Source organism: Ensifer adhaerens (assembly GCF_001270265.1).
Taxonomy (GTDB): domain Bacteria; phylum Pseudomonadota; class Alphaproteobacteria; order Rhizobiales; family Rhizobiaceae; genus Ensifer; species Ensifer adhaerens_B.
The window spans coordinates 1-115,343 of the sequence record NZ_LGAP01000003.1 but is presented as its reverse complement, the minus strand read 5'-3'; the positions used below and the strand labels follow the sequence as shown (position 1 = coordinate 115,343).

Genomic DNA, 115,343 nt, shown 5'->3' with positions numbered 1-115,343 from the left:
GATTGATGCAGACGGGTCGAACCTCGACGCCGTGATTTCGGGCATCGCCGATGATCTGTGCCGGAGCGTAGAATCCCATGGGCTGCGAGTTCAGGAGCGCTGCACAGAACGCGTCCGGATAATGGCACTTCACGAAGTTCGAGGCGTAGGCGATCAGAGCAAACGATGCTGCATGGGATTCCGGGAAGCCGTAGGAACCGAATCCTTCGAGCTGCGAGAACGTCTTCTCAGCAAACTCCGGAGAATACCCGTTCTTCACCATCCCGGATACGAGCTTGTCCTTGAACCTGCTGACTCCGCCCGTGAACTTGAAAGTCGCCATCGACTTCCGGAGCTGATCGGCCTCCCCGCCCGTGAAGCCGGCGCACACCATGGCGACCCTCATCGCTGACTCTTGAAAAAGCGGTACGCCGAGGGTCTTGCCGAGCACGGCTTCAAGTTCGGGTGTCGGGTATTCGACAGGCTCCTTCCCTTCCCGTCTCCTGAGGTAGGGGTGGACCATGTCACCCTGAATCGGGCCTGGACGAACGATGGCCACCTGAACGACGAGGTCGTAGAACGTCCGTGGTTTCAGGCGGGGCAGCATCGCCATCTGCGCGCGGCTCTCGATCTGGAACGTGCCGAGGGTGTCGGCTTTCCTGATCATCGCATAGGTGGCACTGTCCTCCTGCTCTATCTTGGCGAGGTCGAGGTCGTCATCCTTGTGCTCTCGGATCAGATCGAAAGCCTTCGACATGCAGGTGAGCATGCCCAAGGCCAACACGTCGACCTTCATGAACTTCAGCGCTTCGACGTCGTCCTTGTCCCACTCGATGATCTGCCGATCCTTCATGCTGGCAGGTTCGATGGGCACGAGATCGTCCAACCTGTCGTGGGTCAGGACGAAGCCGCCAGGATGCTGGCCGAGGTGACGCGGCGCACCCATCAATTGCTGGGCCAACATCAACGTCAGCGCCAGACGGCGGTCCTCGGGGTTCAGTCCGAGTTCGCGTATATTGCGGTCAGGCACCTCCTCCGACCATGACCACATGCCCGACGAAAGGGCCTTGATAACGTCCTCGGGCAATCCGAGTGCCTTGCCGACATCACGGATAGCGCCCTTGGCCCGATATCGGGTGACCGTCGCACAGAGAGCGGCCTTCTCGCGGGTGTAGGTCTCGTAGATCCATTGGATGACCTCCTCCCTTCGTTCGTGCTCGAAGTCGACATCGACGTCCGGCGGCTCGTCCCGTTCCTGCGAAACGAAGCGCTCGAACAGGAGATCATTCGTCGACGGGTCAATACTGGTGATGCCGAGAATGTAGCAGACAGCCGAATTCGCCGCCGATCCGCGGCCCTGACACAGGATGCCTTGCGACCTCGCATATTTGACGATGCTGAAGACCGTCAGGAAGTACGGCGCGTACTTCATCTTCTGGATCAGATCGAGCTCGTGGCGGACGGTCTTCAGCACCTCGGGTGGGAGGCCTTCTGGATAGCGGTTGGGCACGCATTCCCAGAGATAGTGCTCAAGGGATTCCTGAGCGGTCTTGCCGGGGACGATGGCTTCTTCCGGATACTGGTAGGTCAGCTCTTCGAGGCTGAACTTGCAGCGATCGACGATCTCCATCGTGCGCCTGAGCGCTTCCGGATAGCGCGGGAACAGACGCTCCATCTCCTCGGGAGGCTTGAGATACCGATCGGCATGGCGCTCGCGCTCGAAACCAACGGCATCGATGGTCGTGTTGTGCCGGATGCAGGTGACGATGTCCTGAAGCTGCCGCCTCCCCGCCTCGTGGAAAAGCACGTCATTGGTCACGACGGTCTTCACCTTGAAGCGGATTGCGAGATTCGACAGCTCATGGAGCCGGAGCTGATCGTTCGGACGTCGTCGAAGGCAGAGAGACAGGTACGCGCGGTCACCAAATATCTCGGCCAACTTCCGAAGCTGGACGGCACAGGTCTCGTCGGGAAGATCCGGTACCAGGATGCCGATCATGCCATCGGCATATGCGACCACGTCGTCCAGATGCAGAATGCAGTTGTTCTTCCCTCCACGTGACTTTCCAAGCGTGATCAGGCGCGTCAGCCGGGAGTACGCGGCGCGGTCGGTGGGATAGACCAGTATCGACATACCGTCCTGCAGATCCAGACGACAGCCGACGACCAGACGGATACCGGTCGATCGTGATGCTTCGAGAGCACGCACGATCCCGGCTAGCGAATTCCTGTCAACGACACCGATGGCATCTATGCCAAGCTCCTTGGCGGTCTCGAACAGCTCCTGCGCCGAACTCGCACCGCGAAGGAACGAAAAATGTGTCGTGACCTGCAGCTCCGCGTATCTCATGCGAAGACCCCGTGCACGAACCATTTATGGCTGCCTGTTTCCGTATCCACGCCGTCGCCGGACCGGAAGATCCAGAGCCGTTCACCGCCCTCGTCCTCGATCACGAAATAGTCGCGGACCGCGGCCATCTCGGAATTGCGTTCCCACCATTCGCCGAAGATGCGCTCTGGACCGTCGGCGTTCTTCACCTTCCGTCGCTTGCCCCGCCATATGATCCACACGGGCGGATGATCGGGCATCAGCGCCATCACATCGACCTGTTCCGGCCGCGCCAGCAAACGTACGGGACGGCGCCAATGATTGACCCACGAGGCTTCGACCGGATCGGATGCGGCACCGATCCTCCGGACGGAACGCTCGGGAACGTCCGAAGCAACGGGGGCGACGCGATACACCCGCGCTCCCCGGTTCCCGAAGATGTCGATCAGGGGTGTCACATCAATGACCTCGTCTTCGACCAGCGACGACGACTTCTGGGCTTCTTCCAGCGGTTCCGCCATGACGGCGACCAGGGTCATCTTCTCGATCCCGAAGCCGGGTTCGATCTTCTCGGTTCTGTCCTTGAAGAGCTTCGTCAGCCAGGCGACATCGCGAGCAGGCTTGGCGGTGCCGGCACGAATGGCTTGCCTGGTTCCGTCGACCTTCTCGACGATGAGGTCGGTCCGCCGGACACCGAGACCTCTCCTCTGCAGCTCGTCGACAAGCTGGACGACCAGTCGGCCGACATACTTGTTGATCGTCTCCGCGGCGCCGATGGGTTCGGCGAATGCACGGCTGACTTCGACCAACTCCGCCGTGCGGATGGGATCGATCGGCTCAGGCGTTCTGCCGAACATCTGGTCGAGGCGACGACCAACCTCCGGTCCGAAACGAGGCGTCAGCGGCGCGCGTGGGGTGTTGGCAAGTTCACTGATGGTCTTGAAGCCGAGCATTCGAAGATCGCCGACGATCTTATCCGGAAGGCGCAGAAGTGAGAGTGGGAGTTTTTCGACTGCCCTGACGGTCTCGCCGCGCGGGACTATGACGGTGTCTCTTGAGATCGCCCGCGCGCAGGCATTCGCCGCTCCCCAGGTGTCGGCTATCGCAACCCTCGTCGTCAGCCCCTTGGCGCGGAACTGGTTGGCGATCCGCGTCAGCATCGGCTCCTCGCCACCCTGCAGGTGGTCGGCACCTTCGGTGTCCATGACGATCCCGTCTGTGCCATCGACAGCAACGATCGGCGAATACTGGGTCAGCGCCCAGAAGGTAATCCGCTCGAGTGCGACGGCGTCTGCCATAGGATTGGCATCGATCATCGTGAGGCCGCGGAATAGCGCCTGCGCCTTGGCAGCCTGCATGCCGCAGTGAACGCCAGCCTTTCGAGCAGCGGCATCGGCAGCGGAGACCCAGCGCTTTGATCCCGACCTCGCGATCACAGCAATCGCCTGGTCAGCCGGGATGGATGGATCGGCGCGACGAATGCGATCCGTCGGCAGATCGGGAAGGAAGATCGATACGACCCTGGTCATCACACGCTCCTACGAGAAACTCTGCACATTCACCCGCCTTCACGCGCATCAGTTCCAGAAACCATCTGGGCCGCCCCACTCCCGGCACCGGAAGCACTTCGGACGGCCTAACACTCACCCGCCATCGTGTCGTGCTCGCCGTCGGCTGGCCGAAGTCGTTCGCCTCCGTTTGTCGCCGCCACCGCCTGACCGCCAAGGCCATCGTTCCAGTCTTCTCGGCCGCGAGCTGCAGATGGCGTGATGCCGCCATCGGAAGTCGGACGATCTCGCCGACGACGGCGCCGAGACTCCCATATGCGAGCGCCTCTTCCATATTCGCAAGCACGTCTTCTTCTTTGTCAGATTCAACGAAGATCACGCGGTCTGCATGGAGGCCGACCTGTGCCAGCGCAGGCATGAAGAGGTCGGGCCGGGTGAGGCACCAGACGATCGGCCCTGCCGTTCGGGTCGCGATCCCCGCCGCGAAGAGTGCGGCGGCGGCGCCATCGACCGTGCCCACCCCGCCTCCCGCGAACTCGTGGAGAGCGCCGTGCGCCAGTCCGCCTCCCGGGAGAACCGCGTCGATCTCCGGCACGCCGAATTCCAGGCACCCGGCCTTCTTCACCGCATGCCTCTCGATGGAGCTGATGCGTTCCCGAAGGTCGGCTATGACGTGCGCTCGGACAGCGGACATCGGTCACGAATCCTGTTCAGATCGCGTTGAAACTGACGACATCATGTCGCTTGAATGCTGATGTTCCTGTAATGTTCCTTCTGGAAATCGGAGTCAATACGGCGCCAGCTAGGAATAATATCCCACAATTTTAGTTTTTCCGAAGATTGTTTCGATGAATCAGACACGTAGCCGAATCTCGTAAGTCACCGGCTTTATTGAAAAAAATTTTGTCGCCTGTGAAGGATTGCCTTCGACGCGCTGTCCGATTAATGACGCGGCCGTTTCGTCATGGGCAATATCGGTGCACACCAGTTTGTACTAACATCTTCTCCCGAAGCGGAAAGGTCGGCAGCGCTGTTCGCTCCCTCCATGTGATGAGTTTGCACCAAGCGAGGGCTCATAACAGGAAAACGGATCGGTGTTGGCTCTTGGGGAAAAAAGGAAGCGTCACAATGGAGCAGGTCTTTAAACCGCAAGCAGTAGTCGTGGCTTGTGCCATGCTGGCAATGCCCCACTTGGCCGCCGCACAGACGGCCACTGGAATCCCTTCGACAATCACCACGCCGGATAAAGTCGAGTCGCGACTCGGCGTGCTGGAGTTCAAGGACGGTGCGCCCGACGCGGCGACCATGGCGAAGATTTACGACAATCTCGACTTCACTCACGCCTTCGAAGCGTTCGTGAACACCATGCAGGGCGTCAGCGTAGCCGCCATCCGCAAGGGGTTTCTCAGCATCGGGGTGAAGGACAACGAAGTCATGATCTTCTCCGAGCTGATGGATGCCAAGTCGCTATTCCTGACCGCGAATGCGGACACCGTCTATTTCTTCGGCTTCCTCGACCTCTCCAATGGGCCGATGGTGCTCGAGCCGCCGCCCAAGGCGCTCGGCGCCATCGACGACGACTGGTTCCGCTGGGTCACCGATTTCGGTTTGCCTGGGCCTGATCGCGGTGAGGGCGGGAAATACCTCATCCTGCCACCCGGCTACGATGGCCCGCTGCCCGAGGGTGGGTTTTATGTATCGCGGGCCCGGACCACCCGCGTCTTGTGGTTCGGTCGCTCGTTCCTGGAGAACAACGATCCGAAACCCGCGGTGGATTTGATCAAGTCGGCGACCAAGATCTATCCCTATGAAGCCGGCGGCGTCGGCACAAGCATCGCCGAATTCCTGGGCGGCAAGGCCAAACTCGGCCCAGTCACCTCGCCGCCGCCGACCGTGTTCCATGAAGCCAGTGGCAAGGCGTTCAACACGATCCCACCCAACGACTTTAGCTATTACGAGATGCTCAACGAGGTGGTGCAACAGGAACCGGCCACTTCGCTCGACCCCGAGCTGATGGGACCGTTGGCCGCCATCGGGATCGTCAAAGGCAAGCCCTTCGCCCCGGATGCTCGGATGAAGAAGATTCTTGCCGAGGCGGTCGCGGTCGGCAATGCCACCTCGCGCGGCCTGTTCATGAATCCGCGCGAGGCGGACTGGTACTACTACCCAGGTTCGTCGTGGTTCAATCCGTTGTTCATCAGCGGCTCCGAGTTCGAGACGCCGATCCCCGAAATTACGCGCGAGGGCGCCAAACCCTTCCCGCCTACTGGCTATCGCACATTGGATGCGCGGACGTTATGGTTCTACGGCATCACCGGCATCACGCCAGCGATGAGCATGCGCCTGACAGGCGTTGGGTCGCAATACATTTGGGCCATGGTGGATGCGGACAAGCAATATCTCGACGGGGCCAAGACCTACAAGGTGACGCTGCCGAAGGGGATCCCCGCGGAAAAGTTCTGGTCGTTCACGGTCTACGACAGCCAGACGCGCTCGATGCTGGATACGCCGCAGCGCTACCCGCGAGCGGGCAGCCAGAGCTATCCATCGCCCGCCGCCGACCCAAACGCCGACGGCTCAACGACGGTCTACTTCAGTCCGGCCCAGCCCGCGGGGGTCAAGCGGGGTAACTGGATACAGACCATGCCAGGCAAGGGTTGGTTCCCGATGCTTCGCCTCTACAGCCCGCTCGAACCGTTCTTCACCAAGGAGTGGCGGCCGAGCGAGATCGAATTGGTTCGGTGAGTTGCGTGTGTCCCAAGCCGATCGTCAGCACCAAGGGAGAGTGGCTTATGAACAGCATCTTTATGACGGTACTGAAGGGCGCCAGTCTATGCCTCGCGCTGATCGTCGGCTCGGTCGCGAGTGTAAGAGCGCAGACCGTAGATCTTGACGATCAGCTCGCCTACCAGCGTGGCATCGAGGCGGTCATCTGGTCGATACCGGCGATCAGCATCCGCGGGCTTCAGCAGGCTACGTTCAAGGATTATGGCGTCTCCTGGAACGACGTGGTCCTGTTCAGCAAGCCCGCGACGCCTAAGCACGAGCTGCTGACGGCAAACAACCAAGTGCCTTACATGTTCACCTACCTGAACCTCCGGCAGGGTCCGGTAGTGGTGGAAATCCCGGCCGCCGGTGCGAAGGCGCTGCTCTTTGGCAGCTTCATCGACAATTGGCAGACCCCGATCGTTGATGTCGGTCCGTCGGGGGAGGACGAAGGGCGCGGCGCCAAATACCTGTTCCTGCCCCCTGGATACTCGGAGCCGATTCCGGACGGCTACCTTCCGGTTCGGATGGAGGGCTACATCGTTTCCGCGGCCCTTCGTCCGGTGCCGGCAAACGGCGGAACGGCTGAGGACGCCCATAGCTACGCCCAGCAGTTGAAGGTCTATCCGCTGGCGAACGCAGCGGCCCCGAAGCCAACGCGGTTTGTCGATGGCTCTGCTAAACCCTACCATACGCTCCCGGTCTACGACGCAAGCTGGTTCCGCGAGCTGGCGGCGATGGTCAACGAAGAGCCGGTGCGCGAACGCGACAAGGTGATGATGGGCATGTTGGCCTCGATCGGGATCGAGCGCGGCAAGCCGTTTCAGCCCGATGCGAAAATGCAGAAGACGCTTGACGCCGCACTCGTTGACGCGAGGCGGATCATGCAGCACTATTTCGAGGAATCCACGTTCGTCCCGTGGTGGCCCGGCAGCCAGTGGATGTCACTGTCCCCGTCGACAATGCGCGTGGCGCACCAGTTCACCTTTGAAACCCCCGACGCGCTCTGGATTGATGCGAGGGCGGGCGGTGTGTACTACTACGCGACGTTCCTGCCGAAGAAGCTTGGCGGCGGCTCGTTCTATCTGGTGGGCTTGCGCGACTCCGCAGGGCAGCTACTCGACGGACAAGCAACCTACCGGTTGCGCGTCCCTGCGGTTGTGCCGGCAAAGGATTTCTGGTCGGCCATCGTCTATGACAGCGACTCGAAAGCGTTCGTCTGCGCCGGGCCGTGCGATACGGCGGACAACGTGGTTGGGCTGTCGTCCTTCGAAAAGCCGGCGATGAAGCAGAACGGCGACGGGTCCGTGGACCTCTATTTCGGCCCGAAGGCGCCGGCGGGATTCGAGAAAAATTGGGTCCCGACCGCGGGTAAGAACTTCTTCCTGATCTTCCGCCTCTATGGGCCAGAGAAGGCTTTCTTCGACAAGAGTTGGAAGATGCCGGATGTCGAGAAGATCCCGTAAGCAGATTTCGAGACGGCCAAACCCCGGCGACTTTCGAGACGGACTCTGTGCGACCGCTTTGGGTCGATACTGTTGAAAAACTCGTTACTGCAGGCCCTTGGGACGCGTGATTCAATCCTCTGAGTGATTTGGCAGGGGATCAGGCGATAGATGGGTTTTCAGGCGGCTCCGGCGCATCTTCGCTCACCTCAAGCGCATCCTGCGGATGGCCAGGTTGAGACTGCGCAATCCATGTGGTGCACGCGATGAATTCCGTCTCGCCGCCACTGCCCAAAACCTCAGAAGGCTGGCAAAGCTTAGGCATTCACGCCTCCCAACCGCCGCCATGGCCGCAGGATTGTCGACGGGCACCCCAACAGCCAGATCGACGATCTCCTCCCCTGGGCCTACATCCGGGCTCCGGAGCAGGCCGTGGCCTGAGAACACCGCTTACCGAAAATCAAGAGAGATTCGAATGCACAGCATCGTCGATGCAATGCACTGGCCTTTCAAACGGCTCTTCCACCAGATCAGTATTCCGACGTTGCAGGAGCGAGAAGCGTGCGTACCCTGCACCACAGATAGGTGTCACATCACGGGCGCCATTGACATCATTCCCGCCCCGCTTTCTCATTGTAACAAGCGCCATGACGGCATCGATTCTACCCCTGAAAATCAGTCCAGTATTATGGGTGCAGCACGCTGCCTGATCCAGAATTGTGCGCCTGAGGATCCAAAATGATCCGTTTGGACAGGGCGATTTCTCCAATGAAAACAATCCTGCTGAATCCAAGATTGTGTGGCGAAGCTCAGATATTCCGCCAAGCCTTCGGCAGGAGCGAAGGCGAGCAGAACACTGAAAATTACGCGAAGGGCATTCTCAGTCGTCTCTCAACACGGCCGCTTCTGAGAAGCACCACTGAAACGTGACAGGGCGAAATTGTCTAACGCCGCTTCGCCAGCATAGATCGAAACAGCACAACCGCGAGGCCGATCAGAATCGTCGCGACGATGAAGAGGAAGGCCGCTGCCGCAATCGCCGGGCTGATGTTCTCGCGGATACTCGAAAACATCTGCCGGGCCAGCGTACGCTGGTTGGGACCGGCGACGAAGAGCGTCAGCACGACCTCGTCCAGCGAGGTGGCGAAGGCCAGCACCGCGCCGGAGAGCACGCCGGGCATGGCAAGCGGCAGGGTTACGCGGCGGAAGACCGTTGCGGGCGAAGCGCCAAGGCTTTGCGCGGCGAGTTCCACACGCTCGTCGATGCCGGCAAGCGCGCCGATGACGCTGACCACGACGAAGGGCACGGCGACGACCGTGTGGGCGATGATCACGCCGGCATAGCTGTTCGTCAGGCCGAAACCCGCAAGCAGCACCTGCATGCCGACGCCGAGCACGACGGCAGGCACCACCATCGGCAGTAGGAAGAGCGTGCGTATCGAGCCGCAGAAGAAGAGGAGGCGGTTGCGCAGGCCGAGCGAGGCGGCGGTGCCGAGAACGGTGGCGAGCAGCGTCGTGCCCGTCCCGATGATCAGGCTGTTGAAGATCGCCCGCCGCCAGGCATCCGCCGTGAAAAGTTCCTCGAACCAGCGCAGCGACCAGGACGGGATCGGATAGGTAAGGATGACGCTCGAGGTGAAGGCGAGCGGCAGGATGGCGATGAGCGGCGCGACGAGAAAGAGGATCGTCAGCGAGGCGAAAGCGAACTTGGCGAGCTTCATCGGCATGACCTAGCGCCTCCCCGGCTCGTCAGTGGAGAGCCGCGCATAGACACTATAGAGCAGCAGCGTCGCGATAAGCAGCACGACGCCAAGCGCCCCGGCCATGCCCCAGTTCGCAGAACCTGTGGCGTAGAAGGCGATGATCGAGCTGATCATCTGGTCACCCGGCCCCCCGATCAGCGCCGGCGTGATGTAGTAGCCGATCGCAGAAATGAAGACGAGCAGGCTGCCGGAGGCGACGCCGCGCAGGCTCAGCGGCAGCAGCACGCGCAGGAACGCGCGCCATGGCGGCGCTCCGAGCGAGGCGGCCGCCGGCATCAGGTTCTTCGGGATGGTAATAAGCACCGAATAGATCGGCAGCACCATGAAAGGCAGCAGCACATGGGTCATGGCGATGATGACGCCGGTACGATTGAAGATCAACGGCAGCGGTGCGTCGATCAGGGCGAGCGTTTGCAGAAGGTCGTTGATCAGCCCTTTTTCCTGCAACAGGATGAACCAGGCGGCGGTGCGTACCAGAAGCGAGGTCCAGAGCGGCAGCAGCACGGCGGCCAGCATCAGATCGCGCTTCCAGCCGGTAAGCGAAGCCGCGATCATCGCATAGGGGAAGCCGATGGCGGCGCAGGCGAAGGTGACGAGTGCGGCGATCCAGAAGGTGCGCACGAGGATAACGCGGTTGACGGACCGGTCGGCCGGCAGGTGCTCGATATCGCCGGCGGCATTGCGGCCGAGATCGACGGCGGCGAGCAGGTTGCGATCGGTGAGCGGCGAGAGCGCATCGGCGATGGCCAGCCAGAATTCCGGTTTCTCCCAACGCTTGTCGATGGAGACGAGGTCGGCGGGCGGGTTCGCCGTGTCTTCGAGCGCGCTCATCGTCTTGGACATGAGCGTGCGGAAGCCGGAACGGGCGCTGTTGAGGCGGCGGACCATATCGCCGAGCGCCTGGTCGTCATCGACGGCCTTCAGGTCCTCCATCAGCGCCGTCTGCATGGGCATGGTCGGCGGCGACTTTCGATCCCAATCCGTCAGCACCTCGGCGCTGCGCGGAAGCAGGCGCAGCACGGCCGGATCCGACACGGCCTGCGACATCATGCTGAACAGCGGCCAGACGAAGAAGCCGATGAGGAAGAGAAGCAGCGGCGCAAGAAGAACGAGTGACCGCCCGGTCCGGGACGAGACTGCACTCATGGCGCGATGACCCGGCAATCGCCGGCTGAAAAGGCCGCATAGACCTTGGTGCCCGGCGGGAATTCGCGCGACCGTCGACCGAGCTTTGCGATCAACGGTTGTGCGGCGTTCTGCAACTGCACGCGCAGATGATCGCCCTGATAGACGGAATCGGTCACTTCCGTTTCCAGGCAATTGCGCGCTTCGCCGCGCGTCTCGCTGAGATCGACCCGCTCCGGCCGGATGGAGAGAAAGACGGGCTGGCCGGAGGCGACGCTGCCGGAAACGGCCGAAACGATATGCGCGCCGGACCGCAGGCGCACGGTCGCCTCCTGCCCCTGCACCGCCTCGACGACACCCTCGACCAGATTGGTCTCGCCGATAAATTCCGCGACGAAGCGCGTCGCCGGTTCGTCATAGACCTGCCGCGGGGTGCCGATCTGCTCAATCTTACCCTTGTTGAAGACGGCGACACGGTCCGACATGGTCAGCGCCTCCGACTGGTCATGTGTGACGAAGACAATCGTCACGCCAAGGCGGCGGTGCAGGTCACGGATGTCGAGCTGCATCTGCTCGCGCAACTGCTTGTCGAGCGCGCCGAGCGGCTCGTCCATCAGCACGACGCGTGGCTCGAAGACCAGGGCGCGGGAAAGCGCCACACGCTGTTGCTGCCCACCGGAGAGTTGCGAAGGCCGGCGGTCGACGAAGGCCGACAGCTGCACCATATCCAGCGCCCGCGCCACGCGCTCGGCGATCTCCGCCTTGCCCAGCCTGCGCATCTGCAACGGGAAGGCCACGTTCTCGCCGACCGACATATGCGGGAACAGGGCATAACTCTGGAAGACGACGCCCATATCCCGCTTATGGGTCGGCACGTCGTTGATCGCCGTTCCGTCCAGCAGGATATTGCCGGAGGTCGGCTGCTCGAAACCCGCCAGCATCATCAGGAGCGTCGTCTTGCCGGAGCCGGAGGGGCCGAGCAGGCTTACGAACTCGCCCTTCCCAATGCCGAGAGCCAGGTTTTCAACCACGCAGAGCGGGCCGTAGAATTTGGTGATGCGGTCAAATCGAATGAATTCGGCCACGGAAGACTCCATCGCTAGAGGCGAAGGATGCGCCATCCGGAAAACCCGTGAGAACGCATCCGGCCAGGCTGGAAGGGCGCCCGTCGGGGCGCCTTCGCGGCGGATGTTCTTACTGGGCCAGCCAGGCGTTGAAGCGCTGCGTCAGCGTTTCGGCATTGTCGATCCAGAAGTCCACATTCAGCGAGATCGACTCCGTCATGTTCGCCGGATCGGTCGGCAGGTCCTTCGCGAATTCCGCCGGAACCTTGGCTGCGGCTTCCTTGTTCGGCAGGCCGTATGCGACGAATTCCGGCAGCTTCGCCTGATGTTCGGGCAGGCTTGCGAAGGCGATAAAGTCCTGTGCGGCGTCCTTGTTTTCCGCATCCTTCAGCACCACCCAGCTATCGACGGCGTAGATGCTGCCCGGCCAGACGACCTTGAAGTTCTTGCCTTCTGTGCGGTTGATGCCGGTTATGCGGCCGTTATAGGCCGACGTCATCGCCACTTCGCCGGAGGCGAGGAACTGCAGCGGCTGGGCGCCCGATTCCCACCAAACGATGTGCGGTTTCAGCTCATCGAGCTTCTTGAAGGCGCGCTCGACCCCTTCGTCGGTCCCAAGCACGTCGTACAGCTCGTCCTTAGAGACGCCATCGGCGAGCAGCGCGAATTCGAGCGTATATTTCGGGCCCTTGCGCAGCGCGCGCTTGCCGGGGAATTTTTCGACGTCCCAGAAGTCCGCCCAGGAGGCCGGGCCTTCCTTCAGCTTGTCACCGTCATAGGCGATCGCCGTCGACCAGACGATGGCGCCGACACCACAGTCATCGACCGCAGAATCGAGGAACTTGTCCTTGCCGCCCATCTTGTCCCAGTCGATCTTTTCATAGAGACCGTCGGCACAGCCGAGCGCCAACTCTTCGGCTTCCACCTGCACGGCATCCCAGTTCGGTGCGCCGGCCTTGACCTTCGACTGGATGACGCCGATGCCGCCGTCCCAGGCTTCGTCGAGCACCGGCTTGCCGGACTTTTCGGCGAACGGCTTGAAATAGATGTTGCGCTGCGCATCCTGATAGTTGCCGCCCCAGGAGACGACGGTCAGGTCCCGTGCGAATGCCGGTGCGGCAAGGCTTGCCGACAGCACGACGACGGCGGCCGCCAGAACACCCGCTTTCAAGATAGTCTTCATTGCACTCCCCTTTTCTTTGTTTGTGAAGGCGCCGACGTCAGCCGCCGGCTCAGTTGACGATCTCATGCGGACTGCTGACCCGTCCCTGTCTTTGGCGTATCGCGATTATTTCTGCCTCTCCGGTCGTCGCGCCCTTTCTCCCCGGGCGTTCGTCCGACCGAATGATGCATTCTGGTCCTTGTCGGTCTGAGGGGATTTTCCCCCGTTGACGATCGTCAGACGTGTTGTCCTCCGTTGATGTGGATTTCCGCGCCGTTGATGTAGGACGATGGTTCGGTGCAGAGGAAATAGATGGTCTCCGCGACTTCGCGCGGTTCGCCCAGTCTTCGCATCGGCACTTCCGCCGCCACCAGTTCATCCGTTCCGGGCGACAGGATCGACGTTTCGATCTCGCCCGGCGCGATGGCATTCGCCCTGACCCCGCGTTGGCCGAATTCGTGCGCCATTTCGCGGGTCAATGAGGCAAGCGCCGCCTTGGACGCCGCATAGGCAACGCCTGCGAAGGGGTGGACGCGCGAGCCGGCGATGGACGTAACATTGACGATCGAGCCCTTCGCCGCTTCCAGTTCCGGCATGAGCGCGCGTGCGATCAAAGCGGTCGAGACAAGATTGACGTTGAGCACCTGCGTCCAGACATCGGCATCCGTATCCAGCACACCGAGGCGGCTCTTGCCCGGCCCCTTCGGCGAAATGCCGGCATTGTTGACGAGCGCGTGCAGCCGGCCGTTCGGCAGGCGCTCGCGCACGGTCGCTGCCAGGCGGTCGATCTGCGTGAGATCCGCGAGGTCGGCCTGGATATGGCTCTCGCGGGCGGACGGCCAGGCGCATTCCTCGGAAAAGGACTGGCGGGAAACGGTGAGAATGCGCCAGCCCTTCGACTGGAAGAGCTTGACCGTCGCATGCCCGATCCCGCGGCTCGCCCCCGTCAGCAACATGTAGCGGCATTCTTCAGTCATGCGAGCGTTTCCTCTTGATGCTTGATACATCGTAATAGGCCGCCCATGAATTGCAAGCCTCCTCTTCCAAGCGGTGTCAGGCCCGGCGCGCTTCCTGCTCCGTGTCCCGTTCGATGCGCTCGAGGATTGGCTTGCCGCCGAGCAGGATATCGTCGACGATCGCCATCGAGGCGGCGGCGGAATCGTGCCGTTTCAGGGCTTCGACGACCGGGTAGTGATGGTCGATCATCGCACGTCCGCCCTCTATATAGGCATCGGAAATGTGCGGTCCCATCTGCAGCCAGAGCCGCCGCAGGATGCCGTTCAGCACCGGCAGCCCAGCGATCTGCGGCAGCAGGAAGTGGAAGGCCTGGTTGAGTTGCGTGCCCTTCAGCCGGTCGCCGGCCTCGATTGCCTGTTCGTTTTCGCGCAAGATGCGTTCCAACGCCTCGATATCCGTGCTCGTCGCCACCTGGGCGGCAGTTTCCGCCGCCAATCCCTCCAGCCGGACACGGATTGCGCGGATCTCACGGTAGCGGTTTTCGCTCAAACCCGGGATGCGGATGTCGCGCGGCGAGCGGAAGGTGATCGCCTCGTCATTGGCAAGCCGGAGGATGGCGTCGCGGATCGGTGTGACGCTCGTGCCGAATTGTTCCGCCAGATCGCGGATCTTCAGCCGGTCGCCGGGCTGGAACCGGCCCTGGATCAGGGCATCGCACAACGCACCATAAACGGCGCTGTTGAGGTTCTCATGATCCAGTGACGTGAATTGAGGCATGGAATTGGTCCGCAAAATCGAATAACAAGATACTTGATGCATCTTTTTCGGTGTGTTTCAAGTATGACATGTCGCGGGCATCATCCGCCAATCGGCTTGCCGCGGCAATATAGTCGGCGCCGTGGTCAGCAGACGGCGCAGACAATAGAATGAAATGTGGGAAACCGCACCCAACGGAGCAAGCATGACGGAGCCATCGCCCACCGCCAAGAAGGCCGATTCCATGTCGGCGACGTGGAGTGCGACATCGCTTTCCGATGCCGAGGCCGCGGTAATGCAGGTCTATGGCGTGGCCGGCACGATCAGGCGGCTTTCCAGCGAAAGAGACGAGACCTTTCTTTTCACCCGCTCGGACGGGACGGACTTCATCCTCAAGATTGCCAATCCCGCCGAGGACCCGGCCGCGCTGGAATTCCAGGACGGTGCGCTCCTGCATCTGGAGGCTGCCCCCCCCGCCGTCCCGGTGCCGCGGCTCATACCCACGAAAAGCGGAGAGCCGAGCCACACGCTTTCCACCGCCGATGGCCCGCGCATCATGCGCCTGCTCACTTTCCTGCGCGGCGAATTGCAGTACCGCACACCCGCCTCCGAGGCGCAGAGCCGCAACGTCGGCCGGGCACTTGCGGAACTCGGGCTTGGCCTTGAGGACTATGACGGACGCCCGCCGGCGGGAAAGCTGATGTGGGACATTTCCCACACGCTCGATCTCACCGCCGTCGTCGACCATGTCGCGCCCGAACGCCGGGCGCAGGCGGAAGCCGTGCTGGCGGAATTCGAGCGGGCGCTTCCCGCTATCACCAGGCTCAAGCGGCGACAGATCATCCACAACGACTTCAACCCGCACAATGTCTTGCTCGATCCGGCCGCACCCACCGCAGTCGTCGGCATCATCGATTTCGGCGACATGGTCCATGCGCCGCTCATCAACGACCTTGCCGTGGCGCTTTCCTATCATCTGGCGACGGAAAACTGGGCGGCGCGCACGAGTTCCTTCCTGGAGGGGTTTCTTTCGGCACGTGCGTTGGAGCCTGCCGAAATGGAGCTTCTGCCGGTGTTGACCCGGTCACGGCTGGCGATGTCCCTCATCATCGCCGAGTGGCGCTCCGCACGCTTCCCGGAAAACCGCGACTACATCATGCGCAACCACGCCACCGCCTGGCGGGGGCTTCAAAACATATCCAATCTGACGCCGGCCGGGCTGAAAAGGCTCGTGCCCAACCTTTCCGAGGCCTGATCATGTCGATGGTGAATGCTTTCTCGCACGAAGATTTCGAACGGCTCGACGAGGCCGAACGGGCGCTGATCGCGCGCCGGGAAAAAGTGCTCGGTCCCGCCTACCGCCTCTTCTATGAAAAACCGCTGCATCTCGTGCGCGCCGAAGGCGTCTTTCTCTATGACGCGGCCGGCGAACGATATCTCGATGCCTACAATAACGTCGCCTCGCTCGGCCATTGCCACCCGCGCGTGGTGGAGGCGATCACCAGGCAAACCGCCGTGCTTAACACCCACACGCGCTACCTGCACGAAGGCATCATCGACTATGCAGAGGCGCTGACGGCCACTTTCCCCGAAGCGCTCAGCCAGGCCATGTTCACCTGTACCGGCAGCGAGGCGAATGACCTTGCGGTGCGCATCGCCCGCTTCGTCACCGGCGGCACAGGCATCATCGCGACGGAGCTTGCCTATCACGGCCTCACGGGCGCCGTCGCGGAATTCTCGCCCTCCCTCGGCGAAGCCGTGACGCTGGGCCGGCATGTGCGCACCGTGCCCGCCCCGGACAGCTACCGTCATTCCGCCGAGGAGATGATGGAAAAGTTCGGCCGCGACGTGCGCGCGGCGATTGCTGACCTGAAGCGCCACGGCATCAAGCCGGCCATGCTGATCACCGACACGATCTTTTCGAGCGACGGTATTTTCGAGGGGCCGAAAGGTTTTCTGAAGCCGGCGGTGGACGCCATCCATGAGGCAGGCGGTCTCTTCGTGGCGGATGAAGTACAGCCCGGCTTCGGCCGCACCGGCGAGGCCATGTGGGGCTTCGAACGCCACGGCGTCGCGCCCGATATGGTGACGATCGGCAAGCCGATGGGCAACGGCTATCCGATGGCCGGCATCGTTCTTCGCCCGGAGGTCATTGCCGAGTTCGGTCCTCGGGCGCGCTATTTCAACACATTCGGCGGCAATCCAGTCGCTGCCGCCGCCGGCAAAGCGGTGCTGGACACGATCCGCATTGAAGGCCTGCAGCAGAATGCGCTGGTGGTTGGTCGCCACCTGATGGATAGGGTGAAGAGCCTCTCAGCTACCCATCCGGCGATCGGCGACGTGCGCGGGACTGGGCTCTTCATCGGCGTCGAGATCATCGCCGACTCGGCCACAAAGCGTCCTGACGCGGCCCTGACGACACGCATCGTCAACGGCCTGCGCGAGCGCCGCATCCTGATCAGCGCCTCAGGCCCCAATGCTAACGTTCTGAAGATCCGTCCTCCCCTCGTCTTCTCCCGCGAGAACGCCGATATGCTCGCTGATGCACTCGGCGATGTGCTGAAGACGCTCTGAAAGAAGGGGTAACCGGGTGATGTCAGGTTAAATCTGCAAAGAGCAGTTTCGGCCGGATGCCTGGCTCAGGTTGCCGTTCCGGTAACCGCTTTCCAATGTACATTCCAATCGGCGCATGCAGCAGTTCGCGGGTTTGCTGCGGCTGGCGAAGTCGCTGAAGTGGTCGACATCCGGACCGTCGCCAAGTCACGCAGCAATCCGAGCTACAACAAGGACGTTCTACCGGGTCACCAGCTTCCAGATCGCTGACGATCTTAGCGCGGAGCTTGGCGGCCTGCGCGGCAAATCGAGAACCGTACCTCCTTGCATGCCAGGTGTCCCGGCCTCGGAATGCAAAGCCAGCTCTGACTCAGTGGACAACCTCCTTCTTTGCCCTGGAGGCCGGTGGACAAAGCGCTACCTCGGTGCAAACAGCAGAAGGACCGAGATGACGATCAAAAGCGGCCCCATCCAGCGGAAATGCCTGGCAAACTGTTTCAGCCAGTCTTGCCGGGAGCCGATGTCGAGATAGCGCAGACCCACCGCCGTCATCCAAACGCCAGCGCAGAACATGATAAATTGGTCGATATAGGCCATCTGTCGTCGATCCATCGCCGCGTCGAGATCTGCCCTTTGGCTGTCCGGAAGAGCAAGTCCGGGTATTTCCGTGGCTCAATAAGGGGCACCGTGGGAATCTCACGGGCAAGGGCATGACGGCTTTCGCCTTTGATGATGAACACGCTGCTTGATTGAAATCTCGCGGCGTGGATAGAAAAGTGATGGCTGACGTCATGCATCATCGATTTCTGAACGGTAAGCTGAACATCTACCGCTCCGGGAGAACCTTTTTCCAGCGTCTGCGCACGACTTTATCGCAGGGAAAAGATCATTCACCATCCTGGCTTTGGAAGCGAGATGGCGCCTTTCCTGTCCAGCGTCTAAATGCGCGCGTGAAATGCGCGGGATCGCTGTAACCCACCCGATAGGCGATCTCGGTCATGCTGTGACCGCCTTCGCGGATCAGTCGGATAGCCTCGCTTCGCCGAGTCTCGTCAAGCAGTTCCTCGAACTCGACGCCGCAGTATTTTAGGCGCCTCTGCAGGGTACGCACGGACACGTCAACTCTTCCTGCCATGGCTTTCAAGCTAAGCTCATGGTCGTCGGAGAGCCTGTCGCTGAGCAGCCGTGCCACCTCCACCGTCGATGTCAGGGCCGTCGTCGCCTTTGAGGGGCCAGTTTCGTGGGTTTTGAGAGGCAGATCGAGCAACTCGCGATCGAATTCGATCATGTCGTGCTCGCAGCCCAATTCGATATTGGGCCCGAGGCACTCCTCGAGTGCCTCGACCCCTCGCGTCTTCGTCGCGGTCAGTCGAACCTTTATGCCGGACGGTTCCCCCGCCAAAAGAGGCACCTTTCGCAGGACCGCGAGACTACCGAAGATGAACTGCCGGGGATCGAATTCGCAACGATCCGCGAAGCGGAAGACGATTCGAGCGGTTCTGCCCTCCACCAGGAAGCGTACATCTGAACCGCGGTGAATCGACGGCACATTGCCGGACGCGAGCGCGCATGCGTGAGCCACATCCTTTGCTGCGAGAACGGATTGTCCCCACCCGCCGAGCTCGCGGAGGTCGGTCGAGGAGCCGACATGCGCGCCTGCGAACGGATCCCCCGCGACGGCCGCCAGGTCATTGCCCAAGCGAAAGCACTGGGCGCGCGGAAGCCAGCCATCGGCATTCTGGAATACGTTTGGCGATATGCCGAGGCGCTTGCAGAACTCAATCGCCGAGACATCGTGCTTCGCCAGATAGGGCGCAATGGCCAAGAACGTCCTGATCCTGATCGAAGGTGCAGAATTCAGCATCCGAGACGCAACCTTGGCATGAAAAGGCAAGACGGAACATGTCCGCTATAGCAGTATGCGGAGAGATTTCGCAAGGAAGTTGTGCAGGGGGCGAGGCCGGAACAGCCGATCGTCTGCGAGCCGCGTCGGAGGAGCTGGGTATGAAGGTGAGCGGATGAGCAAATTCAAACTGAAATGGCCTGGGGTAGCTCGGCGCCCGTACACATTGATGATAGCGGCCACCGCCTGCGCGGCGGCGTGGTCCGCCTCGGCCCAGGACACGATAGAACCCGAGGCTGCCAAGGTTCTCGCTGCGATGAGCGATAATCTCAGGTCGATGCCGACTCTTAGCGTCAACTATGACGCAGATCAGGAGATCGTCGATCTTGAGGGGCAGAAGATCCAGTACAGCGCATCGGGTACCATCGCGCTCGATCGCGGCAAGGGTTTTCTGTTGACGCGCAAGGGGCCTTTCTCCGATGCGGAGGTGATATTCGACGGCAATACGATATCGCTTCACAGCAAAGGCATGAATGTCTATGCGCAGGTGCAAAGTCCGGGGCCAAGTGTTGAAGCGGCAGCAGACGAACTTCGCGTCGCCACCGGACTCGATGCGCCGGGGGCCGACCTGTTGGCAAGCGACCCCTATGCGGTTCTCACTGATGGTGTGACCAAGGGAACCCTTGTCGGATCGGCGTTCGTTGGTGGAGTCGAATGCGATCACCTCGCCTTCAGAACAGATATTGTCGACTGGCAAATCTGGGTCAGCAAGGGCAACAATCCGTTGCCGCTCAAATATGTCATCACGACCAAATGGGTAACCGGAGCGCCGGAATACTCGCTGCGGCTGAGCAACTGGAAGTCAGCTGGCATTGGTGCCGCTCAATTTAAGTTCACACCGCCAGCGAACGCCAAGAAACTCGAACACGTACATGCCGACGTTACCGGCGACATGTTGCTCGAGGCGGGAGAATGAAGATGCGCAAGTTGCAGAGAAAAGTCCTTTGCGCCGCAATCGCCGGCCTCGCCATGCTCGCAGTCGACAGTCTCATGCCAATGCCGTTCGGCTCGTTCGTGTCCGAAGCGCAGGCGGTCGTAGGGCGTCCTGTGACCCCGGGCAGTGTTGCCGGTGTTGCGCGCCGCACCACCCGCCGTGTAATCCGCCGCTCCGCGGTCTACGTCGCAGCGCTTCCCTCCGGCTGTGTCAAGACCAGCATCAACGGCGTTTTGATCTGGCGCTGCGGCGGGATCTACTACCAGCCCTATGATGGGCGTTACGTCGTCGTCTACATCGACTGATGCCAGAGCTTATTGCACCAGTTCAATTTAAATCTTCAGCCTTTTCCCACTTTGTACTTCGCCCTCGATGTACAGAGCGAGCGAACTGTACGGTCGTCTCGGTGGAATTAAAAGGAGCCATATGATGAGTTGCTCGATGAAAGCCCTGCTCGCAGGGGCCTCTGCACTGGTACTTCTTGCCGGCGTCGCCCATGGGCAGACGGCGCCGAAGATGGAAATGACGACGCCGATACCGGATTCCATCACCACCCCGGACAAAGTTGAAACCCGGCTTGGAACGTTGAATTTCGTCGATGGTTTCCCGGACAAAGCCACTTCCGAGAAACTCTACAACAACCTCGACTTCATGCGCGGTGTCGACGCCTTTCTCAATGCCATGCCGGGGGCGTCGGTCGAGGCGTTGAGGGTTGGCCTTGCCAGCCAAGGTGCGGACAACAACCAGACCATCCTCATTTTCGAAGACCTGATGGACTCGCGCTCGCTGTTCCTCACCGGCAATACCGAGAGCATCTACAATCTGATGTGGCTCGACACCAAAGCAGGGCCACTGGTGATCGAAACACCACCGAATATCCTGGGCATGATCGATACGCACTGGTTCGAATATGTCGGAGACCTCGGAAATGCCGGTCCGGACCGGGGCAAGGGTGGCAAGTACCTGCTGCTGCCCCCCGGCTACAAGGGCGAGATCCCAGACGGCTATTTCGTGCTCCGGAGTTCGACCTACGGCAACCTGTTTTTCTGGCGAGGCTTTCTCGAAAACGGCAGCACGAAGACCGCGGTCGAGAACACCAAGAAGTTCGCCAAGGTGTATCGTCTGTCGGATACCGCCAATCCGCCGCCGATGAAATTCGTTAACGTCAGCGGCAAGGAATTCAATACGATCCATTCCAATGATTTCCACTTCTACGAGGAAATAAACGACGTCGTTCAGTACGAGCCGAACGAGGCCTACCACCCGGAAGTGCTTGGACAACTTGCCGCAATCGGCATCGAGAAGGGCAAGCCCTTCGCGCCTGACGAGCGCATGAAGAAGATCCTCACCGACGCCGTGGCTGTCGGGAACGCGACGGCTCGCACGATTACCTTCGATACACGGATGAAGGACGCATATTACTATCCCAACAGCGCCTGGTTCACCGGTTTTGTCGGCGGTAGCTACGAATTCCTTCAGCAGCCCGGCGTTCGCTACCTCGACGCCCGGGTGCTGTTTCACTACTACGCGACCGGGATCACGCCGGCTATGGCGATAAAGCGTGTCGGCGTCGGTTCGCAATACGCTGGAGCAACAACTGACAGCGAGAAAAAGCCTCTCGACGGTAGCAAGACTTACAAGGTTCACCTGCCGCCGAATATCCCCGCCAAGGACTTCTGGTCATTCGTCGTCTATGACAACCAGACCCGGTCGATGCTACAGACCGACAATCAGTTCCCGAGCATAGGCAGCGATAAGAAGGACCTTGTCGTCAACGCAGACTCTTCGGTGGATGTCTGGTTCGGCCCGACAGCACCGGCAGGTCACGAGGCTAACTGGGTGCAGACCGTTCCCGGCAAAGGTTGGAACGTCCTCCTGCGCCTCTATGGTCCGCTGGAGTCGTGGTTCGATAAATCCTGGAAGCCGGGTGAAATCGAACTGGCCGAGTGATCAGAATATCCGTGATCAACTGATCGCGATATTAGCGCTCGCCTCCATGCTGGTTTTCATCTTCAATGCTGATCCGACTGGTTGTGTCGGATCAGCATCAGCTGGGATTATTTGCCGCCTTGTTTGAGAGCGGCCAGCGCTCGTTTGCTGCGACGGGGTTACATGTTCATCATTCGCTTTCTGCTACTGAGCCTGCTCATCTGCCTGTCGACTGTTTCCCTGTCGCACGCGCAGGCGAAGGCGCCGGCAACGAGCACAGCAGAATCATCAAAGGTGGCCGAGCTGCTGCTTCTCCTCGAAGATGCGGACGTGAAGACATGGTTGGCGCAAAGGCAAGCAGCAGTTCCCGAAAAGGGCGCCGCCGAGGTGGCGCGGGTCATCGACGACTTAGAGGCTCGCTCGCGTACCCGCCTCCACGTCCTCCTGTCTGCTGTGCCGCGTATAGGCAGCGAACTCTACCGCGCAGCCTCCTCGGTCCGGCGAGAGGCGCACGATAGCGGCTTTGCCCCCGGGATCCTGATGATCGGCATAATCGCGGGCATTGGTTTTGGCGTGGAATGGTTCTTTCGTCGCTCAGGGCCGGATGTGACCTTGCCCAATCATCTCTTGGCGCAAGTTCACAGGGAGTTTGCGCCACCGTTGATTTTCACGGCGACGGTTGCCTTCGTCTTTCTGATCTTCGCCTGGCCGCCGCTCATGCGCGTGGTCGTGCTTTATTCGCTCGTCGCGACAGTCGGCTACCGAAGCGCGCTGGCGATCTGTCGGCTCGCGATGACCGTATCCGTGCCGATGGCTAAGGCCTACCCCCGTGTCCGGCTGTTCGTCGCGGTGCTGGCATTGGCGATGGCGTTCTCGGCTATATGCGAGCGCCTCGCCGTTTCCACGGACGTCCGTTCGCTGATTGCCATTGGATTTTCGGGTCTGCTTCTCCTGATCGCGATCGAAGCTATCGGCCGCAACCGCTCAGGCGATGATGCACAGCTTTTGGGCCGAGGCGTGCCTCGGACAACCGGCATTACCGGCGCTGTAACGCTCTGGCTGCTCTGGTGCGGTGGTTTCCTGGCGCTATTTTGGCTCGGCATTATGTTTGTTGTTGTGCCCCGCGCCCTCTCAATCGCTGACAGGTTGACCCACGCGGTTGCGGCTTCACGCTGGAATGACGATGGTGCGACAGACCCGAAGACAGTGCTGCTAGTTCGAGGCGCGCGAGCTATCATCGTCATCATCGCAGTGGATTGGATCGCATTCGTTTGGCGTCACAATTTCCAGCCCATTACCGGTCAGCTGGCGCTCGCCAAGACAATCATAGCCGGCGCCTTCAACAGCGTCGTCATTTTGCTGGTCATCGACCTCGTTTGGCGGTTGGGGAATGCTTACATAGCCCGTCAGCTCGGCCGCGTTGGCGAGGGAGGAGCACTCGCACCGAATGAGATCGCGCGCCAGGGCCGGCTTCGTACCTTGCTGCCTGTATTCCGCAACGCGTTGGCCGCGGGACTTCTGAGTGTGGCCGCACTTACGGTCCTCTCGCAGATGGGGGTCCAGATAGGCCCACTCGTCGCCGGTGCTGGCGTGGTGGGCGTGGCTATTGGGTTCGGTTCACAGACGCTCGTCAAGGACGTCGTCAGTGGTATTTTTTATCTTTTGGACGATGCGTTCCGCGTCGGAGAGTATATTGAGGCGGGAAATTACATAGGCACAGTCGAGTCCTTCAGTTTACGGTCAGTGCGGCTGCGGCACCATCGCGGACCGATATTCACGGTGCCCTTCGGGTCGCTTGGCGCTATCAAGAATTTGAGCCGTGACTGGACGGTTGATAAGTTCCGCATCCGTGTCCCCTTCAAAACGGATCTCGATAAGGTCCGCAAGCTCATCAAGACAATCGGCGGGCAGTTGCAGGCCGATCCGGAGCTCGGGTCGTCATTCATCGAGCCACTCAAGCTCAAGGGCGTCGAGCAAATTGGCGAGTACGGCATCGAACTCGGCGTTGGCTTCACCTGTAAGCCTGGCGATCAAACCGTGATCCGCCGCAAGGCATATACGATGCTAATGCAGTTGTTTGGCGACAACGGGATCGATTTCGCTCAGCCTGTAGTCCAGGTTAGTGGAGATGACAAAGGTTCAACTGCTGCGGCTCACACCACGCTGCAACTTCAAGGCACCACTGCTCCACCGGGACCCAATGGGCCAGCTTTCTAGAGCGTTTCGGGTTTAAAGGGAGCGCAGGAAACGCTCTATCTCTTTGTTTTTGCGCATTTACCGACGGAAAACCACTTCGCACTTTTCCTCGAAATGCTCTAAGAGGAATTATGGACACACCGCCGATCGTCAACGACCTTGCCTCTGTCATACAAACATCCCTTGCGCCGGTCTTTTTGTTGGCTGGTACCGCAGGTTTTGTCAGTATCTACACCATTCGGCTCGGGAGAGTATCGGACCGGCTGAACGAGGTCGCGGATAGGGGTAAGCAGGGCAAGTTGTTTCGCATGCAGATCGCGTATCTGCGGCGAAGGGCACTTGCACTGGAGGTTGCGGTCGTGCTTGGGGTTATGGCCGGCATTTGCACGGGCGGCGCAATCTTAAATCTACTTGCTGGCGCTCTTGCCATTGGACTGCGGCAAGAAAATCTCTTCTGGTTTTTTGGTGGTGCCATAGTCTCGCTCATCGGATCGCTTGTCGCATTCCTGTTCGAATTGCTGATCGCCGGACGGAATTTGTTGCGGCAAATACGAATGGACCGAGTCCCCATGGAGCAAGACTGACCAGGTACTTCTGATCTTGGTGGCCGCTCGCGTTGCTGAACGGCCAACGGCCGTACATTCAACGCGAGATATTCGAGCGGAATTCCCGCGGTCCGTTGCCGGTTGCCTTTCGGAATGCCCGGGCGAAATTGGCTGGAGACGAATATCCTAACTCCGCCGACACGCGCGTGATCGAGCCGTTCGTGTGCCGCAGCAGTTCAATGGCCCGCTGAACCCTTGCCGCGCCCGCCAACCCACGAAAATCCGTGCCGGCTCTGTTCAGCTCACGTTGCAGGGTCCGGACGCTGGTGTCCAACGATTGCGCGGCACTATCGATCGACACGCTGCCGGTGAGAACTTGGACCCGAACCTGCTCCATGATGACCTCGAGCAGATCCCGTGGAGCGCCGCCTCGCCGGTCTCGCGCCACATCCTCGATGGTGACAATTGGCCATGAAGCGGGCCTCGCAGGAGCGGAAAGATGATGGCGATCCGTAACGATGCTTGTCGCGGGTGCGTTGAAGAGAACCGGACACTGGAAGAGATCTTCAAAAAGGCCCGTCTGGCGCGGTCTGTCGGTGTCAAGCTCGACGCGCAGCGGTCGCCAGTCAGGGGGCAGATAAGACTTGAAGAGGCTGAGCAGGACGCCCGCGGCGGCACAGACAATACTGGCATATCCAGAGTGGCCGGCCAAAGCGAACACATAGCTGTACCGTACCTCGTCGCCAACCACCGCGACTGACATCCTATCAACCGTACTATGATAACGAAGGCCAACAATGCTGCGCTCGAGGGCCTGCCCGAGGCTGCCGGCGCCAAATACGTAGTGACCGAAGCTGCCATAGTTGGCGGCATTCATCATCGGAGTGATCAGGATTCCGAAATTGCTCTCGCCGGCGGCGCGTGCGGCCGCTTCGACGAAGCCGATTACTGCTGCGTGCGGGATGAAGCAGTTCTCTCCCTCGGTCAGTTCGAGATCGAAGCCGATGGCACGATTGGCCTGCAGCAGCGCCTTTTGCCCCATTTCACGCCGTATGAAGGCCGGCATGCCAGAGAGGATGCGGTTGGAAATGACCGGGATCTCAGCCATGTATGCAACACTCCAGAAATAAGACAACCGTGGCGCAAAATGAGTGGTTTCGTATTGCGAATACTGTTTAGTGCCGTAAAACATGTGAGTAGCACAAGTAGAGATTTGAACATCTTGCGACCTGTAGGAGGGGAGCGACTATGACAACCAGACGGAACCTATTGCTGGCAGCCACAGCTGTCGCGGCGACGACAGTGCCGTTCATGCCGCGACTGGCGCAGGCAACCGACGAAGTCGCCGACTTCCTGTTCGTTCAAACCGCAAGCGCCATGAAATTCGACAAGGCGTCGAGCAAACTGACGCTCGAAGGTATTGGCGGCGCCACGTTGTTTTTCTCTGACCGTCCCGAGCGTATTGCCGGGAACATGGACACGGCCGCTTTCGTGCCGTTCTGGAGCAAGGGCAAGGACAGCTTCCTTTCCGATCCGCCGAATGCCGACCTGTCGATCCTCGAAGGGAGCAAGCTCCGACAGGTTGTCGTCGTGCTGGAGAATCCGGAACTGCACGACAATAACTTGACCTACACGGTGAAGGTGGTTGGTGGCGAAATGCCGGAGAAGGGCTCCGATGTCTCTGTGTTCATCGACATCATCGGCATGCCGTTGACGCCGCTCTCCTATGCGGGCGTGGCCAGGCGCGGCTACCGGCGGGCGTTTCTGTACTAGCACCTGCCGGATTGCCGCTCGGTACGGTCCTGCCCGCAGCCCCCATCGGCTCTTTCGAATACTCACCAACAGCCAACGAACCGGACAATTACGTCCAGGGTTCCGGGGTTGCCCTACAGCTAGCATGGTTTCGATAACTCATCGAATAATGAAGGAATACGGCAAATGCTGACCAAGAGAGATCTGCTTCGATCCACGGCGGTGATCGCCGCTGGCGCCGCGATTGCGAGGCCAAGCCTCCTGATGGCGCAAAGCTACCCGGGCATCATCGAGGCCAAGGACATCGCCGAGGAAGGCTTCATCTACGGTCTGCCGATCGTGATGAACTACGCCATCATGTACGAATATGCCGTTGACCAGAATTCGGGGCAGTTCAAGGCGCCGTTCAATCAGATCAAGAACGAATCCAACGTCTACACTTATAAAGACACCGCCGTCATTTCGCCGAACAGCGACACGCCGTATTCACTTGTATGGATGGACCTGAGGTCGGAACCGATGGTGCTTTCGGTTCCGGCTGTGGACGCAACGCGTTACTATTCCGTCCAGCTTATCGACGGCAATACATATAATTACGGGTATATCGGCAGGCGCGCCACGGGGAACGATGCCGGCGACTACATGGTCGTCGGACCCGACTGGAAGGGAGCAACTCCCGCTGGAGTGAAGAAGGTGTTCCAGTCGAGCACGCAGTTCTCGCTCGCTCTCTACCGCACCCAGCTTTTTGATCAGGCCGACATCGACAACGTGACGAAGGTGCAGGCTGGCTACAAGGCGCAGCCGCTTTCCGCCTACCTGAAGCAGTCGGCGCCGCCCGCTTCGCCGGCCTTGAATTTTCCGAAGATTGACAAGGAACTCGTGAAGACGAACTTCTTCGAGTATCTCGATTTCTGCCTGCAGTTTGCGCCGGCGCTGGAGAGCGAGAAGGATATCCGGGCGAAGCTTGCGCGCATCGGTGTCGGCGCAGGAAAAACCTTCAGCTTCAAGGATCTCCCGCTTGAGCACAAAGCCGAGATTCTCATCGGAATGAAGCAAGGAGAACGAAAGGTCGACGAGGCCGTCGACAAGGCCGGCGTATCGGTCAACGGATGGCGGCTCAGCTCCCTCTTTGGCGACGCCACATTCTTTAATGGCGACTGGCTGAAACGCGCCGCGGGCGCCAAGGCGGGCATCTTTGGAAACGACGATGAGGAGGCGACCTATCCGCTCGGAAAATTCGATTCGGAAGACAGACCGCTCGACGGAAGCAAGCACAACTACACGCTGACCTTCCCGGCCGATCAATTGCCGCCGGTCAACGCCTTCTGGTCGGTGACCATGTACGATGGCAAGACCCAGTTGCTGATCGAGAATCCGATCAACCGCTATCTGATCAATTCGCCGATGCTGCCGACTTTGAAAAAGAACGCCGACGGGTCGCTAACGCTTTACGTCCAGCACAAGTCGCCGGGTGAGGACAAGGAATCGAACTGGCTGCCGGCGCCGAACGGCCCGATTTATACGGCCATGCGGCTCTACTGGCCGAAAACAGAAGCGCCTTCGATTCTGCCGCCGGGCGAAGGGACATGGCAGCCGCCCGGTATCACTGTGGCCGAATAGTTCTCCCCCGACTGTGCTGATGCTTGGCTGGCGCCTCTGCTTCTTGTGGTCATCATGACCGAGGATAGTTAGCGACAGCCGGCATTTGCATAGGCGGTGCGTTCTTAAATCTGCTCGCTGGGCGTTTGCCATTGGGCTGCTTCAGCAGCGGACAATTGCGTCCAGGGTTCCGGGGGCTGCCCCACAGCTCGCGTCGTTTCGATAACTCACCGAATATTGAAGGAGTACGTCAAATGCTGACGAAGAGAGATCTACTTCGATCCACCGCGGTGATCGCCGCTAGCGCCGCGATTGCGAGGCCAAGCCTCCTGATGGCGCAAAGCTACCCGGGCATCATCGAGGCAAAGGACATCGCCGAGGAAGGTTTCATCTACGGTCTGCCGCTCGTGATGAACTATGCCATCATGTACGAGTACGCGGTAGATCGCAATTCGGGGCAGTTCAAGGCGCCGTTCAATCAGATCAAGAACGAACCTAACGTCTTCACCTACAAAGATACGGCAATCGTCACGCCCAACAGCGACACACCCTATTCCTTCGTGTGGATGGATTTGCGGGCGGAACCGGTGGTGCTCTCGGTGCCGGCGATCGATCCGAAGCGCTACTACTCGGTCATGCTCTGCGACGGCAATACCTACAATTACGGCTATATCGGCACCCGTGCCACAGGGAACGAGCCCGGCGACTATATGGTGGTCGGGCCCGAGTGGGAGGGCGACACCCCGGCGGGCATCAAGCAGGTATTTCGTTCGAGCACACAGTTTTCTCTCGCGGGCTATCGCACCCAACTTTTCGGCCCGGATGATCTCGACAACGTCAAGAAGGTGCAGGCGGGCTACAAGGTGCAGATGCTCTCCGCCTATCTGAAGCAGACGCCGCCGCCGGCCGCGCCAGCCATCGAATTCCCCAAGATCGATAAGGAACTGGTGAAGACCAACTTCTTGGATTATCTCGATTTTGCGCTGCAATTCGCGCCGGCGCAGGGTAATGAGAAGGAGATACGCGCCAAGCTGGCACGTATCGGCGTCGGGCCAGGCAAGACCCTAAACTTCAAAGACCTACCACTGGAGCACAAGCTGGAGCTTGGCCTCGGCATGAAGGAAGGCCAGCGGAAGGTCGACGAGGCCGTCGCCGATGTCGGCAAGGCGATCAATGGCTGGCGGGTTAGCGGTCTTCCAGGCGACAGCGCCCACTACAATGGCGACTGGTTGAAGCGTGCCATCGCCGCTCAAGCCGGAATTTATGGTAATGACCCGGCGGAAGCGACCTATCCGTTCACGCGCGTTGACAGCGACGGCCAGACGCTGGACGGCAGCAAGCACAATTACACACTGACCTTCCCGGCGGGACACCTACCACCGGTGAATTCGTTCTGGTCGCTAACAATGTATGATGGTAAGTCCCAACTCCTGATCGAAAACCCGATCAACCGCTACCTCATCAACTCGCCGATGTTGTCAGCCATGAAGAAGAACGACGACGGTTCGCTCACCCTCTACATCCAGAAAGACAGCCCCGGCGCAGACAAGGAGGCAAATTGGCTGCCTGCGCCCAATGACACGATCTATCTCGTGATGCGCCTGTACTGGCCGAAGACGGAAGCGCCATCCATCCTGCCGCCGGGGCAAGGGACGTGGCAGCCGCCCGGCATCATCGTGGCGGGATAATTTTCGCCGTCTGTGCTGACGCTTTCTGTTCCTCGTGGTCATCGTGCCCTGGGACAGTTGGCGCCGGTCGGCATTTGCGCAGGGGGGCGCAAGGAACAGACAAAGCCAGTACCCAAGGAGCAAGACTGACCAAGCGCTTTGCTCCTTGGTAGACGACACGACAGTTATTGGGGGCTAGCATGAAATTATACTTACGTCGCGCTTTGACAGCGATGGGGATCGGTCTGGCTAGTAGCGGAGCGAGCGCTGCGGACATCTATTCGCCCATGACGCCGGAGGTTCAGCAGACGACCGCCGAGGGCGGCTGGACCTTTACTTTTGCCCCCTATTTCTGGGCGGCTGGATTGTCGGGGGACGTTGCGCAGTTCGGGTTACCGGCGGTGCATGTAGACTCCAGTTTCAGCGACATCTTCGATCACCTCGATTTCGGAGCCATGGCGATGGGCGAAGCCCGCAATGGGCCCTACAGCATCTTCGGCGATGTCATGTATACGAAGATTTCGGGGCAGGCTGGCACGCCAAGAGGCATCCTTGCAACCGACGTCGAGCTCTCATCCGAGACATTCGCCGGGCTGCTCGGTGCAGGGTATTCCGTTTTCGAGGACAGCACCGCGCGGCTCGAAATCGTCGGTGGTCTGCGCGTCTGGTCCGTCGAAAGCGAGCTTTCCTTCAGTGGCGGCATTCTGGATGGGCGTTCCAGACGCGATGATGCAACGTGGGTGGACGGTTTAGCCGGCCTTCGGGGCACCTATTCGCTCACTCCCGAAATCTATCTGACAGGGTGGGGGTTCATTGGGGCAGGGGGGGCCGATCTCGACTGGGACGTCGCTGCGACGATTGGTTACCGGTTTAGCGACACGATTTCGGCAGTTGCCGGCTACCGCGCTTTGGGCGTCGACTACAGCGATGATGGGTTCGTGTTCGACACCGTTCAGCAGGGGCCCATCCTCGGACTGGTCGTACGGTTTTAGGATGCTCATGTGCCGTTCGCGGACGTTCAGCGGACGTTTGTAGACAACGAGCGGACCGATCGTGGTCCGCTGACTGTGCCGTCACGCGAGTTGCACCACTGCCGTCTTGAGGCAAAGCAGCACAGAAAACCTTCGAATCCAGGGGCCGAGATCACAATATGAAGCCGCACTACAGAATTATCTGTTTGACTGTATCTTTCATGGCCACGGTCGGGTCAGCCGTTGCTCAAGAGTCTGGCGCTGACCTCGCCAAGAAGCTCAGCAATCCGATTGCTTCGCTCATCAGCGTGCCCTTTCAGTTCAACTATGATCGCGGTTACGGCCCGGAGAATGGCAACCGCGAAGTCCTCAACATACAACCAGTCATCCCAATCTCGCTAAACGAAGACTGGAACATCATCTCGCGCACAATCTTGCCCGTGATCTCGCAAAATGACATAGCGGGGCAATCCGGGCACCAGTTCGGTCTCGGCGATATCACCCAGAGCCTTTTCGTTTCCCCCAAGCAACCTGGCCCAGGCGGGATCATCTGGGGTGCTGGACCGGTCTTCCTTATCCCAACCGCGACCGATGAACTGCTTGGGCGTGGAAAATGGGGAGCTGGCCCCACGGCCGTCGCCTTGAAACAGGACGGGCCATGGACATACGGGATCCTGGCCAACCATATCTGGTCCTTCGCCGGGCAAAGTGACCGGCAGGATGTCAGTTCGACGTTTCTGCAGCCATTCCTTTCCTATACGACACCCGATGCTTGGACCTTTGCGCTGAATACCGAAAGCTCGTACGACTGGAGTAACGACGCGTGGTCAGTTCCCGTTAACTTTCAGGTGTCGAAGCTGGTGAAATTCGGCGAGCAACCCGTGAGCTTGACAGCGGGTGCTCGGTATTGGGCACAAGCACCTCAGAACGGTCCAGAAGGTTGGGGTTTCAGAGCGGCAGTAACGTTCTTGTTCCCGAAGTAACGGCGAATGGCCGCTTGAACCGCGGCTTTTTGGAGCCGGTGGGCAACTCGCGCGACGGCGCTCTATCCGAGATAGACGATGGCCCGGCACTGTCGTAAACTGAGGCTGGCTGTGGCGACGGCCCCTTCGGGAGCGAACGAATGCCTATCTTCATGGACCGGCATGATCTTGCAGGCGCTTCCGCTGCTGATGTCGCCGAAGCACACCTTAAAGATCTCAGCATACAGGACCAGTACGGCGTCAAGTTCCTGACCTACTGGTTTGACCACCGGCGTGGAACGACCTTCTGTCTGATAGATGCGCCGGACGCTGAAACCGCGCAATGCGTTCATCGTGAGGCCCACGGGTTCATTGCCGGCGAAGTCGTGGAGGTGGCGCTATCAGCTGTCGAAGCATTTCTCGGGCGAATACAAGATCCTGAGGCGGCTGAATCGATCTCGAAAGGCATGGATGCCGGCCACCGGGCGATCCTTTTCACCGACATGGTTGGATCTACCGAGATGACGTCGCGCCTTGGCGATCGTATGGCCACTGAACTCATCAGAGCTCATGATGCCCTCGTTCGCGGTTGCCTGGGACGATCATCCGGCCGTGAGGTCAAGCACACCGGAGATGGAATCATGGCGGCGTTCTCCTCCACGGTATCTGCAGTCGACTGTGCAATTGAGATCCAACGCGAGTTCCATCGCTACAACGCAGGCAATGCCGAGCCAATCCATATCCGCATCGGACTGGATTGTGGCGAACCTGTCGAGGACAGCAATGATCTCTTCGGCACCACGGTGCAACTGGCAGCAAGGCTTTGCGCTGCCGCCCATAGCGATCAAATCCTGATATCCGAAAACATATACCAAGAGTATGGCAAGGCTGATGTCTTCACTCATGGTGGCCGCCACCGGCTAAAGGGGTTTGCAAAGCCAATCCGGGCTTACCGGTGCGAGTGGCTGAATTAGCCATGGTTAGAGCCCGGCCCTGAGGTGATTAGAGCCGCAGATCTCGCAATTGCGGCCGCGACAGATCGGCCACTATGCATAAGAGTATTTGAAGTGCGATGCGCCTCGATCTCGGCAAGCCTGCCCCTGGCCCTGGCCCCGTCCAACCTCGCCGACAGGATTGCAGTCCGCCGGCCTCTCCATCTTGTCCACGATACCCTGCTTGAAGGGTCCTTCTCGATTTCGGTCTGGGTCGAGGCGGGTTCGAACCGGGGCATCCAGGATTCCCGGCGCCTACTTCACGTCACCCGCCGCCACCGGCGGTCGAACCACTGAGCTGGCCACTTGTTGATGAGCCCCTGCGCCGGCTGCAACGCTGCCAGAGCCCGTTCGCGCGGGGCTTGACCGGTTAAAAGAGTTGCCTCAGAGGGGTGAAGGCTTTACCGGTTGACTACCATCCATATATCCAGTAATGCGGATATATGGATAACTCAAAAGCTATCACTGCACTCGGCGCTCTTGCACAGAGCACCCGTCTCGACACGTTCCGCCTCCTCGTCAAGCATGAGCCTGACGGCCTGCCCGTCGGCGAGTTGGCGAGGATTATCGGCGTGCCGCAAAATACTATGTCGGCACATCTGAAGACGCTGGCTCAGGCTGGGCTAATATCCGGAGAGCGTCAAAGCCGTTCAATCATCTACCGCGCAAACCTCGATGTGCTCCGCGAACTGACGCTGTTCCTAATCAAGGACTGCTGTGGGGGCAACGCGGAGATTTGCATGCCGCTCATCGCCGAACTCACACCGTGCTGCCCGCCCGTGAAGGCGAGCGCATGAGCTTCCGTATTTCTCAAAAGCCGGATCAACACCACTAGGGACAAGGACAATGTCTGACCGTGTTTATAACGTGCTCTTCTTGTGCACGGGCAATTCTGCTCGCTCTATTCTTGGCGAATCCATCCTCAATGCCGAGGGCAAGGGCCGCTTCCGCGCCCATTCCGCTGGCAGCAATCCAAAGGGCGAGGTCAATCCTCACGCCATTAAGGAGCTTGAGGCACTCGGTTATCCATCCACGGGGTTTTCCTCGAAAAGCTGGGACGTCTTCGCTGAGCCAGGCGCACCGCAGATGGACTTCATCTTCACCGTCTGCGACAGCGCGGCGGGCGAAGCGTGCCCAGTTTGGATCGGCCATCCCATGACCGCACATTGGGGTGTCGAAGACCCGGCAGCCGTTGAAGGGACAGAAGTCGAGGTGCAAAAGGCCTTCGCTCAAGCAGCGAGGTTCCTCAAGAACCGCATATCGGCGTTTCTCAGTCTTCCGCATTCCTCAATCGACAAGCTCGCCCTTGAGCAGCATCTGCGCCAGATCGGCAAGATGGAAGGCTCCTCGCAGCCCCAGGAGAAGGCAAGCTGATGTCCGCGTTTGAACGATACCTTACCGTCTGGGTGTTTCTCTGCATTCTCGTTGGCATTGCGCTTGGTCATTTCTTGCCAGGCGTCTTCCAGGCCATCGGTGCAGCGGAAGTCGCCAAGGTCAATATTCCCGTGGCCATCCTCATCTGGCTGATGGTCATTCCCATGCTGTTGAAGATCGACTTCGGATCGTTGTCCAAGGTCGGTAGCTACTGGCGCGGAATCGGTGTCACCCTGTTCATCAACTGGGCGGTCAAGCCTTTCTCAATGGCGTTGCTCGGCTGGCTGTTCGTGGGCTACCTATTTCGCTCGTGGCTGCCCGAAGATCAGATCGACTCCTACATCGCCGGGCTGATCATTCTTGCCGCAGCCCCTTGCACCGCCATGGTCTTCGTCTGGTCCAACCTGACGAAGGGTGAGCCGCATTTCACGCTTTCGCAGGTCGCGCTCAACGACGCGATCATGATTGTCGCGTTCGCTCCCATCGTCGGCCTGCTGCTCGGTCTTTCGGCGATCACCGTGCCGTGGGACACGCTGATAATCTCGGTCGCTCTGTACATCCTCATCCCGGTGGCGATCTCGCAGGTCCTCCGGAAAATGCTGATGGCCGATGGCACGACGAAGGCTCTCGATGGGCTCCTGGCCAAGCTACAGCCCCTATCGCTCGTGGCGTTGCTGGCAACGTTGGTCCTATTGTTTGGTTTCCAGGGCGAACAGATCATCGCCCAGCCGACGATCATTGCGCTGCTTGCCGTTCCGATCCTGATCCAGGTCTACTTCAATTCGGGCCTCGCATACCTGTTGAACCGCATGTCCGGCGAACAGCATTGCGTTGCCGGGCCATCCGCACTGATTGGGGCATCAAACTTCTTCGAGCTCGCGGTCGCGGCCGCCATCAGCCTGTTCGGCTTCCAGTCGGGTGCTGCGCTGGCAACCGTCGTTGGGGTCCTCATCGAGGTGCCGGTGATGCTGTCCGTCGTCTGGATCGTGAACCGTTCCAAGGGCTGGTACGAAGCAAGCCCATCCGTCGCCAGAAACACCGTCATCGAAAAAACTATCGCCGAAAGGGCATGATCATGGACGTCACCATCTACCACAACCCCGGCTGCGGAACGTCCCGCAACACGCTGGAGATGATCCGCAACGCGGGCATCGAGCCGACTGTCATCGAATATGTGGACACGCCTCCAACGCGTGACCAACTCGTGCAAATGATTGCCGATGCGGGACTTACCGTCCGTGAGGCAATTCGCGAAAAAGGCACGCCGTACGCGGAACTCCGCCTCGATAACCCGGAGCTGACAGATGAACAGTTGCTCGACGCCATGCTGAAGCACCCCATCCTCATCAATCGGCCGTTCGTCATCACGCCGATGGGTACGCGACTTTCCCGTCCGTCCGAAGTCGTCCTTGAAATCCTTCCCGATACCCACAAGGGCGCTTTCACCAAGGAAGACGGCGAACGGGTCCTCGATGAGAAGGGCCAGCGCATTGTCTGAAGCATTCCCTGCCGCCACTGAGCACTTTCGCATGCCTGATGTCGATGCGTTGCGTCCTCAGTTCTCGACATACAAGCCGCGTATCCTGATCCTCTACGGCTCGCTCCGTGAAATCTCCTACAGCCGACTTCTCGCTCACGAAGCTCGTCGCCTGCTGGAGCACTTCGGCTGCGAAGTACGGGTCTTCGATCCGAAGGGCCTGCCGCTGCCCGATGAAGCGCCGGTCAGCCATCCCAAGGTGAAGGAACTGCGCGATCTTTCCGAGTGGTCGGAAGGCCAGGTCTGGGTTAGCCCCGAGCGGCATGGCGCGATGACAGGCATTATGAAGGCCCAGATTGACTGGATACCGCTTTCCATCGGTTCCATCAGACCGACGCAAGGCAAGACACTGGCCGTCATGGAAGTGTCTGGTGGCAGCCAGTCCTTCAACGCCGTCAACCAGATGCGCATTCTTGGCCGCTGGATGCGGATGATCACGATCCCGAACCAGTCTTCGGTTGCCAAGGCATGGCAGGAATTCGACGCCGACGGGCGGATGAGACCGTCGTCCTTTTACGACCGCGTCGTCGATGTCTGCGAAGAGCTGGTGAAATTTACCTGGCTTACCCGAGATGCGTCGCCCTACCTCACCGACCGCTATAGCGAGCGGAAAGAGGATGCGGAGAAGCTGGAAAAGCGTGTCCAGCTCAAGGCCATCTGACATGCAGCACCAACCGCGAGACGATCAGGTCGCTCGCCTTGCCAATATTTCGACAATCATGGAAATAACAACTTGACGAGAACGTGGGTGGGGCCGTAGCCTATTTCCATGATTATCGAAAAAGCAGCATCCCAACTCGAAGCCCTCGGCAACGTCACACGCCTCCAGATTTATCGTGCGCTCGTGCGTGCAGGTGACGATGGCCTGCCGGTCGGGAGGCTCCAAGAAAAGCTGGAAATTCCAGCGTCCACGCTTTCACACCATCTGAAGCGACTCATCGACACTGGCCTTGTTATCCAGGACCGTCAGGCGACGACGCTGATCTGTACCGCGAACTACAAGCACATGAATGCCCTGATCGGTTACCTCGCTGACGAGTGCTGCGCCGATGCGGGATGCTTGAAGCAAACCCGCGAAACCGTGGCCTGAAGGCGTTTTTTTGTATTCAAATTTCGAAATTTCCAGAAATACGAAAGGACAAGCACATGGCATTCCCTGAAAAGCTTCCGGTCGCTGTCATTGGCGCTGGTCCCGTTGGACTCGCGGCTGCGGCAAGATTGGTGGAGGCAGGCATCACGCCCCTTATCTTGGAGCGGGGAGCTTCCGTAGGCTCGTCCCTGATCGACTGGGGCCATGTGCGGGTTTTCTCCCCCTGGAAATACAACATCGACGATGCCGCGCGACGATTGCTCGATGATCTCGGCTGGAACGCCCCGCAGCCTGACGGTGTGCCGACGGGCCGGGAAATCGTTGAAAACTATCTTCTGCCGTTGGCGGGTGTTCCCAAGGTCGCGGCCAACCTGAAGCTCGCCACAACGGTCACGGCGATTACCCGCCAGGGATTTGACAAGGTCTCATCAAACGGCCGTCAGGATGCGCCTTTCGTGGTCCGATACGACGATACCGGGGGCGAGCACGAAGTTCTGGCACGAGCTGTCATCGATGCCTCCGGCACCTGGATGCAACCGAACCCGATGGGGATCAACGGTCTGCCCGTCGTCGGCGAACGCACCTCCAGCAGGGTTTCCTATGGCATACCGGACGTTGCCGGGGTCAGGCGGTCTGACTTCGCCGGCAAGCGAACACTGGTTGTCGGAAGCGGTCACTCAGCAATCAATGTCGCCCTGGCCCTGCTGGAACTTCAGGAGAGTGATCCTGCGACCGAAATCTTCTGGGCGCTCCGCCATCATGGTGTGGCCCGCCTGCTCGGCGGCGGTCTCAATGACCAGCTTCCCGAGCGCGGTGCCCTCGGACTGGCTGCGAAGAAGGCCATGGACGAGGGTCGCCTCAGAATGCTGACGTCCTTTTCCGCCAGGAGCGTGAAATCCGAAGACGAAGGGATCGTCGTCAAGGCCATGGCAAACGGAGAGCCAGTGAGACTGGCACTAGACCGGGTGGTGGTCACGACTGGCTTCCGGCCCGACCTATCGTTTCTCAGAGAACTCCGCATTGATCTCGATCCTGCCGTCGAGGCTCCGCCAGCCCTGGCTCCACTGATCGATCCGAACCTTCATTCCTGCGGTACCGTTCCGCCCCACGGCGTCATCGAATTGGCTCATCCGGAGAAGGACTTCTACATTGTCGGCTCGAAATCCTATGGCCGCGCTCCAACATTCCTGATGAAGACCGGCTACGAACAGGTTCGTTCCGTGGTCGCAGAGCTTGCGGGAGATCACGTTGCCGCACGACGGGTGGAACTGGTTCTTCCTGAAACGGGTGTGTGCTCCGTCGATCTCGCAGTAAACGCCACATCGGGATGCTGCGGCGGACCCGCGCCCGTAGAAGCGGACGCCTGCTGTGTCGCTGATGCGACCGCGAAGGCCGATGGAAAATCCGGATGCGGCTGTGCGGCACCAGTTGTCGAAGAAGAGCGAGCGTGATGATGGGAGAACGGAAGCTACCCGCATGGGCGCTTGCGGGGCTCGGCGCAACGCAAATCATCGGATACGGCACCCTCTACTATGCGTTCAGTATCCTTGTGCCGGAAATCGCAGAAGATATCGGCAAATCGCAGCAATGGGTGTTTGGAGCTTTCTCGGTAGCTCTTCTAGTTGGGAGCCTCGCCGCGCCCCTGTCAGGATACCTTGCCGACAGGATTGGCGCGGGGCGGTTGATGGCGGCAGGATCGCTGCTGGCGTCCGCAACACTCGTCTTGATGGCCGTCTCCACCGGACCGATCACCTTCGCTGTCGCACTGGCGCTGACCGAGATCGTTTCGGTCGCCGTTCTCTACGCCACCGCGTTCACTGCAATTGTTCAGACTGGAGGACAAAATGCGCAGAAATCCATTGTTCACCTGACGCTGATCGCAGGTTTCGCCTCCTCGGTCTTCTGGCCGCTGACGTCCTGGCTGCATGGTTTTCTGTCCTGGAGGGAAGTCTATCTGCTGTTCGCAGCGTTGAACCTCTTCATTTGCCTTCCAGTGCACTTGGCGCTTGCCCGGCTGACGACCACAGCAGTGTCAGTCTCCAAGACCAGCACCGCCCCTATTAGCGAACACCGCCCTATTGCGAACGGAACACTGCTGTTCTCGCTGATGCTGCTCGGCTTTGCCATCGAGGGCTATGCCCTGTCGGCGATCCTGGTTCACATGGTACCGCTGACACAGGCGCTCGGGTTTGGTGCAGCAGGTCTGCTGGTTGCTTCCCTGTTCGGTCCAGCCCAGGTTGCAAGCCGCCTGATCAACCTGCTCTTCGGCCGCGAGCTGTCGCAGAAATGGCTGGCCGTCATCGCGACTGGACTTCTACCAATCGGTCTGACGATCCTTCTGATGACGACACCGTGGGTGCCCGGAGCGGTAATGTTCGCAATCTGCTTTGGACTGGGCTCCGGTCTCACAAGCATTGTCGGGGGGACATTGCCGCTCGAATTGTTTGGATCAAAGGGTTACGGCAGTCGTCTCGGCTGGGCCACGTCAGCCAAACAGATGATGTCGGCGATTGCCCCGCTCGCTATGTCCATGTCGATGGCAGGATTCGGCGTCGTGGCCTCGATCTGGGTGACGGTAGCGGTGGGTTTGGCAGGGGTTTTGGCATTCCTTGCAATCGTGTCACTCGAGCGGCGCCCTGTGGTTCTTCCACAAACGGTGAACGTCAGACGGATTCAGTGATCTCAGAACGCCTCAGATATGAAGGTGTGCAACACCGAAGACGAGGACGAGAGCTACTCTCTGGATGAGTGGTTCTTATTGGCCACGGCTCAATCGTTGGGCGGTTCCTCGAAAGTTTCGGAACCGGCAAGCCGCTCCGCTTGAGCGAGGGATCGGGCCAGAAGCGACCTCTCGGGATCGCGTCCCGTGCCCGGCCTGACCAACGACCGCGCGACCGTCATCCACCACTTCTGGCCAGGGCGAGCTAGCGACTGACAGCGTTGACTTGAAGCCGAGCGTAAGTCATCGGGCAGCCTTGTGGCCGGAGATCAAGCCACAGCGACAAAAAAGGCCCCGCTTGATAGCGGGGCAGGCGCGCATCCAGATCATGGGGACGCGGGGGGAATAGCAACATCTAAACTGATCGAAAGCGCCGCCGATGCCGGTTCGCCGTCGGCAAGCGCTTCCTCCCAATTCACGCGGCCGATGCCTCCTGGTGAAGGAGAGCCGACCGCTTACCGCGATGTAGGTCCGCGGCAAAGATGCAGGCGGCGCTGTGGCCCGGCGAAAGGCCATGGGACGGCGGCATTGCCTTGGCACAGTCGTCCACCGCCAGGGGGCAGCGGGTCCGGAACCGGCAGCCCGACGGCGGGTTTGTCGGACTGGGGACTTCACCGATCATCAGTGGTCCTCTGCGGTGCTTTTCGATCCGCGGATCCACCTCGGGCGCGGATGCCAACAGCATCTGCGAATAGGGGTGGCTCGGACGATCGTAGAGCTCCTGGGACGGGCCATGCTCGACGATCCTGCCGAGGTACATGACATAGACCCGCGAAGCCGCCTGCCGCACCAGTGCCAGATCATGGGCGATGAACAGGCATGCTACACCCAGATCCTTCTGCAGGCGCAGAAACAGGTTCATCACCTGCGCGCGGATCGAAAGATCGAGCGCGCTCACCGGCTCGTCGCAGATCAGCACCCTCGGGTTCACGGCGAGCGATCTGGCAATTGCCACGCGCTGGCGCTGACCGCCCGAGAGTTCTCGCGTGTGACGGTCCCTGACCGCGGACGCAAGGCCTACCTGATCCAGAAGCTCCTTCGTGCGACGATCCCGCTCCTCGAGCGTTCTGGTGCCTGCGATGACGAGAGCTTCATCGATGGCTTCACCCACCGTCTGACGATCGTTCAAGGATGAATAGGGATCCTGGAAGACATATTGCAGCGCCCGACGGCTGTCACGGAGGGCTGCGCCCGATAGGGCGCTGAGGTCGACACCGTCGAGCAACACCCGTCCGCTGCTTGCCTTCTCAAGCCCGACGATGGTGCGTCCGAGCGTCGACTTGCCACAGCCGGATTCACCGACCAGTCCGACGATCTCACCGGGATAGAGTTCGATCGAGACATCATCGACGGCATGGACAAATTTGCCCCGCTGAACGCTTTTGAAGCGCGTCTGGAGATTTTCGACTTTAAGAACCGGTGCTTGTGTCATGCGGCGGCCTTTCCTTGATTGACGACGGGGCAAGCCACGAGAACCGAGCTGTCGTCCGACCGGACCAACGGGGGGCGGCTATTGCTGCATGCGGGGACGGCAAGCTCGCAACGCGGCGCAAGTGCGCAGCCCTTGATCGGCGCACCGAGCGTCGGCGGAATGCCGGGGAGACCTCTGAACTCCGACCCAATTGGATCCTCCCGCCTCGGTATCGCGTTGATCAAGCCCCTGGTGTAGGGGTGACGTGGGCTGACGAGAACCTTGTCCACCGGACCGCATTCAGCAGCGCGCGCCGCATACATGACGACGATGTTGTCGGCGGCGCCGGCGACCACGCCCATGTCGTGCGTGATCAGCACCATCGCCATGTCGAGCCGGCGCTGCACGTCCTTTAACAGCCGCAAGATTTGCGCCTGAACCGTCACGTCGAGCGCGGTGGTAGGTTCGTCGGCGATCAACAGCTTCGGCTCGCCCGCAAGCGCAATCGCGATGACGATGCGTTGCCGCAGCCCACCGGAAAGCTCATGCGGATATTGCCGGAGCCGGGCCACAGGATCGGAGATCCCGACAAGCTTCACGAGCTCGAGGGCACGTGCCTCGGCCGCCCTGGGCGTCATGTTGAGATGCAATTCGGCCATCTCGGCAATCTGCCGCCCAATGCGGCGCACAGGGTTGAGGGCACTCATCGGGTCCTGGAAGATGAAGCCGACGGACTTGCCGCGAAGCTTCTGGATCTCGGGCTCAGGCAAGCCGATCAGTTCGCGCCCCTCGAGCTTGACAGAGCCGGAGAGCATGGTCGTCACGCCCGTCGGCATCAGCCCGAGCGGTGCGAAGTTCATCACCGTCTTGCCGCTGCCGCTTTCGCCGACGATGGCGAGACATTCGCCCTGCCGGACCGAATAGCTGACACCGTCGACCGGGCGGACCGCCGATTTCGCGGTCAACAGATTGACCGTCAGGTTGCTGACGTTCAGGAGCGCCTCGTCACGCATCGGAATTCTCCTTGTCCCAGCTTGCGACCTCAAGCCGGCGCGCTGCGAGCATGCGGCGAGTGAGGGGTTTTGGAATGCGGTTGAGAGCGATGGACTCCCCGAGGGTGTTGAAGCCGATGACGGCTGCCGTGAGGGCAAGTCCCGGTAACAGAACCTGACGCGGGTCGGATTCGAGATAGGGCAACGCGTCGACGAGCATCTGGCCCCATTCCGGCGTCGGCGGCTGAATGCCGAGGCCGAGGAAGCTCAGCGTCGCGACCGCCAGGGCAGCCGTGCCGGCGTCGGCCGTGGCATAGACCATTACCGAGCCGATCGTGCCGGGAAGGAGATGACCGAAATAGATGCGCCAGGGGCTGGCACCGAGCACCCGCAGCGCCTCGATATGCGGCTTGCTCATGATGCTGACGGCCACGGCGCGGCTGATACGCCCACTCATGGGCCACCAGGCAAGTGCCAGCGCCAGCACCATGGTCCAGTATCCGGGGCCGACGATCCCGATCACGGCCAGCGAGATGATCAGGCTCGGTACGGACAGACCCACATCAACGATGCGCATCAGGAGGTCGTCCACCCAGCCCCGGTGGTAACCAGCGATCGTTCCGAGCACGATACCGATGGTCATGGCGATGCCGAGAACCGAGCCGACGCTCACCAGCGACGTGTTCGCAGCGATAATCAAACGGCTGAACGTATCACGTCCGAGGTGATCGGTTCCGAGCCAGTGTGCGGCCATTGGACCGAGACCGGCCTCCAGCAGGTTTTGGGCGCTTGGGTCCTGGGGTGCAAGCCAGGGCGCGAAAGTACCCAGAGCAACGAATAGGCCGATGGTAATCAATGCCGCCCGCGGCATCTTCTTCAATCGGGCCAGGATAGGATTGAGCATGTTCATGATCAGCTCCATTGGCGGCGAATGCGCGGATCGGTCAAAAGAACCGCTAGATCGACGATCAGATTCACCACGATAAAGAAGGTCAGGAAGATGAGCAGGCATGCCTGCACCACCATGAAGTCGCGAAAGCGGACGCCGGCGAGGAAATAATCCCCAAGGCCCTGCCAGGCGAAAAGCGGTTCGACGATGATCGCTGTCGCTGTCATCAAACCGACTTGGGTGCCGAGCGCATTGATGAAGAGGGGTGTGATGTTGGGCAACGCTTCCCGGAACAAGATGGCAGTGCGGCCGAGGCCCTTGCTTTTCGCGGTCAGAACGAAAGGACTCGTCATCGCCTCCTCCAAACCGACCCGCACAACGCGACTGAGGACTGCGGCCGGAAGAACGGCGACGGTGAGCCATGGCAGGATCCAGCTTTTCGGGCCGTTGAAACCGAACGACGGCAAGAGCTGGAAGGTGACGGAGAAGCCATAGATCATCAGCGCACCGACGAAGAACGTCGGCGTCGACGCGCCGAGGAGCGCCAGACCGCGCGATACGCGGTCCGGCAATTTGTAGGGCCAAAAGGCACCGAGGAACCCCAAAGCCAGGCTGATGAGGGTGGCGATTGCAGCCGAACCTACAATCAGGGTCCCGGTCACGAACATCCGGTTCGCCAGGTCCGCGCTGACGTCCGTTCCTGTTCTGTAGGAAATGCCGAAGTCGCCGCGAACAGCATCGCCAAGCCAATCCACGTAGCGCATCAGCAGTGGCTTGTGCAGTCCTATCTCTTCGGCGACCTGTTCGACATAACCCGGTGTAGCGACCGCCCCGCGAAGCTCGGCGATCAGGACGGCAACATTACCGGGTGCCGACACCACGAGTGTGAAGCAAACCAGGGACGCCATGAACAAAAGGACCAGGGAATGCTTCAGCCGCTTGCTGATGAAGTGGATCAAGGTACCCTCCCCTATTCGGCCAGCAAAATGTTTTCGTACGGCATGTCGTATTCGGTCACCGGACTGCTGAAGCCGTGCACCCGCTTGGAATGCGCCCAGATGCTCGGCACGTAGACCAGCGGCGCAATCGCGTCATTGTCCCGCAGCCAGTCATAGACCTTCTGAATGGTCGGCTGAATCTGATCCCCCGTTGCCGCCATCGCTGCGTTGATCAATGGATCCAGATTGGTCGGATCGGTGACCAGCTTGCCCTCGACGTCGTTGTGGAAGGTCGACAGGCACAGTCCCACGATCGAGCCGAACGGATCGTAGGGCGCGCCGTAGGTCAGGAAGAAGCCGAGGTCATACTTCTGCTCCAGCATGTCCGTGTGCTTGGAGGCATGGTCGACCGAGCGGATGACGAGATCGATGCCGATCTCCTTCATCTCGGACTGGATGACTTCGGCAATCACACGCGACCCCGGCACGGCATCCGGGCTGACAACCAGCTCCAGCGCCAGCGGCTTGCCATCCTTGGATCGGATGGGGCTACCCGTCCAGCCCGCCTTTTCGAGCAGTGCCGATGCCGCCGCAGCATCGCGGGCGGGTGCGTCATATTGCGTTCCGGCATAGGGCAAAGCGCCCGAGAACATATTGCCGGCGGGCTTCGCGTAGCCGTGGTAGAGCACCTTGGAGATAGCTGCGCGATCGATGCCCATGCTGACGGCCTTGCGCACCTGCGCATCCCTGAGCGCCTCGGCGCGGTCGGGATTGAATGCCATCACCAGCGTGACGTTGCCCGGATCGACGACGACATTGAAGCCGGCCGCCTCGAGCTGCTTGCCCTCTTCCGGGGTCAAGGGCGCGATCCAGAAGCCGCCGACCAGGTCAAGTTCGCCGGCACGCAACGCCGCAACCCGCGACCGCGCATCGGGAATGACCTTGGCTTCAAGGCGTTCATAGGACGGCAACTCGCCCCAGTAGCCTTCGTGATGCTCGAAGACGCTCTGGGTATCATCCGCGCTGATCTGACGCCACGGCCCGGTGCCCACAGGCTCGCCGAACTTGCCGTCGGCACCCACAGATTTGGGCGAAAGGAAACGCGTCGGCCGCGTGTAGGAGAGTTCCTGCATGAGCGCGAGCACCGGCTCCTTGAAATTCAGGGTGATGTGGTAGTCGTCGACCACGTCCAGCGACTGGAAATGCTTTGAGCAATTCATCCAACTGAACTGGTCGAGGCCCATCCAGCGCTCGAGATTCCATTTGCACGAGGCAGCATCGAACTTGGTGCCATCCTGGAACGTCACGCCCTCGCGCAACGTCAGATGCAGCGTCTTGCCGCCGTCTTCGATCTTCCAGTCGGTCGCCAGGCAAGGTTCGATCTGGCCGCCCTTACCGTATTTCACGAGCGGCTCGAACATCAGATCCTGGATCGCCCAGATCGCATAATGGCTTTGCGGATCGAGGTTGCCGGCAGGTTTGGCGATAGCAACCCTGAGCGTGCCCGCGGCACCTTGCGCATAGACAATTTTCGACAAAGCACCCTGCGCCATAGCCAAGCCGATAGCGCCGGCCGCCCCCTGCAGGAACGTACGCCTATTCACTGACATGAGTTTTCTCCTCCGTTTTGGCGCTCCTCGCGCCGTCGATACAAGCGGCCTCCACGCCGTTTTGTATAGACATATGGACTGTCTCATGCATACAATATTGCGTCAAGATCGTATTTTAGATTGTCGACACTTTGGCAGGCGAAATGCGAAATCGACGAACATCAGGAGGAGGATGATCTGGGATTATTGGCTCTCTCGCCGCGCTAAGCCTGCAACGAGGTGCCGAAGGCGCGAATCCTGAGCACCTTAGACGCCTGATGCTTTCAGCAATATCGATGATTATTGTATACAATGTGGGTGGCGGTATGGCGAATTCGTCACTCACATGGTGGACATGGCGATCGCCAAGGAGATGATCATCACCGGCATCAACCTCCCCAGCGATGTCGACGAAATCCAGGTCTCCGGGCTGACGTTCCATCAAGGTCGCACCGCCGCGTATCCAGGAATCACCCTGCGCCATGGAATGCCGCGTGTCGCAGATCCTCGATTACGGCCGCCGCTCGATCGTCATCGGCGAAGTCGTGCAGATGTATGTCCGCGACGAATGCCTCGATGCGAGCGGCCGCTATGTCCTTCCGGAAGTCTACCAGCCTATCGCCCGCTTGCATGCCAACAACTACATCGTCGCCGACAATCAGTTCGTGCTGACAAAGCCGGACGAGTTCGTTCACCACGATATCGCTACCGGCTACGGCGGGCCGGTGCCCGAGGCGAAGGGTAGGTCAGAAAACCCAGCATCCCGTCTGGGGCCGGCGGACAGAACCTCGATGGAACGGCCGAGCGGCCTTAACGCTCCGGCGTACCGAAGCGCCGATTTGTAAGTGGCGCTTCGGCCACCAACCCGGTCCCCCGCTCGCAACAACACCGCATTGACTGCGAGGAATGATCCCCCTTGCTGCAACTATCGACGATACTTTGCTTGGAGTCGCCTACACCGGCTAGACGCAAAACCACTAAGATAATAAATCGCGGGTTTAAGGTGTTCGAGACAACTCCATGTTTAAAGGCGACCGATTCGTCGAGAAGCAGACCAGTTGGTGGCCGATCTATGTCGCGCTGCGCGATGCGATCGTCAGTCATCGGCTGGCACCCGGGACGAAACTGCCCGAGGATGAACTGGCATCGATCTATGATGTCAGCCGAACCGTTGTTCGATCGGCGCTGCAGGCGCTGACACACGATCGGCTCGCGCAACTCCAGCCAAATCGTGGCACCTTCATTTCCAGCCCGACCAAGCAGGAAGCACGTGAGGTCTTTGAAGCACGGCTCTTGATCGAGCCGAAAGTTGCAGCTATCGCCGCAGAGGTCGCCAAGAAGTCGGATGTCGCCAAGCTGCGCAAGCACATGCAGGCCGAGCACGAGGCCGTCGGCTCCGGCGACACAAGCGACGCTATCGCAGCATCCGCGCAATTCCATATAGAAATCGCCGAGATCGCCAATCATACCGTGCTCACAAATTTCGTTCGCGAACTGGTCTCCAGCTCTTCCCTCGTGGTCGCGCTTTACTGGAAAAAACGCGAGACAACCTGCGAAAGCCATGCGCATGCGGCTTTGGTCGAGGCAATCGCCGATGGCAACGCCGCTCAATCCGCCGAGCTGATGAAAAGCCATCTGGAGGATGTCCTGTCGGGGCTCGACGTCGGCCTCGCGGCAAAGAAGCAGGAACGGCTCGCGGACATTCTCCGGTTGCGCTGAATCGGGCACTTGGACAGGCTGGTCGAGCGACTTGAAATGCGCCTCGATCGTTGCACTGCGCAGCTCATCTTTGCTTCTGCAATGAGCGTAAAAGGTCGGTCGTCCGGCCGATCACGCGATCTCCGAAACACTGGCTCACCGTCTCGCTCCAAGAAGCGTTGACGTGACCGCGACGGAGGCGGATGGATCGATGAACGGGAGAGAAAGGACGAAGGTTCTCCTCGGGACGGTGGTGCCATGGCCGACGTCTTCAGCACCGACAGCGAACGCGCGCCGCGGCCAGAATGGCTGATCTTGGTGGGCGTCTGTACTCACCTCGGCTGTATCCCGCTTGGCCAAAAGACAGCGATCCGCGCGGCCCCTACGGCCGCTGGTTCTGCCCCTGCCACGGCTCGATCTACGATGCTTCGGGACGGGTTCGAAAAGGCCCCGCACCGCACAACCTTCAAATCCTGCCCTACGCCTTCCTCGATGATCAGAGGATCAGGATCGGATAGCGCCTTGACGCTCCAAGAAGCTGGAACGGGATACTCTCCTCCTTCTGTTTGCTTGACCTTGCCATCGTTGGAAGCCGTAAGATTCCGTCCAGCATGGAGGTCACCAGGAATGGACCGTCGCGCCGACAAACTAGAAGAGAACATCCTCACTCTGTTCAAACAAGCTTGCCGACAGGGTCGGCTGGACGTCGCCGAGCACCTGCTGCGAGCACTCGAAGCGTCGAGCGAAAAGGGCAGCCGCGCCGGGCTGTCAGGTGGTCGTGAAGCATTGATCAACGCGTATCGCACCGTGGCCAAACTTCGTTAGGAGCGCAGGTGCCGCCCTGAACAGGTCGATAAACCGGGAAATCGCCTCGGAAATCGGAGCCGAGCCCTACCCGCAGCACCCGTGCTGCTGTTGGATCGGCGGGCACTTCACTGAACCGAACGAGCAAAAAACGCAGCAGTCACCGGGATTTGGGCGTAGCAGGGTTTTGCAACTGAGGCATTCATAGAAGAACAGACAGGCATCCAAGGGCATGGTCTCGCGTTTTGCAAAGCCGCAATGCGGGCAGGTCAGCACGGATTCGAGAATGGACGGGCTGCGGGACTCGTCGGTCGTCATCGTATCAATCCCTTCAATCGTTCCCACAACCCCGGTTCCGGATGTCCGTGGGATTTCTGGGTCCGGTTGGTGAGCGCGTTGACGAAGACGACCAGATTGACCGGCTCGAACTTCAATCCGTGAAAGCGGGCTCGGAGACGGCCATCCTGGTCGATCACGTGGGTGACGATGCCGTGCATCTGCATGCCCTCTTCGCTTTCGGTGAACTTGAGGCCGTAGGCTTCGGCGATCTTGCGGGTATTGTCTTCCGACTGGCCCGGCGCTGCGGTCAGAAACATCCAGTTCACCGGGTCGAGACCCTGTCCGTACTCGCTGAGCACCGTGCCTCTATCGCGCTTCGGGTCCGTGGTGATGGTGACGAACTCGACCATCGCCTTCATCGGCGTCCGGTTGATCATCGTCTGGAGTTCCGCGATTCGCTCGGCATGCAGGGGACAAACGTCCGGGCAGTTGGTGTAGACGAAGTTCAACACGACGACCTTGCCTCGAAGGTCGGACAGGCTGACGGTGCGGCCCGCCGAATCCTGCAATGTGAATGCGGGCCCTTCTTTGTCGACCGCCTGGAAGTATGTCTCCTTGGCGCGGAGGTCCTGATCGACCTCCTCGAGCGAATGTGCCAGCACCGGGACGCCGGAAGCCACCGTCATTGCGATGACAATCAGGGCTGAATGCAATGCGCGCATGGGTCACCTCTCGAAAGCGGTGGCATCGCCGTGCGTGGACGAGCAGCACGACCGCAGAACCGCGAGTGAAGCGGAGGCATCGAAGGTCGGCACTGCCTTACCGATCAGCGCCAACGGGAGCTGGCTCGGATCGCGGCTGATGCCCCAAGCAAACACGGCGGCCAGTCCCACGAATGCGATAGCCGGCAGCGCCAGCAGCAGCCGACGACTCAAGGCGGATGTCGGCCCGCCCTCCGCCTTCGATGTTGCCTCCATGATGAGTTCGGTCATGGCGATCACCTCCCGTCCGACCTCACTCCTGCGCATAGACGGAGGGGGCCTTACCGTCCTTGGGCACGGTGTAGATCACGAACTTCTCGGTCTTGGTGCCGGCCATGCCGGGTGACCCCATCGGCATTCCTGGCAGGGTAATGCCGGCGATCGCTGGCCTCTCGGTGAGAAGCTTGCGGATGACGTTCACCGGCACGTGCCCGTCGATCACATAGCCGTCGATGAACATGGTGTGGCAGCCCTGCATCCCCTCCGCTACGCCCGCCTTGCGGCTGATTTCGGCGAGGTCGTTGGTGGGCTTCACGTCGACGTTAAAGCCGTTATCCCGAAGATAGGCGGCATAGCCCTCGCAGCAGCCGCATTGCGGGTTCTTGTAGAGTGTTGCCTGGAGGGGGTCGGCCAGCGCCGGGGTGGCGAAAGCAACGAGAGCGGTGAGGCTGGCGAAGCGGATGGTGCGGTTCATTTCGATTCTCCTTGATTAGCTCTGTTTGTTTCAGGCGACACGAAGCACGGTCATCAGCCCGGCCATCTGGTGGTCGATCACGTGGCAATGCAGCATCCAGTCGCCGGGGTTGTCGGCGACGAAGGCGACTTCGACGACGTCCTTCGGCGCCATCAACACGGTGTCCTGCCATTGGCGATGCGGTACGGCCACGCCGTTGCGGCTCAGCACCCTCAGGCTGTGACCATGGAAATGCATCGGGTGCCACCAGGCCGTCTCGTTGCGCAGCACCAGTATGATGCTGCGTCCACGCTGGAACGTGATGGCAGGTTCCATGCCTGCATGACCGTCGCCCGTCATCGACATGCCGTTGATCGCCCATGACGGGGCACCGCCCATGCCCATCATCGTACCGTGCATCATCCCCCCACCCATCATGCTGCCGGTTCCGGTCATCATACCGCTCATCATGCCGCCCTGGATGGTCAGATCCTGTCGCTCTGCTGCCGCAAGGTCTGGCTCCGGCAATGGATTGCGCGACAGATCAAGCGGAGCATCGAGCGGATGCGCGCGAAGCGGCGACCGCCCGTCATAGGCGAGCTGCGTCAGTTGGTACGACAGACCCTCGTAGAATTCGTCCATGACGCCGTAGCGCCGCCCCGGGTCTGCCTGCATGTCGATCATAACATCGACACGCATAGCCGGACCGAGCAGGATGCGGCCGCGCTCGGGCTCGTGCGCATCGCACGGCTGTCCGTCGATCGCCACGATCACAGGCCGATGCCCTTCGAAACGCAGCGCCATGATACGCGCAAGGGATCCGTTGACGAGACGCAGGCGGACGCGTTCGCCGGCGCGTACCGTTTCAGCCTCAGAAACCCGGCCATTGAGCGTGACGGTATTGCCGACCCGCCCGGACATCCCCGCCTCCATGCGATTTCCGAAGCCGGAGGCTATCCCACCGTCCTCGTTCAGCCTCCAATCGGTTACGAACCAGAGAAGATCGCGATCGACGGCGACGGCTTCGCGTTCCTCGACGATCACGGCTCCGGCGAGACCGCGACCGAGCTGCTCCAGGCTGTTGGCATGCGGGTGGTACCAGAAGGTGCCTGCATCGAGTGGCGTGAATTCGTAGACGAAGCGCTCGCCCGGCCTGATCGGAAGCTGCGTCAGTCCGGGCACACCGTCCATCGCGTTGGGCAGCCTTATGCCGTGCCAATGGACGGTCGTCTCCTGGGCAAGCCGGTTCTCGACGAGGAGGCGAGCGGGCTCGCCCTGGCGGAGCCGGACGAGCGAGCCTGGCACAGTGCCATTGTAGGTCCAGACATCCGTCTCGCGCTGATCCAGACCAGCAAGCCGTGCGCGGGCGGGTTCTGCGACAATCCGGTAGCCGTCGGACGATGCAGCACCTGCCGGGAACGGCGGCAACGCCGTCGCGAGCAGAAGGCCCGCTCCGGCCTGGAGCAGGCTCCGACGGGACACGACGCTGTTGGATTCTTCAGCCACGTTCGATCCTTCCGATCATCGAGATGATGGAACGCATGGGCCTTCAATGCGCACGCGTTCGCTTGTCCGGCTCGGTCGCTTGGGTCGCGATAGCCGGAAATCAGCCGATGTCGGAGGTTCGTGGTGGATCGGGATCGGGCGGCAACACCCTGCCATTGAGGAGCAGACCGCCGGCCGCGAAGGAAGCCACCTTCTCCCCGATCGGCAGGAGCACCACGACTGGTAGCGGCGCGACCACGGGAGCGGCGCAAACATTGCCGCAAGCCATCGCCTTGATAGCGCTATCGGCGGGCTGCTCGGGGCAATCCTGGCAGTCACCGTGATCCGACGCTGCCATTTCGGACATCACCGCCATCTTGGCAGCCATGCCGCTCGCCTGGCCGATTGCCAGCCCCATCCCCGCAGCCACCAGGACCGCGAGGAACACGATGCCAAGCTGTCGGAACGACACGTGCTTCATGGCACCAGAGAGGATCGCGCCGAATTCCCGCAAATTCAAGCCATGATGCGTCACCCCGCCGGGCCGGGGCGTCAACATTGCGTTATGCGACGCGGGCGGACGCCTCAGCGAAAGAAGAGGTACTTGACGAGCGCCGCGATCACGAGCGCGATCAGTACGAGTCCGATGAGACCCGCGAGGCCCATGCCCCACATCATGCCGCCGCCCATCATATCGTTCATCATGGCATCTTCCTTTCACTCGGCAGCCTCCTTCAGGGCCGCCTGCGCGACCTCGGTTGCGACCGACCGGGCGGTTGCGTCCGCCGGTAGCCGCCATCCCTTGACCAGCCCGTAGATCGCCGGGATCACCGCCAGCGTCAGGATCGTCGACGAGATCATGCCGCCGATCATCGGCACGGCGATGCGCTGCATGATTTCCGAGCCGGCACCCGTGCTCCACAGGATCGGCACAAGGCCCGCCATGATCGCGACGACGGTCATCATCTTCGGCCGTACGCGTTCGACCGCCCCGACCATGATCGCCTGGTGAAGATCGGTTCTCGTCAGGTCCCGATTTTCGGCTTGGCAGCCAGACCGCCGCTCCTTCCAGGCCTGGTCGAGGTAGATGAGCATGATCACCCCGGTCTCGGCCGCGACTCCGGCGAGCGCGATGAAACCGACGACGACCGCAACGGAGGCGTTGAAGCCGAGCCACCACATCAGCCAGATGCCGCCGACGAGCGCGAACGGCAGCGACAGCATGACGATCAGTGTCTCGGCGAGCGCCTTGAAGTTCAGGTAGAGCAGCAGGAAGATCAACGCGAGCGTCAGCGGAACGACGATCGCCAGCCGCGCTTTAGCCCGTTCGAGATATTCATACTGGCCGCTCCAGGCGACCGAGTATCCGGACGGTAGCTTGACGCTATCGGCAACGGTCTGCTGTGCTTGCCCGACATAGCCGCCCAGATCGCGTCCGGCGATATCGACGAAGACGTAGGCCGCCAGTTGTCCATTCTCGGTCCGGATCGTCGTCGCACCCCGCGTCAGCTTCACCTCGGCGACCTCGCCGAGAGGGACCGTTCCACCGCCCGGCAGCGCCACTTGGACATCGCGGGCGATCGACTGCGGATCGCTTCGCAAGGCGCGCGGATAACGCACCGCCACCCCGTAGCGTTCGCGGCCTTCCACGGTCGACGTGACCACCTCGGAGCCGAGCGCCGTGCCGATGACCTCCTGGACGTCGTCGATGCTCAGGCCGTAACGCCCGAGCGCGATGCGGTCCGGAACGATGTCGAGATAGTATCCGCCGATCACCCGCTCGGCATAGGCGCTCGATGTGCCGGGGATCGTCTTCAGGACGGTTTCGACATCGCGGGCGATCCGCTCCATCTCCTTGAGGTCGGTACCGTATACCTTGACGCCGACCGGCGTCCTGATTCCGGTCGACAGCATGTCGATGCGCGCGCGGATCGGCATCGTCCATGCGTTGGATACTCCCGGAAACTGCAGCGCCTTGTCCATTTCCTGCTTGAGGCTGTCGATCGTCACACCCGGCCGCCATTCGGACTTCGGCTTCAGGGTGATGATGGTCTCGAACATCTCCGTCGGTGCCGGATCGGTCGCGGTCAGCGCCCTGCCCGCCTTGCCGAATACTGTCTCAACTTCCGGGAAGGATTTGATGATCCTGTCCTGCGTCTGCATCAGCTCGGCCGCCTTCGTCACGGACAACCCCGGCAACGTCGTCGGCATATACATCAGCGTGCCTTCGTTCAGGTTCGGCATGAACTCGCTGCCGATCTGCCGCGCGGGCCATACCGTCACGGCCAGGGCGATCACGGCCAGCAGGATCGTGACCGTCTTCGCCCGAAGCACGCCAGATATGACCGGGCGGTAAATCCAGATCAGGAACCGGTTGAGGGGATTGCGGTGCTCCGGGACGATGTGACCGCGAACGAAGACAACCATAAGGGCGGGGACCAGCGTGATCGACAGCAGCGCGGCCGCCGCCATGGCGAAGGTCTTCGTGAAGGCGAGCGGCCCGAACAAGCGGCCCTCCTGCGATTCCAGTGTGAAGATCGGCAGGAACGAAACGGTGATGATCAACAGGCTGAAGAACAGCGCAGGCCCGACCTCGCTCGCGGCCTTGATCAGGACCTCGGTGCGGGACTTGTCGGGCGGCGCGCGTTCGAGGTGCTTGTGGGCGTTCTCGATCATGACGATCGCGGCGTCAATCATCGCGCCGATCGCGATGGCGATGCCGCCGAGACTCATGATGTTCGCCCCGATTCCCAATGCGTGCATCGCGATGAACGACATCAGGATGCCGATCGGCAACATGATGATCGCGACAAGAGCACTGCGGACATGGAGAAGGAAGGCGATGGTCACCAGTGCGACGACGATCGACTCCTCGACCAGCGTGCCCTTCAGCGTCTCGATCGCGGCATTGATCAGCTCGGAGCGGTCATAAACGGGCACGATTTCCGTTCCGGCAGGCAAGCTGTCCTTGATCGCATCCAGGCTTTTCTTGGCGTTGTCGATGACGGTCAGGGCGTTCGCACCGAAGCGCTGCAGCACGATGCCGCTCGCGACCTCACCCTCGCCGTTCAGTTCGGTGATGCCACGCCGCTCGTCCGGAACGATCTCCACGCGGGCGACATCGCCGAGGCGGAGCGGCGTGCCTCCCTCGATTATCAACACGATGTTCTCGATGTCCTTGATGCCCCGGAGGTATCCTCTGCCGCGGACCATGAACTCGAACTCGGAGATTTCGACGGTCCGTCCGCCCACATCGCGGTTGCTGGCACGCACCGCGTCGGCGATCTGCCTGAGCGTGACGTTCTGGGCCTTAAGTCGCGCCGGATCGACGACGATGGAATACTGCTTCACGAAGCCGCCGACACTCGCGACCTCGGCAACGCCTTCGGATTTGGAAGCCGCGAAACGCACAACCCAGTCCTGAAGCGATCTGAGTTCCGCGAGCGAAAGCTCCTTTGCGACGAGCGCATACTGGTAGACCCAGCCAACGCCCGTCGCGTCGGGTCCGAGGCTAGGCGACACGCCGTCTGGAAGACGGCTTGAAGCGGCGTTCAGGTACTCGAGCACACGGCTGCGCGCCCAGTAGGGATCGGTTCCGTCCTCGAAGATCACATAGACGAAAGAGACACCGAAGAACGAAAAACCACGAACGACCCGGGAGCGCGGCACCGTCAGCATCGATGTCGTCAATGGATAGGTGACCTGGTCTTCGACGACCTGCGGTGCCTGACCGGGATAGTCGGTGAAGACGATCACTTGCACGTCCGAAAGGTCGGGGATCGCATCGAGGGGTAGCGTGCGTAGTGAGTAGATGCCCGCCGCGATGGCGAGCACCGCGCCGACGACGATCAGCACGAGGTTACGGGCCGACCAGGCGATGACGTTCGCGATCATGGCTGGTCCTCGCTGGTGCCGAGCGCATTCAGCGCCGCATTGAGGTTGCTTTCGGCGTCGAGCAGGAAGTTTGCCGAAACCACGATCCTGTCACCTGCATCGATCCCGCTACGAATCTCGGTCTTGTCTTCGCCCCGGATGCCCAGAGACACGTTCCTCGGCTCGAACCGCCCCTCGCCCTTGTCGACGAACACCAACTGGCGATCGCCCGTGTCGATTATGGCGCTGTTGGGAATGGCAACGACCGCCTCGGTCCCACCAGTGTCGATGTCGACCTCGGCATAGGTGTTGGCGAGCAGCAGGCCTTCGGCGTTCGCAAGCTCGATGCGAACCTTGGCGGTCCGGGTTTGCGTCTGCACTTCCGGATAGATCAGGTCGACGATGCCGTTGAAGGTCCTGCCTGGCACGTTTCGGAGCGTCACCGTCGCCGCAGCGCCCTGCCGGATGGACGCGGCATCGTATTCGGGGACATCCGCGATCACCCACATCCGCGACGTGTCGGCGATGCGGAACAGGACATTGCCTGCCTCGGCCATCATTCCGATCGTCGCGCTGCGCTCCAGCACGACTCCGTCGCTCGGCGACAGATAAGGAATGCTCCGTGGCACCGCCCTGGTCCTGGCAATGGCGGCGATCGTTTCATCCGCGACGCCGAGGTTGCGCAGTTGCAGCGCCGCTCCAACGTTGGCGTTCGCCTTGCCGCCGCTCAGGAGTTCGGTGGCGTACTCGGCCCCGGCCCTCGCTATATCCTTCGAGTAGAAATGGAAGAGATCGTCACCCTTGCGCACGCGGTCGCCGGTCGTGACATTGGCGACGTCGTCGATGAAGGCGTCCGCCCGCATCGAGACGATCCGGATCAGGCGCTCGTCGAAGGCGATTGTTCCCGGTACGCGCACCTCGCGGGCGATCACGCTGCGCTCCGCGGTGGCGGTCTTCACGCCCGTGCGCTGCAGCTTGCCCAGGGACACCTTGACGATCGAACTGTCTTCCTCGTCACCGTCGAAGACGGGAATGTAGTCCATGCCCATGGAATCCTTCTTCGGCACCTTGGAGGTGTCCGGCAGTCCCATCGGGTTCCGGTAGTACAGTATCTTCCTGGTGTCACCGGACGAGCCGGCATCCGCGTGGGTCGCGACCGCCTTTGTCGGCTCGAAGCTCACGTCTTCGCTTTGCCGCACGGCCCGAAAGGCCCGACCGTCCGCTGTCGATTTCGCAGTGGCTGAATATTCCGGCGTTCCGTCCGGGTGCTGGTAGTAGATGACTTCGCCCGTCGGTGCGGGTCTTTGACTGATGGTCTCCCCGAGCGCGGACCCGGAGAGAAATGCGCTGAGTTCCGGGGCAAGGCCACGCGTGCCAGCCACGTACCCTCCCCCGCCGGCGATGGCGAGGGAGCTGACGAAGAGCAGGAATTTGGACGTATTCACGGCGTCGCCTGCAAAACGAGTTCGCCCTGGACGGTGTCGGTCTCGCCCTGGACCTTGGCCGCCAGCTTGAAGCGCCAGCCACCTTCCATGCTCAGGTTCGTCTTGAACGTGTAGACGCCAGGTTCGGGCGACGGCAGCGGCTCGACGGGCGTGGTCATGGCCTCCATGCCTTCGGGTGCCATGTCCATCCGCGTCGTGAAGATGACGGCGTCGGGCACGGGTTTTTCCGTCCTCTTGTCGATGAGGCGGGCGGCGACAGTCGCTTCGGGGCCTTGGGAGACGTGCGTCTCCACGAGCTGGAACTCGTAGTCCGTTGCGGCTGCGAAGGATGTGGTCGTTGCGGCCAACACAATGGCCACGGAGCCGAGGATCGCGCTCGGCGAAAGATAATTTGTGGTCATGGAAAATCTCACCCAGGACGGGCACGTCGGACCGCGTCCTTCAAAAAAACAACGATGATCGGGCGGACGCATCGCTGCACAGCGTAGCGCCTCTATCCGGTTACTCGGAGGGTGAAATCAGGCTTTGGGAGGTCGCGCCGGCGGTTCGACAAGGGCCGAAGGCAGATGGCTTTCCTGAAGGAGGTCATGCGACAGGCCATGCCATGCAAGATTGACCCGCCAGCCGTCGGTTCTCGGCTCATGCACCAGAATGCTTGAGGAGCAGATCAACGCTAATGGGCATGCGCTCCCGCAGTCGCTCTTCTGAACGGGTTTCTTTTCCGGACAGCACGACATGTCGTCGGGATTGTCCATGCCGGGCATGGCCGCCATCTGCATTTCGCCGGGAAGTGCCATTGCACTGGCGGCCGCGCCGACGCTCACCGGACCGAACACGATCCCGAGCAATACGAGCGAAAGCAGAAAACGCCGGAGGGCAACGAACAACATGCGTATATGCTTGCATAGGCAAAGTCCGATTGGAAGTCGGTCACGGAAAGTTGCGACGGACAGACGCAGTCGGTGGGTCAACAGGTTGTCCAACGCCTTGCCTCGTCGTGAACGCTTCGATGAACTCGGCAACGATCGCCTTTATCAATCGTCCGGTAATCCTGTCCTTCTGCCAGAGCGCGGTCATCTCGACCGGCGACGGCGTCCATTCAGGCAAGACGCGCACGAGTTCGCCCGAACTGAGAGCGGCCTCGATCATGAAGTTGGGTAGGTTGGCGACGCCAAGTCCGGCGACGGCAGCATCGATCAAAATAGTTTGTCGGTTCGCCGCAAAACCGATCCTCGGATGAACCTTCGTTGTGACACCCTCGTCGTTGCCCAGATCCCACTCCACCAGGTCACGACGGATTGCGAGAGCCGGGACATCGTCCAAGTCCTTCGGCTCCTTCAGGTTGGGATGGGTTGCCAGATAGTTCGGGCTGGCGACGAGAGTCCGCGGCAGGTTGGCGATCTTCTTGAACACCAGCCCTGAGTCGGCAACTGGCCCCATTCTTACGACGAGGTCGTATCCTTCCTCGACCAAGGAGACCCTTCTGTCCGCAAGTGTCATTTCGATGATCACGTCCGGATAGCGGGACTTGAAGCGGACCAACGCCGGGGCGAGGACTTCTGTCGCGATGTCCGGCGGAAGGGACAGGCGGACTGTGCCGGAGAGCGCCACTTTTTCGTCCTGCACTCCCGCTACCGCCTCTTCGGCCACCATGAAAGCCTCACGGCTCCGGTCATAGAGCTGCTGTCCGTGCTCTGTCAGGACGACGCCCTTCTTTGTCCTCCGGACGAGACGAACGTTCAGGGTGGCCTCCAGCGCCGACAGTCGCCGCGAGAGGGTGGCCTTGGAAATGCCGGTGGCCCGCTCGGCCGCGGCCAGACCGCCAGCCTGGACGATACGGATGAACAGGGCGAGGCCGTCGAAGTCTCCGAACGTCTTCATGTTCCATAAATGGAACATAAGGTGCGCCGTTTTCAAGTCTCCTCGCATCATCGTTTCAGCATTAACTTCACTGGCGAGCGATGACGCTCTTCGAAACAAGGAGATCACATCATGTCCAAGTTGTTCACACCCGAGAATTCCGCATTGCTTCTGATCGATCATCAGGTCGGCACGATGCAACTTATCAAGAACATCGACGTCGAGCAGGCCAAGCGCATGTCGCTGGCGCTGGCCAAGGCCGCCAACATCCTCGGCATCCCGACCGTGCTGACGTCCAGCCAGGAAGACGGTGTCCAGGGTCCTCTGCTGCCTGAACTGCAGCAAATCCTTCCGGTCGCCTTCGAAAAGCGCGTGAAGCGCGAGGGCATCGTCAACGCCTGGACCGACGCCAACTTTAGGGCCGCCGTCGAAGCGACCGGACGCAAGAACCTCATAATGGCCGGCGTCACGACGGACGTCTGCCTGGTATTCCCAGCGATCGACGCCGTCAGTGAAGGCTACAGCGTACAGGCCGTGATGGACGCCCGGCTCGCCTTACGAGCTGTCCGAAGACATGTCGCGCCGCCGCATGCAGGACGCTGGTGTAATCCTGACCGCGACCAACACCATGATCGCCGAACTAGCCCAGAACTGGGGCACTGAAAACGGACAGAAGCTGATCCAGTTGCTGTTCACCGACGTTCTTCCGCCCATCAATTCGTAACCGACACGCGCCCGCGCTTTCGAAAGGAGAAAAGATATGACTGCAAAAGCAACTCCGATCCGAGGGGCCGCGATCGTACCGCCCGAAACCCATCAGCAGCGGGCGCATGGGCCGTTCCAGCTTCGCCGTATCCGTCCCGGCATCACACTGGGACAACCCAGCGACGCGGGATTCGGCGGGCTGGGAACCATCGACCACGCCAAGCTGCAGCCCGGCCTCGTCGTTAGGATGCATGAGCATCGCAATGATGAGATCATAAGCTACATGCGTGCTGGCCGGATGAAGCATACCGACTCCGCCGGACGTAGCGAGGTCATATCCTCCGATCGCCTCATGGTCATGAATGCCGGCCACGGCTTGTCCCACGAGGAGGAAGTGGTCGGCAACGATCAGATCGAGATGCTCCAGATCTTCGTCCGACCCCAGGCGGCTGAGATGAAGCCGGAAGTCCAGTTCGTCGAACTCAACGAGGCGCAGCGTGATGGTCAATGGCGGCTCCTGACGGGTCCGGTCGGTGCGACCGCTCCAACTTTCGTCCGCCAGGCAATGTACCTCTACGACATTCGCCTGTCGGCTGGCCAAAGCATCGACGTGCCATCAAAGGTCGGCTTCGACCGATGGCTCTACGTCTTCAACGGCGAGGCATCGGTCGGTGAGCAGCGGATCGGAAAGCATGCGGCACTCATGATTGCGGCGGATCAGACCGCGATGGTGACGGCAGCCGTGGGCTCGGACCTTGTCGTCTTCCTCGTGGACCGGAGTTCGAATTACTCCCGTGAAGGTACGATGAGCGGCTGATTGCTCGAATGCAGATGCAAGTGGAGAATATCATCGCGTCCAAAGGAACTGCCGTCGTCACCGGAGCCGCCGCCGGCATCGGTCAGACTTTCCAACATCGTCGGCGTGATCTTGTTCCTGTGCTCGAAGGACTCGTCTTTCGTGACAGGCCAGACCATTGCGGCAGACGGCGGCAACGTCCGGAACTGAAGGGTCAATACTGCGATGACATTCCCCCGCTGCCCGCAACGGCGAGCGGGGTCTTTCTATTTCAGCCGCGCTTTAAGGAACTCGATGAAGCGCTGGGTTTTCGCTGGCAGCAGTCTCGTCTCCGTGATTGCGTAGACGGGCGTCTGCGCCCCGCACCAGCCTGGCAGGATCCGCTTCAACCGGTTGTCGGCCAGCTCCTCGGAGACGATCTCGTCTGGGAGCATGGCGATCCCCATGTCGAGCGAAGCGAGACGTCTGATCATCCCCACGCTGTTGAGGCGGAACCGCCCGTCGATCTCGGCCTCCACCGTCTCCTTGCCATTGTGAAGCGTCCACACCTTCGTCTTCAGCATGTAGAGACATTGATGTTCGGCCAAGTCTGAGGGTTTCGTCGGTTCCCCGTTGCGTTCCAGATACCGAGGTGACGCGAAGAGATGGGGAGACAGGCGGGCGAGCGGGCGCGCGATCATGTGAGAGGGTTCCGGCTCGCCCATCCGGATGGCGACGTCGAAAGGTTCTGCGACTAGATCGACGCGTCTCGGCGTCAGGTCGAACTCGAACGTGATGCCGGGGTAAAGACCTGCAAAGTCGGCGATAAGCGGCGCGAGATAGGTGTTGGCGAAGTCCACGGGCAAGGAAACCCTGAGAAGCCCGCTGGGCTGTTCCAGCATCTCCCCGAGCTGTTCGTGGGCGAGCCTAGCCTCATCGACGATGCGCTTGCATCGTTCGAAATAGATCTGCCCGGCTTCCGTCAGTTCGATCCGGCGTGTCGTCCGGTGCAGGAGCCTGAGCCCGATTGCTTTCTCTAAGGCGCTGATACGGCGCGATAGGGTCGAATTCGGGACGTCGATGACCTCTGCGGCTCCGCGGAAGCTCTTCGCCTTCACAACCTCGACGAACAGAGCCATGTCGTTCAGCAGCTCCAATGAATTGCCTCACCAATGGATCAATCATTTCCATTTTAGCCACTTTATCGCTCTTCGTGAAGCAGCCATCTGTATGAGGACGCAATCAGCAAGGACTGCCACACATGAGCAAACTCTTCACCCCTGTTCGCCTCGGTCGCTACGAACTCTCCAACCGCGTCATCATGGCTCCGATGACGCGATCCCGCGCGAACGACAGTGACGGCGTGATCAACGATATCGTGCCGACCTATTACAGCCAGCGCGCCGGCGCCGGGTTGATCATCAGCGAGGGTGTCTACCCGTCGGCAAACGGCAAGGGCTACGTCAGCACGCCTGGCATCGAGACCGACGCCCAGGTCGAGGCCTGGAAGCGTGTGACGGATGCTGTCCATGCCCGCGGTTCCCGCATCTTCATGCAGATCATGCATTGCGGACGGATTTCGCATCCTTCGATGCAGCCCGGAAACGCGCTGCCTGTCGCGCCGTCGGCGATCCAGCCTCCGGGTCAGACCTGGACGGCAACCGGTCAGCAGGACTTTGTGACCCCGCACGAACTGACGGTCGCCGAAATCCACGAGGTCATTTCCAGATATCGCACCGCCACGCGACGCGCTATCGAGGCCGGATTCGACGGCGTCGAACTTCACGGCGCTTCCGGCTACCTCCCGGAACAGTTCCTGGCGTCCGGAAGCAACAAACGCAAGGACGAATACGGCGGATCGACGGCCAACCGCGCACAGTTCATCCTCGAAGTGCTGGCAGCCATTGTTGAGGAAGCCGGCGGCGATCGCGTGGGCCTGAAGATCTCTCCGGAGATGAACTTCAACGGCATCGTCGACGAGAGCCCGCAGGCGACGTACTGGGAACTGGTGGACAAGCTGAATGTCTTTGGCCTTGCCCATCTTCATGTCGCACTCTTCGGCGCGCCGATCGACTACCACGCGCTTCTCAAGCCTCGCTTCAAAGGCACGTACCTGATGGGAGGCGGGCTCGACCAGACTTCCGCCGAGGTTGCCCTCGATGCGGGCCGAGCCGATGCGACCGTATTCGGCGCTGCCTTTCTCGTCAATCCCGACCTGCCCGTCCGTTTTGCGAAGGATGCGCCTCTCAATTCGCCTGACAAGGCTACGTTCTACGGCGGCGACGCGAAAGGTTACATCGACTATCCGGAGCTTGAGGCCACCCAGGCGGCATAATGCAGCAGCCGGAAACGAGAAAAATCGGGCCCAGCCGGTGCAAACCGGCTGGGCCTTCTTATAGCCGCCTGATTTCCCAGCGTCCGGGACCCCACGAGAGGCTCGACGATCGGCTCGTGGCGGGTTTGGGAAATGGTTATTCGAAGGGCCTCACATCCTCGCCACCCTTCTTCACCCACAGGCGCTTGCGAACCACGACCTCTGCGAGACCGATCACGCCTGACCTGCGACGCGGCGCGGTGGCGTGGCGCGGGCTAGAAAGGCCTTGAACGCCTCGAGCGTCTCCGCGCTGGCATGATGCTCCATTCCTTCCGCGTCAATGCGTGCCGTTTCCGGCGAGACGCCAATCGAGCACAGGAAGGATTCGACGATATGGTGCCGTTCGCGGCAGAGTTCCGCGAGCTTCTGGCCGGCCTCCGTGAGAAAGATGCCGCGGTAGCGGCGCTGCTGGATGTAGCCCTCGGAAATAAGCCTCTTCAGCATCTTGGCGACGGTCGGCTGGGCCACCCCCAGACGCTGGGCGATATCAACCTGGCGGGCTTCCCCACCATCCTCGATCAGGTCGGCGATGAGTTCGACATAGTCTTCGACGAGTTCGGTCCGGCGATTGTTCCGCGTCTGGCGGAAGCTCTCGACCTGCGCGTCTGCATTGATCAGGCTCGATTCCACCTCGGGCCCGATTTTCTCATGCTTCGACAATCCAATGTTCCTTGTATGGAAGTGCTATGACCATGAGATAGTATAGCCAAGGCTATTTTTCAATCCAGCACCGAATATTCATTGCGTGCGAGAGCGGCAGCGGCACTAAGCATCTCCATCAAATTATAGCACTTGCTATAATCAACCTCCTATGCTCTATTTCTTGTAAATTGCTAATTGAGGGCGGAGCCAACATGTTGAGATGGGCGCAGGCGGCATTGAGCAGACGGAGCCTGCTGTTGGGCGGCGGTGCCGCGACGATCGGCGCGACAGCGATCTGCTCCACCAACACGGTGGCTCAGGAAAACCACGGCAACCATGCAACGGCAGCCGGGGCGCAGAGTTCCGCCGCCGTGCCCTCCCATCAGTCCGGGCACGGGGCGATGATCACCGTCGGGACGGTGGACAATGAACGCAATGGCTTCCATCCGACGAAAATGCTGACGGACTGGTACACCGGCACGGTCACCGATCTGCCGGACGGAAGAAAGCTCCGGACCTTCGAAATCACCGCCGAGGATAAGGAGATCGAGATCGCGCCCGGCGTGATGTTTCCCGCCTGGACCTACAATGGCCGCGTGCCGGGTCCGGCGCTCCGCGCCACCGAGGGGGAGCGGCTCAAGATCGTCTTCAGGAACAACGGATCCCATCCCCACTCAATGCACTTCCATGGCATCCACTCGGCTCGCATGGATGGAGTGCCCGGCGCGGGCGTGATCGCGCCCGGAGACGAATTCGTCTATGAATTCGATGCCAGACCTTTCGGCTGCCATCTCTATCACTGCCATGCCCTTCCTCTGGCGAGGCACATTCACAAGGGTATGTACGGTATCTTCGTCATCGACCCGGACCCGGCGCGTCACCCAGAGAATGCCGAAATGGCAAAATCCCGCCTCCTCGGTTCGCCGGAAAATGTCGAGTGGCAGGAGATGGCGATGGTCATGAACGCCTTCGACACCACTTTCGATGGTGAGAACGAGTTCTATGCCTGCAACACCATCGCCCATTGCTATACGAAGGAACCGATCAAGGTCGAAAAAGGGAGGCCGGTACGGATCTATCTGGTCAACATCACCGAGTTCGACCCAATCAACTCGTTCCACCTCCATGGGAACTTTTTTGACTACTTCGACCAGGGAACGACGCTGACCCCGACGCTGCGGACGGTCGATCTTATCATGCAATGCCAGGCACAACGCGGCATCCTGGAGTTCACCTACAGGGAGCACGAAGTCGGGCTTTACATGTTCCACGCCCACCAGTCCGAATTCGCCGAACTCGGCTGGATGGGCATGTTCGATGTCGTGGAGACGCTGTCATGAACGAGAACCCGCGCAACTTCCGCCCGGTCTCCACCGTCGCGCCGACCCCACGGCATCTTCTGTGGCTCGTCTTACCGCTGATCGTGCTGATCGCCGCAGTGCTGTGGCTGCTGCAGAGCGACCCCCTGCGAGGTTTCAACAACGGTGCCCCGCCTGTCGAGAACCTGACGATCGAACGAACCGTGCTCGATGAAAACGGTCTGCGGCTCAAGGTGCGCGGCGGCGGATCGGAACCGATGACGATCGCGCAGGTGCAGGTCGACGCCGCCTACTGGCAGTTCACTCAGGAACCCGCCGGAACGATACCGCGCGGCGACACTGCCTGGGTGGCGATCCCCTTCCCGTGGGTTCTCGGTGAGGCGCACAAGGTCACATTCGTCACCAACACTGGTGCGACCTTCGATCACGAAATTCCGGTGGCCGTCCCTACGCCGAAGGTCAGCGGAAACGCACTTGTTTCCCAAGCACTGCTCGGAGCCTTCGTCGGAATCCTGCCAGTGGCAATCGGACTGTTGTGCTATCCGGCGCTGCGCGGCGCGGGCCGCAACACCATGACGTTCCTGCTGGCGATGACCGTCGGTCTCCTTGCCTTCCTGTTTGTCGACACTATCCAAGAAGCATTGGAATTCGCGACCGCGTCGGCGGCGATTTTCCAGGGCAGCGTGATGGTGATCCTGACAGCGGTGGCCAGCTTCCTCATGCTCGTCGCGATCGGCCGCCGCCAGGGTTCACCGACCGGTCTTGCGCTTGCGGCCTATATCGCCCTCGGCATCGGACTGCACAATTTCGGCGAAGGTCTGGCCATCGGTGCTGCGTTTGCGGCGGGCGCGGCGGGGCTCGGGACGTTCCTGGTGCTCGGCTTCACGCTTCACAACATCACCGAAGGGATCGGCATCGCCGCCCCCCTCCTGAAAGTCCGCCCGAAGCTCGTTCATTTTCTCGGCCTGACATTGCTCGCCGGCGGCCCCGCGGTCTTCGGGATCTGGCTCGGAAGCCTCGCCGTCGCGCCGCAGTGGACCGCAATTGCTCTGGCGATCGGCGCTGGTGCTATCGCGCAGGTCATACTGGAAGTCACGGGCCTGCTTGCCAGGAGCGACAGCGACCGGGCCAGCTACACTCAGGTTCTGACACCTGCAGCTTTGAGCGGTATCGCGGCCGGGCTAGCGTTCATGTACGCGACCGCCATGCTCGTCAAGATCTGACGCCATCGCCAACAGATGGACCTGCGAGAGCGCCGCGCAGCAGCAGCTTATCCGTTACGCCGATGCGGCGTCATGGTTTGCCATGGGCACTGTGATCCTCGGCGGGCGGCGTCGCAGTGACTTTACCTTTGCCCTGGACCACGAATTCGACCTCGACCGAGCCCGCCTTCTCGAACTGCAGCGTAGCCTTGAACTTCTCCCCCTCGGCGGGCCGCCCCTTGGGGTTGAAGGGCATGATATGCGCACCGCCCGGCTGGAGGCTGACGGTCGCGCCCGGGGCTATCTCGATCCCGTCCTTCGCAGGCCGCATCCTCGCGACCCCGTCGACGATCGAGGACTCGTGGATCTCCAGGCGCGCGGCCACCGGTGTGCTCCCGCCCAGCAGGCGATCAGACTCCGCGCCTGTGTTCACGATGGTCAGATATCCGCCAAGTACCGGAGCCACCGGAGGTGCCTTGGCCGACCATGGATGCTTCAGCTCCAGGCTTCCGGCCTTGAAATCGTGCGCGGCGGAAATGCCGGGAACCGCGAGCGCAAGCATGAGAGCCGCGACCCGCCTGTTTCTACGATCCTGGACTTCATTCAGTATTCTCCACACGCGGACCAGTCGAATCCCATCAGAGGTCTCCATAGCCGAACAACTGCATCGGATTCCACACCGAAACGACGCCGACTACGCTGGACATCACGGACGCCTCACCTGATCGGGCGCAGCAGCCGCAGCGCGTTCATCGTGACCAGAACGGTTGCTCCTGTGTCGGCGAGGATCGCAGGCCATAGCCCAGTGATGCCGATGATGGTGGTCACTAGGAACACGGCCTTCAGCCCAAGCGCTATCGTGATGTTCTGGAAAATGTTCTGCATCGTCCGCTTCGAGAGATCGACCATAAGGCCGACATCCCCTACCCGACCGTGCAGCACAGCCGCGTCAGCCGTCTCGAGGGCAACGTCGGTGCCCCCACCCATCGCGATCCCGACATCGGCAGCCGCAAGCGCCGGAGCGTCGTTGATGCCGTCGCCGATCTTGCCGACGACGTAGCCGTCCTTCTTCAGTTCGCCGACGATCCGCTGCTTGTCTTCGGGCATGAGCTCGGCACGGACCTCGATACCGAGCTGCGCGCCGATGGCCGTGGCAGTCCGCTTGTTGTCGCCCGTCAGCATCACCGTCTTGATGCCCGCATCGGTCAGGGCCTTCAGCCCCGCAACGGCATCGAGCCGCGGCTCGTCGCGCATCGCGATGGCCCCTGCGAGGACGTCGCCGACGATCAGCACCGACACCGTCTTTCCCTCGTCGTTGAGCGATGTGATCTTCCTGGAGTGCGCCATCGGCACCGTCACGCGTTCGGCGGCAGCCTTCGGAGAGCCAAAGAACACTTCCACGCCGTCCACGACCGCTGTGACGCCCTTGCCGCCAAGCGCCTTCGCCTCGGTGACGGCCGGAGCATCGATCCCGTCCTCGTTTGCCTTGTCGAGGATGGCGAGTGCGAGTGGATGGCTGGATCCGGTCTCGAGCGCGGCAGCGTAGCGCAGCACATCTTCCACGTTGCGGCCGAACGGCACGACATCCGTCACCTTGGGCTTGCCCTCCGTAAGCGTGCCCGTCTTGTCGAAGGCGATGGCGGTCAGCTTTCCAAGTCCCTCGAGGACCGCTCCACCCTTCATGAGCAGGCCGCGGCGGGCACCCGAAGACAGCGACGCCGCAATGGCCGCCGGGGTCGAGATGACAAGCGCGCATGGGCAGCCGATCAGGAGCACCGCAAGGCCCTTGTACACCCATTCGCTCCAGACGCCGCCGGCGAAGAGCGGCGGTATGATGGCGACGAGTGCGGCAACTACGACGACGCCTGGCGTGTAGTAGCGTGAGAAGCGGTCGATGAAGCGCTCCATCGGAGCCTTCGATTCTTGCGCTTCCTCGACGAGGCGCACGACGCGGGCGATCGTGTTGTCCTGGGCCGCGGCCGTCACGCGTACGCGCAGCGCCGCGTCGCCGTTCACGGTGCCCGCGAAGACTAGGTCATCGACACCCTTGCGGACCGGAACGCTCTCGCCCGTCACGGGAGCCTCGTCTACCGAACTTTCACCAGCGACGATCACGCCGTCGGCGGAGATCCTATCTCCGGGTCGGACGAGGATGATCGATCCGACGGCGAGTGTTTCAGCCGGAACCTCGCGGGTCTTTCCACCCACCTCCAACAGTGCTGTCTTCGGCACCAGCGCGGTCAGCGACTTGATGCTGTCGCGCGCCTTGCCGGCGGCGACACCTTCGAGCAGTTCGCCGACGAGGAACAGGAAGACAACCGCGGCGGCCTCCTCGGTGGCGTTGATGACCAGCGCCCCGACCGCCGCGATGGTCATGAGCATTTCGATCGAGAACGGCGTCCCGGCGAATGCGGCCATGATGGCGCGTCGGGCGATCGGAACGAGCCCAACCAACATAGCGACCATGAACGCGTAGGTCTCGATCGCCGGGAAAAGATGGCCGATGCCATAGGCCACGACAAGCGAGCCTCCGGCCAGGATCGTCAGCCGACCTTTTTTGCTTCGCCACCAAAGGCCTTCGCTTGGCCCATGGTCGTGTCCGTGCAGGCCTTCGATTTCCGCTCCGGAAGATGCCTCATGCTCGTGGCCCGCGTGTTCACCGGCTGCCGGGGTTGGGGCAGCCGAGACCCTTGCGGTCCTGACAATCGGCGCGATCGAGTAGCCGAGGCCCGATACCTTCTTCTGCAGAGCATCGAGGTCTGCCGTGGGCGCGTGGGTGATAGTCATCGTGCCTGAGGTCACCGACACACTCACCTCTTCGATATCCGGAAGGCGGCGGACGGCGGTATCGATCTTGCTGGCGCAGGAGGCGCAATCCATTCCGCCGACACGAAAACGGGTTTGACTGCTGCTTGGTTGGGAGACGGCCGCATGCGTGTGATCGTGGTCGTCGTGTGAATGCGAGCAGCCGGGTCCGTGCGCGTGGCCCGGTTTCGGCTCGCCGATCACGCTGGGCCTTGCTTCGATGGCTTTCGCCTTGTAGCCGAGCCGGGACAGCTTTGGGCCGATTGCATCAAGATCGCTGCTGCCATCATGGCTTACTGTCATCGTGCCAGCCGTAACAGATACCGAGACATCAGAGACTCCAGGCATGCGCCTGACAGCGGCGTCGATCTTGCTCGCACATGAAGCACAGTCCATACCCTCAACTCTGAATCTCGTCTGCAGCGGTCCGCTCATCGATCAATCCTCATGCTGTTCGTGAGCCTGTGTACGACCTCTAGCTACTAGAGGTGCAAGTGAAAATCGCCGACCGAGTGAAATTCGTCATGCGCAGGTTAGCGGATTTTAGAGTGTGGCCCGGCCGTCCCCGGAGATCCGTATTGGGCATGGCCTTGCCGCTTGATGAGAAATTGATGCGCCCGTTGACCGCAGGTTCGGATGCCGCAGCGATCTGACAATCGCAGATTCATCGCCTGCTTACCCGAGTCCTCGAATTGGCAGGCCCGCCTTGAGATAACCTTCGATAAAATGCTGGCGATCCGCATCGTGGCGGAACGGTTGCGTCTTCCCCCACTCTCCGGCGTCAAAATGCGGAAACTCCGCAAGGAATTTTCTCGCCACTTTGCACGCGTCCGTTGTCCGCCCAAGTTGCGCCAACGCCGCCGCGAGATTGCGTTTTGCGCCAGGTCCACCTGCCAATGGGTTGCGAAGCGTTTCGACGGCATCCTTATATCGACCGGCGGCATATTGGGCCCAGCCGAGAAACGAGAAATAGTCTCCGGGAGGATATGGGTTCAAACGAAAGCTGTTCTGTGCGCATTCAATCGCTTCCGTAGCCCGCCCCTCGAACACCCTGAGATCGGCAAGCATGGCCCAGCCCTCGGCATGATTGGCGTTCAGCCGAAGCCCTTGTTCGAATTCGGCCACACCTGCTTCGAGTTCACCCTCGTAAGCCCGCAGGAATCCCAGAACGATGTGGGCGTCCGCATTTTCCGGATCGATTTCCACGGCTTTTCGGGCAGCAGATCGAGCTAACTTGCGATGTTCCTCGACAGGCTCACCACAGTACAACGCACCGAAATGGTGACTCATCGCGAGCCAAGCGTGTGCCGCTGCAAAGTCCGGATCAATTTCGATGGCCTTGGACAGCAGTGGGCGCGCCGCTCTGGTTTCCCGAAGTGATTGCGTCGCCAGCGCCCGCCCGCGCACGAACAGGTCATAGGCCTCGAGATCGGTTACCCTACGCTTAGGAAAGGGTCTCGCCGCAGGCAGAACGTCGGCAAGAGCGTTGATGATCTTAGCGGTGACTTCGTCCTGCAGTGTGAAGATGTCCGCCAAATCGCGATCGATCCGCTCAGCCCACAGACAGCTCGTGTTGGACGCATCGATCAGCTGCGCATTGATCCGCACGCGCGTTGATGCCCTCCGCACACTGCCCTCGATGAGATAGCGAACGCCAAGCTCTCTGCCGATCACGCGCAGATCGCTCGATCGGTCCCGGTAGGCAAAGCTCGAATGACGGGCGATCACCAATAGGCCTTGAACCTTGGAAAGATCGGTAATTAGGTCTTCGGCGAGACCATCGGCAAAATATGCCTGCTCCACGTCGCTGTTCATCGTGGTGAACGGTAAGACGGCGATCGAAGCCACCTGCGGGAGTTCCACCGAGACGCCTGAGTTCCAAACCTCCAGCGCTAGGGGTGCGGGGTGTGCCAGCATGGCCTCCCAGCCAACTCGGTACACCCGGATGGGTCGGCTGATGTTCTTCAGCGCGCACTCACCCTGATCGTCAAAGTGGACCGGCAACTTGCGCTCGACGTGCTCATGGACAGTGTGGCTTATAAGTACACCCCCTGGTTCAGCCATCGCCTCCAGTCGCGCAGCGATATTGACCCCATCCCCGAACAAGTCATCGTGGTCAGTCAGGATGTCACCAAGATTGATGCCAATGCGGAATGTCAGTCGGCGGTCTTCGGCAACACCTCTGTTCCGCTCGGCAATCGCTCGCTGGAGATCTACGGCGCAGCGCACCGCTTCAATGGCGCTCGCGAATTCCACGAGGAGCCCGTCCCCTGCCGTTTTGACAATACGCCCCCTGTGTATTTCCACGGCCGGCCGAACGACATCGCGCAACAACACCTGCAGTCGCTCATGAGTGCCCTCCTCGTCGCGCTCCATTAAGCGACTGTAGCCTGCGACATCAGCCGCAAGAATCACTGCCAGCTTCCTTTCGGGTCCGGCAGAAATGAAGATCGGTTCGCCATCGTCCGACATAGGACGAGGTTACGCTGCGGTAGTCTCGCCTTCAAGCAACAACGTTTCGCCATTACTGGGGATGATACGCGGCACGATGCGCAGGTTGGCTGGGTCCGCCTCCTCGCAACGATGACGACAAGCATCGGCGGGCCACTGGCCAGCTGAAAGAGGCATTCTCAGGATCGCGCTCCCGTTGACACATCATGCGATCTTTTGAGCACAGAACGGAAACATCCCGCTGGTGCGCGCGTCTAAGGGCCGGCTCGGACGCGTGCACGCGCTCTGAGGAAGATGAAGATCGACCCTAAGCGGACCTTCGACAAGACATCAAGCTCGCTGACGCGATCGGCTACCGCGTTCTGGGCACGCACACCCTGCCGCCAGAAGCATGGATCGAAGGCTATTACGAGGTGCTCGAGCCGCGCGCCGCGGCACTCATCGGGCACAAGGATCTCGCAGTGCGATCGTTCGCGCAGGAGACGTTGAAGGAAATCGAGATCTTCAACTCGGCTGGCGGCAGCTACGGCTATGTCTTCCACCTGCTCCAGCGATCGTGAGGGTCGCGTTTTCGCCATGTTCTTACGACGCGCCAAGGATCGCTGGGGCCATTGTTCGCCTTTTGATCTTGCGATCGTATACCCATGGCCCTTTAATGTGAGAAGCCTAGCTGGCAGCCAACTGGCTGAGGAGACCCGCGCTCATGAAGCCAATGAACGAAAAGCACCTCGCGGTTCTGCGCAGGCACATGGTCGAGGTGATTGCAATCTATGCCGACCTTGAAAGCGAAGAACTGGGCAAGGCGGCGTTCGATGAAAGGGTGATGGCAGCGATGCTGCGGGTGCCCCGGCATCTCTTCGTGCCCGCACCGGCTGCGCCCTTTGCTTACCAGGACATGCCGCTGCCGATCGGCTTCGATAAAACCGTGTCGCAGCCCTTCATGGTCGCTCTCATGACCGATCTCCTTGCTCCCCAACCGCATGAGGCAGTGCTCGAGATCGGCACCGGCTTGGGCTACCAAACCGCAATCCTCGCGGAACTCGCCGGGCAAGTTTGGAGCGTCGAAATCATCGAGGAATTTGCAAACCATGCCGAGGCTCTCCTCCGGGGCCTCGGCATGTCAAATGTCGGCATTCGTATCGGCGACGGGTCTCGCGGTTGGCCTGAGCGCGCGCCATTCGACAAGATCCTTGTCACGGCGGCGGCCGAGGAGGCGCCGCCGGCTTTGCTTGAGCAGCTCAAGCCAATGGGCCGTCTGGTTCTTCCTGTGGGCTCTGAACACCAGTTTCTGACTGTCATCGATAAGGATTCGGCGGGACAACTCGCGGCGCGGCAACTCATCCCGGTTCGGTTCAGCCGGCTCGAGACGGTCTGATGCGCGTGGACATTTGGCGCAATAGACCCATCACAGACTACTCTGAACGACCGTTTGCCTCGCCCATGCAGACGCTCGGCTTCTTTGCGACGAGCCGATCTGCGAAGAACCCGACCTTCGAAGGGGTCGGCATTCGCATCTCCTCGCCGTGGGCCTTTCCAAGCGGCCATGGAGCGTTACATATGTGCAATCGTCCTGATCTTGGCCGCCATGGTGATCGCACTCCGCAATCTTAGTAAGTCCTATGAGACTGCCGAAGGGCGGCTTGAAGTGTTGAGAGGGATCGATCTCGATCTCGGCGCGGGAGACAGCGTTGCCCTGACAGGGGAGTCTGGCAGCGGCAAGAGCACCCTGCTGCATCTCGTAGCCGGCCTCGACCGCCCGGACTCAGGCGAGATCGTGATCGGGGGCCGCGACATCTCCAAGCTGGATGACCGGGGACGCGCCGGCTACAGGCGGACAGAAGTCGGCCTCGTATTTCAGCAGTTCAACCTTGTCCCCTCACTGGACGTGGCGGCGAACATAGCCTTCCACGCCAAGCTTGCGGGACGCCACGATCCCGCTTGGGAAAATGAACTGGTGGAGCGCCTCGGAATCGGGACATTGCTGACCAGATATCCCGAGCAGCTTTCCAGCGGACAACAGCAGCGAGTGGCGATCGGACGGACGCTCGCCGCGCGTCCCGGCTTGGTTCTGGCAGACGAACCCACAGGAAATCTGGACGAGGCCAACGGAGACGCTGTCCTGGAGCTGATGCTCTCGCTTTCGAAGGGAACCGGATCGACGCTGCTCATGGCGACGCATTCGCGTAGACTGGCGGATTGGCTCGATCGGCAGGTCCATTTGCGGTCCGGGAAAATCACATGACGACTTGGACCGTAGCCACGGCACTCCTGTCGCACTGGCGACGACGGCCGCTGCAGTTCGGCGCTCTCTTGTCGGGCCTGGCGCTGGCGACGGCCCTGTGGTCCGGAGTGCAGGCGATCAACGCAGAAGCCCGCGCGAGCTACACCCGCGCCGCGGTTGTACTCGACCAGAATGGTTTGGCGAACCTGGTTTCTTCAAACGGCAGCTCGGTTCCTCAGTCCGCCTTCGTGCGGCTCAGACGGGCGGGCTGGAACGTGTCGCCAGTTGTGGAGGGGGACTATCGGTTCGGAACCACCCGGTTAAGGGTGATCGGCATCGAGCCCCTGACGATGCCAGCGGAGGCGCAGACCATCGATCTGGGGAATGCCGGGGACTTGCTTTCCTTCATCTCGCCTCCGGGCACGCTGGTTGTCTCTGCTGGAACAGCGGAGAAAATACGAGGGCAGACCGACCTCGCACTGCGTGTTTCGGATCGGATGCTGGACGGGGCCGCCTTCGTCGATATTGGTTTGGCCCAGAGGCTACTAAGAAGAGACGGCGAACTCAGTCGGATTGTGGTCGCCGAAAACCAACGTTCCGGTCTGGAGCCGCTTGAAAAGCTTGTTCCAACGCTCTCAGTTCGCGAGCCGAATGCAGAAACCGACGTCGAGCATCTTACCGAGAGCTTCCATCTCAATTTGACGGCTTTCGGTTTACTCGCCTTCGCCGTCGGGCTGTTCATCGTGTACTCGACGATCGGCCTCGCCTTCGAGCAACGGCGGCCGACCTTCAGAACCCTTCGCTGTCTTGGCGTTTCGTTGAGGGTGCTTGCGGTTCTGCTGCTCGCCGAGCTAGTCCTTTTCGCCCTCGCCGCCGGGGCGGTCGGAGTCGCTATCGGATATCTGGTCGCGTCGCTGCTGCTGCCCGGAGTGGCCGCAACCCTCGAAGGACTCTACGGAGCCAGCGTGCCCGGCACGCTTTCCCTGCGTCCGGAGTGGTGGGTTTCTGGTTTTGCCATCGCGGTGGCCGGAACATTGGTTTCGTCGGCACAGAGCCTGTTGCGCTTGACGAGGGTGCCTTTGCTCGCGGCGGCCCAGCCCCAGACCTGGGGGCGATCGTGGCAAGCGGGGCGGCGGTTTCAGGTGCTGGCCGCAGCGGCTTTGCTAGCCCTCTCGGGAGCTCTTCTTCTGTGGGCTGAAGGACTTGAGGCGGGCTTTGGCGTTCTTGGCTGTCTTCTGCTCGGGGCGTCGCTACTTCTCCCCACCGTGCTCTCCGGATTCCTCACCGTGATGCAGCGGACGTCTTCGCGCGCGCTCGTCACGTGGTTCTGGGCCGATGCGCGGCAGCAGCTCCCCGGACTTTCCCTTGCGCTCATGGCATTGCTTCTTGCTCTGGCGGCAAACGTCGGCGTCGGAACCATGGTGTCGAGCTTCCGTCTCACGTTCGTCGGCTGGCTCGACCAACGTCTCGCCGCCGAGCTTTACGTCGCTGCCCGGAACGAGGGCGAGGCAGACAGGCTCAGGACATGGCTCGCAACGAAGGTGGAATCGGTGCTGCCGATCTCCAGCGTAGATGCCGAGATCCGGGGGCAGCCGATGCAGATCTTCGGTGTCGTTGACGATCCGACCTACAGGAAGCACTGGCCCCTGATCGTTGGCTTGCCGGACGTCTGGGATCGGGTGGCGTCCGGTCAAGGCGTGCTGGTCAACGAACAGTTCTGGAGGCGGGACCGGCTCCGCATCGGCGATCAGCTGGATCTGGCCAGCGACTGGAAGTCGACGGTTGTCGGCGTCTATTCGGATTACGGAAACCCAAAGGGCCAGGTCATCGCCGGAATAAACGCCCTGACCTCTCGCTACCCGCAGGTCTCGCGCCTACGCTACGGTCTGCGGATCCAGCCTGATCAGGTTGCGGACCTACGATCGAGGCTCTCGGACGAATTCGGACTACCACCGGATAACGTCGTCGATCAGGCGGCACTGAAGGAACAGTCACGGCGGATCTTCGATCGCACATTTTTGGTCACAGGCGCGTTGAACATATTCACACTTGGGGTTGCGGCATTAGCTATGTTCTCGAGCCTCCTCACGCTTTCGGAAATGCGCCTCCCGCAGCTTGCGCCCGTGTGGGCCATGGGGATCACAAGACGCGATCTCGCCCTTCTTGAGCTTCTGAGGACCCTGGTGCTCTGGTTGGTGACATTTATTGCCGCTTTGCCACTCGGTCTGGCGCTGGCGTGGGTGCTTCTCGCGGTGGTGAACGTCGAAGCCTTCGGCTGGCGTCTGCCGATGCATATCTTTCCTTATGAGTGGGTCAGGCTCGGTCTCGTCGTGCTCGCCGCTGCGGTCGTTTCCGTATTCATCCCGCTTCGCCGGCTGGCGGGACTCGCGCCGTCGGACCTTCTGAAGGTATTCGCCAATGAGCGTTAGATCGATTGCGTTCGCCTTGGCGGTAATGACCATGGCGAGCTTGTCCGGAAGCCAAGCCGCCTCCGAGGGGTTTGCTGGCCTCGGCTCGGCGGCCGAAGGGTTTTCGGTTCCGCAGCCCGGCCTGCTGTTCCGTTTCCCCGCTGACCACGGCCCACATCCGGACTTCCGGATAGAGTGGTGGTATCTAACGGCCAATCTTGAAGCTCCCGACGGGACGCGATACGGAGCGCAGTGGACCCTTTTCCGGTCAGCGCTTGCTCCACGGGAGGCGAGCGGGTGGTCGAGCCCACAGCTTTGGATGGGTCACGCAGCCGTCACGACTTCCGGAGACCACTTTGTGGCAGAACGTATTTCACGCGGGGGAGTGGGGCAGGCTGGCGTCGTCGCGGAGCCTTTCTCGGCCTGGATCGATGACTGGCAGATGAAGGGACTTGCAGCCCCGGGATCGGATCAGCTGGCCGATCTCAACGTGACTGCAGCCGCAAAGGACTTCGGCTACGAACTCCGCCTGTCGGCCACCGGCCCGCTCGTGCCGCATGGCGATAACGGCTATTCGGTGAAATCAGCGAAGGGACAGGCCAGCTACTATTATTCGCAACCGTTCTACGCGGTGACCGGCTCGCTTGCGCTGCCCACCGGGAATGTCGCGGTGACGGGGAAGGCTTGGCTTGACCGCGAGTGGTCGTCACAGCCGCTCGCGGAAGATCAGACGGGTTGGGACTGGTTCTCGCTGCATCTCGATACAGGGGAGAAGCTCATGGGCTTCCGTCTTCGAGACGCTGGAGAGGGATTTACCTCGGCGACCTGGATCACTGCCGAGGGGCGACCGGAGCCCTTACCCGCGGGAGCTCTCCAGATCGTTCCCGTCCGGACTGCCAAGGTCGCAGGGCGTCGGATTCCAGTGGCCTGGAACGTACGAATTCCCAGTCGCGGCTTTGACGTCACAACCACACCGTTGAACGACCAAGCATGGATGTCTACGTCCACACCGTATTGGGAAGGCCCGATCAGCTTCGGCGGCAACGTCGGCGGGAGGGGGTATCTGGAGATGACTGGGTACTAAACACCTAGATAGCCCTTGACCTCAAAATCCTGATGTGAACGGAATCGAACCAAGGACCCGGGCGATCTCCTTCATCATCGTGCGACGCGGAGCAGCGCCAGCCATCCGCCCGCTGGAGACATGTGCCCCGCGCTCTGCGCAAGGCTGTGATGTTACCGAGGGCACTATTCGATGATGGGAATGATTTCCGGACACAGAGGAGTTCTGCCATGAGCGAAGACGCCTTCAACATGTCGATCCGCAAGTTCCTGAAGGAAGTCGGCATCACCTCGCAGCGCAAGATCGAGGAGACAGTGCGCGAAGGGCAGATCGGCGGCAAGAAGCTGAAGGTCCGCATGACGCTGACGTCGGAAGGCACCGGCCTCCAACACGTGGTGGACGGCGAAATCGAACTTCCATAGGCCCGGCGAAACGATCAAGCGAACCGTCCGTTTCGCGCCTGAGGGCGCTCTCGATGGCAGCATCAATCGACATGTCTCATCCCCTTGGACTCAGCTGGCGATACTACCCAAGCCATGCCGTGAGCCTTGATCTTTCTCGAACCAAGCCATCCTGATTAAAGTGGTGAACACAAAAATGCGCCCATGAATCTTCGAACGCCATTTCCATATCACCGGTGACCGAGGTCGTACCGAGCCCGAGTTCCGCGTAGGTAAACTCGAAGCTGCCGCTCGGTCGTGCCAGAGCGATGTGGAATGGCTCGCCCGTGAACTCGTTGATTTTCGGGCTGGCGCTGCTCGTTAAGACGCCAGGGATCGCGACCTTCGCGGTTCGTGCATCCAAGTCCGCCTTGAGATCGATCGGCAGGAACAACGTCTCGCAAAAATCCGAGCATGTTGAATCAAAGACTGCAAAGAGATTGCTCAATGGTCTGCACGCCGCGCCCGAAATGATGGTTTCTAGCGCGGACCGTTGAGCCTCATCCGCACGCTCGTCGATGATGATCTGACGCCGGCCGTTTCCGTCCTTAATTTCGCCGGGCCACTTGTACAGCGCCGCCCAATTCAGGCCCACGAGGGGCGTGTCTTTGAAGTGGCCTTCAACGATATTGCCGATAAAGGCCGACTGACAATAGCCATGGGTGCTCGGCAAGTTGAACTGGCAACCGCAATTCATCGCGCAGCTGCAGTTATCGTAGGTTTCGCTCTTGAAAAGCCATTGGTCCGCCATTCCCGTGATCCTCCCATCCTTGAGCGCTGATGTTGGCGCAACCATCACGGATATCGCACAAGGGAGGAAGCGAGCTCTAGTTCAGGAATTGAAGTGCCCCGGTATAGAATCTGAACTAGCCAAGATTCGCCATCTGCCGTAACGTCAGATGAACTTGGTGAGGAGGTTCATCATGGCACAAGCCAGCTATGGACAGTTCTGTCCGGTAGCGTTGGCTGCCGAGGTGCTGTGCACGCGCTGGACAGTCGTGCTCCTGCGTGAATTGGTGGCCGGCTCGACCCGCTTCAACGATCTGCGCCGCGGCGTGCCGCGCATGTCGCCGGCGCTCCTAGTCAAGCGGCTGCGCGATCTCGAGGGGGCCGGCATCGTCCGTCGTGTTGCTTCGCGGACCGAGCCGGGAATTCTTGAATATCACCTAACGCCTGCCGGACGGGACTTAAAGCCGGTGGTCGAGGCTATCGGCATATGGGGCCAGCGCTGGTTCGAAGCCGATGTCTCGCTGCAACATCTCGATCCGTCGCTGCTGATGTGGGACATGCACCGCAATCTCGAGCCCACAACGTTGCCGCCGCGACGCTGCGTGATTCAGTTCCTATACCCCGAGCTGCCTGCCGCTCGCCGGAAGTGGTGGCTTCTCATCGAGCCCGGCGCCGAGGTGGATCTCTGCTCGGTCGATCCCGGCTTCGATATCGACCTTTACGTCACCACCGACCTGCGTACCATGACTGCGATCTGGATGGGGCAGGCGACCGTCCGTCAGGCGATGAGCGATGGAAAGCTTGTGCTCACCGGCGATCGTCAGGTCGCCAACCAGATGCATGCCTGGCTTGGCCTGAGCCCCTTCGCGACGGAAAAGAAGCCGGTTTCCGCGTAGCGGTTTGGTGGGGCTTATCGCGGTGGCGAGTCACGGAATGGCGCAATGCCGACGTATACGGTGCTTGCACGAACTTCGGCTTGCCACCCGGCAGAGACCTTCGCCCCAATCCCGCTTGCATCCCCCCGCTCCTCAAGCGCAAGCTGGCCACATGATCGTGCTGTTTACGGATTTCGGCCTCAACGGGCCCTATACGGGGCAAATGAAGGCCGTGCTGCACCGGGAAGCGCCAGGCATTCCGGTCGTCGACCTCTTCGCCGATGCACCGGCCGCCAATCCGGCAGCATCGGCCTATCTGCTGGCGGCCTATGCCGTGTGGTTTCCGGCCGACACGGTCTTTCTCTGCGTCGTCGATCCCGGCGTGGGCGGCAAGCGGCCGGCCGTGATCGTGGAGGCAAATGGGCGGTGGTATGTCGGCCCCGGCAACGGCCTGTTCGAACTGGTCCAGCGGCGCGCCGGAAAGCCAAAATCGTGGGAGATCGACTGGAGGCCTGAACAACTGTCGGCCAGCTTCCACGGGCGCGACCTGTTCGCGCCGGTCGCGGCGATGCTGGCGCGCGGCGAGCCGCCTCCCGGCCAGCCGAGCGACGATCTCGATCGGCGGCCAGATTGGCCGGACGACCTCGCCGAGATCGTCTATCTCGACCATTACGGCAATGCCATGACCGGGCTGAGGGCAGCCATGCTGCCCCTCGACGCGAAACTTGCGGTAGCCGGCCGCATGCTGGAGCGGGCCAAAACGTTCAGTGACCGGTTGCCGGGCAACGCGTTCTGGTACGAGAATTCGAACGGGCTTGCCGAGATCGCGGTCAACCGGGGACGCGCGGATCGCGAGCTTGGCCTCGCGGTCGGCAGCCCGGTCGAGATCGCCCCTTAAGGAAGCGATCTGGGGCCGTTGACGTTCCCAACGGTTTCCCCCTGCCCCAACCTGAAACGACAGTGAATGACGGCGGATGGGGGAGATTCCAGCAAACCTGTACCCTTTGTCGAGGATACGGAGTGAGCGTCGCGATGGCGTCGCGAAGGCCAAGGGTTCGCCCCCTTCGCCACCAGTTACGGCATCGGGGCGGGCCCAACAGCTACCCCCTTGCAAAGAATAGGGAACCGTTCATGATTCGCGAGATGCTCTACCTTGATGCGTGCATACGGTTACTGGCACGCTCGGCCGAGTGTCGAATTTACGGGGCGGAATGGGGTCGTAGCTCAGTTGGGAGAGCGCCGCAATCGCACTGCGGAGGTCGAGGGTTCGACTCCCTTCGACTCCACCAACATGACCCCGACCTAGTTTCAGGAAAATGGCAATGTAGCTAGAAAATCAACAACTAACAGGCGGCCTCGCAAATGGGATGCCTAATAAAGGGAGGAAGTAATGGCTATTCGTTTATTGTTTCCCGGCGCTCTGATGGCGGGCGTGGCAGCTATGGGCTTTGCGGGTTCCGCATGGGCTGGCGAGTTTGACGGCGTGACCGTCAATGTCATCACCTTCACCGGCCCGCAGATTGCCGAGCCGATGCAACGCCGCGCTCCTGATTTTGAGAAGCTCACGGGCGCCCACATCAATGTGATCACGGTTCCCTTCTCCGATCTCTACCAGAAGATCCTCACCGACTGGTCGACGGGTACCAACTCGCTCGACGCCGGCGTGTTCGCGCCGCAGTGGATGGTGGACTATGTGACACCGGGATTGATGGAAGACCTTAGCCCGCGCGTCGAGGCGGACGCCGCTCTCAAGCTCGACGACATCGGCGCGTTTTTCCGCGATTTCTCGATGAAGTTCGCGGGCAAGACCTACACCATTACCCTCGATGGTGATTTCCAGATGGTCTACTACCGGACCGATGTGGCCAAGGAGCTTGGCCTCGGCGCGCCCCAGACCTGGGACGACTACATCGCTTTCGCCAAGGCGGCCAACGGCAAGGACATGAACGGCGACGGCAAGCCGGATTTCGGCTCCTGCATCGCCAAGAAGCGCAATGCGCAGTCCTACTGGATGGTGACCTCGGTCGCTGGCGCCTACCTGCAATCCATGGGCACGTCGCAGGGCGCCTTCTTCGACGTCCGGGACATGAAACCCCTGGTCAACAACGAGGCCTTCGCGGCGGCGCTCGCTGTCTACAGTGAGACCACCAAATATGCCCCGCCTGACGAGATCAACCTCGACGTGGGCGACACGCGCAACCTGTTCACCTCCGGTCAGTGTGCGCTGACCATCGACTGGGGCGACATCGGCACGCTCGCCATCGACCCGGAGAAGTCCAAGGTGATCGACAAGGTAGGCGCCGTCATCCTGCCGGGGTCCGCCAAGGTGCTCGACCGTGATACCGGCAAGCTCGTCGACTGCACAGCCAATATCTGCCCCCACGCCATCGACGGGGTGAACCACGCGCCCTTCGCGGCCTTCGGCGGCTGGTCGGGCGGCATCAACGCCAAGGCGGACCCGAAGGTGAAGGATGCGGCCTACGCCTTCTTCAGCTACATGAGTGCCCCCGAGCAGTCCAATGTCGACGTCACTATCGGCATCACCGGCTTCAACCCCTACCGCCTATCGCAGTTCCAGGGCCTGGATAACTGGAGCAAGGCAGGCATGAGCGAAGCTGCGGCCAAGGACTATCTGGGCGCAATTGAGGCGAGTCTGAATTCGCCCAACATGGTGCTCGACCTGCGCATTCCGAACAATCAGAAGTATCAGCAGATCGTGCTGGATACGGCGATTGCCCGCATGCTCGCCGGAGAAATAGACATTCCTACCACGATGAAGACCATCGAAGACGGTTGGAACGAGATCACCGACGAAGTTGGCCGCGACAACCAGCTCACCGCCTACAAGTCGACCATCGGCGCAAACTAGCGTCACATCGACCCGGCTTCTCCCGTCCTCAGGGACGGGAGAAGCGTCAAATCCAGATGGAGCACACGCCCTTGGAAACTTGGCAGACACGCGCTGTCGATTGGTTCGATCGGCATTCTGGGCGGCTTTTCGTGCTTCCGGCCAGCCTGCTCATTTTGGCCTTCTCGATCTTCCCGCTGATCATTTCGGCATGGCTTGCGCTGTCCCGCTTCAAGCTGGGCAGCGAAGGATACGAGCTGATCTTCGTCGGCTGGAACAATTTCAGGAAGCTGCTGTTCGGCTCCGAGCAGTATCATCTGCTTGGCACATTCATGCCCACATCGTGGCTCGGCTGGCTCATTGTCGCGGCCGCGATTGTCCTGATCGGCTGGGGCATTCGCAGCTTCGTCACTTCCGGCCACGTGACCGTCATGGGCACGATCGGTCGTCTCATAGCCTTTGGTCTTTTCGCGGCGCTCGCCTGGCTCTTCGCCGCCACGATCGGCGACAAGGGCCAGATCGGCTCGCTGTCGACGACGATCTTCTACGTCTTCCTGGGGGTCGCCATCCAGTTCGTCATAGGCGCCGGGCTGGCCTTTCTCTGCTCGCTCAGAATCCGCGGGCGAAGTTTTTTTCGCGTGGTGTTCTTCGTCCCGCTCATGGTCACGCCGGTGGGCATCGCCTACACTTTCCGCATGATGGCCGACATGACGGTGGGGCCCATCTCGCCCCTCTGGCACTGGCTGGGGTTGGGCGGTTTCTCATGGGCGACCAATGCCTGGTCGGCGCGGCTCGTGGTCGTTCTGGGCGACTCTTGGCAATGGATCCCGTTCATGTTCCTGGTCATGCTGGCTGCCTTCGAGAGCCAGCCCAAGGATGAACTCGAGGCGGCCGAACTAGACGGCGCCTCCGGCTTCCAGATCTTCGTCGACATCACCTGGCCCTCCGTCGCCCCGGTCGCGGCAACCATCGTGCTGATCCGCATGATCGAGGCCTTCAAGATCGTCGACCTTCCTAACGTCCTGACCAATGGCGGTCCCGGAATCGCATCCGAATCCCTCACGCTGCACGCCTTCATGCAGTGGCGCGCCCTCGATCTGGGCGCTTCGGCCGCGATCTCCTATGTCCTGCTCTTCACCTCGACGATCATCTGCGTGTCGTTCTTCAACTTCGTCGTCAATCCTGCGAGGAGGGCGCGCCAGTGAGCATTTTCGAATCCAAGAAGCTCGGCGAAATGGCCGTCGGGACCAAGATCGTGGTCTACGGGGTGCTTGGCATCTGGACCTTCATTGTCCTGTTCCCGCTCTATTGGGTGTTGATCACCTCGTTCAAGTTGCCCATCGCCGTATCCGGCGGCCCCTTCTACCTGCCCTTCGTCGACTTCTTGCCGTCGCTGCACGCCTGGAGCTACATCTTCTTCGATCTGGGCAACGATACGTTCCGGCCCTATTTCAACTCGGTGGTCGTGGCCGTCTTCTCGACGCTTCTTGTGATGATCACCGGGTCGCTGGCCGCCTACGCGCTGTCGCGGTTCACGTTCCGGCCGCGGCTGCTGACCATCCTCATCTTCATACTCGCCGTCGCCCTCGTCATCGTGCTGGTCGCGGCACTGGGCGTGAACTGGCTGATCGCGGTCACCGTCGGGGTGGCGCTGGCCGTCATCGGGGCAGGAATGTTCCGCAGGACCCCTTCGCCCACGCTGGGTAATCCCGACATCCTGTTCTGGATGATCTCGCAACGCATCTTTCCGCCGGTCGTGGCCGCGATCCCGATCTACGTGATGTTCCAACAGGTCCGCCTGCTCGATACCCACGTGGCGCTGATCCTCACCTATACGGCGGTGAACCTGCCGATCGTGGTCTGGCTGATGTACGATTTCTTCGTCTCGATCCCCAAGGATCTTGAGGAATCGGCCGAACTCGACGGCGCCTCGAGAATCCGCATCTTTTTCGAGATCATCCTGCCACTATCCAAGCCGGGCCTTGTCGCCACGAGCCTTCTGGTGCTTATCTTCTCTTGGAACGAGTACCTGCTGGCTCTGTTCCTCTCGACAGCCAACGCCCAGACCATGCCCCTGCTGGTCGCCGCACAGAACGCGACGCGCGGACCGCAATGGTGGTACATGAGCGTGCTTATCATCATCATGATCGTGCCGGTCATTCTGCTCGCCCTTGTCCTGCAACGCTTCATCGCCAAGGGACTGCTCGTTGGCGCCGTCAAAGGTTGAACACATGACCGTCAGGCTCGAGAAGGTAGCCAAGTTCTTCGGTTCGGTGCGGGTGCTGCACGAACTCGATCTCGACGTGAAGGAAGGCGAGTTCCTCGTGTTGCTCGGTGCTTCGGGCTCGGGGAAAACTACGGCGCTGCGGATGATCGCCGGGCTCGAGACCGTGAGTTCCGGCATCATCACCATCGCGGGGCGGGATGTCACCAATGTGCTGCCCAAGAACCGCGACGTGGCGATGGTGTTTCAGTCCTATGCGCTTTATCCGCACAAGACAGTCGCCGAAAATATCGGCTATCCGCTAAAGATCCGAAGACTTCCAAGGCCCGAGATGGAAGCACGCATCAAGGATGTGGCAGACCAGGTCCAGTTGACGCCCTACCTCGCGCGCTATCCCCGCCAGCTTTCGGGCGGGCAGAGACAGCGCGTGGCGCTGGCGCGGGCTATGGTCAGGCGGCCCAAGGTGTTCCTGATGGATGAGCCCCTGTCAAACCTTGACGCCAAATTGCGAGGTCACATGCGGGCAGAACTCGGTCACATGCAGCATGCCCTCGGGATCACTACCATCTATGTGACCCATGACCAGATCGAGGCGATGACATTGGCTCACCGCGTCGCCCTGCTTGAAGGAGGCAAGCTGCAGCAGCTGGATACACCGGCGAATATCTACAACGATCCTGCCAATCTCTTCGTCGCGCAGTTCATCGGTTCGCCATCGATGAACGTTGTGCGCGGTACGCTTGACGGCAATCTTTTCATGGCGGGCGGGACGAAAATCATGGTTCCGGTGATGGGCAAGGTTGCAGAGGCCGTGCTTGGCGTGCGTCCCGAGGACTGCGCCTTGACGGCGCCCGAGGACGCCGACGTGAACGGGAATATCTACGCGATCGAACTCATCGGTGATCACACCTTAGTGACGGTCAAGACCGAGTCGGACATGCTCACGGTGAAGGCGGCGAAGGATTTCTCTGCGAAGGTCGGCAACGCCGTGGGGGTAAGATTGTCGAAGGACAACCTCTACCTCTTTGAAGCCGAACGCGGTGTGCGGGTGCGATAGAGCGTCTACTTCCCGGCCCGATGAGCAACCTCTCCGCGCCATGTGTGGACATCGGGTAGTCGCGCTCGAAGCTCGGACTCTGGATGGGCCATCGTCCCTCAACGCCCGACGGGCTGGAGGCAACCGGACGAGCTTCTAGTTTCTTCAGGATACAATATCGCCCTGTCGCCTGAAGCTGCCGCACCATGTCGTCTTCGCTCGGCGCGGTCGAGGGCTGGCGTTTCATCGCCGATGAACCAGCCGCCTAATACGGCCGCCTACAGAACAGCCGCCTTGAGCGGATCTGAACCGTCGACCTCACAATTGGCGACGCATCTATTGGGCGGGACCCCGCCATATAAACGGATTCGAACCGTAGCCCCGCTGAGCGATGGGCCACTCGACAGCCCGGTCAACGCGCTGCCTGCTCGGCCGTGAGTGCCCGTTCGCGGGTGCCGGAAACAATGATCTCCAGAATCTCGTGTTCGTCAGTGTGCTTGATATAGCGGTCGCCGACATACTCGCCGCGCTTCAGCACCATCACGCGATCGCCGACGGCAAAGATATCGACCAGCCGATGAGAGATGATAATCTGGGCTACACCCTGTCTCTTCAACTCCAGCATCGTTTCAAGCAGGCGTTCGGTCGCCATCACCGAAAGATTGGCGGTCGGCTCATCGAGGATTACGACCTGCGGCTCGAACGAGATGGCGCGGGCGATCGCCACGGATTGCTGGCGGCCGCCCGACAGGCTTTCGACCTTCTGAAAGACGGAGTTGACGTCGACCTTGAGCCGTTTCAGCACCTTGTCGGCTTCCGCATACATCTTCCGCCGATTGACGAACGGGCCTGTGAGCGGCCAGCGGCCCAGAAAAATGTTCTGCCCGACGTCCATGTTCCCGCACAGCGCGAAATCCTGGTAGATCATCTCGATACCGACGTCGCGGCTCTCATGCGGACTCCTGAAATGCACCGGCTGTCCGGCGACGAAAATCTCGCCAGCATCGCGCTGGTAGGCACCGGTCAGGATTTTCATTAGCGTCGATTTGCCGGCGGAATTGTCGCCGACGAGACCGAGGATCTCGCCGGGATGGAGCACCAGGTCGACCGAGCGTAGCGCCTGGACGGCACCGAAAGCCTTTTCGATGCCCCGCATTTCCACGATCAGTGTGCCTTGGGTATCAGCGGGCATGAGTGGTCTCCGATGCTTGTCCGCGTCGCGCCAAATAGGAGCGCATGCGCCCGAAGATATTGGCCTGGCGCACCCAAATGTCGACGAGCACGGCCACGATAAGGATGACGCCGATGAAGACATTGATCCAGTGCTGCGGCATGGTGAACCCCTGGACGTTCAATTGCAGCAGCGCCCGCACGAGCGTGATCGCCGCAGCGCCGGCAAGCGAGCCGATGATGGTGCCGTAACCGCCGAAGATCGATCCGCCGCCGATGATGACCGAGGCGATGGCGTCCAGTTCGCGGAACTGGCCGGCGACGGGGTTGAAACTGCGGAAGTAGGCGACGTTGATGATCCCGGCCATGGAGGCGCAGAGCGCCGACAACAGGAGCGCGAGGAAACGCACCCGGTTCGTGTTGATTCCCGCGTAAGCCGCGGCGCGGAGGTTGCCGCCGGTGGACAGGACCTTCAGTCCGAACGGCAAGTAAGCGAGCACGAGGCCAGCCGCCAGGGCGACAAAGAACATCCAGATCGTCTGCACGCTGACGACTTCTGCGACGGTCCGAAGAAAGCCAGGCGGCAGCGAAAAGCCGAAATACAGGAGGACGTCGTTCGCCTTGCGGCCGAGCAGGTTGTAGCTTTCGGGCCAGCCCGTCAGTTGCTGGCCGGCGACGAACCAGGCGGCAAGGCCGCGGGCGATGTAGAACATGCCCAGCGTAGCGATGAAGGCCGGCAGCTTGAAACCGACCGTGACGGTGGCGTTGACGAGGCCGGCTGCCATTCCGACAAGCAGACCCATCGCCACGGCGGTCATTGGGTCGGCGCCCAGCACCTTCAGGAAATAGGCCGCGGTGCTGCCGGAAAGCGCAAGCACCGCCCCGACGGAGAGATCGATATCGCCGGCAGCGATGACATAGGTGAGCCCGACCGCGATGAGGGCAAGTTCTGTGTAGTTGAGCAGGATCGCGAACGTATTGGAGAGGTTCCACCAGTAGTCGGGCCTGAGGGCTAGCCCGGTCAGCCACAACAGGACGGTCAGGATGATGGCAAGCGCGTCGCGGCGGGCGAGAAACTGGCCGAACCCGGTAGCCGTCAGCGCCAGGTCGCTCGCCATCGCTCCCTTGGTCTGGACGCCCTCGAGGGCCACGCCGCCCATCTCATAGGCGGGTGGCGGCGGGCGGCCGCGCAGCCACGCCCAGAAGCGGCCCGCGACCTGGCGTCGGATGAGGTAGGGCTCTATCAGCACGGCAGTGACGAGAAGGAGGCCGAGGAAAACCAGCACCGCGCCCGCGGGCAGGGTGAACCTGGCGTTGACCGCAATACTCTCGCCGTCGATGACGACGATGCGCGTGATTGGCCATCCTTCGCGCAAGACCTTGTCGATCAGCACGACGACCGCGGCCCCGAGGCAAGAGCCTAACACGCGACCGCGACCGCCGAGGATCGACGCGCCGCCGATGACCACGGATGCGATGACGGTGAGTTCCCAGCTGACGCCGTAAAGGGGAGTTACGCCCTTATCCTGTGCCGCCGACAGGAGCGCCGCAAGGGTCGCGCAGAGCGACGAGATCAGGTAGGCGCGGATGCGCACCCAGCGCGCGGGAATACCGGCATAGACTGCCGCCTGTTCGTTGCCACCGGTGGCGAGTGTCTCGTAGCCCCAGCGGGTCTTGGCAAGCACAAAGGCTCCGAGCGCGACAACGGAGGCGAAGACGAGGATCTGGTTGTTGAAGCCGAGGACATTGGTTTCGCCCAGGTGGAAGAAGAGCGGAAATTCACCCGCCTTGCCGGAATAATAGATCGCCTGGCCGTGCGTCAGCGCCAGCACGAAACCGCGGCCGATGAAGAGGATCGTCAGCGTCGCGATGAATGCCGGCGCCTTCAGGATGGTCACGAGCACGCCGTTGAGCAGCCCGATCGCGGTCCCCAGCAGCAGGCAAAGAATGACCGAGGCCGTGATGTCGAGATCGAGAAAGCTCGGTGAAAAAAGCCGGGCGAACACCACCGCGACGAGACCGTAGGTGGAACCTACCGACAGATCGAGGTCCTTGTTGACGATGACGAAGGTCATCCCCACGGCGATGATCCCCACGCGGGAGGTGTCGCGAAGCAGGGCGTGAAGCGCGTCCGTCGAGGCGAAGAAGGTCGGATTGGCGAACACGCCGCCGACATAGAGCAGGACAAGGAACAGTAGGAGACCGGCCTCCCAGCCCCCGGCGAGCTGCGGAGGCGCACGGCCGAGCGATGTCGTCTCCACAGGCGCCATGGGTTTGTCCGGTCGATCTTTGCACTGGTGCGGGCGGCAGGACCGTTCAGCCCTCCCGCCCGTATGTCAGGCGGCTCGAGCGAAATCAGTTCTCGAAGCGCTTGCCGACATTGGCGACGGTCGCCTTCGTCACCAGTTGGGCCCGCGTGTCGAGATTGGCGGCCGCGATGCCGCGGTCGATCTGCAGGTAGAGCTGCATGACCGGCCAAAAGCCTTGCAGGAATGGCTGTTGTCCCAGCGAGCCCGTAAGGTTCCCCGCGGCGATGCCCTCTTGCTGCGCCGGCCCCAGGTCGAAGCCGAAGGCGCAGAACTTGCCGGTCCATCCCATTTGCGCGACTGCCTTGACGAGCGGCGGCGTGAAGACGTTGTTTGCGGTGAAGGCCCCGACGACGTCACCACGCGACTCGAAGAGCGACACGAGCGCGTTCACGGGATCATTCGGGTTCGTGTCGATGCCGACATTCTCCGGCCCGGCGTCCACCTTGAAGCTTTCAAGCTTTCCGGCGTCTTTCAGTGTCTTGACGATGGCGTTAAAGGCCGAGGTCACCCGATTGTTCACTTCGATATTGCCCATCGCGGTCGAGGACGGCAGCAGGATCGAGCCGCTGGTCTTGCCGCTGTCGAGCACGCATTTGGCAAGTGCTTCGCCGCCGATCGCGGCCGCGGATGCGTCCTGACCGGTATGACTGATGCCGCTGCGGTTGAGCAGCGTCCCGTCAAACGAGTTCGTCGTGGCGACCGGAATGCCCTTTGCCTCGGCGGCCTTTACGATGTCGTTGTATGCGCCGACCTGCGGCGTCGTCATGATGATGCCGTCGATCGTCGGATCCTGAACGATCTGATTAAGGATTTCGATCTCGCGGGCCGGATCGTCCACCGGCGACTCCGAGCCAAGCAGCAGGATCTTGGCGCCGATCATGTTGCCGGCCACCGTGGCGCCGACATAGACGGGATCGAAAAAGCCGTTCCCGGCCGTGTGCGTCACGATGCCAAAGGTGAGGTGGCCGTCGGCCGAATGGAAGTCCTTGGTACCGGGCGCCTCTTTTGCGGCGTCCTCGAAACTGTAGCCGCCGACCGCCTTCTCGACACTGCCTGATTGCGCGGCTGCATACGAGACGCCAAGCGAGAGCGCCGCGACCGATGCTGCCGCGTGCAACAAAATACGCCTCATAACTGGTCCTCCCTTGAAAGGGGCAGAAGCCGTTCGGGCGCGCTAGTCGTGAGGGCCGAATGCCTTCCTCCCACGGCGCTAATTTTCCGCGTATTTCCATCGTAAGTAAATGGTGAACGCGTGGTGCTCGCGAATTTGTTTGGCGGCGTCATTAAGTTGTTATCCACCGAAGATGAACCTGGAATGCGAAGGTGCAAAGAAGCGGACTCGGCGCGCATTCGACCGCGCAGGAAGAGGCGACCCAGGTTGGCGGAAAAGGCGCTTCTTCCCGTGCAGATCTTAGAGCGTTTCCGGTTGAAACAGAGTCGCAGAAACGCTCTACCTCTTTGTTTTTGCGCATTTCCTGACGGAAAACCGCTTCGCACTTTTCCTGGAAATGCTCTTAGTGTCCTGGGTTAACGGGAACTTACGACAACGGCGGCCGGCAATGCCGCCGCCATCGGTGTGGTCATGGGCATTCAGTCGGGGCAAGAATGTTGGCGTAAACCAATATCGTCCCGGCAACGGTGTGCCATCATCAGGCTTTACCGATGCTGCCGGACACCAGACGTCCCTTGTGGAAGGTGGCGCTACGCGCTGGCACACGGGCCACCGCCTCTGCCGAGCAGCTTGCTCCGACAAGCGTGAATGCGGCATCGTCCCCGACGTTGGGCCAAGACCGTTTGCCCTCATTGTCGAGAGGTAGAATGCCGCCGGTGGCGATGGACATGGCCCGCGACAGCTGGAATTCATCCGAGCCTCGATAAAGCTGGGCGTAGAGGTAGGCCTTTTCCAGCATATCTCCGCTGCCAAATGGCGACCAGTGATCGATGACGCTGTCGGTTCCGGTCATTACGAACACACCCTTCTTGCTCAACTGCGGCAAGGGCATCATCAGACTGCCAATCGGCACCGTCGAAGCGATCGTTATCTGGTGTTCCGCCAGGCGCGAGGCCGTCTCCTCAAGGACCTCCGGAGCGAGTGTGGTCAGGGCGAAGGCGTGACTGATCGTTACCTTGCCTAGTAGGGCGGGATTCTTCTCCACGGTATCGATCATGTAATTCACCGCCGCGACCCCGGCCGGACTTGTTTCATGCAGATGGATGTCCACGCCTTTGCCGGTGTCGAGGGCAATCTGGAACATGGCGTCAAGCGACTTTTCCATGGCACCGTCAACGTTCGTCGGGTCCAACCCGCCCACATACTGTACGCCCATCTGCATCGCTTCACGCATCAGGCGGTCAACCTTGGAGTGCAGCAAACCATGCTGCGGGAAAGCGACGATTTCGCAGACGAATTCGTCACGATGGTTTTCCAACGCGCGTTGGAGATGCTCGAGGCTTTTCAGGCTGCTGACTGGATCGATGTTGCAATGGCTGCGTGCAACGGTGCTTCCCTTGGATTGCAGCAGAGCAATCAGACCCTCGGCGCGCTGCTGTGAGGTCGGCAGCAATTGGGGAAGCAACTTTTCCTCCAGCGCGATCATATCCATGATGGTTTTTCCCTGGCGCGGTCGCGGAGCTTGCCAGGGGCCGCCATAGAACGTCTTGTCCAGGTGGATGTGCATATCGCGCATCGCTGGCAACAGCAGTTGCCCATGCGCCTGATAACGTGGCACACCGCCAGGCAGTGTCGAATTCTCCGGATGCAGGGCGGCAATCTTGCCATCCTTGATCTCCAGCGAATACAGCGCGGTGCGGGTGGCGATGACGGTTTCTCCGTCATACTCAAACCCCTCCTCCAGCCGCACGCCGGTCAGTAGGTAGTGGCGATCCGCCAGAACGTTTGTGGTTGTCTCGATGATGCAGTCCCCCGTGCTAGCTGCTGCCTCGCGAACCAGTCCGCCGGACAGTCCGGCGACTGTGCAGGCGGTGGTCAGTTTTCCCGCATGGCTGAGAAATGTCCTGCGGCTTTGCGGTAGTGTCTGTTTCAAGATCGTTGCCTCATCGTGGGTTGGAGTTGCATCCATCAACGTCACGCCAGTTTTGGCGTAAGCATCTCAAATCGGTCCCGGATGGTGGAGCAGGTGTCACCGCCGAGCCGTGCGACTGAATCGATGACGTTCGGATCGACATGCAGCCCATCATCCACGGCTCCATCGTGATAATGCGCGAAGACAATCTCGCCCATGATGATCTGGCGTGACTTGCCGAGTTCCAGAGTGACGTGCCTGCGGCACTCGAACGCCGCAGGCGCTTCCTTGATCCAGGGCGATGCGATCTTTTCGCCGGGCATGGCCGTCAGGCCCGCTTCCTTGAGCTCATCTGTTCCCCTCGGGTATTTCGCGCCGCAGACATGCATGGCCTCGGCAATCGCGCGGGAAACAATGTTGACCGTGAAGACCTCCGTCATGCGGATATTGTGGCCAGTGTCCTTGAAGGACATATCGGGCTGGTTCTCGACGCCGATCGCTAGGATCGGCGGAGAGGCAGTTGAAGAAGCTGAACGGCGCGGCATTGAAACGTCCGTGCTCGTCGACCGTCGTGACGAGCGCGATCGGTCGCGGGATAATCGTGCCGATCATCAGCTTGTAGCGTTCGCGCGCCGTAAGTCGCGTGAAGTCGAACGCCGTTCTGTTGTCCGTGATACTGTCGTGCATGCGTTTCATCCCCCTGCGTCCACTCACTTGATGCCAAACACGGCTTCGTCTCCGCTCAACGATTCGAACCCCCTCGACGTCAGCACCGACCCCATCCTCGTAGAGGTACGGGGTGACACCAGGCGCCGCACCAGGTGACATGCGCGAAGGCCGGCGCAGACGACGACGATCGCGGGAAACATGCTGAGCGTTCTCTTTGCGATGAATGCAAGCATGCAACCGTCCCAGTTTTTGGTTCTATCATTGTATGCAATTTTTCTGACTTTTCGCATGCATTTATTGCTTCGTAAAGCGCCTTCCTTCACCAAACGCAAATGTTCCTGATCGCAAGGACCGGCTCGACGGGCCCCAGATTACTGATTGCGAGATTGCTCTGACGCACCAAATGGCTGGACATGCGGCCACTTTGTATGCAATTCGAAGTAAAAATCGTGGAACATTGGAGAGGTCGAAATGGCAAAGAAAGCGAGCGATGCGGGCGGTGGCCGCGCTCAGGCCGTTCATCGCGCCCTGAAGCGAGCAATCCTCGACCAGGCGCTGTCGCCCGGGTCAAAATTACCGGAAGACTCGATCGGCGAGCGCCTGGGCGTTAGTAGAACCCTTGTCCACCAGGCGCTGGTTCGCTTGAGCGAAGAGGGATTGGTCGACCTGCGCCCGAACAGGGGCGCGACCGTCGCCCGGCCAACCCTCGAAGAGGGCAGGAATCTCTTTCTGACGCGCATGGCGCTGGAGCGCCTCGTCGTGGAAACGCTTTCTGGCAAATTGAAGCCAGAACAGATTGAGGCGCTTTCTGCTCATATTGCAGCCGAGGAGGCCGCTAGAACGGCTCATGCGACATCAATCCGCCTGGCTGGCGAGTTCCATACGATGCTCGCGCAGATGACAGACAACACCAGTCTTATTCGCTATGTGGATGAGTTGGTCGCGCGGAGCTCGCTGATCCTTGCCCTCTACGGCAGACCGCATTCTTCGGAATGCGCCGTATCGGAACATCGAGACCTACTCGACAAGCTGATCGCCGGGAAAACCGAAGAGGCAGCTGCCCTCATGGCACATCACCTCGATTCGATAACGACACGGGCGCTGCTTCCCAAGGAAGACAGCATGAACATCAAGGACGTGCTTGCCAGCTATGCCGCTGCCGAAGGCCTTGCATAGGACACGGATGCTAAGGTCGGCACCATCGTCGACTGCGCAATAGGCGAGCTGTCCTACGCCGAATGACGGCTGCACTCTATGCGGATCGCGCGAAGCACTTTCCCGACTAACCCATAACGATCGAGCAAGTGCCGGTTCGGCGAGGATCGCGGACGGATCCTCAACTGCGACTGAAAACACAAGAGCGAGTTTAAGGTGTAAGCATATGCTACGAAACCGGTCATCAGCAGCGTGTTTCCCGCTTATCGCTGGCGTGGCATTCGTTGGCCTAAACTTGCGACCATTCATCACGAGTGTGGGAACGCTGGCGACATCAGTGCGCGCGGAAACCGGCCTCAGCTTGCAGGGCATGGCTCTCTTGACGCTTGTGCCGATGCTCTTGATGGGACTTGTCGGTTTCATCGGGCCGTCCCTGCAAGGCGCATTTGGCGCGCGCAGATCGGTGATCGGGGCGCTTGCTCTCCTGTGCGGCGGCTGTTTCCTGCGCCTGTTTGCCTCGACCGGCTGGGCGATGATCGCTACGGCGGCAACTATCGGCTTCGGCGTTGCGATTGTGCAGGCCGTTCTTCCGGGCACCATCAAGCGGCAGTTTCCCAAACATGTTGGCGCTATGATGGGCCTCTACTCCTCGATGTTGATGGGGGGCGGCGCTCTCGGGGCGCAACTATCTCCGATCATCGCCGCCAAAGCGGGAAACTGGCATGTCGGGCTTGCCTGGCTGGCTGCGCCCGCCTTGATCGCCGCCGTGTTGGCGCTTTGCTTCTTGCCTGCCGACATTCGCTCGCAATCGCGCAGGCCCCCAGCACGGATCTTCCTGAAGCGGCCGCGGACATGGTTGCTGATGACCTGCTTCGGTCTCGTCAATAGCGGCTATTCCTCGATCGTTGCTTGGCTGGCGCCCTCTTACCAGGAGCGAGGTTGGAGCGGGCCTGAAAGCGGCGGCTTGCTGGCCGTGCTGGCGCTATGCCAGGCCATGGCCGCGCTCGTGCTGCCAATACTCGCGAGCAAGGGCGAAGACCGGCGACCCTGGCTCTGGGCAACCCTGGTGATGCAGACAGCGGGGTTTGCCGGCCTGGCGTTCGCCCCGGATGCAGTCCCGACGGTTTGGGCCGTGCTCCTTGGCGCAGGATTGGGTGGCTGCTTCGCGCTGTCGATGGTTGTGGCTCTCGATCATCTACCCGCTCCCGAGCAAGCGGGCACCTTGTCGGCGCTGATGCAGGGCGGTGGCTTTCTGATTGCGGCAATACCGCCATGGCTCGTTGCGGTGCTGCACGACGTGACAGGAGCCTACGTGGCTGGGTGGGGGTGGCATCTGGTGAGCATCGCAATCGTCATGGTGCTGACGACGCAGCTGTCGCCAAAAGGCTACACGCGCGCCATGTCGTTTCCAGACGGCGAATTAAAGCCGGCTTGACGTCATACTGCCTCGAGAAGAACACCACGACCAAGGTCGCGACGGCGATGACGTCCTGCGGCGGCGGCACGCGGCCGATCCCATAGATCAGTAGCCGTGTGCCGGAACTGAACGGTCAAAGAAGTGACGCCCAAATGCCAGCCCCGTGGTCTCGGCTCCCGCCTTCGTCAAGCTTGGACTTCTATTTGAGCGACGGGCGAGCCGCACACGCCATAGTCCGGCCCGGCTCGCCGTTGCGGCCGGCACGGAACGCACGATGGCTCACGTGAGGACGTCTCGACGGTTGCCGTGGCCAGCTCAACTGCACCATTGAGACTATATTGTATGCAAATATAGCGCAAAATGGAATGCACTCTGCGGACACACTTGGGGCGCAAAATAGCGTATGACTTGGTGAATTCGGCGCGCCCCTGACCTCTATGCCAGGCGAGAAGTCTCCGCGCCGCAGATAAGCCGACTTCGAATACCGTTGCCCGCCCCCCCTGAAACCGTGCAAGCTGCGCCGATTCGACGACGCGATCAACGCGGCGATCACCGACGGGACGCTATCGCGTCTCGCGACAAAGTGGTTCAAGCGAGACATCTCGCCGAAGGACTAAGCGGGACACGCCCAACATGCCCTACCCGTCCTGGGCCCGCTCTCCGCGCGGCCCGGGACGGCCGGTTCGGCAATCAGCCGGCGCCTCCTTGTAGCCGAAGATCAGGCGAAACCGTCACAGCCCCTCCTCCTTGGCGTAAGCGGCAAGAAGATCCGGAAAGTCCTTCTCCGAATCCTTCGTCAGCAATGCGCGCGTTGTGATGGCGTCGATGTGATGCTCCATCAGGGCGCAGGCTTTTTCCCGGTCGTTTTCAGCGAGAGCGGCGATCAGTTCACGGTGCTCCGACACGGCACAATCCGGTGAATGTGGCCGGCCATAAAGTGACAGGATGAGGGATGAACGCGAAACGAGCTCTGTCACATAGCGCGACAGCACGTCGTTTTCAGTCAGCGTTGCGAGAAGGACATGAAACTCTCCCGCAAGCTGGATCGAAGTTGCCTTATTATTGACTCTCGCGTTGTCTTCCGCTTCGACATGCGTCTTCAACTGCCGGATCTGCTGTGGCGTCAGTTTGCCGATCAGGCTGTCGACCACCAGTGATTCCAATGCCCGTCTCACGGCGAAAATATTGCGCCCATCTTCCAAGCTGGGCTGTGCGACACAGGCGCCCTTGCGCGGGCGCAGTTCGATCAAGCCTTCGCCATTCAGTCGGGCCAGAGCCTGCCGGACGATGGTGCGGCTGACGCCGAGCCGTTCTCCGATCGAATCTTCCGGGAGCTTCGTTCCCGCGGCCAGCGCCTGGTCGAGGATGGCGCGCTTCAAGGTGCGATAGACAGCGTCTGACTTGGATATCGCGGATTTCTGATTTTTGTCTTTGGGTGTCATGATCGTCCTGAACCAAATCCAAGCATACGGTCGAAAAGCGGCTGCCGAGCCACGAACCGCAAACAACTATCACCGCATCGGCAAGCCGGTAAAGTCGGGCCGCTTCATCTCAATCTCCGCGGACAACTCTCGCGACGTCTTCACGGCTTGAACGCCTCATAGCTCGGCGGGAAGATGTCCTTGACCGTAGGATGCCGCCACGTTCTCTCCGGGTAGCGTCCGATAAGCCGCTCGAGCTGGGCCTGCGCACGCAGATGGGCCGCCTCGAAGTCGAAACCGGGAATGGTGCGGTTGGCCATGACGGTTCGCCCGGCGATGATCACCGAGTGGACATCCCGGCCGCTCGCCGAGGTCATCAGACAGGCGATGGGATCGATCACCTGTCCAAGGCGATCGTGCGAAAGGTCGAATATGACGATATCCGCAGTCGCGCCAGGCTGCAGACGCCCGAGATCGGCACGGCCTAGCGCATCAGCGCCACCGAGCGTCGCCGCATCGTAGAGATCGGCCGATTTCAGCGCTTCCATGTCGGCCGCCATCACGCGGCCGAGCATCAGCCCTATCTGCATGTTGAGGATCATATCCGGCGGCCAGGTGTCTGTGCCCATGCCGATGCGCAGACCCCGCCGGCGAAGCCCGGAGAAATGATTGAGCGCCGCCCCGTGTCTGGCCATCACCAACGGACAATGCACCACCGTCGCGCCGGAATCGGCGATAATCTCAAGATCCTGACGATCGGCATGCGTTCCATGCGGCAGCAAGGCTCTCTCGAAGAGAAAGCCGATATCGTCAAGCCAGCGCGCGGATGACGTGCCGAAGCGGCGTCGAATGGTATCGACCTCGAATTCCGACTGGCAGCAGTGCAACCGCACCGGAACGTCCAGATCCCGCGCCGCGTCGGCGGTCCTTTTCAGCAAGTCGGCGGTCCAGAACTCGACGCGATCCGGGCAGAGCATCGTTCGCACCAGACCGCCATAGGAATGTTCATGGGCCGCGCAAAAGGCGACCGCCTCTTCCAACCCTCGCGCGCCGCGTTGCCCATCGATCTCGGGGACGAGCGTGCCATTTGCCTCCACGACCGATGACCGGCGCGGAAGGCCGGCCCGAGATAGACGCGCAGCCCAAGATCGGCGGCGCTCTCGGCCGCCGATGCGAATTCGTCCGGCGTTTCGTGCCAGGCGCGATAAAACAGGGAGGCGATGGGAAGCGCCGTGGTGATGCCGTTGCGGATCAGTTGCGCGAACGCATATCGCTTCTGAAACGCCAACTCCTCGCGGCTCAGCATTTCGACTGGGCCGGCTTCGACGTAGTCGCGCGGCCATACCCGCCCCTTCTTCCAGCCCGGCTGGTGGTCGAGGCCGAGGACGCCCGTGTCGAGATCGGACAACGCGTCGAGATCGACGAAGCCCGGGCCGATGAGAGCCACACCGTAGTCGACCCGGCGCGTGACTGGGCCGTCATAGCGATGGCCGACAAACAGAATGCGATCGTTCTCGAAGACGACCTCGCCGTTTTCGTAGAGGACATGACGGCCGTCGCGATGACCGACGACCCAACGCGCGGTTAGCAGCGTCGGTCCCACGCCCTGCTCTGTGCTGGCGCTAGTCGACATGTGGCAGGCCTCCGGCTGGTACACCGTCGTGGACGAGGATGCGCCCGCGGCGAATGACGGTCCGCTTCTGCGGGGTCAGCGCGACAGCTTCCGCAAGTGTGCGCGCGGGAACCAGCACGAGATCGCCGCAAGAGCCTTCGGAAAGGCCGTAATCCGCAAGCCCGATGCCTTCCGCGCCGCCAAAGGTACAGACGCGCGCGGTCTCTTCCAGATCGGCATCGTTGGCCATGCCATTACGCTGCGCCAGATATTTCGCCCGTTCCAGCATGTCGCCATTGCCCCATGGCTCCCATGTTCCCTGAATTCCATCGGAACCGGAGGCGACAATGAGTCCGCACTGGCGCATCAGCCGCAGCGGCAAGGCGGGCGCAGAAGGACTGCCAACCGTCATCACCGCGATCCTTTCGGCCGCGAGCGCCTCGATCAACGACCGCTGGCGGGATGGCTCCAGCATTCCGAGGCAATAGGCATGGCTGACCATGACGCGCCCTTGCAAGGACAAGGCGCGGGTCCGCTCCAGGATCAGTTCGAGGCAGAAAGCGCCCAGCTCTCCCCCTTCATGCAGGTGAATGTCGATTGGTTTGCCATAGCGATCCGCCAGCGCGAAAATCGCATCGAGATGGCGCACCGGGTCGCGCTCGATGCTGGCGGGGTCGATACCGCCGACGATATCCGCGCCCGCCTTCAGCGCCTCCTCCATCAGCGCCAGCGTGCCGTCGCGTACCAACATGCCGCTTTGCGGAAAGGCGACGATCTGCACGTCGACCAGATCTCGCAGGGCGTTGCGGGTTTCAACGACACCCTCGATATTGGCAATGCCGATTTCGGTATCCACGTCGACGTGGCTGCGGATATGCAGGACGCCGAAGGCCAGCGTCTGCATGATCTGGCGGAACGATTGCCTACGTGCATCGATGCCGAGTTCCCGCTTGGCTTGCCGGTCAGCCAGAATCCGGTCGTTGCGCGTCGGCCCGACGCGGTTCTCGAACCAGCCCATGCCGACCAGTGTCTTGTCCAGATGCGTGTGCGCCTCGACGAGACCCGGCAGGGCGATCCGACCTTTGCCGTCGATCTCCAGCGCCGCGTCGCTCTGGAGTCGCGCAAAACGACCATCGCGGATGTAAAGGTCGGCCAGCTCACCGCCGAACGGCCTGACGTCACGAATGAGAATATCTGCGGCCATTTTCTACCTCTCGCTGCTTCTTGTCATCGTCGGTGCGGCACTATGCTAGCTGCGTCCGCTTCATCATCATGCGGAAGGCGCGCTCGGCGCGATCCAGAATCGCCCCCTCGTCGTGACCGACAAGCGTGCGCGAGCGCATGAGGACACGGCCGCCGACGATGGTTGTGTCCACGTCGGCGCCATTGGCGAGGCGCGCCAGCCTCTGCAGCGGATGCACCGGCGGCCAGAGGTGCGGCTGGCGCATGTTGACGAGAATGATGTCGGCGCGCTTACCCGCCTCCAGCGAGCCGATTTCGTTTTCCATCGACAATGCGCGTGCGCCCTCGATGGTCGCCATTTCCAGAAGCTGCATCGGCGGCAAGACGCTGTCGTCGCGGAAATGCCGCGCATGATAGCGGTGCGCCTGAAACATGTTGCGGAACATGTCGAAGGATCGATCGGGCGCGGCGGCATCCGTTCCGAGCGATACGGTCACGCCGGCTTCCATCAACTCGGTCGCGGGGCAACGGCCTGAAACCGACATCAAGGCGCTCGGATTGTGGGCGACCTTTGCGCCGGTGCGCTTCAGTACCGCCACATCTTCATCGGTCAGATCGATGCAATGGGCGAGAAGCGAGCTTTGGTCGAAGAGGCCGAGCCGCGCGTCATTGGCGGCGAGGGAGCCGTCGCGATGCCCGTCCTGAACCAAGGGCACGCCCTTCTCCCACGCCAGATCGCGCGTTTTGCACGACAGATCGTATACGCTTTCGTTCTCCAGTTCGCGCGCGTCGAACACTGGAAGGGAAATGGCAAGCCGCAGGCGATCGTGCCGTCCCGCCCAAGTGTCGATCAGTTCGGCGCAGACGGCGAGTTGCGATTCCGGCGAAACTGCGACTTCGGTATGCGAACTTTGGGTGTAATTGCGGTATACATGATTGGCAGTGGGCCGGTTGGGACCGACGGCAAGCACCTCGCGCACGCCCATGTCGGCGATGGCAGCCAGATGCGCCTCGGCGGCTTCCGGCACTTCGGTCCGCATGATGTCGGGCCCGCCGCCAAACAGGAGAGCAGCGGTGGTCGTGCCGCATTTTATGCGTTCGCAGGCGGACAAGGCCGCTTCCGCCGCCCAGAATTCGGGATCGGTCGCCTCAGCATAGATGCGGCCCGTCACGGTCATCCACTCCTCGGAATTGTCGCCCAGCCCCTTCGTCAGCATGTGTCCGGCGTGAGCATGCGTATCGATGAGGCCGGGCATGACGACCATGCCCGAAGCGTCGATACGCTCCACGTCCGGGCGTGCCGCAAGCGCACCGTCGCCGACAGCAACGATCCGGCCGTCTTCGACCAGCACATGCCCTTTGTCGTGAATGCGCCGGTTCTCGCCCATCGTGACGATCACAGCGTTTTCAATCAGTAGGTTCTTGGCCATCGAAATCTCCCCCTCCGGTATACCCAAGCGGCTCTTTTTACGCATACCGACGCAAAAAGCGACCCAGCTATCTTGATCTTGTGTACCACACATGTACAGTAATTCTTGGAACAAACGGTATGCAAAAAATACGATAATATGTATACCAACCGTGGGAGAACCCTGTGAAGACCTACATGAAGACCCTTTTGGCGGGGCTTGCCGTCATGGTGCCGCTGGCAACGCCTTCGCTTGCGAACACGCTGCGCTGGTCCTCGGCCGGCGACGTCATTTCGTACGACCCCAACGCGCAAGTGGACAGCTTCACCCAGAGCGTCCATCACATGGTGTTCGACCCGCTGGTGCGCCGTAACAAGGACCTCGTGCTCGAGCCGGCGCTCGCCACATCCTGGGAAGTGATCGAGCCGACCCGCTGGCGCTTCAAGCTGCGCCAGGGCGTCAAGTTCCATGAGGGCCAGCCGTTCAATGCTGACGACGTGGTCGCCACCATCCAACGCCAGATCGACCCCGGCGCGCGCAACCGCGAAAACCTCGCCACCGTCACCGGTGCCGAGAAGGTGGACGAATACACCGTCGACCTCATACTGCGCGGCCCCTATCCGCTGCTCCTCAACGACCTCGCCGCCATCTACATGATGAGCAAGCCCTGGATGGAGGAGCACGACGCGCTGAAGCCGGGCAATGCCTCGACCGGCGTTGTCACTTACGCGAGCAACCATGCCAATGGCACCGGTGCCTTCAAGCTGAAGAGCTACGAGCCGGATTCCCGCTCGGTCTTCGAGGTGAACAAGGACTGGTGGGACAAGCCGCAGCACAATCTGGACGAAGTCGAATTCCGGCCGATTGCCTCGGACGCCACTCGCGTCGCGTCGCTGCTTTCCGGTGAAGTCGACATGATCGCCCCCGTACCGCTGCAGGATGTCGATCGCATCGCCGCCACCGAGGGGCTGAAGGTCGTCGAGAACCCGTCGTTGCGCACGATCTTCCTCGTCTTCAGTTACCGGCCGGAGCTTCATGCGGCCCCCGGCAAGCCCAACCCGCTGCTCGACGTGCGGGTGCGTCAGGCCCTGTGGCACGCCATCGACGCCGACACGATCCAGAAGCGGCTGATGCGCGGCAAGTCACGCACGGCCGCCATGCTCGTCGCACCGGCGGTGACCGGCCACGGCGAATCCATCGACGTGCCGCTGCCCTATGACCTCGACAAGGCCAAGGCACTGCTGGCCGAAGCCGGCTATCCAGATGGCTTTAAGACGGGGCTAGGTTGCCCGAACGACCGCTACATCGCCGACGAACAGATATGCCTTGCGGTTGCCTCCATGTGGGCGAAGGTCGGCGTCCAGGCGGAGCTCAGCGTCGAGAGCAAGACGACCTATTTCCCGCGGACCGACAAGGGCGAGTTCGACAGCTATCTTCTCGGCTGGGCCTCCCTGCCACCGATGGATGGCTTCAGCCCACTGCAGGCGCTGCTGGCGACCAATGACGGCGTTTTCGGCGGTAGCAATGCCGACGGGCTTTCCAATCCCGAGATCGACAAGCTGGCCCATGCCGCTGCCGTGGAACTCGACGAGGCCAAGCGCGTCGACCTGCTGAAGCAGGCCTTCCGCATCACCCATGACCAGGTGCTCTACCTGCCGCTCCACCAGCAGCCGGTTGCCTGGGCGATGAGCGACAAGGTCGACATGCCGCAGTTCCCCGACGAATACGTTCGCCCCTGGTTCGCGCAGATCCAGCAGTAACGGCTTTCTCCCGAGGAACGATCCCGGCCGGTGAAAGCCGGCCGGGATCGCATCGCAAAACCGGCTCTATCCCTCCGCAGGCCGATGACGGCGCGGAGGACGCGGAGCGAAGCGGCCGGTTTTCCGCCCCATTCGGGCTCGATCGCTCCCGCGCAAGGACTATCCGATGATCAGACTTCTCTCGGTCAGGTTGCTCCAGGCCGTCCTCGTAATGCTTGCCGTGGCGGCCATTGCCTTCGTCATGTTCCGTTTCGTCGGCGATCCCGTCGCCTCCATGGTGCGCGAGGGTGCAACCCAGGCGGAAAAAGACGCGCTGCGTGTGGCGCTCGGCCTCGACAGGCCAGTCCTGGTGCAGTTCGGCAATTTCGTCGGCCAGGTGCTGACCGGCGATCTCGGTACAAGTTTTCGCTACCAGCAACCCGTGACCAGCCTGCTGCTCAGCCGTCTTCCCGCCACGCTGGAGCTTGTGGTCGTCGCGACCGTGCTGGCGCTTGCCGTTGGTATTCCGCTCGGCGTGCTCTGCGCGCTGAAGCCGAATTCCTTCCTCTCCCGGCTCACGCAGGCCACGACGCTCGTCGGCATTTCCATGCCCACCTTCGTCACGGGCCTGCTTCTGATCCTCATCTTTGCTGTGAATCTTCGCTGGCTGCCGTCCTCCGGGCGCGGCGACCTCGTCGATCTCGGCCTCTGGCAGACGGGTTTCCTCAGTCTTTCGGGCCTGAAATCGTTGATCCTGCCGTCGATCACGCTGGCGCTCTTCCAGCTCACGCTGATCATGCGGCTGGTGCGCTCGGAGATGATCGACGTGCTGTCGTCGGACTATATCCGCTTCGCCTTCGCCCGTGGCCTTCCGCGAGCCTATATCTACCGGCGGCTCGCGCTGCGCAACGCGCTGATGCCGGTCGTCACCGTCACGGGCCTCCAGATCGGCCAGCTCATTGCCTTTGCCATCGTCACCGAGACGGTGTTCCAGTGGCCGGGCATGGGCCTGCTCTTCACCAATGCCGTCGGTTATCCCGACGTGCCGGTGCTTGCCGCCTACCTGCTCTTCGTCGGCTTCCTCTTCGTCATGATCAACATGATCGCCGACATTCTCTACACCTTCATCGATCCGCGCCTGAGGACACGATAATGGCTACGCAATCCCTGATGCACCGGCTTCCGCCGGTTTCCGTGATGATCGCCGGCCTGGTGCTCTTCATCATGCTGATCCTCGTCCTCTTCGCCCCGCTGATCGCGCCGATGGACCCGCGCGACGTCTCTTCCTATTCGCTGATCGACATGGAAATCCCACCGGCCTTCATGGAGGGCGGCGATCCGCGCTTCCTGCTCGGCACCGACAACCAGGGTCGCGACCTCGTCTCGGTCATCCTGTTCGGCCTCAGGATCTCCGTCGTCATCGGCCTTGGCGCGGTGCTTTTCGCCGCCACGCTGGGGGTGGTGCTGGGCCTCATAGCCGGCTTCTTCGGCGGCATGGTCGACGGCATCGTGATGCGCATCGCCGATGTGCTCGTCAGTTTCCCGACGATCCTCGTTGCGCTACTCATCAGCGGCATCGCGCGGGCGCAGCTCAGTGCCGATACGATGCTCACCTGGGCGCCGCTCGTGCTGATCTTTTCCATCGCTATCAACGAATGGGTGCAATATGCCCGCACAGTACGCGCCTCGACCATGGTGGAGGTCGCGCGCGACTATGTGCGTGCCGCCAAGGTGATCGGCCTGCCGTCCGGCCGGATCATGGGCCGCCACATCCTGCCGAACGTCATGAGTTCGGTCATGGTCATCGCCACCATCAACCTTGCCGGTGCGATCCTGACGGAGGCGACACTCTCCTTTCTCGGCGCCGGCATGCCGCCGACCTATCCTTCGCTTGGCACGCTGATCCGCATCGGCAACCAGTTCCTGTTCTCCGGCCTCTGGTGGATCGCCGTGATGCCGGCGGCAGTGCTGGTCATCCTCGTGCTCGCCGTCAACGTGATCGGCGACTACCTGCGCGACCGCTTCAACCCCAAACTGATGGCCCGTTGAGATGACCGACACCACGACCCCCGTCCTCGACATCCGCAACCTCCGCGTCGAGTATCCGCTGGCCAATGGCCACACGCTGACAGCCGTCAAAGACACCGATCTTCTGATCCGGCCCGGCGAGATCCACGCCCTCGTCGGTGAATCCGGCGCTGGCAAGACCACGGTCGGCAATGCGCTGATGGGCCTGTTGCAGGCCCCCGGCAAGATCGTCTCCGGCTCCATCACCATTGCCGGCAAGCCGGTCGACCTGCGCACCGGCCGCACCGAGGGCATCGTCCCCGGCCGCGATGTCGGCGCGATTTTCCAGGACCCGATGACGAGCCTCAACCCGCTGTTCACGGTGGAAAGCCAGCTCTGCGAAGGCATGCTCGCGCATCTGAAACTTTCTTCGAAGGAGGCGAAGGCGCGGGCGCTGGACCTGATGAGGGCCGTCGGCATTCCCGAGCCGGAACGCCGCCTCGGTAGCTATCCGCACCAGCTTTCCGGCGGCCAGCGTCAGCGCGTCGTCATCGCCACCGCGCTTGCCTGCGGCCCGAAGCTCATCGTCGCGGACGAGCCGACGACGGCGCTCGACGTCTCGGTGCAGGCACAGATCCTCAAACTCATCCGCGATCTGGCGGACGAGCGGGGCGTCGGCGTGCTGCTCGTCACCCACAATATGGGCGTCGTCGCCGAGATCGCCGATCGCGTCACCATCATGCAGAACGGCTCGGTCGTCGAAAGCGGCTCCGCGCGCGAGGTGCTGACGGCCCCGAAGGCCGCCTATGCCCGCACGCTGATCGCCGCCGTGCCGCCGATCGAAACCCGGCTCGAGCGCCTGCCGGTGCCGAGCGAGGAAACACAGGGGACGCTCGAGGCCCGCGCCGCCGTGCGCCGGAAGAGCACGAAGAGCGAAACCGGCAGCCGCGACGACGCCGTACTCTCCGTGCGCGATCTTGCGGTGGAATATGGCGGCCATTCCCTCTTCCCCGGTCGCAAAGCCTCCGTCTTCAAGGCGGTCAAGGGCGTCTCCTTCGACGTCCGGCGCGGCGAGATCTTCGGTCTCGTCGGTGAATCCGGCTGCGGCAAGACAACTGTCGCCAACACCATTGCCGGCCTCGTCACCCAGAGTTCGGGTACGATCGACTTTCTTGGCACGACGCTTGGCGCACGGCGCGAAAAGTCGATCCGCCAGTCCTTGCAGATGGTGTTCCAGGATCCCTATTCGGCTCTCAACCCGCGCCTGCGTATCAATGCCGCCATCGCCGAGCCGATCTTGTTCTACAAGCTCGCCTCCAATGCCGAAGAGGCCCGGCAGGATGCGAAGACGCTACTCGAAGCGGTCGGCCTTCCGGCGGATGCCGGTGCGCGCTTCTCGCACGCCTTTTCCGGCGGCCAGCGCCAGCGCATCGCCATTGCACGCGCGCTCGGGCCGCGTCCGTCGCTACTCATCTGCGACGAGCCGACCTCGGCGCTCGATGTCTCGGTGCAGGCGCAGCTCCTCAACCTCTTAAAAGACCTGCGCGACCTTGCCGGCCTCTCCATGCTGTTCATTAGCCACGACCTCGCGGTGATCCGCCAGATGTGCGACCGCATCGCGGTGATGAAGGCAGGCGAGATCGTCGAGCTTGCCGATACCGAAGCACTGTTCACCGCGCCGAAGCACGATTACACCAAGGAGTTGCTGCGGCTTGCGCCCTCGCTCGACCGCATCCTTTCGCGGCAGAGCGCCTTGGGATGATCGCCTGATGATCGAACGGAGACCGCACGTCCAAGGCCGATATCCTCGTCAAGAACGCCACCGTCATCGCAATCGACTCCGAACGGCGGATCATCGCCGACGGGTCGGTTGCCAATGAGCAGCGCGCACTGAGAATGCGGCAAACTGAATTGCGGCGCCAACATACTTTCCCATCGGTTGCTGCTATTCCAATCTCGCGCGGCATGCCCCGCCTCAAAGGCCAAGAACGACCGCTCCCCCCGTCAGCCCTGCTCCGGCAGCGGTCAACAGCAGCCTTTCCCCCGAAACGAACGGTTTTTCCTGATGCGCAATCGACAGGGAAAGCGCGATGGTCGCGGCGGAAGAATTGCCATAGTCCTCGATCGTTCGCACGGTTCTCTGCGGGCCGATGCCCAGATTGCCTGAGACGGCATCGAAAATACGCGCGTTCGCTTGATGCGGTACAAAGCGGTCAACATCCATGGCCCCAAGCCCGGCCTGCGCGAGCGCCCGGCTGCCGCAAGATGTCATCATCGCTACTGCCTGCGTAAACATCTCGCGCCCATCGCGCATCGTCATCAGGAAATCTTCCGTCGCCATGCTTGGCGCGAAGGGCCGGTTGCTGCCGCCGGCGGCGATCGAGATCAGATCGTAGCGGCTACCGTCGGAGGCGAGATCGACCCCGAGCAGGCCTTTTTCGGGGTCATCAGAGGGCGCGAGCACGATCGCGCCGGCCGCATCGGCAAAGAGCACGGCACTCGCCCTCTCCGCCGGGTTGATCCGACGGCTGAGGATATTGGCGGCGACAACGAGCACGGGTTTTCCCTGCGCACGAACAAAGCCGTCGGCGAGCGTCAGTGCGTAAAGGAAGCCCGAGCAGGCACCGGCGAGGTCGAGCGCGCCGGAATTGGGGAGGCCGAGCCGATGCGCAAGCAGCGGCGCCGAAGGCGGCAGCAAGGGATCCGGCGTCGAGGTCGCGAGCAAGGTCAGGGCTATGTCGCCCCGGGCTACGGCCGCATCCTTAAGCGCAGCCTCGCCCGCTCGCGCTGCAAGACCTGTGAGCGTATCCCCCGCCTCGACCCAGTGTCGCGCCCGAATACCGGTCCGGCGCTCGATCCAACCCGGCTCCAGACCGAGTTTCATTTCAATCTCGGCATTTTCGACGCGCCGCGTCGGCACGGCATGGCCGAAGCCGGCAAGGCGAGAGGAGCGGACGACGGTCATAGTTGCCCCGCCGTAATGACCGATGCCGCTTCATCGATCGCGTCGTATGCCCGATCGAGATCGGCATCCGTCACGCAATAGGGCGGCATCAGATAAATGACATTGCCGAGCGGGCGGATCAGCAGCTTGCGCTCGCGGAAGAAGGCCCTCAACCTTGGGCCGGCATCCGACAGATAGCCGCGCGCCGGAACATCGAGATCGAGCGCGGCGATGGTGCCTGCCTGGCGGACATTGCGGAACCGGGGATCGGCGGCAAAGCGCGCCAATCGTTCCTGCTGTTTCTCGGCGAGCGCGCCAATACGCTCGCGCACCGGCTCCGTCTTCCAGATCGCAAGGTTGGCGACCGCCGCCGCACAGGCGATCGGGTTAGCCGTATAGGAGCTCGAATGGAAGAACGTCTTGCGGCGGTCCTCAGAAAGATGGGCATCGAAGATTTCGGCCGTGCAAAGGGTCGCCGCCAGCGGCAGGGCGCCCCCCGTCAATCCTTTCGACGTGCAGAGAATATCGGGTACTATTGCCGCCTGCTCGCAGGCAAAGAGAGTGCCCGCCCGACCCCATCCGGTCATCACCTCGTCGGCGATCAGCAGGCTGCCATGGCGTTCGGCAATCCGTTTCAACTCGCCGAGAACACGAGCCGGGTACATTTTCATTCCGCCGGCGCCGAGAACCAGCGGCTCGATCAGCAATGCAGCCACCTGACCGGAGACGCAGCACGCCTCGAACGCGTCGAGCGTCTCCTGTTCGCCGCCGGCTTCCGGAAACGGCAGCCGGTCGACGGCAAAGAGAAGCGGCTGATAAGCGGCATTGAAGACGCCGCGCTCTCCGGCCGACATCGTGCCGATCGTGTCGCCGTGGTAACCGTTTTCCATGACGCAGATGCGGCCGCGTGGCGCTCCGGCATTGTGGAAAAAGCCAAGCGCCATTTTCAGCGCGACCTCCACTGCGGTCGAGCCGCTGTCGGAATAAAATACATGTTCAAGTCCGGACGGCGCGATCTCGATCAGGCCCTTCGCAAGCTCCTCCGCCGGCTCATGGGTATATTCGGCGAAGATGACCTGGTCATAGGTTTCCGAGGCGTCGCGGATCGCCTCCATGATCGCCGGGTGCCGGTGCCCGTGGGTGATGACCCACCAGGACGAGATCGCGTCGACAATCCGCGAACCGTCCTCGCCGATGAGATGGGCACCTTCCGTCCTTGCGATGCGCTTCATCGCCGGCTCCAGTGCGTGCTGGGTGAAGGGATGCCAGACCGGGGAGCGTTTCATGCCAGCGCCTCACTGAAACAATCGATATCGAAACGGTCGCGAAACGCTTGTCTCAGACCGTCCGGCGTCAGCGGATCGAGCGGCGGCAGCCGGCCCAGCGAGCGGACACGCCCGAGCTTGGCGATGATGTTCTCGGTGTCGGCCTGTGCGTCGCCGATGAAGGCGACGCCAAGGATCGGGATGGAGCGGTGACGAAGCGCTTCGATCGACAGCAGCGTGTGATTGATCGTCCCAAGCCCGGTACGCGCGCATAGAATGACGGGAAGCTGCCAGTGCGCGAAGAGATCGGCAAACACCGTCCGTTCCGTCAGCGGCACCAGCAGGCCGCCTGCCCCTTCGATGACGAGCGGCAGGCTCAACTGGGGCGGCGAAAGGACCTCCGGCAGGACGGAGACGCCATCGATCCTGGCGGATAGATGCGGCGAGACGGGCGTCGTTAGCCTGTAGCCCTCCGGCAGGATGCGACCGGGCGGTATTCGGCCGAGCCGCCGCACCGTTTCGCTGTCCGTTTCACCGTCGAGACCGGACTGCACCGGCTTCCAGTAGCAGCCCGCAAGCGCATCGGTGAGTGCTGCGGCGAAGACAGTCTTGCCGACACCCGTATCCGTGCCGGTAACCACGAAGCGGGGCATCATGGCCGCTCCTCCGCGATCGCGATCTTGAGCCGCTCAAGCATGGACGAAATCGTCGGCCTCTCGACGTTGAGCGTGATCGCGAGCCTTAGGCGCGCGGTGCCTTCGGGAACGGTCGGTGGACGGATCGCCCGGATATCGAAACCTTCCGCGCGCATGCGCGCCGCGATCCTGACAGCACGGCTGTTATCGCCGATCATCACCGGCAAGATCTGCGATCCACTCCCCGCAACACCGAGCGTTGCGGCAAGCGCCTCATTGGCAAAGGTGCGCAGCTCTTCGAAATCCGCCCGGCGCTGCGGTTCGTCCGCCAGCATTCTCAGTGCCTCCCGGACGGCGACGGCCATAAGCGGCGATGGCGCAGTCGAGTAGATGAAGCCGCGCGCGCGGTTGACGAGATAGTCGCAAAGCACCCGGTTCACGCCGAGCAGGGCACCGGAAGACCCGAGAGCCTTGCCGCAGGTATGCAGCACGACGACATTCTCCCGACTTTCTAGTTCAGCCGAAAAGCCGCGGCCGCCGCGACCGAAAACACCAGTCGCGTGCGCCTCATCGATCACGAGAAAGCCGTCATGGCGATCTGCGAGTTCGGCGAGTTCCGCCAGAGGCGCCCGGTCACCGTCCATCGAATAGAGGCTTTCGACCGCAATCCACGGATGCCCCGTTCCGCCGGCGCTGCGCCACTGCCGGAGTGCGTTTGCGAAGGCGTCGACGTCGTTGTGCCTGACGGCCAGCGCCTGCGCCTTGCTCGCCGCAATGCCCTCGTGGGCGCTCGCGTGGATCAGTGCATCGTGAATGATGATGTCGTCGCGCTGCGGCAGGGTGGAGAACAGCGCGGCATTAGCGGCATAGCCGCTGCCGAAATAGAGCACCCGCTCCGTGCCGAAGAATTCGGCCGCTTCGGTCTCCAGCGCCTCGTGCTCCGCATGGTTGCCGCGCAGCAGCCGCGATCCGCCGGCGCCGACTGGCACGCCGCAGTCAATCGCGGCGGCGACGGCCGCCTTCAGGCGCGGTGAATTGGCAAGCGCGAGATAGTCGTTCGAGGTGAAATCGACGCCGTCCTGGGCCACGAGCTGCCGACGACGCCCCTTGCGGTCAAGCCCCGCCAGCGTCCTCTTGTAGCGGCCGAGGGCCTCCGGGGTCATTGGGCCGGCTCCAGTTCCATCGGCTTCAGTCCAAGGCGGCGGAAAAGCGCCGCATCGTGATCCTCACCGGGGTTGACGGCGGTCAAAAGCGTCTCGCCGACGAAGATCGAATTAGCCCCGGCGAAGAAACAGAGCGCTTGCATCTCGTCGGTCATGTCCGTGCGACCGGCCGAAAGACGGACATGGGACTGCGGCATCAGGATGCGGGCGAGCGCGATCGTGCGGACGAAATCGATCGGATCGACCGGTGGCGCATCGGCGAGCTTCGATCCAGGGATCGGGATCAGCATGTTGATCGGCACGCTTTCGGGGGCCACAGGAAGATTGGCGAGCGTCACAAGCATGGAGATACGGTCGTCGACGGTTTCGCCCATCCCCAGGATACCACCGGCGCAGACTTTGATGCCGGCCTCGCGCACAGTGGCGAGCGTTTCGAGACGATCGGCAAAGGTTCGGGTGGTGATGATCTCCCCGTAGAAGCGTTCGGACGTATCGACATTGTGATTGTAGTAGTCGAGGCCAGCATCCGCGAGCGACGCCGTCTGCGCCGGTGTCAGCATGCCGAGCGTCATGCAGGTCTCCATGCCGAGCGCCTTGACGCCGCGCACCATGGCGACGATCGCCTCCATGTCGCGTCCTTTCGGGCTGCGCCAGGCAGCACCCATGCAGTAGCGGGTGGCGCCGTCCGCCTTGGCTTTACGGGCCTCCGCGACAACCCTTTCGACTTCCATCAATTTCGAGGCCTTGAGCCCGGTCGGATAGTGCGCCGACTGGCTGCAATAGCCGCAATCCTCCGCGCAACCGCCGGTCTTGATCGACAGCAGCCGGCTCATCTGCACGGCATTCGGATCGAAATGCGCGCGATGGACGGTTTGCGCGCGAAAGAGGAGGTCGTTGAAAGGAAGATTATAGATTTTTCTCGCCTCGGCGAGATTCGAGCCCTCTTCGGCGGTCGGGGAGTTGGCCGAAATTCCCTCGTTCGGCACGTTTGCATCCAGCATAAGTTGATCGCCCTCGTTGCTTGTGTCGGTATTATAGATAGAATCTAATATTATCTATAATTCTTTCCCGTCGACGGAGGCGCAACCGACTAAAGGGCGAGGCAGCAGGCGAATTCAACCACAGCGGTATTAGAAGGGGTTGACTGGCAGTCGCGGCCGTCCAACCGGGACCCCAAAAAGCCTTAAAAAACAGCGTGCCGCGCGCCGACCGTCAGCCGACGATAGCAAAGGCATCCCGAGTGGACCCGGAGGCGTTTTTGACCGGCTTCCGGCCGATCCACTGGACATGGCGTTCCAGGGCCGCGGCTGCATTTTCGATCTCGCCTTGCCGAAGGAAGGTGAGAATTGCTCGGTGGTCGTGGTCCGTCCGCACCTCCCATTCCGACCGCCAGGTCGCAAACAGGAAGCGGGCGCTGACAGCATGCAAATCGTCGATCACAGCAAGCAGACGTGGCATGCCGCACGGCGTCACTAGCAGCCGGTGAAAGCGCCGGTTCGCCCCCTCCCAGGAGCGCACATCGCGGGAATTGTCCGCGGCGACCGTCGCCTCTTCAGCCAGATCGAGGATCGCCGGCGTCAGGTGCGGGGCCGCATGACGCAGCGCCAGAACTTCGAGCGCAGCGCGCATTTGCGCGACCTCGCGAAGCTCCTTGAGATCGAATGAAGCGACGCGCACGCCACGACGCGGTTCGCTAATGGCGAGACCCTGCGCTTCCAGCCTGCGGAATGCCTCGCGCACAGGCACGTGGCTCGCCCCAAATTCCTCGGCGATATGGTCCTGCCGGAGTTTCGTGCCTGGCTCCAATTGGCCGGTCACGATCCGGTCAGCAAGGATGCGGCTGATGCGGCTGGCAACTGTATCGTCATTGATCGCGGTCATTTTTTATAGATAATTTGCGGCAGCCTTGTTGTCGAGCCAGCTCAAGGAATGTGAGATGGAGGAAAAACAAATGCCCGAGGACGCCGGACCGCGAAAAGTGAACGCCGAATATGCGATTGAGTACCTCCAGGAGCATCCGGAAGCCGGGCTTTGCTGCGAGGATCGGCGCTGGTGGATTACGCCGAACGCAAACGAAACCGATCAGATGGTCCTGACTATTGATGCGGCTGAGGCTGAGCGGCTCAAGGATGATCCTCGCCTGCGACTCGTCTCCGGAATCGCTCATGCGGGCCGGTCGCTCTGGGTCGTTCGACGAATGACATAGCTATGCGCCATGCTCTAACGTCTCTGAGCGCAAGGCTGTGTGTGGACAATGCGACTGGCGCGTAATCGGTTGTGGTCCGAACATTGAGCAAGATTTGAGCACGTTTCCGCGACCAGCGCATCTCATGTGGCCGAACGCGGCCTGAGCGTTGTCCCTTGCGGCGGCGTTTTCAATCATCATTCTGCTCCAACACTTGACAGAGTGCGGCTATCGTCGTTCAACTCGGTTCATTCACCAGGGGGGTCCCGACAAGGGGCTGAGATATTGCTGGGCGGATCGGCTCTTTCGACCGCAGCGCAGTGACCCGTTGAACCTGATCCAGTTCATGCTGGCGTAGGGACGGTGGGAACGACGGCAGTCGCGACAGCTCCTTTTTGTCGCGTGGACGTGTCTCTATCTTTCCAGCTCCAAGATCTGGGTCTCCAAACGTGAAGGTTGGAGCCAGCCAATGGATTTTGCAGATGCCGTACACGATCGAAACCCCGTGGGTAGGCGGCTACACTTACGCACGTTAGCGCGCCGGCGCATGGGTGAATGGTGCGACAGCGCCAACCAAGCAACTGCACAAATGGCAGCCAAATGAGGCCGGTACTGATCAAAGGGGCGGGTGTCGTCGGCCTTGTCACTGCCTACGAGCTGGCACGACGCGGCATTGATGTCGACGTCGTCGAGCGATCCGAAGGGATTGGCGCAGGGGCATCCTGGTTTGCCGGCGGCATGCTGGCGCCCTGGTGTGAGCGCGAGAGTGCCGACGAGAAAGTCGAACGCGTCGGTGCGACAGCCATTGAGTGGTGGAAGGCGGCGCTGCCCGGCAAAGTCGCGCAAGAGGGCACACTCGTCGTCGCCGCCGCGCGCGACACACGCGAGCTCGATCGCTTCGCGACGCGAACCACAGGCTACAGATGGCTTGACGCCGATCAGATAGCCGAACTGGAACCGGATCTTGCCGGCCGTTTCTCGCGTGCACTCTACTTCCCCAGAGAAGCGCATCTCGACCCGAGAGAAGCGCTGTCGTCACTCCGTGACACATTGATGGCCATGGGGGTGCGTTTCCACTTCGGCCAGGCGACCGATGCCACCATCAGCCACCGTTTCGGTTGGCGTATAGATTGCACCGGCCGTGCCAGGCTCCCGGATGACGCCGCTCTGCGGGGCGTGCGCGGCGAGATGCTCTACCTGCGTACCGGCGACATTCAACTGTCACGCCCAGTGCGCTTCCTGCATCCACGACACTCCATCTACGTCGTCCCACGTCGCCAGGGTCTCTTCATGGTCGGGGCAACAATGATCGAGAGCGAAACGTGCGGCCCTATTGCTGCACGCTCGCTGATGGAGCTCTTGAACGCCGCCTATGCCCTACACCCGGCCTTCGGCGAGGCGGAGATCACCGAGACCGGGACTGGTGTTCGCCCTGCCTATCCCGACAACCTGCCGAGAATCACCAGAAGCGGCTCGACCTTTTGCGTGAACGGTCTGTATCGACACGGTTTCCTGCTCTCGCCAGCGCTTGCGCATGACGTTGCCGAACGGCTGCTCAACCCGAACCACCAATCGGAGTTCCATGATGAACCTTAACGTCAATGGCGACGAACACGAGATCGCCTGCTCGACGCTCGCCGAACTGATGGCGGCGCTCGACTATGAGGGGAGCTGGCTGGCGACCGCCGTTAACGGCGAACTCGTTCACGCGGCCGACCGTGATGGCTGGCGCCTGCGCGACCATGACCGCATCGAAATCCTCTCACCGATGAAAGGCGGCTGAACATGCTGCACGTCTACGACACGGAAATCTCCTCCCGACTGCTCCTGGGCACAGCAGGCTATCCAGCGCCAGCCGTGCTTTCGGACGCCGTGCGGGCTTCACAGACGCAAATCGTCACGGTCTCCTTGCGACGGGAAACGGCCGGCGGCAGAGCGGGAGGTGCGTTTTTCGAACTGATCCGAGAGCTCGGGACGAAGATATTGCCGAACACCGCCGGCTGCCACACCACCAAGGAGGCGGTGCTGACTGCCAAGATGGCGCGCGAGGTTTTTGGGACGAACTGGATCAAGCTCGAGGTGATCGGCAATCACGACACGCTGCAGCCGGATGTGTTCGCGCTGGTCGAAGCCGCACGGGTCCTTTCGAACGAAGGCTTCGAGGTCTTTCCCTATACGACCGATGATCTGGTTGTTGCCGAGCGCCTGCTGGAAGCTGGCTGCCGCGTGTTGATGCCCTGGTGTGCCCCGATCGGCAGTGCCATGGGGCCGCAAAATCTGTCCGCCTTGAGATCGATGCGCGCGCATTTCCCTGATGTGCCGCTGATTGTCGATGCCGGCATCGGCCGCCCTTCGCATGCAGCGACCGTGATGGAGCTCGGTTTCGATGCGGTGCTCCTGAATACCGCGGTGGCTGGTGCGGGAAATCCTGCCATGATGGCATCGGGTTTTGCCAAGGCGATCGAGGCTGGTCGCCAGGCTTTTGAAGCCGGCATGCTCGAACCGCGCGACATGGCGGTCCCCTCCACCCCGGTGATCGGAAAGGCGGTCTTCTCATGAGGCTCGACCCCTTCTACCTCATTGTCGACAGCGCCGGGTGGATCGAACGCCTCGTTCCAATCGGGGTCAGGCTTGTCCAGCTTCGCATCAAGGAAAGACCTGACAGCGAGGTTCGTAGCGACATCCGCATCGCCAGGACCATATGCGACCGACACGGTTGCCAACTTGTCGTCAACGACCATTGGCGCATAGCGATCGACGAGGGCTGCGATTTCGTTCATCTCGGTCAGGAAGACTTGGCGCAAGCCGATGTGGCCGCGATCCGTGGGGCCGGACTGAAGCTCGGCATCAGCACGCATGACGGGGCCGAACTCGACATGGCGCTCACCGTCGCGCCCGACTATGTCGCGTTGGGACCGGTCTATCCGACGGTTCTCAAGGAGATGAAGTGGGAGCCGCAGGGGCTTGCCCGCCTCGCCACATGGAAGGAGAAAATCGGGCCGACCCCTCTCATTGCAATTGGGGGTCTGACTGTGGAGCGCATAGATGGCGTTCTCTCACACGGCGCGGATTGTGCCGCGGTCGTGACCGACATTACACGTAGCCAGGATCCCGAGGGTCGAACAAGACAATGGATCGCGGCAACCTCAAGATGGCGACGACCGACAGGGTCTTAGCAAAGCAAAGCCGGCCTTCTCCTTGTCCGAAGTAGGTGCCCAGGAAGCTTCTAAAGCCCTGCTCAGGATGTGGTCGACAGGCAGATCCCCAACGTCGGAAGCGATCTGCGAGGCTAACGCGGTGCTTCCATAGTTCGGCGCAGGTCGTTTTGCCCAGGGGTTTCCATCCGGGATTGGCGAAGGAGGCCGAGGTATGGCGGCCACTAGCAACGAGCGCCCCAGGCGACGGCAGCGAAGCTGCCAGCGCCCGTTCGCGCGCGGCTTGACCGGTTAAAAGGGTCGCCTGCCAAGAGGTTCATCTTGAGCAGCCGTCTGAAAGGCGGGGACTGGGAAGACCACGCAATTATTGATCCGGCACGGTGATAGTTAGGCTGCGTATCGGCATCGGGGGTCGCGGAAGAAGGCTCGCACGGCGTCTGGCGACTGTGCCAGGCCGGTCATGTGGCTTTCGGCCGCGGCCTTGAGCCTGGC

At 61.2% G+C, this 115,343-nt stretch carries 102 protein-coding genes, 1 tRNA gene, 6 pseudogenes and 1 riboswitch (1 of these 110 running past the window's edge); of the genes and pseudogenes, 58 read left to right on the top strand and 51 right to left on the bottom strand.

The window, feature by feature from the left end; translation table 11 throughout:
* The 3 genes in view from AC244_RS09265 to AC244_RS09255 are tightly spaced (each overlapping or abutting the next) and all read right to left on the bottom strand, a layout consistent with a single transcriptional unit that may run on beyond the window.
* Positions 1–2,329, bottom strand: the 5' portion of a protein-coding gene (locus AC244_RS09265; protein WP_053248696.1) for an error-prone DNA polymerase. Its footprint begins 935 nt before the window's first position; 2,329 of the gene's 3,264 nt are visible here — the first part of the coding sequence; it begins with the start codon at positions 2,327–2,329; the stop codon falls past the left edge of the window.
* The gene (locus tag AC244_RS09260; protein WP_053248540.1) at positions 2,326–3,837 is read right to left on the bottom strand and encodes a Y-family DNA polymerase; all 1,512 of its coding nucleotides are present in this window, start codon (positions 3,835–3,837) and stop codon (positions 2,326–2,328) included. Before AC244_RS09260 ends, AC244_RS09265 begins: the two co-directional genes overlap by 4 nt.
* Positions 3,758–4,510, bottom strand: coding sequence for an ImuA family protein (locus tag AC244_RS09255; RefSeq protein ID WP_053248539.1), 753 nt, complete (start codon positions 4,508–4,510; stop codon positions 3,758–3,760). Before AC244_RS09255 ends, AC244_RS09260 begins: the two co-directional genes overlap by 80 nt.
* A 479-nt stretch (positions 4,511–4,989) precedes the next feature.
* Here AC244_RS09255 and AC244_RS09250 point away from each other — a divergent pair, with 479 nt between their 5' ends.
* The 3 genes from AC244_RS09250 to AC244_RS36325 all read left to right on the top strand — a co-directional run bounded on the left by AC244_RS09250 (position 4,990) and on the right by AC244_RS36325 (position 8,769).
* On the top strand, positions 4,990–6,561 hold the full coding sequence (locus AC244_RS09250; protein WP_234716909.1) for a DUF1254 domain-containing protein: 1,572 nt from the start codon (positions 4,990–4,992) through the stop codon (positions 6,559–6,561).
* Positions 6,528–8,048 carry a DUF1254 domain-containing protein gene (locus AC244_RS09245; protein WP_152975898.1) on the top strand — a complete coding sequence of 507 codons (1,521 nt, stop codon included), beginning with the start codon at positions 6,528–6,530 and terminating at the stop codon, positions 8,046–8,048. Before AC244_RS09250 ends, AC244_RS09245 begins: the two co-directional genes overlap by 34 nt.
* A 454-nt stretch (positions 8,049–8,502) precedes the next feature.
* Positions 8,503–8,769: a hypothetical protein gene (locus tag AC244_RS36325; protein ID WP_152975897.1), complete on the top strand. Its 267-nt coding sequence runs from the start codon at positions 8,503–8,505 to the stop codon at positions 8,767–8,769.
* 202 nt (positions 8,770–8,971) lie between these two features.
* Here AC244_RS36325 and AC244_RS09240 read toward each other — a convergent pair whose 3' ends face one another.
* The 6 genes from AC244_RS09240 to AC244_RS09215 form a co-directional block, all read right to left on the bottom strand.
* On the bottom strand, positions 8,972–9,754 hold the full coding sequence (locus AC244_RS09240; protein WP_053248536.1) for an ABC transporter permease: 783 nt from the start codon (positions 9,752–9,754) through the stop codon (positions 8,972–8,974).
* Positions 9,755–9,757: 3 nt separating this feature from the next.
* Positions 9,758–10,936: an ABC transporter permease gene (locus AC244_RS09235; protein ID WP_053248535.1), complete on the bottom strand. Its 1,179-nt coding sequence runs from the start codon at positions 10,934–10,936 to the stop codon at positions 9,758–9,760.
* The gene (locus tag AC244_RS09230; protein WP_053248534.1) at positions 10,933–12,012 is read right to left on the bottom strand and encodes an ABC transporter ATP-binding protein; all 1,080 of its coding nucleotides are present in this window, start codon (positions 12,010–12,012) and stop codon (positions 10,933–10,935) included. Before AC244_RS09230 ends, AC244_RS09235 begins: the two co-directional genes overlap by 4 nt.
* A 97-nt stretch (positions 12,013–12,109) precedes the next feature.
* Complete coding sequence (locus AC244_RS09225) at positions 12,110–13,162, bottom strand: ABC transporter substrate-binding protein (protein ID WP_053248533.1); 1,053 nt, start codon at positions 13,160–13,162, stop codon at positions 12,110–12,112.
* A 215-nt stretch (positions 13,163–13,377) separates the two neighbouring features.
* Positions 13,378–14,118: an SDR family NAD(P)-dependent oxidoreductase gene (locus tag AC244_RS09220; RefSeq protein ID WP_053248532.1), complete on the bottom strand. Its 741-nt coding sequence runs from the start codon at positions 14,116–14,118 to the stop codon at positions 13,378–13,380.
* A gap of 76 nt (positions 14,119–14,194) precedes the next feature.
* Positions 14,195–14,875 (bottom strand): GntR family transcriptional regulator, encoded by a 681-nt coding sequence (locus tag AC244_RS09215; protein WP_053248531.1) that lies wholly within the window; start codon positions 14,873–14,875, stop codon positions 14,195–14,197.
* Positions 14,876–15,059: 184 nt separating this feature from the next.
* Here AC244_RS09215 and AC244_RS09210 point away from each other — a divergent pair, with 184 nt between their 5' ends.
* Both AC244_RS09210 and AC244_RS09205 read left to right on the top strand, forming a co-directional pair.
* Positions 15,060–16,109: a phosphotransferase enzyme family protein gene (locus AC244_RS09210; protein WP_053248530.1), complete on the top strand. Its 1,050-nt coding sequence runs from the start codon at positions 15,060–15,062 to the stop codon at positions 16,107–16,109.
* Between the two features lie 2 nt (positions 16,110–16,111).
* The gene (locus tag AC244_RS09205; protein ID WP_053248529.1) at positions 16,112–17,428 is read left to right on the top strand and encodes an aspartate aminotransferase family protein; all 1,317 of its coding nucleotides are present in this window, start codon (positions 16,112–16,114) and stop codon (positions 17,426–17,428) included.
* A gap of 396 nt (positions 17,429–17,824) precedes the next feature.
* On the opposite strand, the gene AC244_RS09200 is transcribed toward AC244_RS09205, so the two are convergent.
* Both AC244_RS09200 and AC244_RS09195 read right to left on the bottom strand, forming a co-directional pair.
* Complete coding sequence (locus AC244_RS09200) at positions 17,825–18,004, bottom strand: hypothetical protein (RefSeq protein WP_053248528.1); 180 nt, start codon at positions 18,002–18,004, stop codon at positions 17,825–17,827.
* A 289-nt stretch (positions 18,005–18,293) separates the two neighbouring features.
* Positions 18,294–19,232 (bottom strand): AraC family transcriptional regulator, encoded by a 939-nt coding sequence (locus AC244_RS09195; RefSeq protein WP_234716888.1) that lies wholly within the window; start codon positions 19,230–19,232, stop codon positions 18,294–18,296.
* Positions 19,233–19,425: 193 nt separating this feature from the next.
* Here AC244_RS09195 and AC244_RS09190 point away from each other — a divergent pair, with 193 nt between their 5' ends.
* The 5 genes from AC244_RS09190 to AC244_RS09170 all read left to right on the top strand — a co-directional run bounded on the left by AC244_RS09190 (position 19,426) and on the right by AC244_RS09170 (position 24,953).
* Entirely contained in the window at positions 19,426–20,226 is an 801-nt protein-coding gene (locus AC244_RS09190; RefSeq protein ID WP_082366795.1) for a DUF2092 domain-containing protein, read from the top strand.
* Between the two features lie 53 nt (positions 20,227–20,279).
* Complete coding sequence (locus AC244_RS09185; protein WP_234716908.1) at positions 20,280–20,549, top strand: hypothetical protein; 270 nt, start codon at positions 20,280–20,282, stop codon at positions 20,547–20,549.
* A gap of 136 nt (positions 20,550–20,685) precedes the next feature.
* Positions 20,686–22,194 (top strand): DUF1254 domain-containing protein, encoded by a 1,509-nt coding sequence (locus tag AC244_RS09180; protein WP_414735897.1) that lies wholly within the window; start codon positions 20,686–20,688, stop codon positions 22,192–22,194.
* Between the two features lie 162 nt (positions 22,195–22,356).
* Positions 22,357–24,390 carry a mechanosensitive ion channel family protein gene (locus tag AC244_RS09175; protein WP_053248523.1) on the top strand — a complete coding sequence of 678 codons (2,034 nt, stop codon included), beginning with the start codon at positions 22,357–22,359 and terminating at the stop codon, positions 24,388–24,390.
* A gap of 110 nt (positions 24,391–24,500) precedes the next feature.
* Positions 24,501–24,953, top strand: a complete 453-nt coding sequence (locus AC244_RS09170) for a DUF2721 domain-containing protein (RefSeq protein WP_053248522.1) — start codon at positions 24,501–24,503, stop codon at positions 24,951–24,953.
* 58 nt (positions 24,954–25,011) lie between these two features.
* Here AC244_RS09170 and AC244_RS09165 read toward each other — a convergent pair whose 3' ends face one another.
* Positions 25,012–26,022 (bottom strand): AraC family transcriptional regulator, encoded by a 1,011-nt coding sequence (locus AC244_RS09165; protein ID WP_053248521.1) that lies wholly within the window; start codon positions 26,020–26,022, stop codon positions 25,012–25,014.
* 140 nt (positions 26,023–26,162) lie between these two features.
* On the opposite strand from AC244_RS09165, the gene AC244_RS09160 reads away from it, so the two are divergent.
* The 14 genes from AC244_RS09160 to arsK all read left to right on the top strand — a co-directional run bounded on the left by AC244_RS09160 (position 26,163) and on the right by arsK (position 39,538).
* Entirely contained in the window at positions 26,163–26,687 is a 525-nt protein-coding gene (locus AC244_RS09160; RefSeq protein ID WP_063934091.1) for a hypothetical protein, read from the top strand.
* Positions 26,688–26,852: 165 nt separating this feature from the next.
* Positions 26,853–28,286 carry a DUF1254 domain-containing protein gene (locus AC244_RS09155; RefSeq protein ID WP_053248520.1) on the top strand — a complete coding sequence of 478 codons (1,434 nt, stop codon included), beginning with the start codon at positions 26,853–26,855 and terminating at the stop codon, positions 28,284–28,286.
* Positions 28,287–28,519: 233 nt separating this feature from the next.
* Complete coding sequence (locus AC244_RS09150) at positions 28,520–29,953, top strand: DUF1254 domain-containing protein (protein ID WP_053248519.1); 1,434 nt, start codon at positions 28,520–28,522, stop codon at positions 29,951–29,953.
* Positions 29,954–30,132: 179 nt separating this feature from the next.
* A complete protein-coding gene (locus tag AC244_RS09145) occupies positions 30,133–30,924 on the top strand; it encodes a hypothetical protein (RefSeq protein ID WP_053248518.1) in 792 nt (263 codons plus the stop codon).
* 158 nt (positions 30,925–31,082) lie between these two features.
* Positions 31,083–31,886 (top strand): hypothetical protein, encoded by an 804-nt coding sequence (locus AC244_RS09140; RefSeq protein WP_053248517.1) that lies wholly within the window; start codon positions 31,083–31,085, stop codon positions 31,884–31,886.
* Positions 31,887–32,026: 140 nt separating this feature from the next.
* The gene (locus AC244_RS09135; RefSeq protein ID WP_053248516.1) at positions 32,027–32,839 is read left to right on the top strand and encodes a nickel-binding protein; all 813 of its coding nucleotides are present in this window, start codon (positions 32,027–32,029) and stop codon (positions 32,837–32,839) included.
* A gap of 461 nt (positions 32,840–33,300) precedes the next feature.
* Positions 33,301–33,654: an ArsR/SmtB family transcription factor gene (locus AC244_RS09130; RefSeq protein WP_053248515.1), complete on the top strand. Its 354-nt coding sequence runs from the start codon at positions 33,301–33,303 to the stop codon at positions 33,652–33,654.
* Positions 33,655–33,703: 49 nt separating this feature from the next.
* Positions 33,704–34,231 carry an arsenate reductase ArsC gene (locus tag AC244_RS09125; RefSeq protein WP_053248514.1) on the top strand — a complete coding sequence of 176 codons (528 nt, stop codon included), beginning with the start codon at positions 33,704–33,706 and terminating at the stop codon, positions 34,229–34,231.
* Positions 34,231–35,304: an ACR3 family arsenite efflux transporter gene (gene arsB, locus AC244_RS09120; protein ID WP_053248513.1), complete on the top strand. Its 1,074-nt coding sequence runs from the start codon at positions 34,231–34,233 to the stop codon at positions 35,302–35,304. The genes AC244_RS09125 and arsB overlap by 1 nt, the downstream gene beginning before the upstream one ends.
* Positions 35,301–35,729: an arsenate reductase (glutaredoxin) gene (arsC, locus tag AC244_RS09115; RefSeq protein WP_053248512.1), complete on the top strand. Its 429-nt coding sequence runs from the start codon at positions 35,301–35,303 to the stop codon at positions 35,727–35,729. The genes arsB and arsC overlap by 4 nt, the downstream gene beginning before the upstream one ends.
* Entirely contained in the window at positions 35,704–36,429 is a 726-nt protein-coding gene (arsH, locus tag AC244_RS09110) for an arsenical resistance protein ArsH (RefSeq protein ID WP_053248511.1), read from the top strand. Before arsC ends, arsH begins: the two co-directional genes overlap by 26 nt.
* Before the next feature lie 108 nt (positions 36,430–36,537).
* Complete coding sequence (locus AC244_RS09105; RefSeq protein WP_053248510.1) at positions 36,538–36,858, top strand: ArsR/SmtB family transcription factor; 321 nt, start codon at positions 36,538–36,540, stop codon at positions 36,856–36,858.
* A 56-nt stretch (positions 36,859–36,914) separates the two neighbouring features.
* The gene (locus AC244_RS09100) at positions 36,915–38,309 is read left to right on the top strand and encodes an FAD-dependent oxidoreductase (protein WP_053248509.1); all 1,395 of its coding nucleotides are present in this window, start codon (positions 36,915–36,917) and stop codon (positions 38,307–38,309) included.
* Positions 38,309–39,538 (top strand): arsenite efflux MFS transporter ArsK, encoded by a 1,230-nt coding sequence (gene arsK / locus AC244_RS09095; RefSeq protein ID WP_321166223.1) that lies wholly within the window; start codon positions 38,309–38,311, stop codon positions 39,536–39,538. Before AC244_RS09100 ends, arsK begins: the two co-directional genes overlap by 1 nt.
* A 454-nt stretch (positions 39,539–39,992) precedes the next feature.
* Here the strand turns inward: arsK and AC244_RS09090 are convergent, their stop codons facing one another.
* The 5 genes from AC244_RS09090 to AC244_RS09070 are packed head-to-tail and all read right to left on the bottom strand — an operon-like array spanning position 39,993 to position 45,417.
* Positions 39,993–41,009, bottom strand: a complete 1,017-nt coding sequence (locus AC244_RS09090; protein WP_053248507.1) for an ABC transporter ATP-binding protein — start codon at positions 41,007–41,009, stop codon at positions 39,993–39,995.
* Complete coding sequence (locus AC244_RS09085; protein WP_053248506.1) at positions 41,006–42,001, bottom strand: ABC transporter ATP-binding protein; 996 nt, start codon at positions 41,999–42,001, stop codon at positions 41,006–41,008. The genes AC244_RS09090 and AC244_RS09085 overlap by 4 nt, the downstream gene beginning before the upstream one ends.
* Positions 41,994–42,902: an ABC transporter permease gene (locus AC244_RS09080; protein WP_053248505.1), complete on the bottom strand. Its 909-nt coding sequence runs from the start codon at positions 42,900–42,902 to the stop codon at positions 41,994–41,996. The genes AC244_RS09085 and AC244_RS09080 overlap by 8 nt, the downstream gene beginning before the upstream one ends.
* Positions 42,893–43,828, bottom strand: coding sequence for an ABC transporter permease (locus AC244_RS09075; protein WP_053248504.1), 936 nt, complete (start codon positions 43,826–43,828; stop codon positions 42,893–42,895). The genes AC244_RS09080 and AC244_RS09075 overlap by 10 nt, the downstream gene beginning before the upstream one ends.
* Before the next feature lie 11 nt (positions 43,829–43,839).
* Positions 43,840–45,417: a nickel ABC transporter substrate-binding protein gene (locus AC244_RS09070; RefSeq protein ID WP_053248503.1), complete on the bottom strand. Its 1,578-nt coding sequence runs from the start codon at positions 45,415–45,417 to the stop codon at positions 43,840–43,842.
* 473 nt (positions 45,418–45,890) lie between these two features.
* Between AC244_RS09070 and AC244_RS09065 the strand changes: the two genes are divergently transcribed.
* The 4 genes and pseudogenes from AC244_RS09065 to AC244_RS09055 all read left to right on the top strand — a co-directional run bounded on the left by AC244_RS09065 (position 45,891) and on the right by AC244_RS09055 (position 47,919).
* Positions 45,891–46,241, top strand: a complete 351-nt coding sequence (locus AC244_RS09065) for a hypothetical protein (RefSeq protein ID WP_234716886.1) — start codon at positions 45,891–45,893, stop codon at positions 46,239–46,241.
* Between the two features lie 175 nt (positions 46,242–46,416).
* Positions 46,417–47,115 (top strand): GntR family transcriptional regulator, encoded by a 699-nt coding sequence (locus AC244_RS09060; RefSeq protein ID WP_053248502.1) that lies wholly within the window; start codon positions 46,417–46,419, stop codon positions 47,113–47,115.
* Positions 47,116–47,373: 258 nt separating this feature from the next.
* A pseudogene (gene petA, locus AC244_RS35055) lies at positions 47,374–47,612 on the top strand (ubiquinol-cytochrome c reductase iron-sulfur subunit); the annotation flags it as partial.
* 109 nt (positions 47,613–47,721) lie between these two features.
* Complete coding sequence (locus AC244_RS09055) at positions 47,722–47,919, top strand: hypothetical protein (protein WP_053248501.1); 198 nt, start codon at positions 47,722–47,724, stop codon at positions 47,917–47,919.
* Between the two features lie 66 nt (positions 47,920–47,985).
* Here the strand turns inward: AC244_RS09055 and AC244_RS37970 are convergent, their stop codons facing one another.
* The 11 genes from AC244_RS37970 to AC244_RS09005 all read right to left on the bottom strand — a co-directional run bounded on the left by AC244_RS37970 (position 47,986) and on the right by AC244_RS09005 (position 58,457).
* A complete protein-coding gene (locus AC244_RS37970; RefSeq protein WP_082366794.1) occupies positions 47,986–48,216 on the bottom strand; it encodes a GDCCVxC domain-containing (seleno)protein in 231 nt (76 codons plus the stop codon).
* Positions 48,213–48,899 (bottom strand): SCO family protein, encoded by a 687-nt coding sequence (locus AC244_RS09050; RefSeq protein WP_053248500.1) that lies wholly within the window; start codon positions 48,897–48,899, stop codon positions 48,213–48,215. Before AC244_RS09050 ends, AC244_RS37970 begins: the two co-directional genes overlap by 4 nt.
* A gap of 3 nt (positions 48,900–48,902) precedes the next feature.
* The gene (locus AC244_RS09045) at positions 48,903–49,169 is read right to left on the bottom strand and encodes a hypothetical protein (RefSeq protein WP_053248499.1); all 267 of its coding nucleotides are present in this window, start codon (positions 49,167–49,169) and stop codon (positions 48,903–48,905) included.
* A 22-nt stretch (positions 49,170–49,191) separates the two neighbouring features.
* Positions 49,192–49,632, bottom strand: a complete 441-nt coding sequence (locus tag AC244_RS09040; protein ID WP_053248498.1) for a DUF411 domain-containing protein — start codon at positions 49,630–49,632, stop codon at positions 49,192–49,194.
* A 30-nt stretch (positions 49,633–49,662) separates the two neighbouring features.
* Positions 49,663–51,117 (bottom strand): multicopper oxidase family protein, encoded by a 1,455-nt coding sequence (locus tag AC244_RS09035; RefSeq protein WP_053248497.1) that lies wholly within the window; start codon positions 51,115–51,117, stop codon positions 49,663–49,665.
* A gap of 100 nt (positions 51,118–51,217) precedes the next feature.
* On the bottom strand, positions 51,218–51,655 hold the full coding sequence (locus AC244_RS09030; protein WP_234716885.1) for a hypothetical protein: 438 nt from the start codon (positions 51,653–51,655) through the stop codon (positions 51,218–51,220).
* 158 nt (positions 51,656–51,813) lie between these two features.
* On the bottom strand, positions 51,814–54,990 hold the full coding sequence (locus AC244_RS09025; protein WP_053248496.1) for an efflux RND transporter permease subunit: 3,177 nt from the start codon (positions 54,988–54,990) through the stop codon (positions 51,814–51,816).
* The gene (locus AC244_RS09020) at positions 54,987–56,414 is read right to left on the bottom strand and encodes an efflux RND transporter periplasmic adaptor subunit (RefSeq protein WP_053248495.1); all 1,428 of its coding nucleotides are present in this window, start codon (positions 56,412–56,414) and stop codon (positions 54,987–54,989) included. The genes AC244_RS09025 and AC244_RS09020 overlap by 4 nt, the downstream gene beginning before the upstream one ends.
* Positions 56,411–56,815, bottom strand: a complete 405-nt coding sequence (locus AC244_RS09015) for a FixH family protein (RefSeq protein ID WP_053248494.1) — start codon at positions 56,813–56,815, stop codon at positions 56,411–56,413. Before AC244_RS09015 ends, AC244_RS09020 begins: the two co-directional genes overlap by 4 nt.
* Positions 56,816–56,932: 117 nt before the next feature.
* Positions 56,933–57,304, bottom strand: a complete 372-nt coding sequence (locus AC244_RS09010; RefSeq protein WP_234716884.1) for a hypothetical protein — start codon at positions 57,302–57,304, stop codon at positions 56,933–56,935.
* Positions 57,305–57,344: 40 nt separating this feature from the next.
* Positions 57,345–58,457, bottom strand: a complete 1,113-nt coding sequence (locus tag AC244_RS09005; protein ID WP_234716883.1) for a LysR family transcriptional regulator — start codon at positions 58,455–58,457, stop codon at positions 57,345–57,347.
* Between AC244_RS09005 and AC244_RS09000 the strand changes: the two are divergent.
* The 3 genes and pseudogenes from AC244_RS09000 to AC244_RS38595 all read left to right on the top strand — a co-directional run bounded on the left by AC244_RS09000 (position 58,407) and on the right by AC244_RS38595 (position 59,985).
* Positions 58,407–58,998: pseudogene (locus AC244_RS09000) on the top strand (isochorismatase family protein). The gene AC244_RS09005 and the pseudogene AC244_RS09000 overlap by 51 nt on opposite strands.
* 36 nt (positions 58,999–59,034) lie before the next feature.
* The gene (locus AC244_RS08995) at positions 59,035–59,796 is read left to right on the top strand and encodes a pirin family protein (protein ID WP_053248492.1); all 762 of its coding nucleotides are present in this window, start codon (positions 59,035–59,037) and stop codon (positions 59,794–59,796) included.
* Positions 59,797–59,985, top strand: coding sequence for an SDR family oxidoreductase (locus AC244_RS38595; RefSeq protein ID WP_082366793.1), 189 nt, complete (start codon positions 59,797–59,799; stop codon positions 59,983–59,985). It begins immediately after the preceding gene.
* Between the two features lie 56 nt (positions 59,986–60,041).
* Here the strand turns inward: AC244_RS38595 and AC244_RS08985 are convergent, their stop codons facing one another.
* Positions 60,042–60,911 (bottom strand): LysR family transcriptional regulator, encoded by an 870-nt coding sequence (locus AC244_RS08985; protein ID WP_053248490.1) that lies wholly within the window; start codon positions 60,909–60,911, stop codon positions 60,042–60,044.
* A gap of 104 nt (positions 60,912–61,015) precedes the next feature.
* On the opposite strand from AC244_RS08985, the gene AC244_RS08980 reads away from it, so the two are divergent.
* A complete protein-coding gene (locus tag AC244_RS08980; protein WP_053248489.1) occupies positions 61,016–62,089 on the top strand; it encodes an alkene reductase in 1,074 nt (357 codons plus the stop codon).
* 213 nt (positions 62,090–62,302) lie between these two features.
* On the opposite strand, the gene mntR is transcribed toward AC244_RS08980, so the two are convergent.
* The gene (mntR, locus tag AC244_RS08975) at positions 62,303–62,788 is read right to left on the bottom strand and encodes a manganese-binding transcriptional regulator MntR (protein ID WP_053248488.1); all 486 of its coding nucleotides are present in this window, start codon (positions 62,786–62,788) and stop codon (positions 62,303–62,305) included.
* Between the two features lie 194 nt (positions 62,789–62,982).
* On the opposite strand from mntR, the gene AC244_RS08970 reads away from it, so the two are divergent.
* Together AC244_RS08970 and AC244_RS08965 are read left to right on the top strand one after the other, a co-directional pair.
* On the top strand, positions 62,983–64,110 hold the full coding sequence (locus tag AC244_RS08970) for a multicopper oxidase domain-containing protein (protein ID WP_152975895.1): 1,128 nt from the start codon (positions 62,983–62,985) through the stop codon (positions 64,108–64,110).
* Positions 64,107–65,312, top strand: coding sequence for a ZIP family metal transporter (locus AC244_RS08965; RefSeq protein WP_053248487.1), 1,206 nt, complete (start codon positions 64,107–64,109; stop codon positions 65,310–65,312). The genes AC244_RS08970 and AC244_RS08965 overlap by 4 nt, the downstream gene beginning before the upstream one ends.
* A gap of 70 nt (positions 65,313–65,382) precedes the next feature.
* Here the strand turns inward: AC244_RS08965 and AC244_RS08960 are convergent, their stop codons facing one another.
* From AC244_RS08960 to AC244_RS37965, 4 genes and pseudogenes are all read right to left on the bottom strand, one after another.
* Entirely contained in the window at positions 65,383–65,853 is a 471-nt protein-coding gene (locus AC244_RS08960; protein ID WP_053248486.1) for a copper chaperone PCu(A)C, read from the bottom strand.
* 155 nt (positions 65,854–66,008) lie between these two features.
* Entirely contained in the window at positions 66,009–68,531 is a 2,523-nt protein-coding gene (locus AC244_RS08955) for a heavy metal translocating P-type ATPase (protein ID WP_082366792.1), read from the bottom strand.
* A gap of 240 nt (positions 68,532–68,771) precedes the next feature.
* Complete coding sequence (locus AC244_RS08950) at positions 68,772–69,944, bottom strand: tetratricopeptide repeat protein (RefSeq protein ID WP_234716905.1); 1,173 nt, start codon at positions 69,942–69,944, stop codon at positions 68,772–68,774.
* A gap of 171 nt (positions 69,945–70,115) precedes the next feature.
* Positions 70,116–70,472: pseudogene (locus AC244_RS37965) on the bottom strand (adenylate/guanylate cyclase domain-containing protein); the annotation flags it as partial.
* Between the two features lie 488 nt (positions 70,473–70,960).
* On the opposite strand from AC244_RS37965, the gene AC244_RS37475 reads away from it, so the two are divergent.
* From AC244_RS37475 to AC244_RS08920, 6 genes are all read left to right on the top strand, one after another.
* A complete protein-coding gene (locus AC244_RS37475) occupies positions 70,961–71,107 on the top strand; it encodes a hypothetical protein (protein WP_202596060.1) in 147 nt (48 codons plus the stop codon).
* A 143-nt stretch (positions 71,108–71,250) separates the two neighbouring features.
* Entirely contained in the window at positions 71,251–71,922 is a 672-nt protein-coding gene (locus AC244_RS08940; RefSeq protein WP_053248484.1) for a protein-L-isoaspartate(D-aspartate) O-methyltransferase, read from the top strand.
* 168 nt (positions 71,923–72,090) lie between these two features.
* Complete coding sequence (locus AC244_RS08935; protein ID WP_082366791.1) at positions 72,091–72,789, top strand: ABC transporter ATP-binding protein; 699 nt, start codon at positions 72,091–72,093, stop codon at positions 72,787–72,789.
* A complete protein-coding gene (locus AC244_RS08930) occupies positions 72,786–75,197 on the top strand; it encodes an FtsX-like permease family protein (RefSeq protein ID WP_053248483.1) in 2,412 nt (803 codons plus the stop codon). Before AC244_RS08935 ends, AC244_RS08930 begins: the two co-directional genes overlap by 4 nt.
* A complete protein-coding gene (locus AC244_RS08925; RefSeq protein ID WP_053248482.1) occupies positions 75,187–76,260 on the top strand; it encodes a lipocalin-like domain-containing protein in 1,074 nt (357 codons plus the stop codon). Before AC244_RS08930 ends, AC244_RS08925 begins: the two co-directional genes overlap by 11 nt.
* 209 nt (positions 76,261–76,469) lie before the next feature.
* Positions 76,470–76,661: a DUF6494 family protein gene (locus tag AC244_RS08920; RefSeq protein WP_053248481.1), complete on the top strand. Its 192-nt coding sequence runs from the start codon at positions 76,470–76,472 to the stop codon at positions 76,659–76,661.
* A 103-nt stretch (positions 76,662–76,764) separates the two neighbouring features.
* On the opposite strand, the gene AC244_RS08915 is transcribed toward AC244_RS08920, so the two are convergent.
* Positions 76,765–77,430 (bottom strand): DUF1326 domain-containing protein, encoded by a 666-nt coding sequence (locus tag AC244_RS08915; RefSeq protein ID WP_053248480.1) that lies wholly within the window; start codon positions 77,428–77,430, stop codon positions 76,765–76,767.
* A 172-nt stretch (positions 77,431–77,602) separates the two neighbouring features.
* Here AC244_RS08915 and AC244_RS08910 point away from each other — a divergent pair, with 172 nt between their 5' ends.
* The 7 genes from AC244_RS08910 to AC244_RS08880 all read left to right on the top strand — a co-directional run bounded on the left by AC244_RS08910 (position 77,603) and on the right by AC244_RS08880 (position 84,412).
* Positions 77,603–78,304: a winged helix-turn-helix transcriptional regulator gene (locus AC244_RS08910; RefSeq protein ID WP_053248479.1), complete on the top strand. Its 702-nt coding sequence runs from the start codon at positions 77,603–77,605 to the stop codon at positions 78,302–78,304.
* Between the two features lie 37 nt (positions 78,305–78,341).
* Complete coding sequence (locus AC244_RS08905; RefSeq protein WP_321166221.1) at positions 78,342–79,181, top strand: SAM-dependent chlorinase/fluorinase; 840 nt, start codon at positions 78,342–78,344, stop codon at positions 79,179–79,181.
* A gap of 315 nt (positions 79,182–79,496) precedes the next feature.
* Positions 79,497–79,572, top strand: a tRNA-Ala gene (locus AC244_RS08900).
* A 101-nt stretch (positions 79,573–79,673) separates the two neighbouring features.
* Positions 79,674–81,152: an ABC transporter substrate-binding protein gene (locus tag AC244_RS08895; RefSeq protein WP_053248477.1), complete on the top strand. Its 1,479-nt coding sequence runs from the start codon at positions 79,674–79,676 to the stop codon at positions 81,150–81,152.
* A gap of 71 nt (positions 81,153–81,223) precedes the next feature.
* Positions 81,224–82,336: a carbohydrate ABC transporter permease gene (locus tag AC244_RS08890; RefSeq protein ID WP_202596059.1), complete on the top strand. Its 1,113-nt coding sequence runs from the start codon at positions 81,224–81,226 to the stop codon at positions 82,334–82,336.
* Positions 82,333–83,358, top strand: coding sequence for a carbohydrate ABC transporter permease (locus AC244_RS08885; RefSeq protein ID WP_234716881.1), 1,026 nt, complete (start codon positions 82,333–82,335; stop codon positions 83,356–83,358). The genes AC244_RS08890 and AC244_RS08885 overlap by 4 nt, the downstream gene beginning before the upstream one ends.
* A gap of 4 nt (positions 83,359–83,362) precedes the next feature.
* Positions 83,363–84,412, top strand: a complete 1,050-nt coding sequence (locus AC244_RS08880; RefSeq protein WP_053248475.1) for an ABC transporter ATP-binding protein — start codon at positions 83,363–83,365, stop codon at positions 84,410–84,412.
* A gap of 115 nt (positions 84,413–84,527) precedes the next feature.
* Here AC244_RS08880 and AC244_RS38825 read toward each other — a convergent pair.
* The 6 genes and pseudogenes from AC244_RS38825 to AC244_RS08855 all read right to left on the bottom strand — a co-directional run.
* A pseudogene (locus AC244_RS38825) lies at positions 84,528–84,638 on the bottom strand (3'-5' exonuclease); the annotation flags it as partial.
* 165 nt (positions 84,639–84,803) lie between these two features.
* Positions 84,804–85,583, bottom strand: a complete 780-nt coding sequence (locus AC244_RS08875) for an ATP-binding cassette domain-containing protein (protein WP_053248474.1) — start codon at positions 85,581–85,583, stop codon at positions 84,804–84,806.
* Positions 85,573–87,831, bottom strand: a complete 2,259-nt coding sequence (locus tag AC244_RS08870) for an ABC transporter permease (RefSeq protein ID WP_053248473.1) — start codon at positions 87,829–87,831, stop codon at positions 85,573–85,575. Before AC244_RS08870 ends, AC244_RS08875 begins: the two co-directional genes overlap by 11 nt.
* An 85-nt stretch (positions 87,832–87,916) precedes the next feature.
* Positions 87,917–89,002 carry a substrate-binding domain-containing protein gene (locus AC244_RS08865; protein WP_053248472.1) on the bottom strand — a complete coding sequence of 362 codons (1,086 nt, stop codon included), beginning with the start codon at positions 89,000–89,002 and terminating at the stop codon, positions 87,917–87,919.
* Positions 89,003–89,519: 517 nt separating this feature from the next.
* Positions 89,520–90,914 (bottom strand): amidohydrolase family protein, encoded by a 1,395-nt coding sequence (locus AC244_RS08860; protein ID WP_053248688.1) that lies wholly within the window; start codon positions 90,912–90,914, stop codon positions 89,520–89,522.
* Between the two features lie 41 nt (positions 90,915–90,955).
* Positions 90,956–91,580: pseudogene (locus tag AC244_RS08855) on the bottom strand (flavin reductase family protein).
* 453 nt (positions 91,581–92,033) lie between these two features.
* Here AC244_RS08855 and AC244_RS08845 point away from each other — a divergent pair.
* Positions 92,034–92,738, top strand: coding sequence for a GntR family transcriptional regulator (locus tag AC244_RS08845; protein ID WP_053248470.1), 705 nt, complete (start codon positions 92,034–92,036; stop codon positions 92,736–92,738).
* Positions 92,739–92,943: 205 nt separating this feature from the next.
* Positions 92,944–94,152 (top strand): cyanate transporter, encoded by a 1,209-nt coding sequence (locus tag AC244_RS08840; RefSeq protein ID WP_053248469.1) that lies wholly within the window; start codon positions 92,944–92,946, stop codon positions 94,150–94,152.
* Positions 94,153–94,865: 713 nt separating this feature from the next.
* Here AC244_RS08840 and AC244_RS08835 read toward each other — a convergent pair.
* The 4 genes and pseudogenes from AC244_RS08835 to AC244_RS08820 form a co-directional block, all read right to left on the bottom strand.
* Positions 94,866–95,642, bottom strand: a complete 777-nt coding sequence (locus AC244_RS08835; RefSeq protein WP_414735891.1) for a GntR family transcriptional regulator — start codon at positions 95,640–95,642, stop codon at positions 94,866–94,868.
* A 74-nt stretch (positions 95,643–95,716) separates the two neighbouring features.
* A pseudogene (locus AC244_RS08830) lies at positions 95,717–97,188 on the bottom strand (amidohydrolase family protein).
* Positions 97,178–98,371: an amidohydrolase gene (locus tag AC244_RS08825; protein WP_053248467.1), complete on the bottom strand. Its 1,194-nt coding sequence runs from the start codon at positions 98,369–98,371 to the stop codon at positions 97,178–97,180. The pseudogene AC244_RS08830 and the gene AC244_RS08825 overlap by 11 nt, the downstream one beginning before the upstream one ends.
* A 40-nt stretch (positions 98,372–98,411) precedes the next feature.
* Positions 98,412–99,779: an amidohydrolase family protein gene (locus AC244_RS08820; RefSeq protein ID WP_053248466.1), complete on the bottom strand. Its 1,368-nt coding sequence runs from the start codon at positions 99,777–99,779 to the stop codon at positions 98,412–98,414.
* Between the two features lie 176 nt (positions 99,780–99,955).
* On the opposite strand from AC244_RS08820, the gene AC244_RS08815 reads away from it, so the two are divergent.
* The 4 genes from AC244_RS08815 to AC244_RS08800 all read left to right on the top strand — a co-directional run bounded on the left by AC244_RS08815 (position 99,956) and on the right by AC244_RS08800 (position 105,266).
* Complete coding sequence (locus AC244_RS08815) at positions 99,956–101,518, top strand: ABC transporter substrate-binding protein (RefSeq protein ID WP_063934096.1); 1,563 nt, start codon at positions 99,956–99,958, stop codon at positions 101,516–101,518.
* A 166-nt stretch (positions 101,519–101,684) separates the two neighbouring features.
* Positions 101,685–102,650: an ABC transporter permease gene (locus AC244_RS08810; protein ID WP_053248464.1), complete on the top strand. Its 966-nt coding sequence runs from the start codon at positions 101,685–101,687 to the stop codon at positions 102,648–102,650.
* Complete coding sequence (locus AC244_RS08805) at positions 102,650–103,546, top strand: ABC transporter permease (RefSeq protein WP_053248463.1); 897 nt, start codon at positions 102,650–102,652, stop codon at positions 103,544–103,546. The genes AC244_RS08810 and AC244_RS08805 overlap by 1 nt, the downstream gene beginning before the upstream one ends.
* 1 nt (position 103,547) lies before the next feature.
* Positions 103,548–105,266, top strand: a complete 1,719-nt coding sequence (locus tag AC244_RS08800) for a dipeptide ABC transporter ATP-binding protein (RefSeq protein WP_053248462.1) — start codon at positions 103,548–103,550, stop codon at positions 105,264–105,266.
* A gap of 213 nt (positions 105,267–105,479) precedes the next feature.
* Here AC244_RS08800 and AC244_RS08795 read toward each other — a convergent pair whose 3' ends face one another.
* The 6 genes from AC244_RS08795 to AC244_RS08770 all read right to left on the bottom strand — a co-directional run bounded on the left by AC244_RS08795 (position 105,480) and on the right by AC244_RS08770 (position 111,392).
* Positions 105,480–106,469 carry a beta-ketoacyl-ACP synthase III gene (locus tag AC244_RS08795; protein ID WP_053248461.1) on the bottom strand — a complete coding sequence of 330 codons (990 nt, stop codon included), beginning with the start codon at positions 106,467–106,469 and terminating at the stop codon, positions 105,480–105,482.
* Positions 106,466–107,734, bottom strand: coding sequence for an adenosylmethionine--8-amino-7-oxononanoate transaminase (locus tag AC244_RS08790; RefSeq protein ID WP_053248460.1), 1,269 nt, complete (start codon positions 107,732–107,734; stop codon positions 106,466–106,468). The genes AC244_RS08795 and AC244_RS08790 overlap by 4 nt, the downstream gene beginning before the upstream one ends.
* Positions 107,731–108,369, bottom strand: coding sequence for a dethiobiotin synthase (gene bioD, locus AC244_RS08785; RefSeq protein ID WP_053248459.1), 639 nt, complete (start codon positions 108,367–108,369; stop codon positions 107,731–107,733). The genes AC244_RS08790 and bioD overlap by 4 nt, the downstream gene beginning before the upstream one ends.
* Positions 108,366–109,511 (bottom strand): 8-amino-7-oxononanoate synthase, encoded by a 1,146-nt coding sequence (locus AC244_RS08780; protein ID WP_053248458.1) that lies wholly within the window; start codon positions 109,509–109,511, stop codon positions 108,366–108,368. Before AC244_RS08780 ends, bioD begins: the two co-directional genes overlap by 4 nt.
* A complete protein-coding gene (bioB, locus tag AC244_RS08775; protein WP_152975894.1) occupies positions 109,508–110,512 on the bottom strand; it encodes a biotin synthase BioB in 1,005 nt (334 codons plus the stop codon). The genes AC244_RS08780 and bioB overlap by 4 nt, the downstream gene beginning before the upstream one ends.
* A 211-nt stretch (positions 110,513–110,723) precedes the next feature.
* Positions 110,724–111,392, bottom strand: a complete 669-nt coding sequence (locus AC244_RS08770) for a GntR family transcriptional regulator (protein WP_053248457.1) — start codon at positions 111,390–111,392, stop codon at positions 110,724–110,726.
* Between the two features lie 55 nt (positions 111,393–111,447).
* On the opposite strand from AC244_RS08770, the gene AC244_RS08765 reads away from it, so the two are divergent.
* From AC244_RS08765 to AC244_RS08745, 5 genes are all read left to right on the top strand, one after another.
* Complete coding sequence (locus AC244_RS08765) at positions 111,448–111,717, top strand: hypothetical protein (protein WP_234716880.1); 270 nt, start codon at positions 111,448–111,450, stop codon at positions 111,715–111,717.
* A 226-nt stretch (positions 111,718–111,943) separates the two neighbouring features.
* Positions 111,944–112,075, top strand: a riboswitch (TPP riboswitch).
* A 221-nt stretch (positions 112,076–112,296) separates the two neighbouring features.
* A complete protein-coding gene (gene thiO, locus AC244_RS08760; RefSeq protein WP_053248455.1) occupies positions 112,297–113,292 on the top strand; it encodes a glycine oxidase ThiO in 996 nt (331 codons plus the stop codon).
* Positions 113,282–113,479: a sulfur carrier protein ThiS gene (gene thiS, locus AC244_RS08755; protein ID WP_053248454.1), complete on the top strand. Its 198-nt coding sequence runs from the start codon at positions 113,282–113,284 to the stop codon at positions 113,477–113,479. Before thiO ends, thiS begins: the two co-directional genes overlap by 11 nt.
* 2 nt (positions 113,480–113,481) lie before the next feature.
* A complete protein-coding gene (locus AC244_RS08750; protein ID WP_053248453.1) occupies positions 113,482–114,255 on the top strand; it encodes a thiazole synthase in 774 nt (257 codons plus the stop codon).
* Positions 114,252–114,872, top strand: a complete 621-nt coding sequence (locus AC244_RS08745; protein WP_053248452.1) for a thiamine phosphate synthase — start codon at positions 114,252–114,254, stop codon at positions 114,870–114,872. Before AC244_RS08750 ends, AC244_RS08745 begins: the two co-directional genes overlap by 4 nt.
* Positions 114,873–115,343 lie beyond the last annotated feature (471 nt).

Bases quoted from the DNA above. Each gene is read 5' to 3' on its own strand.
- AC244_RS09260 (WP_053248540.1), bottom strand. From the start codon at position 3,837: ATGACCAGGGTCGTATCGATCTTCCTTCCCGATCTGCCGACGGATCGC.
- AC244_RS09255 (WP_053248539.1), bottom strand. From the start codon at position 4,510: ATGTCCGCTGTCCGAGCGCACGTCATAGCCGACCTTCGGGAACGCATC.
- AC244_RS09250 (WP_234716909.1), top strand. From the start codon at position 4,990: ATGCTGGCAATGCCCCACTTGGCCGCCGCACAGACGGCCACTGGAATC.
- AC244_RS36325 (WP_152975897.1), top strand. From the start codon at position 8,503: ATGCACAGCATCGTCGATGCAATGCACTGGCCTTTCAAACGGCTCTTC.
- AC244_RS09240 (WP_053248536.1), bottom strand. From the start codon at position 9,754: ATGCCGATGAAGCTCGCCAAGTTCGCTTTCGCCTCGCTGACGATCCTC.
- AC244_RS09235 (WP_053248535.1), bottom strand. From the start codon at position 10,936: ATGAGTGCAGTCTCGTCCCGGACCGGGCGGTCACTCGTTCTTCTTGCG.
- AC244_RS09230 (WP_053248534.1), bottom strand. From the start codon at position 12,012: ATGGAGTCTTCCGTGGCCGAATTCATTCGATTTGACCGCATCACCAAA.
- AC244_RS09225 (WP_053248533.1), bottom strand. From the start codon at position 13,162: ATGAAGACTATCTTGAAAGCGGGTGTTCTGGCGGCCGCCGTCGTCGTG.
- AC244_RS09220 (WP_053248532.1), bottom strand. From the start codon at position 14,118: ATGACTGAAGAATGCCGCTACATGTTGCTGACGGGGGCGAGCCGCGGG.
- AC244_RS09215 (WP_053248531.1), bottom strand. From the start codon at position 14,875: ATGCCTCAATTCACGTCACTGGATCATGAGAACCTCAACAGCGCCGTT.
- AC244_RS09210 (WP_053248530.1), top strand. From the start codon at position 15,060: ATGACGGAGCCATCGCCCACCGCCAAGAAGGCCGATTCCATGTCGGCG.
- AC244_RS09205 (WP_053248529.1), top strand. From the start codon at position 16,112: ATGTCGATGGTGAATGCTTTCTCGCACGAAGATTTCGAACGGCTCGAC.
- AC244_RS09200 (WP_053248528.1), bottom strand. From the start codon at position 18,004: ATGGCCTATATCGACCAATTTATCATGTTCTGCGCTGGCGTTTGGATG.
- AC244_RS09190 (WP_082366795.1), top strand. From the start codon at position 19,426: ATGAGCAAATTCAAACTGAAATGGCCTGGGGTAGCTCGGCGCCCGTAC.
- AC244_RS09185 (WP_234716908.1), top strand. From the start codon at position 20,280: ATGCTCGCAGTCGACAGTCTCATGCCAATGCCGTTCGGCTCGTTCGTG.
- AC244_RS09180 (WP_414735897.1), top strand. From the start codon at position 20,686: ATGAAAGCCCTGCTCGCAGGGGCCTCTGCACTGGTACTTCTTGCCGGC.
- AC244_RS09175 (WP_053248523.1), top strand. From the start codon at position 22,357: ATGTTCATCATTCGCTTTCTGCTACTGAGCCTGCTCATCTGCCTGTCG.
- AC244_RS09170 (WP_053248522.1), top strand. From the start codon at position 24,501: ATGGACACACCGCCGATCGTCAACGACCTTGCCTCTGTCATACAAACA.
- AC244_RS09165 (WP_053248521.1), bottom strand. From the start codon at position 26,022: ATGGCTGAGATCCCGGTCATTTCCAACCGCATCCTCTCTGGCATGCCG.
- AC244_RS09160 (WP_063934091.1), top strand. From the start codon at position 26,163: ATGACAACCAGACGGAACCTATTGCTGGCAGCCACAGCTGTCGCGGCG.
- AC244_RS09155 (WP_053248520.1), top strand. From the start codon at position 26,853: ATGCTGACCAAGAGAGATCTGCTTCGATCCACGGCGGTGATCGCCGCT.
- AC244_RS09150 (WP_053248519.1), top strand. From the start codon at position 28,520: ATGCTGACGAAGAGAGATCTACTTCGATCCACCGCGGTGATCGCCGCT.
- AC244_RS09145 (WP_053248518.1), top strand. From the start codon at position 30,133: ATGAAATTATACTTACGTCGCGCTTTGACAGCGATGGGGATCGGTCTG.
- AC244_RS09140 (WP_053248517.1), top strand. From the start codon at position 31,083: ATGAAGCCGCACTACAGAATTATCTGTTTGACTGTATCTTTCATGGCC.
- AC244_RS09135 (WP_053248516.1), top strand. From the start codon at position 32,027: ATGCCTATCTTCATGGACCGGCATGATCTTGCAGGCGCTTCCGCTGCT.
- AC244_RS09130 (WP_053248515.1), top strand. From the start codon at position 33,301: ATGGATAACTCAAAAGCTATCACTGCACTCGGCGCTCTTGCACAGAGC.
- AC244_RS09125 (WP_053248514.1), top strand. From the start codon at position 33,704: ATGTCTGACCGTGTTTATAACGTGCTCTTCTTGTGCACGGGCAATTCT.
- arsB (WP_053248513.1), top strand. From the start codon at position 34,231: ATGTCCGCGTTTGAACGATACCTTACCGTCTGGGTGTTTCTCTGCATT.
- arsC (WP_053248512.1), top strand. From the start codon at position 35,301: ATGATCATGGACGTCACCATCTACCACAACCCCGGCTGCGGAACGTCC.
- arsH (WP_053248511.1), top strand. From the start codon at position 35,704: ATGAGAAGGGCCAGCGCATTGTCTGAAGCATTCCCTGCCGCCACTGAG.
- AC244_RS09105 (WP_053248510.1), top strand. From the start codon at position 36,538: ATGATTATCGAAAAAGCAGCATCCCAACTCGAAGCCCTCGGCAACGTC.
- AC244_RS09100 (WP_053248509.1), top strand. From the start codon at position 36,915: ATGGCATTCCCTGAAAAGCTTCCGGTCGCTGTCATTGGCGCTGGTCCC.
- arsK (WP_321166223.1), top strand. From the start codon at position 38,309: ATGATGGGAGAACGGAAGCTACCCGCATGGGCGCTTGCGGGGCTCGGC.
- AC244_RS09090 (WP_053248507.1), bottom strand. From the start codon at position 41,009: ATGACACAAGCACCGGTTCTTAAAGTCGAAAATCTCCAGACGCGCTTC.
- AC244_RS09085 (WP_053248506.1), bottom strand. From the start codon at position 42,001: ATGCGTGACGAGGCGCTCCTGAACGTCAGCAACCTGACGGTCAATCTG.
- AC244_RS09080 (WP_053248505.1), bottom strand. From the start codon at position 42,902: ATGGAGCTGATCATGAACATGCTCAATCCTATCCTGGCCCGATTGAAG.
- AC244_RS09070 (WP_053248503.1), bottom strand. From the start codon at position 45,417: ATGTCAGTGAATAGGCGTACGTTCCTGCAGGGGGCGGCCGGCGCTATC.
- AC244_RS09060 (WP_053248502.1), top strand. From the start codon at position 46,417: ATGTTTAAAGGCGACCGATTCGTCGAGAAGCAGACCAGTTGGTGGCCG.
- AC244_RS09055 (WP_053248501.1), top strand. From the start codon at position 47,722: ATGGACCGTCGCGCCGACAAACTAGAAGAGAACATCCTCACTCTGTTC.
- AC244_RS37970 (WP_082366794.1), bottom strand. From the start codon at position 48,216: ATGACGACCGACGAGTCCCGCAGCCCGTCCATTCTCGAATCCGTGCTG.
- AC244_RS09050 (WP_053248500.1), bottom strand. From the start codon at position 48,899: ATGCGCGCATTGCATTCAGCCCTGATTGTCATCGCAATGACGGTGGCT.
- AC244_RS09045 (WP_053248499.1), bottom strand. From the start codon at position 49,169: ATGACCGAACTCATCATGGAGGCAACATCGAAGGCGGAGGGCGGGCCG.
- AC244_RS09040 (WP_053248498.1), bottom strand. From the start codon at position 49,632: ATGAACCGCACCATCCGCTTCGCCAGCCTCACCGCTCTCGTTGCTTTC.
- AC244_RS09030 (WP_234716885.1), bottom strand. From the start codon at position 51,655: ATGTTGACGCCCCGGCCCGGCGGGGTGACGCATCATGGCTTGAATTTG.
- AC244_RS09025 (WP_053248496.1), bottom strand. From the start codon at position 54,990: ATGATCGCGAACGTCATCGCCTGGTCGGCCCGTAACCTCGTGCTGATC.
- AC244_RS09015 (WP_053248494.1), bottom strand. From the start codon at position 56,815: ATGACCACAAATTATCTTTCGCCGAGCGCGATCCTCGGCTCCGTGGCC.
- AC244_RS09010 (WP_234716884.1), bottom strand. From the start codon at position 57,304: ATGTTGTTCGTTGCCCTCCGGCGTTTTCTGCTTTCGCTCGTATTGCTC.
- AC244_RS09005 (WP_234716883.1), bottom strand. From the start codon at position 58,457: ATGATCGATCAGAAGCAATGCGGAATTCTCGGGTGTGAACAACTTGGA.
- AC244_RS08995 (WP_053248492.1), top strand. From the start codon at position 59,035: ATGACTGCAAAAGCAACTCCGATCCGAGGGGCCGCGATCGTACCGCCC.
- AC244_RS08980 (WP_053248489.1), top strand. From the start codon at position 61,016: ATGAGCAAACTCTTCACCCCTGTTCGCCTCGGTCGCTACGAACTCTCC.
- AC244_RS08970 (WP_152975895.1), top strand. From the start codon at position 62,983: ATGTTGAGATGGGCGCAGGCGGCATTGAGCAGACGGAGCCTGCTGTTG.
- AC244_RS08965 (WP_053248487.1), top strand. From the start codon at position 64,107: ATGAACGAGAACCCGCGCAACTTCCGCCCGGTCTCCACCGTCGCGCCG.
- AC244_RS08960 (WP_053248486.1), bottom strand. From the start codon at position 65,853: ATGCTTGCGCTCGCGGTTCCCGGCATTTCCGCCGCGCACGATTTCAAG.
- AC244_RS08955 (WP_082366792.1), bottom strand. From the start codon at position 68,531: ATGAGCGGACCGCTGCAGACGAGATTCAGAGTTGAGGGTATGGACTGT.
- AC244_RS08940 (WP_053248484.1), top strand. From the start codon at position 71,251: ATGAAGCCAATGAACGAAAAGCACCTCGCGGTTCTGCGCAGGCACATG.
- AC244_RS08935 (WP_082366791.1), top strand. From the start codon at position 72,091: ATGGAGCGTTACATATGTGCAATCGTCCTGATCTTGGCCGCCATGGTG.
- AC244_RS08930 (WP_053248483.1), top strand. From the start codon at position 72,786: ATGACGACTTGGACCGTAGCCACGGCACTCCTGTCGCACTGGCGACGA.
- AC244_RS08925 (WP_053248482.1), top strand. From the start codon at position 75,187: ATGAGCGTTAGATCGATTGCGTTCGCCTTGGCGGTAATGACCATGGCG.
- AC244_RS08920 (WP_053248481.1), top strand. From the start codon at position 76,470: ATGAGCGAAGACGCCTTCAACATGTCGATCCGCAAGTTCCTGAAGGAA.
- AC244_RS08915 (WP_053248480.1), bottom strand. From the start codon at position 77,430: ATGGCGGACCAATGGCTTTTCAAGAGCGAAACCTACGATAACTGCAGC.
- AC244_RS08910 (WP_053248479.1), top strand. From the start codon at position 77,603: ATGGCACAAGCCAGCTATGGACAGTTCTGTCCGGTAGCGTTGGCTGCC.
- AC244_RS08905 (WP_321166221.1), top strand. From the start codon at position 78,342: ATGGCGCAATGCCGACGTATACGGTGCTTGCACGAACTTCGGCTTGCC.
- AC244_RS08895 (WP_053248477.1), top strand. From the start codon at position 79,674: ATGGCTATTCGTTTATTGTTTCCCGGCGCTCTGATGGCGGGCGTGGCA.
- AC244_RS08880 (WP_053248475.1), top strand. From the start codon at position 83,363: ATGACCGTCAGGCTCGAGAAGGTAGCCAAGTTCTTCGGTTCGGTGCGG.
- AC244_RS08875 (WP_053248474.1), bottom strand. From the start codon at position 85,583: ATGCCCGCTGATACCCAAGGCACACTGATCGTGGAAATGCGGGGCATC.
- AC244_RS08870 (WP_053248473.1), bottom strand. From the start codon at position 87,831: ATGGCGCCTGTGGAGACGACATCGCTCGGCCGTGCGCCTCCGCAGCTC.
- AC244_RS08865 (WP_053248472.1), bottom strand. From the start codon at position 89,002: ATGAGGCGTATTTTGTTGCACGCGGCAGCATCGGTCGCGGCGCTCTCG.
- AC244_RS08845 (WP_053248470.1), top strand. From the start codon at position 92,034: ATGGCAAAGAAAGCGAGCGATGCGGGCGGTGGCCGCGCTCAGGCCGTT.
- AC244_RS08840 (WP_053248469.1), top strand. From the start codon at position 92,944: ATGCTACGAAACCGGTCATCAGCAGCGTGTTTCCCGCTTATCGCTGGC.
- AC244_RS08825 (WP_053248467.1), bottom strand. From the start codon at position 98,371: ATGGCCGCAGATATTCTCATTCGTGACGTCAGGCCGTTCGGCGGTGAG.
- AC244_RS08820 (WP_053248466.1), bottom strand. From the start codon at position 99,779: ATGGCCAAGAACCTACTGATTGAAAACGCTGTGATCGTCACGATGGGC.
- AC244_RS08815 (WP_063934096.1), top strand. From the start codon at position 99,956: ATGAAGACCCTTTTGGCGGGGCTTGCCGTCATGGTGCCGCTGGCAACG.
- AC244_RS08810 (WP_053248464.1), top strand. From the start codon at position 101,685: ATGATCAGACTTCTCTCGGTCAGGTTGCTCCAGGCCGTCCTCGTAATG.
- AC244_RS08805 (WP_053248463.1), top strand. From the start codon at position 102,650: ATGGCTACGCAATCCCTGATGCACCGGCTTCCGCCGGTTTCCGTGATG.
- AC244_RS08800 (WP_053248462.1), top strand. From the start codon at position 103,548: ATGACCGACACCACGACCCCCGTCCTCGACATCCGCAACCTCCGCGTC.
- AC244_RS08795 (WP_053248461.1), bottom strand. From the start codon at position 106,469: ATGACCGTCGTCCGCTCCTCTCGCCTTGCCGGCTTCGGCCATGCCGTG.
- AC244_RS08790 (WP_053248460.1), bottom strand. From the start codon at position 107,734: ATGAAACGCTCCCCGGTCTGGCATCCCTTCACCCAGCACGCACTGGAG.
- bioD (WP_053248459.1), bottom strand. From the start codon at position 108,369: ATGATGCCCCGCTTCGTGGTTACCGGCACGGATACGGGTGTCGGCAAG.
- AC244_RS08780 (WP_053248458.1), bottom strand. From the start codon at position 109,511: ATGACCCCGGAGGCCCTCGGCCGCTACAAGAGGACGCTGGCGGGGCTT.
- bioB (WP_152975894.1), bottom strand. From the start codon at position 110,512: ATGCTGGATGCAAACGTGCCGAACGAGGGAATTTCGGCCAACTCCCCG.
- AC244_RS08770 (WP_053248457.1), bottom strand. From the start codon at position 111,392: ATGACCGCGATCAATGACGATACAGTTGCCAGCCGCATCAGCCGCATC.
- AC244_RS08765 (WP_234716880.1), top strand. From the start codon at position 111,448: ATGGAGGAAAAACAAATGCCCGAGGACGCCGGACCGCGAAAAGTGAAC.
- thiO (WP_053248455.1), top strand. From the start codon at position 112,297: ATGAGGCCGGTACTGATCAAAGGGGCGGGTGTCGTCGGCCTTGTCACT.
- thiS (WP_053248454.1), top strand. From the start codon at position 113,282: ATGAACCTTAACGTCAATGGCGACGAACACGAGATCGCCTGCTCGACG.
- AC244_RS08750 (WP_053248453.1), top strand. From the start codon at position 113,482: ATGCTGCACGTCTACGACACGGAAATCTCCTCCCGACTGCTCCTGGGC.
- AC244_RS08745 (WP_053248452.1), top strand. From the start codon at position 114,252: ATGAGGCTCGACCCCTTCTACCTCATTGTCGACAGCGCCGGGTGGATC.